The organism is Vibrio sp. VGrn 2, assembly GCF_009361695.1.
Classification (GTDB): domain Bacteria; phylum Pseudomonadota; class Gammaproteobacteria; order Enterobacterales; family Vibrionaceae; genus Vibrio; species Vibrio diabolicus.
In genome coordinates, this window is the sequence record NZ_RBWD01000013.1 from 1 (window position 1) to 115,343 (window position 115,343).

Annotated in this window: 119 protein-coding genes and 4 pseudogenes (1 of these 123 running past the window's edge); 88 read left to right on the forward strand and 35 right to left on the reverse strand. The window is 43.5% G+C overall.

Annotated elements, in window-relative coordinates; genetic code table 11:
* Positions 1–163: 163 nt before the first annotated feature.
* The 3 genes from D8S93_RS18805 (at position 164) to D8S93_RS18825 (ending at position 1,983) form a co-directional block, all read left to right on the forward strand.
* A complete protein-coding gene (locus D8S93_RS18805) occupies positions 164–553 on the forward strand; it encodes a hypothetical protein (protein WP_109170439.1) in 390 nt (129 codons plus the stop codon).
* 134 nt (positions 554–687) lie between these two features.
* The gene (locus tag D8S93_RS18815) at positions 688–1,209 is read left to right on the forward strand and encodes a GNAT family N-acetyltransferase (RefSeq protein ID WP_152814775.1); all 522 of its coding nucleotides are present in this window, start codon (positions 688–690) and stop codon (positions 1,207–1,209) included.
* Between the two features lie 150 nt (positions 1,210–1,359).
* The gene (locus D8S93_RS18825; protein ID WP_152814778.1) at positions 1,360–1,983 is read left to right on the forward strand and encodes a hypothetical protein; all 624 of its coding nucleotides are present in this window, start codon (positions 1,360–1,362) and stop codon (positions 1,981–1,983) included.
* 254 nt (positions 1,984–2,237) lie between these two features.
* Here D8S93_RS18825 and D8S93_RS25300 read toward each other — a convergent pair whose 3' ends face one another.
* Complete coding sequence (locus D8S93_RS25300; RefSeq protein WP_264674660.1) at positions 2,238–2,372, reverse strand: hypothetical protein; 135 nt, start codon at positions 2,370–2,372, stop codon at positions 2,238–2,240.
* 353 nt (positions 2,373–2,725) lie between these two features.
* Between D8S93_RS25300 and D8S93_RS18830 the strand changes: the two genes are divergently transcribed.
* From D8S93_RS18830 to D8S93_RS19080, 31 genes and pseudogenes are all read left to right on the forward strand, one after another.
* Positions 2,726–3,034 (forward strand): hypothetical protein, encoded by a 309-nt coding sequence (locus tag D8S93_RS18830; RefSeq protein ID WP_152814781.1) that lies wholly within the window; start codon positions 2,726–2,728, stop codon positions 3,032–3,034.
* A gap of 143 nt (positions 3,035–3,177) precedes the next feature.
* Positions 3,178–3,675, forward strand: a complete 498-nt coding sequence (locus D8S93_RS18840; RefSeq protein ID WP_152814784.1) for a DNA topology modulation protein — start codon at positions 3,178–3,180, stop codon at positions 3,673–3,675.
* A 132-nt stretch (positions 3,676–3,807) separates the two neighbouring features.
* Positions 3,808–4,215 carry a hypothetical protein gene (locus D8S93_RS18850; protein WP_122067390.1) on the forward strand — a complete coding sequence of 136 codons (408 nt, stop codon included), beginning with the start codon at positions 3,808–3,810 and terminating at the stop codon, positions 4,213–4,215.
* 172 nt (positions 4,216–4,387) lie between these two features.
* The gene (locus D8S93_RS18860) at positions 4,388–5,614 is read left to right on the forward strand and encodes a hypothetical protein (RefSeq protein ID WP_152814786.1); all 1,227 of its coding nucleotides are present in this window, start codon (positions 4,388–4,390) and stop codon (positions 5,612–5,614) included.
* Positions 5,615–5,752: 138 nt separating this feature from the next.
* Entirely contained in the window at positions 5,753–6,442 is a 690-nt protein-coding gene (locus tag D8S93_RS18870) for a S1 family peptidase (RefSeq protein WP_152814789.1), read from the forward strand.
* 709 nt (positions 6,443–7,151) lie between these two features.
* Positions 7,152–7,838 carry a hypothetical protein gene (locus D8S93_RS18890; protein WP_152814794.1) on the forward strand — a complete coding sequence of 229 codons (687 nt, stop codon included), beginning with the start codon at positions 7,152–7,154 and terminating at the stop codon, positions 7,836–7,838.
* Between the two features lie 193 nt (positions 7,839–8,031).
* Positions 8,032–8,434: pseudogene (locus D8S93_RS18895) on the forward strand (HIT family protein).
* Between the two features lie 155 nt (positions 8,435–8,589).
* Entirely contained in the window at positions 8,590–9,033 is a 444-nt protein-coding gene (locus D8S93_RS18905; protein ID WP_152814800.1) for a hypothetical protein, read from the forward strand.
* Complete coding sequence (locus tag D8S93_RS24865) at positions 9,023–9,832, forward strand: hypothetical protein (protein WP_017634126.1); 810 nt, start codon at positions 9,023–9,025, stop codon at positions 9,830–9,832. Before D8S93_RS18905 ends, D8S93_RS24865 begins: the two co-directional genes overlap by 11 nt.
* Positions 9,833–11,063: 1,231 nt before the next feature.
* Positions 11,064–11,363 (forward strand): hypothetical protein, encoded by a 300-nt coding sequence (locus D8S93_RS18925; protein WP_038892926.1) that lies wholly within the window; start codon positions 11,064–11,066, stop codon positions 11,361–11,363.
* 166 nt (positions 11,364–11,529) lie between these two features.
* Entirely contained in the window at positions 11,530–12,516 is a 987-nt protein-coding gene (locus tag D8S93_RS18935; RefSeq protein WP_193621646.1) for a hypothetical protein, read from the forward strand.
* A 134-nt stretch (positions 12,517–12,650) separates the two neighbouring features.
* The gene (locus D8S93_RS18945) at positions 12,651–13,043 is read left to right on the forward strand and encodes an SMI1/KNR4 family protein (protein ID WP_109170396.1); all 393 of its coding nucleotides are present in this window, start codon (positions 12,651–12,653) and stop codon (positions 13,041–13,043) included.
* Positions 13,044–13,686: 643 nt separating this feature from the next.
* Positions 13,687–14,910, forward strand: coding sequence for a DUF3883 domain-containing protein (locus D8S93_RS18955; protein ID WP_152814806.1), 1,224 nt, complete (start codon positions 13,687–13,689; stop codon positions 14,908–14,910).
* 164 nt (positions 14,911–15,074) lie between these two features.
* Positions 15,075–15,668 carry a hypothetical protein gene (locus D8S93_RS18965; protein WP_152814809.1) on the forward strand — a complete coding sequence of 198 codons (594 nt, stop codon included), beginning with the start codon at positions 15,075–15,077 and terminating at the stop codon, positions 15,666–15,668.
* Between the two features lie 145 nt (positions 15,669–15,813).
* Positions 15,814–16,269 carry a GNAT family N-acetyltransferase gene (locus D8S93_RS18975; RefSeq protein ID WP_193621648.1) on the forward strand — a complete coding sequence of 152 codons (456 nt, stop codon included), beginning with the start codon at positions 15,814–15,816 and terminating at the stop codon, positions 16,267–16,269.
* 143 nt (positions 16,270–16,412) lie between these two features.
* Positions 16,413–16,856 carry a hypothetical protein gene (locus D8S93_RS24870; RefSeq protein WP_193621652.1) on the forward strand — a complete coding sequence of 148 codons (444 nt, stop codon included), beginning with the start codon at positions 16,413–16,415 and terminating at the stop codon, positions 16,854–16,856.
* A 1,121-nt stretch (positions 16,857–17,977) separates the two neighbouring features.
* Positions 17,978–18,445, forward strand: a complete 468-nt coding sequence (locus D8S93_RS19000) for an Sbal_3080 family lipoprotein (RefSeq protein ID WP_152814821.1) — start codon at positions 17,978–17,980, stop codon at positions 18,443–18,445.
* Positions 18,446–18,604: 159 nt separating this feature from the next.
* The gene (locus D8S93_RS19005; RefSeq protein WP_134646478.1) at positions 18,605–19,201 is read left to right on the forward strand and encodes a glutathione S-transferase family protein; all 597 of its coding nucleotides are present in this window, start codon (positions 18,605–18,607) and stop codon (positions 19,199–19,201) included.
* A gap of 146 nt (positions 19,202–19,347) precedes the next feature.
* Positions 19,348–19,869: pseudogene (locus tag D8S93_RS19015) on the forward strand (GNAT family N-acetyltransferase).
* A gap of 104 nt (positions 19,870–19,973) precedes the next feature.
* Positions 19,974–20,375: a DUF2007 domain-containing protein gene (locus D8S93_RS19020; RefSeq protein ID WP_319803042.1), complete on the forward strand. Its 402-nt coding sequence runs from the start codon at positions 19,974–19,976 to the stop codon at positions 20,373–20,375.
* A 146-nt stretch (positions 20,376–20,521) separates the two neighbouring features.
* Positions 20,522–21,130: a pyridoxamine 5'-phosphate oxidase family protein gene (locus D8S93_RS19025; RefSeq protein ID WP_152814824.1), complete on the forward strand. Its 609-nt coding sequence runs from the start codon at positions 20,522–20,524 to the stop codon at positions 21,128–21,130.
* Between the two features lie 151 nt (positions 21,131–21,281).
* Complete coding sequence (locus D8S93_RS19030; protein ID WP_227484010.1) at positions 21,282–21,695, forward strand: RDD family protein; 414 nt, start codon at positions 21,282–21,284, stop codon at positions 21,693–21,695.
* Between the two features lie 135 nt (positions 21,696–21,830).
* On the forward strand, positions 21,831–22,400 hold the full coding sequence (locus tag D8S93_RS19035; protein ID WP_227484011.1) for a hypothetical protein: 570 nt from the start codon (positions 21,831–21,833) through the stop codon (positions 22,398–22,400).
* 149 nt (positions 22,401–22,549) lie between these two features.
* Positions 22,550–23,095 (forward strand): GNAT family N-acetyltransferase, encoded by a 546-nt coding sequence (locus tag D8S93_RS19040; RefSeq protein ID WP_152814829.1) that lies wholly within the window; start codon positions 22,550–22,552, stop codon positions 23,093–23,095.
* A 142-nt stretch (positions 23,096–23,237) separates the two neighbouring features.
* On the forward strand, positions 23,238–23,909 hold the full coding sequence (locus tag D8S93_RS19045) for an alanine--tRNA ligase-related protein (protein WP_152814832.1): 672 nt from the start codon (positions 23,238–23,240) through the stop codon (positions 23,907–23,909).
* Positions 23,910–24,022: 113 nt separating this feature from the next.
* Entirely contained in the window at positions 24,023–24,310 is a 288-nt protein-coding gene (locus D8S93_RS19050; protein WP_104971813.1) for a putative quinol monooxygenase, read from the forward strand.
* A gap of 136 nt (positions 24,311–24,446) precedes the next feature.
* Positions 24,447–24,743, forward strand: coding sequence for an antibiotic biosynthesis monooxygenase family protein (locus D8S93_RS19055; RefSeq protein WP_104971812.1), 297 nt, complete (start codon positions 24,447–24,449; stop codon positions 24,741–24,743).
* Positions 24,744–24,835: 92 nt separating this feature from the next.
* The gene (locus D8S93_RS19060; RefSeq protein WP_104971811.1) at positions 24,836–25,441 is read left to right on the forward strand and encodes an SDR family oxidoreductase; all 606 of its coding nucleotides are present in this window, start codon (positions 24,836–24,838) and stop codon (positions 25,439–25,441) included.
* Between the two features lie 97 nt (positions 25,442–25,538).
* Positions 25,539–25,892: a DUF1428 domain-containing protein gene (locus D8S93_RS19065; RefSeq protein WP_152814836.1), complete on the forward strand. Its 354-nt coding sequence runs from the start codon at positions 25,539–25,541 to the stop codon at positions 25,890–25,892.
* Positions 25,893–26,199: 307 nt separating this feature from the next.
* Positions 26,200–26,827 (forward strand): annotated as a pseudogene (locus tag D8S93_RS19075) (LysE family translocator).
* Between the two features lie 142 nt (positions 26,828–26,969).
* Complete coding sequence (locus tag D8S93_RS19080; RefSeq protein WP_074191397.1) at positions 26,970–27,311, forward strand: hypothetical protein; 342 nt, start codon at positions 26,970–26,972, stop codon at positions 27,309–27,311.
* A 55-nt stretch (positions 27,312–27,366) separates the two neighbouring features.
* Here the strand turns inward: D8S93_RS19080 and D8S93_RS19085 are convergent, their stop codons facing one another.
* Genes D8S93_RS19085 through D8S93_RS19095 form a run of 3 tightly spaced genes read right to left on the reverse strand, consistent with a single transcriptional unit; the run spans position 27,367 to position 29,814 of the window.
* On the reverse strand, positions 27,367–28,713 hold the full coding sequence (locus D8S93_RS19085; RefSeq protein WP_152814839.1) for an FUSC family protein: 1,347 nt from the start codon (positions 28,711–28,713) through the stop codon (positions 27,367–27,369).
* A 14-nt stretch (positions 28,714–28,727) separates the two neighbouring features.
* Positions 28,728–29,591 carry an HlyD family secretion protein gene (locus D8S93_RS19090; protein WP_319803043.1) on the reverse strand — a complete coding sequence of 288 codons (864 nt, stop codon included), beginning with the start codon at positions 29,589–29,591 and terminating at the stop codon, positions 28,728–28,730.
* 10 nt (positions 29,592–29,601) lie between these two features.
* Complete coding sequence (locus D8S93_RS19095) at positions 29,602–29,814, reverse strand: DUF1656 domain-containing protein (protein WP_012841753.1); 213 nt, start codon at positions 29,812–29,814, stop codon at positions 29,602–29,604.
* A gap of 302 nt (positions 29,815–30,116) precedes the next feature.
* Between D8S93_RS19095 and D8S93_RS19100 the strand changes: the two genes are divergently transcribed.
* Positions 30,117–31,034: a LysR family transcriptional regulator gene (locus D8S93_RS19100; RefSeq protein ID WP_152814842.1), complete on the forward strand. Its 918-nt coding sequence runs from the start codon at positions 30,117–30,119 to the stop codon at positions 31,032–31,034.
* A 218-nt stretch (positions 31,035–31,252) separates the two neighbouring features.
* Here the strand turns inward: D8S93_RS19100 and D8S93_RS19105 are convergent, their stop codons facing one another.
* The 7 genes and pseudogenes from D8S93_RS19105 to D8S93_RS19135 form a co-directional block, all read right to left on the reverse strand.
* Complete coding sequence (locus D8S93_RS19105) at positions 31,253–32,245, reverse strand: DUF2955 domain-containing protein (protein ID WP_152814845.1); 993 nt, start codon at positions 32,243–32,245, stop codon at positions 31,253–31,255.
* Positions 32,235–33,298, reverse strand: a pseudogene (locus D8S93_RS19110) (HlyD family secretion protein). The gene D8S93_RS19105 and the pseudogene D8S93_RS19110 overlap by 11 nt, the downstream one beginning before the upstream one ends.
* Before the next feature lie 259 nt (positions 33,299–33,557).
* The gene (locus tag D8S93_RS19115) at positions 33,558–34,709 is read right to left on the reverse strand and encodes an ABC transporter permease (RefSeq protein ID WP_048626477.1); all 1,152 of its coding nucleotides are present in this window, start codon (positions 34,707–34,709) and stop codon (positions 33,558–33,560) included.
* Positions 34,706–35,872: an ABC transporter permease gene (locus D8S93_RS19120; RefSeq protein WP_152814848.1), complete on the reverse strand. Its 1,167-nt coding sequence runs from the start codon at positions 35,870–35,872 to the stop codon at positions 34,706–34,708. The genes D8S93_RS19115 and D8S93_RS19120 overlap by 4 nt, the downstream gene beginning before the upstream one ends.
* A gap of 22 nt (positions 35,873–35,894) precedes the next feature.
* Positions 35,895–36,875 carry an HlyD family secretion protein gene (locus tag D8S93_RS19125; RefSeq protein ID WP_152814851.1) on the reverse strand — a complete coding sequence of 327 codons (981 nt, stop codon included), beginning with the start codon at positions 36,873–36,875 and terminating at the stop codon, positions 35,895–35,897.
* A gap of 3 nt (positions 36,876–36,878) precedes the next feature.
* Positions 36,879–38,294, reverse strand: a complete 1,416-nt coding sequence (locus tag D8S93_RS19130) for a TolC family protein (protein ID WP_048626476.1) — start codon at positions 38,292–38,294, stop codon at positions 36,879–36,881.
* Between the two features lie 130 nt (positions 38,295–38,424).
* Positions 38,425–38,652 carry a hypothetical protein gene (locus tag D8S93_RS19135; RefSeq protein ID WP_005377125.1) on the reverse strand — a complete coding sequence of 76 codons (228 nt, stop codon included), beginning with the start codon at positions 38,650–38,652 and terminating at the stop codon, positions 38,425–38,427.
* Positions 38,653–39,129: 477 nt separating this feature from the next.
* Here D8S93_RS19135 and D8S93_RS19140 point away from each other — a divergent pair, with 477 nt between their 5' ends.
* On the forward strand, positions 39,130–40,749 hold the full coding sequence (locus D8S93_RS19140; protein ID WP_152814853.1) for a sensor histidine kinase: 1,620 nt from the start codon (positions 39,130–39,132) through the stop codon (positions 40,747–40,749).
* On the forward strand, positions 40,746–41,432 hold the full coding sequence (locus tag D8S93_RS19145) for a response regulator (RefSeq protein WP_053807992.1): 687 nt from the start codon (positions 40,746–40,748) through the stop codon (positions 41,430–41,432). The genes D8S93_RS19140 and D8S93_RS19145 overlap by 4 nt, the downstream gene beginning before the upstream one ends.
* 91 nt (positions 41,433–41,523) lie before the next feature.
* Here the strand turns inward: D8S93_RS19145 and D8S93_RS19150 are convergent, their stop codons facing one another.
* Both D8S93_RS19150 and D8S93_RS19155 read right to left on the reverse strand, forming a co-directional pair.
* On the reverse strand, positions 41,524–43,659 hold the full coding sequence (locus D8S93_RS19150; RefSeq protein WP_152814856.1) for a TonB-dependent siderophore receptor: 2,136 nt from the start codon (positions 43,657–43,659) through the stop codon (positions 41,524–41,526).
* A gap of 117 nt (positions 43,660–43,776) precedes the next feature.
* Positions 43,777–44,709, reverse strand: a complete 933-nt coding sequence (locus D8S93_RS19155; protein ID WP_152814859.1) for an AraC family transcriptional regulator — start codon at positions 44,707–44,709, stop codon at positions 43,777–43,779.
* Between the two features lie 539 nt (positions 44,710–45,248).
* Here D8S93_RS19155 and zwf point away from each other — a divergent pair.
* From zwf to gnd, 3 genes are read left to right on the forward strand one after another with little or no spacing between them, the layout of a single operon-like run.
* A complete protein-coding gene (zwf, locus tag D8S93_RS19160; protein WP_005397367.1) occupies positions 45,249–46,751 on the forward strand; it encodes a glucose-6-phosphate dehydrogenase in 1,503 nt (500 codons plus the stop codon).
* On the forward strand, positions 46,748–47,464 hold the full coding sequence (gene pgl / locus D8S93_RS19165) for a 6-phosphogluconolactonase (RefSeq protein ID WP_152814862.1): 717 nt from the start codon (positions 46,748–46,750) through the stop codon (positions 47,462–47,464). Before zwf ends, pgl begins: the two co-directional genes overlap by 4 nt.
* A 37-nt stretch (positions 47,465–47,501) precedes the next feature.
* The gene (gene gnd / locus D8S93_RS19170; RefSeq protein WP_152814865.1) at positions 47,502–48,950 is read left to right on the forward strand and encodes a decarboxylating NADP(+)-dependent phosphogluconate dehydrogenase; all 1,449 of its coding nucleotides are present in this window, start codon (positions 47,502–47,504) and stop codon (positions 48,948–48,950) included.
* 82 nt (positions 48,951–49,032) lie between these two features.
* Here the strand turns inward: gnd and D8S93_RS19175 are convergent, their stop codons facing one another.
* Positions 49,033–49,236, reverse strand: coding sequence for a hypothetical protein (locus D8S93_RS19175; RefSeq protein ID WP_005397371.1), 204 nt, complete (start codon positions 49,234–49,236; stop codon positions 49,033–49,035).
* A 575-nt stretch (positions 49,237–49,811) separates the two neighbouring features.
* Here D8S93_RS19175 and D8S93_RS24880 point away from each other — a divergent pair.
* Positions 49,812–49,949 (forward strand): hypothetical protein, encoded by a 138-nt coding sequence (locus D8S93_RS24880; protein WP_012841759.1) that lies wholly within the window; start codon positions 49,812–49,814, stop codon positions 49,947–49,949.
* A gap of 60 nt (positions 49,950–50,009) precedes the next feature.
* Here D8S93_RS24880 and D8S93_RS19185 read toward each other — a convergent pair whose 3' ends face one another.
* The gene (locus D8S93_RS19185; RefSeq protein ID WP_152814868.1) at positions 50,010–51,770 is read right to left on the reverse strand and encodes a sigma-54-dependent Fis family transcriptional regulator; all 1,761 of its coding nucleotides are present in this window, start codon (positions 51,768–51,770) and stop codon (positions 50,010–50,012) included.
* Positions 51,771–52,009: 239 nt separating this feature from the next.
* On the opposite strand from D8S93_RS19185, the gene D8S93_RS19190 reads away from it, so the two are divergent.
* On the forward strand, positions 52,010–53,530 hold the full coding sequence (locus D8S93_RS19190; protein WP_152814870.1) for an aldehyde dehydrogenase family protein: 1,521 nt from the start codon (positions 52,010–52,012) through the stop codon (positions 53,528–53,530).
* A 134-nt stretch (positions 53,531–53,664) separates the two neighbouring features.
* Here D8S93_RS19190 and exsE2 read toward each other — a convergent pair whose 3' ends face one another.
* Positions 53,665–53,970 (reverse strand): T3SS regulon translocated regulator ExsE2, encoded by a 306-nt coding sequence (gene exsE2, locus D8S93_RS19195; protein ID WP_005397379.1) that lies wholly within the window; start codon positions 53,968–53,970, stop codon positions 53,665–53,667.
* Between the two features lie 8 nt (positions 53,971–53,978).
* Entirely contained in the window at positions 53,979–54,425 is a 447-nt protein-coding gene (gene exsC, locus D8S93_RS19200; protein ID WP_005397386.1) for a type III secretion system regulatory chaperone ExsC, read from the reverse strand.
* A 382-nt stretch (positions 54,426–54,807) separates the two neighbouring features.
* On the opposite strand from exsC, the gene D8S93_RS19205 reads away from it, so the two are divergent.
* The 20 genes from D8S93_RS19205 (at position 54,808) to D8S93_RS19300 (ending at position 70,921) form a co-directional block, all read left to right on the forward strand.
* Complete coding sequence (locus tag D8S93_RS19205) at positions 54,808–55,215, forward strand: YscW family type III secretion system pilotin (RefSeq protein WP_134646525.1); 408 nt, start codon at positions 54,808–54,810, stop codon at positions 55,213–55,215.
* 615 nt (positions 55,216–55,830) lie between these two features.
* Positions 55,831–56,691 carry a helix-turn-helix transcriptional regulator gene (locus tag D8S93_RS19210; protein WP_152814873.1) on the forward strand — a complete coding sequence of 287 codons (861 nt, stop codon included), beginning with the start codon at positions 55,831–55,833 and terminating at the stop codon, positions 56,689–56,691.
* Between the two features lie 148 nt (positions 56,692–56,839).
* The gene (locus D8S93_RS19215) at positions 56,840–57,820 is read left to right on the forward strand and encodes a T3SS regulon anti-activator ExsD domain-containing protein (protein WP_152814876.1); all 981 of its coding nucleotides are present in this window, start codon (positions 56,840–56,842) and stop codon (positions 57,818–57,820) included.
* A 12-nt stretch (positions 57,821–57,832) separates the two neighbouring features.
* On the forward strand, positions 57,833–58,261 hold the full coding sequence (locus D8S93_RS19220) for a YscB family type III secretion system chaperone (protein WP_012841763.1): 429 nt from the start codon (positions 57,833–57,835) through the stop codon (positions 58,259–58,261).
* Positions 58,258–60,132 (forward strand): type III secretion system outer membrane ring subunit SctC, encoded by a 1,875-nt coding sequence (gene sctC / locus D8S93_RS19225; protein ID WP_152814879.1) that lies wholly within the window; start codon positions 58,258–58,260, stop codon positions 60,130–60,132. The genes D8S93_RS19220 and sctC overlap by 4 nt, the downstream gene beginning before the upstream one ends.
* A gap of 5 nt (positions 60,133–60,137) precedes the next feature.
* On the forward strand, positions 60,138–61,439 hold the full coding sequence (gene sctD / locus D8S93_RS19230; protein ID WP_012841765.1) for a type III secretion system inner membrane ring subunit SctD: 1,302 nt from the start codon (positions 60,138–60,140) through the stop codon (positions 61,437–61,439).
* Complete coding sequence (locus D8S93_RS19235; protein WP_012841766.1) at positions 61,426–61,629, forward strand: EscE/YscE/SsaE family type III secretion system needle protein co-chaperone; 204 nt, start codon at positions 61,426–61,428, stop codon at positions 61,627–61,629. Before sctD ends, D8S93_RS19235 begins: the two co-directional genes overlap by 14 nt.
* Positions 61,630–61,646: 17 nt before the next feature.
* Positions 61,647–61,895, forward strand: coding sequence for a type III secretion system needle filament subunit SctF (sctF, locus tag D8S93_RS19240; protein WP_005395161.1), 249 nt, complete (start codon positions 61,647–61,649; stop codon positions 61,893–61,895).
* A 3-nt stretch (positions 61,896–61,898) separates the two neighbouring features.
* A complete protein-coding gene (locus D8S93_RS19245; RefSeq protein ID WP_047009830.1) occupies positions 61,899–62,258 on the forward strand; it encodes a YscG family type III secretion system chaperone in 360 nt (119 codons plus the stop codon).
* The gene (locus tag D8S93_RS19250) at positions 62,255–62,890 is read left to right on the forward strand and encodes a YopR family T3SS polymerization control protein (protein ID WP_152814882.1); all 636 of its coding nucleotides are present in this window, start codon (positions 62,255–62,257) and stop codon (positions 62,888–62,890) included. The genes D8S93_RS19245 and D8S93_RS19250 overlap by 4 nt, the downstream gene beginning before the upstream one ends.
* 8 nt (positions 62,891–62,898) lie before the next feature.
* Positions 62,899–63,243: a SctI family type III secretion system inner rod subunit VscI gene (vscI, locus tag D8S93_RS19255; protein ID WP_005377202.1), complete on the forward strand. Its 345-nt coding sequence runs from the start codon at positions 62,899–62,901 to the stop codon at positions 63,241–63,243.
* The gene (gene sctJ, locus D8S93_RS19260; RefSeq protein ID WP_086015689.1) at positions 63,243–63,989 is read left to right on the forward strand and encodes a type III secretion system inner membrane ring lipoprotein SctJ; all 747 of its coding nucleotides are present in this window, start codon (positions 63,243–63,245) and stop codon (positions 63,987–63,989) included. Before vscI ends, sctJ begins: the two co-directional genes overlap by 1 nt.
* Positions 63,982–64,647, forward strand: a complete 666-nt coding sequence (vscK, locus tag D8S93_RS19265; protein ID WP_114322286.1) for a SctK family type III secretion system sorting platform protein VscK — start codon at positions 63,982–63,984, stop codon at positions 64,645–64,647. The genes sctJ and vscK overlap by 8 nt, the downstream gene beginning before the upstream one ends.
* Complete coding sequence (locus tag D8S93_RS19270) at positions 64,626–65,264, forward strand: HrpE/YscL family type III secretion apparatus protein (protein WP_104974061.1); 639 nt, start codon at positions 64,626–64,628, stop codon at positions 65,262–65,264. The genes vscK and D8S93_RS19270 overlap by 22 nt, the downstream gene beginning before the upstream one ends.
* Before the next feature lie 131 nt (positions 65,265–65,395).
* Complete coding sequence (locus D8S93_RS19275) at positions 65,396–65,881, forward strand: CesT family type III secretion system chaperone (protein ID WP_254048144.1); 486 nt, start codon at positions 65,396–65,398, stop codon at positions 65,879–65,881.
* A gap of 3 nt (positions 65,882–65,884) precedes the next feature.
* Positions 65,885–67,048, forward strand: a complete 1,164-nt coding sequence (vopS, locus tag D8S93_RS19280; protein ID WP_152814901.1) for a T3SS effector adenosine monophosphate-protein transferase VopS — start codon at positions 65,885–65,887, stop codon at positions 67,046–67,048.
* Positions 67,049–67,312: 264 nt separating this feature from the next.
* The gene (locus tag D8S93_RS19285; protein ID WP_031780449.1) at positions 67,313–67,759 is read left to right on the forward strand and encodes a type III secretion system chaperone; all 447 of its coding nucleotides are present in this window, start codon (positions 67,313–67,315) and stop codon (positions 67,757–67,759) included.
* A gap of 10 nt (positions 67,760–67,769) precedes the next feature.
* Positions 67,770–68,744 carry a type III secretion system effector VopR gene (vopR, locus tag D8S93_RS19290; protein ID WP_005395139.1) on the forward strand — a complete coding sequence of 325 codons (975 nt, stop codon included), beginning with the start codon at positions 67,770–67,772 and terminating at the stop codon, positions 68,742–68,744.
* Between the two features lie 230 nt (positions 68,745–68,974).
* Entirely contained in the window at positions 68,975–69,433 is a 459-nt protein-coding gene (locus D8S93_RS19295; protein WP_005395137.1) for a CesT family type III secretion system chaperone, read from the forward strand.
* Between the two features lie 9 nt (positions 69,434–69,442).
* Positions 69,443–70,921 carry a cation transporter gene (locus tag D8S93_RS19300; RefSeq protein WP_104971775.1) on the forward strand — a complete coding sequence of 493 codons (1,479 nt, stop codon included), beginning with the start codon at positions 69,443–69,445 and terminating at the stop codon, positions 70,919–70,921.
* 75 nt (positions 70,922–70,996) lie between these two features.
* Here D8S93_RS19300 and D8S93_RS19305 read toward each other — a convergent pair whose 3' ends face one another.
* The 3 genes from D8S93_RS19305 to D8S93_RS19315 all read right to left on the reverse strand — a co-directional run bounded on the left by D8S93_RS19305 (position 70,997) and on the right by D8S93_RS19315 (position 73,056).
* Positions 70,997–71,200, reverse strand: coding sequence for a hypothetical protein (locus D8S93_RS19305; protein WP_005395134.1), 204 nt, complete (start codon positions 71,198–71,200; stop codon positions 70,997–70,999).
* Positions 71,201–71,796: 596 nt separating this feature from the next.
* Positions 71,797–72,540: an SDR family NAD(P)-dependent oxidoreductase gene (locus D8S93_RS19310; protein WP_109170228.1), complete on the reverse strand. Its 744-nt coding sequence runs from the start codon at positions 72,538–72,540 to the stop codon at positions 71,797–71,799.
* Between the two features lie 63 nt (positions 72,541–72,603).
* A complete protein-coding gene (locus D8S93_RS19315) occupies positions 72,604–73,056 on the reverse strand; it encodes a MarR family winged helix-turn-helix transcriptional regulator (RefSeq protein WP_005395130.1) in 453 nt (150 codons plus the stop codon).
* A 447-nt stretch (positions 73,057–73,503) separates the two neighbouring features.
* Here D8S93_RS19315 and D8S93_RS19320 point away from each other — a divergent pair, with 447 nt between their 5' ends.
* Both D8S93_RS19320 and D8S93_RS19325 read left to right on the forward strand, forming a co-directional pair.
* Entirely contained in the window at positions 73,504–74,517 is a 1,014-nt protein-coding gene (locus tag D8S93_RS19320; RefSeq protein WP_104974067.1) for an HlyD family secretion protein, read from the forward strand.
* 5 nt (positions 74,518–74,522) lie between these two features.
* Positions 74,523–76,055 carry an MFS transporter gene (locus D8S93_RS19325; RefSeq protein ID WP_152814904.1) on the forward strand — a complete coding sequence of 511 codons (1,533 nt, stop codon included), beginning with the start codon at positions 74,523–74,525 and terminating at the stop codon, positions 76,053–76,055.
* A gap of 51 nt (positions 76,056–76,106) precedes the next feature.
* Here the strand turns inward: D8S93_RS19325 and D8S93_RS19330 are convergent, their stop codons facing one another.
* From D8S93_RS19330 to vscN, 9 genes are all read right to left on the reverse strand, one after another.
* Positions 76,107–76,709 carry a TetR/AcrR family transcriptional regulator gene (locus D8S93_RS19330; protein ID WP_047009923.1) on the reverse strand — a complete coding sequence of 201 codons (603 nt, stop codon included), beginning with the start codon at positions 76,707–76,709 and terminating at the stop codon, positions 76,107–76,109.
* Between the two features lie 284 nt (positions 76,710–76,993).
* On the reverse strand, positions 76,994–78,049 hold the full coding sequence (gene vscU / locus D8S93_RS19335; RefSeq protein WP_152814908.1) for a SctU family type III secretion system export apparatus subunit VscU: 1,056 nt from the start codon (positions 78,047–78,049) through the stop codon (positions 76,994–76,996).
* 15 nt (positions 78,050–78,064) lie between these two features.
* On the reverse strand, positions 78,065–78,850 hold the full coding sequence (gene sctT / locus D8S93_RS19340; protein ID WP_031780447.1) for a type III secretion system export apparatus subunit SctT: 786 nt from the start codon (positions 78,848–78,850) through the stop codon (positions 78,065–78,067).
* On the reverse strand, positions 78,847–79,113 hold the full coding sequence (vscS, locus tag D8S93_RS19345) for a SctS family type III secretion system export apparatus subunit VscS (RefSeq protein WP_152814910.1): 267 nt from the start codon (positions 79,111–79,113) through the stop codon (positions 78,847–78,849). The genes sctT and vscS overlap by 4 nt, the downstream gene beginning before the upstream one ends.
* 13 nt (positions 79,114–79,126) lie before the next feature.
* Positions 79,127–79,777 carry a SctR family type III secretion system export apparatus subunit VscR gene (gene vscR, locus D8S93_RS19350; RefSeq protein ID WP_005377232.1) on the reverse strand — a complete coding sequence of 217 codons (651 nt, stop codon included), beginning with the start codon at positions 79,775–79,777 and terminating at the stop codon, positions 79,127–79,129.
* On the reverse strand, positions 79,774–80,742 hold the full coding sequence (gene sctQ, locus D8S93_RS19355) for a type III secretion system cytoplasmic ring protein SctQ (protein ID WP_152814913.1): 969 nt from the start codon (positions 80,740–80,742) through the stop codon (positions 79,774–79,776). The genes vscR and sctQ overlap by 4 nt, the downstream gene beginning before the upstream one ends.
* Positions 80,739–81,887: a type III secretion system needle length determinant gene (locus tag D8S93_RS19360; RefSeq protein WP_152814915.1), complete on the reverse strand. Its 1,149-nt coding sequence runs from the start codon at positions 81,885–81,887 to the stop codon at positions 80,739–80,741. The genes sctQ and D8S93_RS19360 overlap by 4 nt, the downstream gene beginning before the upstream one ends.
* Positions 81,888–81,896: 9 nt before the next feature.
* A complete protein-coding gene (locus D8S93_RS19365) occupies positions 81,897–82,358 on the reverse strand; it encodes a type III secretion protein (protein ID WP_152814918.1) in 462 nt (153 codons plus the stop codon).
* On the reverse strand, positions 82,355–83,677 hold the full coding sequence (vscN, locus tag D8S93_RS19370; RefSeq protein ID WP_005395117.1) for a SctN family type III secretion system ATPase VscN: 1,323 nt from the start codon (positions 83,675–83,677) through the stop codon (positions 82,355–82,357). Before vscN ends, D8S93_RS19365 begins: the two co-directional genes overlap by 4 nt.
* 185 nt (positions 83,678–83,862) lie before the next feature.
* On the opposite strand from vscN, the gene sctW reads away from it, so the two are divergent.
* From sctW to D8S93_RS19435, 13 genes are all read left to right on the forward strand, one after another.
* On the forward strand, positions 83,863–84,756 hold the full coding sequence (gene sctW / locus D8S93_RS19375) for a type III secretion system gatekeeper subunit SctW (RefSeq protein ID WP_048626445.1): 894 nt from the start codon (positions 83,863–83,865) through the stop codon (positions 84,754–84,756).
* Complete coding sequence (locus tag D8S93_RS19380) at positions 84,737–85,021, forward strand: TyeA family type III secretion system gatekeeper subunit (RefSeq protein ID WP_012841775.1); 285 nt, start codon at positions 84,737–84,739, stop codon at positions 85,019–85,021. The genes sctW and D8S93_RS19380 overlap by 20 nt, the downstream gene beginning before the upstream one ends.
* Positions 85,008–85,382 carry a type III secretion chaperone SycN gene (gene sycN / locus D8S93_RS19385; protein WP_046874927.1) on the forward strand — a complete coding sequence of 125 codons (375 nt, stop codon included), beginning with the start codon at positions 85,008–85,010 and terminating at the stop codon, positions 85,380–85,382. Before D8S93_RS19380 ends, sycN begins: the two co-directional genes overlap by 14 nt.
* A complete protein-coding gene (gene vscX, locus D8S93_RS19390) occupies positions 85,379–85,756 on the forward strand; it encodes a type III secretion system protein VscX (protein ID WP_152814921.1) in 378 nt (125 codons plus the stop codon). Before sycN ends, vscX begins: the two co-directional genes overlap by 4 nt.
* Before the next feature lie 5 nt (positions 85,757–85,761).
* Positions 85,762–86,103 (forward strand): type III secretion system chaperone VscY, encoded by a 342-nt coding sequence (gene vscY, locus D8S93_RS19395; protein ID WP_005395110.1) that lies wholly within the window; start codon positions 85,762–85,764, stop codon positions 86,101–86,103.
* Positions 86,087–88,213, forward strand: a complete 2,127-nt coding sequence (gene vcrD, locus D8S93_RS19400; protein WP_101911963.1) for a SctV family type III secretion system export apparatus subunit VcrD — start codon at positions 86,087–86,089, stop codon at positions 88,211–88,213. Before vscY ends, vcrD begins: the two co-directional genes overlap by 17 nt.
* Positions 88,213–88,626: an LcrR family type III secretion system chaperone gene (locus tag D8S93_RS19405; RefSeq protein ID WP_152814924.1), complete on the forward strand. Its 414-nt coding sequence runs from the start codon at positions 88,213–88,215 to the stop codon at positions 88,624–88,626. Before vcrD ends, D8S93_RS19405 begins: the two co-directional genes overlap by 1 nt.
* A gap of 60 nt (positions 88,627–88,686) precedes the next feature.
* On the forward strand, positions 88,687–88,971 hold the full coding sequence (locus D8S93_RS19410; RefSeq protein WP_005395092.1) for an LcrG family type III secretion system chaperone: 285 nt from the start codon (positions 88,687–88,689) through the stop codon (positions 88,969–88,971).
* 19 nt (positions 88,972–88,990) lie between these two features.
* A complete protein-coding gene (locus tag D8S93_RS19415) occupies positions 88,991–91,108 on the forward strand; it encodes a virulence-associated V antigen (protein ID WP_319803048.1) in 2,118 nt (705 codons plus the stop codon).
* A gap of 11 nt (positions 91,109–91,119) precedes the next feature.
* Positions 91,120–91,605 carry a SycD/LcrH family type III secretion system chaperone VcrH gene (vcrH, locus tag D8S93_RS19420; protein WP_005395089.1) on the forward strand — a complete coding sequence of 162 codons (486 nt, stop codon included), beginning with the start codon at positions 91,120–91,122 and terminating at the stop codon, positions 91,603–91,605.
* Positions 91,606–91,612: 7 nt separating this feature from the next.
* A complete protein-coding gene (gene vopB / locus D8S93_RS19425; protein ID WP_152814930.1) occupies positions 91,613–92,812 on the forward strand; it encodes a type III secretion system translocon subunit VopB in 1,200 nt (399 codons plus the stop codon).
* Positions 92,813–92,822: 10 nt separating this feature from the next.
* Positions 92,823–93,827, forward strand: a complete 1,005-nt coding sequence (gene vopD / locus D8S93_RS19430; protein ID WP_139060556.1) for a type III secretion system translocon subunit VopD — start codon at positions 92,823–92,825, stop codon at positions 93,825–93,827.
* Positions 93,828–94,032: 205 nt separating this feature from the next.
* Positions 94,033–95,004, forward strand: coding sequence for a TAXI family TRAP transporter solute-binding subunit (locus D8S93_RS19435; RefSeq protein WP_006741544.1), 972 nt, complete (start codon positions 94,033–94,035; stop codon positions 95,002–95,004).
* Between the two features lie 305 nt (positions 95,005–95,309).
* Here the strand turns inward: D8S93_RS19435 and D8S93_RS19440 are convergent, their stop codons facing one another.
* From D8S93_RS19440 to D8S93_RS19460, 5 genes are all read right to left on the reverse strand, one after another.
* Positions 95,310–96,080 (reverse strand): sulfite exporter TauE/SafE family protein, encoded by a 771-nt coding sequence (locus tag D8S93_RS19440; protein ID WP_193621649.1) that lies wholly within the window; start codon positions 96,078–96,080, stop codon positions 95,310–95,312.
* Positions 96,081–96,161: 81 nt separating this feature from the next.
* Positions 96,162–96,677, reverse strand: coding sequence for an adenylate kinase (locus D8S93_RS19445; RefSeq protein WP_152814936.1), 516 nt, complete (start codon positions 96,675–96,677; stop codon positions 96,162–96,164).
* A 276-nt stretch (positions 96,678–96,953) separates the two neighbouring features.
* Positions 96,954–98,480, reverse strand: a complete 1,527-nt coding sequence (locus tag D8S93_RS19450) for a tripartite tricarboxylate transporter permease (RefSeq protein WP_048626439.1) — start codon at positions 98,478–98,480, stop codon at positions 96,954–96,956.
* Positions 98,481–98,499: 19 nt separating this feature from the next.
* Positions 98,500–98,994: a tripartite tricarboxylate transporter TctB family protein gene (locus D8S93_RS19455; protein WP_012841781.1), complete on the reverse strand. Its 495-nt coding sequence runs from the start codon at positions 98,992–98,994 to the stop codon at positions 98,500–98,502.
* A 239-nt stretch (positions 98,995–99,233) separates the two neighbouring features.
* Positions 99,234–100,205 carry a tripartite tricarboxylate transporter substrate binding protein gene (locus tag D8S93_RS19460; protein WP_152814940.1) on the reverse strand — a complete coding sequence of 324 codons (972 nt, stop codon included), beginning with the start codon at positions 100,203–100,205 and terminating at the stop codon, positions 99,234–99,236.
* Between the two features lie 259 nt (positions 100,206–100,464).
* Here D8S93_RS19460 and D8S93_RS19465 point away from each other — a divergent pair, with 259 nt between their 5' ends.
* From D8S93_RS19465 to D8S93_RS19510, 10 genes are all read left to right on the forward strand, one after another.
* Positions 100,465–100,863 (forward strand): GFA family protein, encoded by a 399-nt coding sequence (locus D8S93_RS19465; protein WP_152814943.1) that lies wholly within the window; start codon positions 100,465–100,467, stop codon positions 100,861–100,863.
* Positions 100,864–101,128: 265 nt separating this feature from the next.
* Positions 101,129–101,842: a GntR family transcriptional regulator gene (locus D8S93_RS19470; RefSeq protein ID WP_005395069.1), complete on the forward strand. Its 714-nt coding sequence runs from the start codon at positions 101,129–101,131 to the stop codon at positions 101,840–101,842.
* A 12-nt stretch (positions 101,843–101,854) separates the two neighbouring features.
* Positions 101,855–102,751, forward strand: coding sequence for a methylisocitrate lyase (gene prpB / locus D8S93_RS19475; RefSeq protein ID WP_005395068.1), 897 nt, complete (start codon positions 101,855–101,857; stop codon positions 102,749–102,751).
* Between the two features lie 130 nt (positions 102,752–102,881).
* Positions 102,882–104,024, forward strand: a complete 1,143-nt coding sequence (gene prpC, locus D8S93_RS19480) for a 2-methylcitrate synthase (protein WP_012841784.1) — start codon at positions 102,882–102,884, stop codon at positions 104,022–104,024.
* 155 nt (positions 104,025–104,179) lie between these two features.
* Complete coding sequence (acnD, locus tag D8S93_RS19485; RefSeq protein WP_152814946.1) at positions 104,180–106,771, forward strand: Fe/S-dependent 2-methylisocitrate dehydratase AcnD; 2,592 nt, start codon at positions 104,180–104,182, stop codon at positions 106,769–106,771.
* A 9-nt stretch (positions 106,772–106,780) separates the two neighbouring features.
* Positions 106,781–107,977: a 2-methylaconitate cis-trans isomerase PrpF gene (prpF, locus tag D8S93_RS19490; protein ID WP_152814949.1), complete on the forward strand. Its 1,197-nt coding sequence runs from the start codon at positions 106,781–106,783 to the stop codon at positions 107,975–107,977.
* Positions 107,978–108,034: 57 nt separating this feature from the next.
* Positions 108,035–109,912 (forward strand): propionyl-CoA synthetase, encoded by a 1,878-nt coding sequence (locus D8S93_RS19495; RefSeq protein WP_065646440.1) that lies wholly within the window; start codon positions 108,035–108,037, stop codon positions 109,910–109,912.
* Positions 109,913–110,102: 190 nt separating this feature from the next.
* Positions 110,103–110,579, forward strand: a complete 477-nt coding sequence (locus tag D8S93_RS19500; RefSeq protein WP_053807459.1) for a GNAT family N-acetyltransferase — start codon at positions 110,103–110,105, stop codon at positions 110,577–110,579.
* A gap of 194 nt (positions 110,580–110,773) precedes the next feature.
* Entirely contained in the window at positions 110,774–112,105 is a 1,332-nt protein-coding gene (locus D8S93_RS19505; protein WP_152814951.1) for a trypsin-like serine protease, read from the forward strand.
* Between the two features lie 388 nt (positions 112,106–112,493).
* Entirely contained in the window at positions 112,494–113,939 is a 1,446-nt protein-coding gene (locus tag D8S93_RS19510) for a bifunctional NUDIX hydrolase/phosphatase PAP2 family protein (RefSeq protein ID WP_319803044.1), read from the forward strand.
* A gap of 162 nt (positions 113,940–114,101) precedes the next feature.
* Here D8S93_RS19510 and D8S93_RS19515 read toward each other — a convergent pair whose 3' ends face one another.
* A complete protein-coding gene (locus D8S93_RS19515) occupies positions 114,102–114,911 on the reverse strand; it encodes a Cof-type HAD-IIB family hydrolase (RefSeq protein WP_152814992.1) in 810 nt (269 codons plus the stop codon).
* A gap of 216 nt (positions 114,912–115,127) precedes the next feature.
* Here D8S93_RS19515 and queE point away from each other — a divergent pair, with 216 nt between their 5' ends.
* Positions 115,128–115,343: the beginning of a 7-carboxy-7-deazaguanine synthase QueE gene (gene queE, locus D8S93_RS19520; protein ID WP_041852955.1), read on the forward strand. Its footprint extends 435 nt past the window's final position; only the first 216 of its 651 coding nucleotides appear in the window; its start codon is at positions 115,128–115,130; its stop codon lies beyond the right edge, outside the window.

A 115,343-nucleotide genomic window follows, 5' to 3' on the forward strand; every position in this document is an offset into this window, starting at 1 on the left:
GCAACTAACAAGCTGTTTAAGAGTGATTCGCAACGCGTGGCATTTTTACCATGCGTTGGATTAAGTGATTAAGGTGGTATGCGGAGGCATCGGTATTGCGTCGCTCACACCTTAACAGGGCGTTATATGCTCGAGAATGGAACGTAATTTAATAGGGATATTTATGAATATAATTGTACTAAGACACTCCGCAGAAAAAGTGAAAAGCGAGGGTAAAAGGGACGTTGTTACAGCTAGCCAGTTAGAGCATGCTACTGGTTATGCTCTCAATAGAGCTCAGCTTTCTTCAATTAAGCCAAATCATAGAGCTTATATCATTGACCGAGATAATGGACTGGCGTTCACTGGGGTAATTGTCTCTATTTCTGAACGTTTAGTTCCCCGACGAAACGGAAGCCTTGAAAGGAGGCAAGATTTTGTTTTGAACAATGTTCAGAGTTCTCACTTTGTAGATGTGCCCTTTATTAAAGGATGGGAAACGCAAAGAGGTGTAAAAGTGATGAGCAAGGTCGACTTTGAAAATGTGCTTAACAGCTCGCCAGTACGCATATAACAATCTGTTCAAGAGTGATTCGGCACGCGTGGCATTTTGACTATGCGTTGGTTTTAGCGGTTAAGGTGGCATGCAGAAGCTTCGGTATTGCGTGCCTCACACCTTAACAAGGCGTTAGCCCTCAAAGGTCAAATATGGATATTTACCCAGAAATAGAGTTATCTAAAGAGCAGCATAACTCAATTGAAGTCCTCAAAAATAAATCGTTTCCTGAACATCAAGTAACTCGTTCTTACTATAAACAACTCCCGCATATGAGAGCTTTAAAGTACAGAGATGATCAACTGGTTGGTTACATGGGACTGGACTACAGAGTTGTCAGCGTCGGCGATGAAATTTATAAAGTATTGGGCGTTAGTGACTTCTGTGTTGAACAATCATCTCAAAGAAATGGTATTGGCACTGCTATGTTGTCTCAACTCAGCGAATATGCCTCAAGCAAAGACGTCGACTTTATTATTTTAATCTCCGATTTAGATGCTTTTTATACGTCTAATGGTTATCTTCGTCTTAGTTCTTTAAGCTCTTGGCTGCGAATACATGAACATAAGAATTACGGGGTTGCAGTTGATCAAGTCGATGATTTGTATGTTAAACCGATTAGCGGTAAAACTTGGGCAGTTGGTCATATAGACTGGTTAGGGTATATGTACTAGTCGGGTATCGGGCTAACAAATTGTTCAAGAGGGATTCAGCACGCGTGGCATTTTTACTATGCGTTGGTTTTAGTGGTTAAGGCGGTATGCGGTAGCATCGGTGTTGCGTGCTTCACCCCTTAACAAGGCGTTATGTATCAGGAGAGATTAGTGAGTTCAGAGAAAATACTCTTCGAAAGTGAAGAAGAAAAAGAGTTGGCTTCAGGCATTGTGAAGTCATTCATCCGCTCAGCTATCGGTTACGGAGCTGTTGATGTTAAAGGGTTGTCTGATGAAGAAGCAACGAAGAAAATACACGAATACTTAGAAGAATTTTTGGCGTCAGGGGAAGAGATCAATATGGTCACAGACCATAAAGGAACTCTACTTGAGGAAGCCAGAAACCTTGTTGCATCAAAGAAAATAGATTTGGCATTGGTCATCTATGCAACTTGGTGGGAACATTGGATAAACGGCATTTTGGAAGCGAAACTTCACCGAAAAGACATTATTGGAAAAGAGTTCAGACAAGTGATCACATCACTAAATAATCGAGCGAAGACCTCTTGGTTCTTGAAGTTAATTGAATTGCCTCCTTTAGAAAAAGAGCATTTAGACGTAATGACGAAGCTTTCGGAGAAAAGGAATAGCTTTGTTCATTATAAATACCCAGTGCAAAACGATGAACCTGAAGATCTAAATGGATTTTTTGAACAGGTCGAGCAATCTATTTTATATTTTACAGACTACGAAGAAATCAATATTTTTCAATCTGCTAGCCCATACAAAATCTAATACATAACAAAGCGTTTAAGAGGGATTTGGCACGCGTGGCATTTTTAGTATGCGTTGGGTTCAGTGTTTACGGTGCTTTGCAGAGGCTTATGTATTGCGTGCCGGCACCCCTTAACGCGGCGTTATGTTTTCTTTGATTTTCAATGAGTAAAATGATTTCTGGGCTGTGATTCTTTGGCCTCTTTAGCCGTTTGATCGAGTAGCCTCAGCAACTCTGCTTTGTCTGTTCAAGTTCTTGAATTCCTCTACCGACTTTACGCTTCAACATTCGTGGGTTGCTTCAATTCGAAGTCGCGCCTACGTGTTGATAGTTTTTCTGGCGTAAAGTCGCTGTCAGTGTATTTGCCAAACAGCATATCGGCTTGGAAGTTGTCTCGGCAACTTGCCATTGTTTTACGCTTTAAATGGGAAAAGTAGGGTACTTGTTGAACATTGAACGGGTTGCCTCATTGGGCAGGGAAGCGGAATTACGCGCTTTGTATTTGGTGCATTTGGTGGCCAAGCGAGTTTGAGTGTGTGACTAACATCTTAGAACATGGTCAATAAAGCAGTTCATTGCCAAATAAATCAGTCGGTTGTGGTAAAACATAACAAACGCTTCAAGACGGATTCGCAACGCTCGGCGGTTTTGGTTTGAATCGGCTTTTGTGTTTACGGTGTAATAATTGAGTGTTGTGGTAGCGTTGCTCACCACTTAAGCGAGCGTTAGCAGACAAAAGTAAATCAAGGAAGAGGGTACGTTATGTCTGATAAAGTAATTAAGTCTTCAACAGCTACAATTCAAGTCGGTGCGACTAAAGCCGATGGGAAATTAGAACTAACGGAGTCGGATTTAATTTTTATTCCGTACAACGAAAAGTTGGGTTTTGGTCCATATCAATTAAAGCGCCAAGACATTGCTGCCGTAGCTAAGTACTTTGGCAAAGGTGGTGGTGTAATTCCAATCACTACGGATGCATTTCGCATAAAACTAGCCAACAATACGTGTTACGAGTTTATTGTAGCGAACCCAGAGCAATGGATAGATGCACTCGGTAAAATTGTCAGCTAACAAACTGTTCAAGAGTGATTCGCAACGCTTGGCATTTTCACTATGCGTTGGTTTAAGTGATTAAGGTAGTATGAGGCGGCATTGGTATTGCGTTGCTCACCCCTTAACAGGGCGTTAACTGGATTGATGATGAGGTGAGTTCGATGAGAAAAATTGCAATCATTGGTTCTGGCGGTTCAGGGAAATCCACATTTTCGACGTTATTAGGCAAAGAGTTGAATTTGCCTGTTTATCATCTCGATCAGCTATATTGGAAACCAAATTGGGTTAAAACTCCAAAAGATGACTGGCTCAAAATTCAAAAAAGCCTTTGTGAAAGCGAGTGTTGGATTATCGATGGTAATTACCAGAGCACCCTTGATATAAGGTTTGAAGCTTGTGACACAGTAATATTCTTAGATGTCAACCGATATACCTGTATCTATCGAGCGCTAAAGAGAACATTATTAAGTAGTAAGCGTCCAGATTTAGCGGAAGGTTGCGATGAAAGGTTTGATATCGAGTTCATCAAATTTTTATGGAACTATCCCAAAAATTCGAAACCCATAATAATGGACAAACTCAATACACTTACAAGCAATAAGCGTGTAATTATCGCAAAATCGGGAGAGCAAGCGCTCCACCTTTGCAAATCCAGTTAACAAACAGTTCAAGAGGGATTCAGCACGCGTGGCATTTTTGGTATGCGTTGGCTTCGGTGTTGAAGTGTTATGCAGTGGCTTGGTCATTGCGTGCTTCACCCCTTAACTGGGCGTTAGCTGTTTGAGAAACAAATGAAAATAATCGATAAGCCGTTATTTTGGCTATATGTTAAAACGCGAGACTCAGTCTTTTCATCATTTAAAGGTTTTTCCTCTCTACTCTTAGTCATCATTATTGCGGCTATAGTTTCAGGTAACAAATCTCCCGAAAACACCCTCATGTCTTACATGTTGTATCTGTTGGCGCTTAGTGTACCTACCTCAATGGGTCTTATGCTTTTGAAGCTTAAGTTTCGAAAAGTTGCAGGCTCCATTCCTAGGGCAGAGTTAGCGTACTTTTTACAGAACAATAAAGGTATCGAGCTGGAGAATGCTGTAAAAGGGATATTTTCGCTCTACCTATCATTGATGATTTATCTCTGGTTTTTGATGATGGTTGTTGCAGTTTTGGGACCTTTGATATTAATGCTAGTGTTGTAATACAAAGCTAACAATCTGTTCAAGAGGGATTCGCAACGCGTGGCATTTTCACTATGCGTTGGTTTTAGTGTTTAAGGTGGTATGCGGCGGCTTTTGTATTGCGTTGCTCACCCCTTAACAGGGCGTTAGCCTACATACGTAGATTTACGAAATAAGTCAGGAATGGTTTAGAGTGGATAGAGATAAAATTTTAAGGGCAAAAGCTTCACTTTTGGAATCGACGGAAAGGAACTCGCTGTTAGATGTTATTCAAAGTGACGCCGAAGCATTTAAAGGAAGTCGAGTTATATACTCAACAGATAATGCAGGTGCACCTGTAAACAATTTCAAAGATGAAAATTTGTTTGCAGATGTATTCTCAAGATCTAAGCTACTGGTTTACTCAGAAGATATAATGGCTCAGATGAACTCTGGCCAAGCAAATCTTGCTTTTAAGCAAAGGGCGTTATTTGACACGAATTTGGTCTCTGATCTTCCAAAATACTTTCGTGGTGAGGATTTGACGACTAAGGATAGAGTGGAAAAAATTCTTGGCATCGTAACGACACAATTAGGCGGGGGATACGACTTTGGTTTTCCTATGTTAGAAAACCTTCGCTTTTTCGTTTCTGAAAATTGCCAATGGCCTATCTATAAAGTAGCAGCAGCACATTATCTCGATGAGAAAATTCTGAACACACCTGTCGGTAAAAAAGAGTTTTCGTTTGAGACTACCCCTGAAATGTTCGAAAAAGCTCAGGCCACTTGGGAGGCTTACAGATCGAGTAGCTTTGTTTGGAAACAACTTGATCGAAGAGATCTAGTCTATCTTCTAATGCTGAAAACAATGAATATATGCTGGGATACACCAAACGTTGTTTTAGAGAATGCACTGCACGACCTAGTTGAATTTTGTTTAAAAGAATTGAATGTCTTGCCTTTAAAGGAACTATATTTCGCTTGGAAAGCGTTGATTGGGTTTATCTATCAAGATTTCACACCAGTCTTTAATGAGCCTCATTTAAAGTCTCCGAAAGAAAAATCCTTGGAGAGGATTCGAGCTCTTTCATGGGATCTCTTTTTGTTCCGTTATACCGAAACGTTACTTTCAGAGGAAAAAGGTAATACAGTTAGTTTGCCTTGTGTAACTACATTAGATAAAGAATTAATCAAAACAATGAAACTATGCAAAGTGAAAGCTGTTTTGATGTACGAACAAATAGGTTTTGTTGAAACAATTTTTGAGGACGAGGGCGATTTTCAAGTTTGTCTAAACGCTTCGATGAATCAGCACCAAAAGTCGGTGCTGCGTAAACAGAATCGACAGGTAAATGATCGCTATGTATCTCGGTATACTTTGCAAAAAGCTATAGCAAGACAAGAGCGAATGATAAATAAAATGATTCGGTCTGCAAAGTAGGCTAACAAACTGTTTAAGAGTGATTCGCAACGCGTGGCATTTTTACTATGCGTTAGGTTTAGTGGTTAAGGTGGCATGCAGAGGCTTCAGTATTGCGTTGCTCACACCTTAACAGGGCGTTAGTACTCAGGAGTAATTATGAATTACGGTGATTATCAAATCCCCTTGCTTATAGCAAAACAAACGATTCAAGGTGGAAATATTCATTTGCAGATCGATAGATATGCAGGTGTGGCTTTTTTCGTAGGAAATGAGGGGCTAATTGCAACCTGTAGGCATATCGTACAAATGGTTCAAGAGGGTGAAGTATTGGTCGGTAAAAGCTTAAATACTGGTGTTATTGAACCTATTTATAATATTAGAGTGCATGCTGACTACGATTTTGCGTTAGGTGCTTTCATGGGGCAGCCAGATTACCGAATTTTTCCGATGGATGGTGAAGATTGTTTGCCGGGTCATGATGTAAGAGCTTTTGGCTTCAACAACATTGGTAAAATTGGTGCTGACGTACGAGTTAATGCAAGAATGCTTAAAGGTTACATTGTGTCAAAGCACGAGACCTCGGATCACCCTGAAGCAAAAACAACTACAGAAGTATCTTTTCCGTCTTTAAAAGGTTTTAGTGGAAGCCCTTTGGTTAGCACTGAAACGGGAAAATTAGCGGGAATGATGTTTAGCAATCATGAGTCTTCTATTGAAGTTCATTCATTTATGGATGTTGAAGATAATGGAGATACATTTAAGGAAAGTATTTATCGAGTTATAGAGCTTGGTCTTGCACATTCAATTAGCGACATAAATCAATTCATATCGGCTCTCAAAGGGTAAGAGTACTAACAAACAATTTAAGAGTGATTCAGCACGCGTGGCATTTTTGGTTTGAGTTAAGTTCAGTGTTTACGGTGGTCAAATTGAGTATTGTGGTCGCGTGCTTCACACCTTAATTGGGCGTTAGTCGCCAGAAAAAGCTAGCAATCAAAATCATGTTTCTGAGCTTAAAATTTTGCAGCTGTTTTCTTGGTGCACCGATTAATCGTCGATCATCAGAGCTTAGTTCTAGCTGTTTTAAGTCCAAAATTTTGTGCCTGTCCTAGCGGTTGTTTTGTTCTTTGATGCATACAGAGTAGGGTAATCGAGAGTCTGTTTTTGGTTGCAACTCCGCTCGGCGAGTTTATCGGTACAAAAGCCGATTGACTCGCTGAAATGACGTTTTCTGCGGAGTTGTTTGTTCCAAGTGGTTTCATTGAATAGTCGCTTTGAGACTACGCCTGACTTAAGTGCATCAAAGCACATAAAGTTTGTTGTTCGCAAAGTTTAGTTTGGCTTAGAATTGTCGCTCGGTGCCTCGCGACTAACAAACTGCTCAAGAGGGATTCGCAACGTGTGGCATTTTTACTATGCGTTGATTTTTGTGATTAAGGTGGTGTGCGGCGGCTTCGGTATTGCGTTGCTCACCCCTTAGCAGGGCGTTATGTGAATCTATCCCATTGAAAATTCGAATTTTGTCCCCATATACAGTCGAAAATAGGAGGCCGTTATGGGACTAATAGATAAAATTAAATCAGCATTCACTTCTTCAAATGCAATTGAAAATGAAGAGCTCATCAGTAATTCGTATAAAGATTTGATCGTTGAAGCTGAAGGGTTTACCAGGGAGCAAGGCTTTGCTTTTGATACAACTAAACGTGGCTCTTCACTTGATGACTTAGATGCATTGGTGACTGAGCTAGCTAATATTTTGGCAGGTGAGGTAATTCCTGTTTATAAAATGAACGGCTTTCGCGATGTGGCGACTAGATTTGGTGGCGACTGCGGCAATGTACACGTAGCGATACTGTCATTTATTCAAAAATACTATCCTTCTATCAATGCAAACCTCACTGTTGGTGAGTTCGTGACTGATGGAGAGTCTCAGTTTCCATTTAACCAAGAGAAATGTTTGAAGTGGTTAAAAAATGGAGCTCCAGAAATTTTGGACTGTCATACCTGGATAACGATAGATGACAACATCATTTTAGATTGTACTGTAGGGACATATGTAAACACTCGATTATCCGATAGCAAGACTTTCGGTGGAATTGTATGGGGTAAAATGGGTGAACTTAATGTCACTCGTATTTCGAATTTTGAGCATAAAGATCCACGTGATATTAATAGAATATCATACCACCCTGTCATCCTTGGAATGTCGGCATTCAGTAAGTTTGCACCTAGGCAAAAGTAATTGGCAAAAGCGAGTGACATGTTGTGGCTCGCTATGCAAAGTATGCACATAACAAAGCATTTAAGAGTGATTCCCAACGCTTGGCATTTTTCATTCCAACGTTGGGTTTTGTGTTTACGGCGGTATGGTTAGGTTTTGTGGTAGCGTTGCTCACACCTTAATGCGGCGTTAGCATACTTTGAAGGGAGTTCAGATGGCTACGATAGTCGAACAAATTGTTAATCGTGAAATTGACTCGGTCATCGTGTACGAATCTGACCAAGTTATAGCTTTTGCAGACCATGATCCAATCAACTTTGGGCATATTTTAATTTGTCCTAAGACTCAATACCGTACTTTCATTGACCTGCCTGAGTCTGTGTTTTTTTGAGATCACCGACGTTGCAAGAGATTTATATAAACGTATAGAAGCTAAATTCAATCCCGATGGTATCGGCTTTATGCAAAACAATGGAGAGGCACCTCATTTCAACGAGCTGGATCACTACCATTTGCATATTTTCCCTAGGTTTCATGGCGACCAGTACGGTTGGGTTAGTAGTGAACTTGGAATTCAAACTATGGATAAACTAAGAGAATCACTTAAAGATCTATGAGCATTGAAAAAGTATGCTAACAAATTGTTCAAGAGTGATTCGGCACGCGTGGTATTTTTACTATGCGTTAGGTTCAGTAGTTAAGGTGGTATGCGGTGGCTTAGGTATTGCGTGCCTCACACCTTAACAAGGCGTTAAATGGCAGGAGATATTTATTGAAGTTTTTAGATGATTTGACTCAGTACTTAGAGTGGGATGTCAAAAAACAGATCTTTAATAGAACTGACGCTTTCAAGCGCCAGTTGACATATATGAAAGATCAGAACAACGAAATGTTGTTCGTTTTATACAGAAATGGTTGGAGTGATCAAAAATTACATGTGGTTTTTGCTTTCAATTCATTCTATCAGCTTGTTTTAGGTCCATTAGCGAGTTCTGCATTAAATATATCTGAAACAGGTATTGGAGCTAGCATTCCTATAAAGTATGGCAGCTCAATTAAGTTTGATAAATCGAGAAATAGGAAGATATCAAATGCAAACGCTGATTTCTTTTTTCTGCTATCTCAATTAGGTATTTCACCGTGGTTGGTTAATTACAGTTCGGCAAATGATATTGTTTATGGTATCCATAAAGGGTTGTTAGAAAGTGAGCAGTGATGATTCATGGTTAGCGTCGGTTGAAGCTTTAGTTTCAGGTTTTGCGGAGGAACATTCATATACATTTAGTAAAAAAAGTCGTGAGTTGTCTGCGTCTTTTGAAATAGGTTGTTTTCACGCATTGCTTAATTATTATGAGAAGGTTGGCTTTGAACTTAGTGTTGAAAACTTAACTACGGAAAATGAGTTTCGTTACTTAACAACCCCAAATGGTAACCCTGATAACTTTTCTTTTGTTGTTGCTAAAATAGGTGAGTCTGAGTACGAAATTCGCCAACAATTGAAGATTTACTCAAACCTTGATGAAATGATCTCTTTTGCGCCAGATCTTGCTGTGGTAAAACGAAATTTAACTATTGAAAGAGTTAAAGATAGAGACTTTGCCAATGGTAAACGTTCGTTCTACCGAGTATCCAGCGTGGATGTGATTGCTGCGCATGAATGCAAGTCTATGCCTCCATTTCCTGAGTTAATGGTCTCATTTGTAGGTATGTATATGACAGCGCATACTTGGCATAGTGATGAAGAGCCAACTGTTATTCATGATAACAGAAAAGGGTTACATTTAGCTCCGACTATGTTTGTTGGTGGTCACGCAAAAGCTATGCACTTGCGAATGATTCAAGCGATGGAAAGAGTTTATCCGATTAATATTGTGGTAGGGATGCATGAAGGTGTGTGGAACCTTTACAAAGACAATAGAAAGCTAAACAGGTTACACGTTATCGATGAAGATCACTCAACTATTGGCGGTAGTGATTTGGAGAGCTTTCTCAATCCTCCTGAACTAGCCATTTAACAATCTGTTCAAGAGTGATTCGCAACGCGTGGCATTTTTATTATGCGTTGCGTTTGATGTTTAAGGTGGTATGCAGAGGCATCGGTATTGCGTTGCTCACACCTTAACAGGGCGTTAGTACGGGGTTGGCATCAAAGGTCATAAGTTTCGGTGTTTATCTGTTTCGGTGTTCGTATTTACACCTTACAGTTTGTACCTTTCACGTTCTTTCCGGTGGCACTATATGCGGTGTGTTCGCTTTGATTTCACCGTTTACGGTTTCCAACTCTTAGCCTATTTCTTTGGTGCTTCTTCTCTTTCGTGGTTTTTAATAAGTCAGAATTGTCTTTCTTTGGTGTTGCCGTCGAAGTGCGAGGAACGAATCCTTTTCTAATTTGAAGCCAGTAAAAGTAGGGCAGTTCAGTGCGTTTTTCTTCTAGCCAACTTTCGCCTCTTAACCGAGTTTAAGTTTTGTAGCTGCCCGTCTCACTTCAATGTTCAAAGCCTTTCATATCATCTCAATTTTCAATATCTTGGAGCGCATAAATAGAAGTAGCGCATGTACTAACAAATTGCTTAAGAGTGATTCGTAACGCGTGGCATTTTTACTTTGCGGTGGCTTATGGTGATTAAGGCGCTGTGCGGTAGCTTTTGTATTGCGTTACTCACACCTTAGCAAGGCGTTAGCACTGGGTTGGCATCAGAGGTAAAAAGTCTTAGTGTTTATTGGTTTATTTTCCTTGCTTTACACCGGTTCAAATGTGCCTTTCATGTTCGCTCCGGTGGCACTATATGAGTTGTTTTCGCTTTGATTTCACCGTTTACGGTTTCTAACTATTGGGCTATTTCGCTGGTGCGGTTTCATTGTTGCGTTTGGTTTATAAGCTTAAAGCACTTTTTATTGCGCTGTCGTTAAAGTCCGAAGCCCGTATCCTTTGTTAATTTGAAACTGATGAAAAAGGGTAGTTAAGCATGTTTTTCTTCTAGCCAACTTAAGTCTTGAAGTTAGTTTTAAGTTTGGCATCTTTCGGTTTGGCTTCAGTGTTTTTAGCCAACAGTTTCGTGCTATATTTCAATACCTTGGCGTATATCAAAGGCTTTAAGGGCAGCGTGCTAACAAACAGTTCAAGAGGGATTCAGCACGCGTGGCATTTTTGGTATGCGTTGGGGTTAGTGATTAAGGCGTGATGCGGTAACGTCGGTATTGCGTGCTTCACCCCTTAACTGGGCGTTAGAGCGCAGGAGAAAAATAATGAATATGACGGACATAATTGAATACATTTCATATCTTATCGCTGGCATTATTATCGCTCCCTTCGGCTTTATGTTGTTTAAAGAATTCATAGGTAAAGATCGCAAGACGGTCACAGATGAAGTCAAATCTACGGTAGGAGACGAATCGAGAAAGTTTCTGGGCGGTAGATATGGTGATGCAGTTGTAGGTCAGTTTGTCGAGTTTAAACTGATAATAGCGATAGGTTTGCCAGTGGTTCTATTTCTAGGGATCTCTTCCTTGGTAAATTCTCTTTTGAAAGTTCTGTTCAACCTGTGAGTTGCGCTCTAACAATCTGTTCAAGAGGGATTCGCAACGCGTGGCATTTTCACTATGCGTTGATTTTAGTGATTAAGGTGGTGTGCGGTGGCTTCGGTATTGCGTTGCTCACCCCTTAACAGGGCGTTATATTTTTAATTGGCTAGGTTAGGCTCTAAGGATAAAGATGTATATTGAGTCACAAGAAAAAATTTACTATAGCAACAAAGAACCAATTCCGTTGGATGATGTTATCGCATCATTACAAGGGTATTCAGAATTAATAAAAATGCTTCCAACGGTGCTTGAACATCTTGATGACAGCCTCGTTATTGAAGACATCAAGATTTACGTTGATGAGGTCAGTAAAGGTAGCCTTTGGGAGGTCTTATTAATTGGTTTAGCTTTTGGTAGTCAGCAATCACTAGACTGCCATTTGACTAGTGTAAACGACTGGGCTCATGAAAAACTTATGAATGCAGGAATAACTAACAAGAATATTCGAAACGGCTTGATTGTACTAGTAGCAATACTTGCTGTAACAGGAGCCTCTATGGCTCTTGATCATATGAAAAAGTTGCTTGGTGGGCGCGACGAGAGCACGGCTACAATCCAAGCAAACAATAACATATTCATTAATATAGGAGCTGAAGCATACGGTACAACGCCAGATGCAATTCAGTCTGCAATTGCTCATGCAATTGAGGTGCATGGTCAAACAAAGGTTGCTAAAGAAGCAAGAAAAATTATTGCACCAGCTAAGTTAGAGCAGGGAGCTGAAGTTAAGTTTTTCTCTGGTGCCAATGCATCTGATGCACCAATAGTAACTTTTGATAGTGAGTTGGTGGAGGCTCTTCCAAGTTATGATTTCAATGAGGGCGATGTATCTATCCCTCAAAATAACGTCGATGTTTACATTACTAGCATGGATCTGGAGCGTCATAAAACTGGCTGGGCTGCGCATATTCCTTCGTTCTCCGAAAACAAAAGGATTCCAATTAGCTTTAACTCAGACGAGAATCTTGAGCAAATTGCTTTTGAGCGAAACTATAAAGCCAATATTACAGTCGTATATGGGCGTGACAAAAAGTCTGGAGACTTAAAACCAAAGCGTGCACTGATCACTTCATTAGGACAGAAGCTCGAAAAAGGTTTTAAAGACAAAAAAATATAACAAACTGTTTAAGAGTGATTCGCAACGCGTGGCATTTTTACTATGCGTTGCTTTTAGTGCTTAAGGTGGTATGCGGTAGCTTCGGTATTGCGTTGCTCACCCCTTAACAGGGCGTTATAGCTTTGGAGTAAAAAGTGGCATTCAACTTAACAGAAGAACAATTAGTTAATACTGAGATGGAGCTTGGTGCAAGGCTCCCTCATGATTACCGTGAATCAATGAAAATTTCCAATGGTGGTGAAGCAACGACCGAAGAAGCTGATTGGGAACTTTACCCAATCAAGGACAACTCTGATCGAAAAAGGTTAGCTCGTACTTGTAATCATATTATTACAGAGACCAAGTTGTGTTTCGGTTTTGGCAACTTTCCTCATCATGCATTGGCAATTGCTAGTAATGGTCTTGGTGATCAAATGGTTTTATTAAAAGAGTCAAACCAATTCAAGCCCGAAGTTTATATTTGGCTTCATGAAACCGGAGAGATTAAGTTGCTTGCAAGTTCATTTGCCAAGTTAGAAAAGCTATAACAAATTGTTCAAGAGTGATTCGGCACGCGTGGCATTTTTACTATGCGTTGCGTTTAGTGTTTAAAGTGGTTTGCGGAGGCTTCGGTATTGCGTGCCTCACACCTTAACAAGGCGTTAACTGGCGCAGAAAATACGAAAGCACAATGATACAGTTTCTAGGTTCAGAGATTTAGCGTGTTCGGTCGGTTTCCTTAGCTGAGCTAATGCGACTAATTTCAGTTTGATACTTAAGTTTACTGATGTGAAAGGCGGCACAAAACCTTCTAATAATATAAGGCATTCGCGATTAGTTCGGCGAACTTACATCGCCGAAGTATGGTGTTGTGAGACGTATTTCAAACTAAAGATAAACGGTAATTTTTTGGTTAAATACATATTTGAGTTAGCTTTGCTAATCATTAATTAGCAAAACGAGCTTTGGCGAAAGTGGCTGAAAGATCGGCGAAAACTGAAAGGCGCTCAGTTAACAAACTGTTCAAGAGGGATTCGCAACGCGTGGCATTTTCACTATGCGTTGGTTTAAGTGATTAAGGTGGTATGCGGCGGCTTTGGTATTGCGTTGCTCACCCCTTAACAGGGCGTTATAACCTTGAAGTTAGCATTAAAAGCAGTATCCATCTTTCCAAGTTGAAGAGTTAACTAGATGAATTTAAGAGAACTAAGAGAGTATCAAGTAGAGTTTGAAAAAGTTAGAGGCGAGGTTGCTTCTGACTTTAAATCCATAAATAAGTTACGTAAAAAATTTACTTCAGATTACTCTATTAACAAATTACTTGCTCTTAAAAAAGAGGAGTATGCGGTTGGTCAGGGTGAGTCTACATTTTGCAATCGAATAGAAAATGAACTTAATGAATGGGGTAACATTCATGGCAGTCCAGCGACGAAGTTTGGTATTTACTATGGGAAGTTTGGAGAGGATAAGAGTAGAAAGTATAGGATAGGTAGAAAAGAATATGGTGATAATGTAGACATTGCTTTTAAAAAAATAATCAATTCAATCATTATGCTCATTGAAAAAAAAGACGATGTCGAAGTTATAAAGAAAGTTCCCATATCACCTATGTTTAAGGGTAAAATATTATCTGTATATTACCCTGATGACTTTATGAATATCTTTTCAGCTAAGCATCTAAATTATTTCATAGATAACCTTTGCATCGAAAACTCTTCTAGAAGTGAATTGGATAAGCAAGCATTATTACTCCATTATAAAAACTCTGATCAAGTCATGAAAAAATGGAGTGTATATGAGTTTAGTCGATTTTTATATAAATCATTCGGAAGTCCAAATGACGAAGTAAAAGAAGAGAAACTACCGGATGAACTGAAAGAGTTCAAAGGCAAAGACTTTCCACCGATAGAGGTTGTAAATTTCTCTTATGTGGAACTAACGACTGATGAATTGGCAGAGCTTAGCGATAGAAAAGAACGTAAACGTAACAAAATTGACTACATAAATCGTTCGAAAAAATTAAAAAAAATCGGCAATAGAGGCGAGCTGATAGTTTTAAAGGCAGAAAGAAATTATCTGATTAAAAATGGAAAACCTAATTTGGGGGAATTAGTAGAGTACATGGCAGAAAAAGATGATAGTGTTGGCTATGACATTAAGTCATATAATCTTGATGGCACTGAAAGGCTAATAGAAGTTAAATCCACAACTCATAGAGTGGGAACTAATAATATATATATGTCAGCTAATGAGTTAGATGTTGCAACGAAAAATAGTAATTACTATTTTTATGTGGTTTACGAGGCTGATAGTAAAATGCCAAAAATTTGGAGAGTTAAAGGCACAGATTTGCTCAATGATGAAAAAATCATAAAAGAGCCAATTGCTTATAGGCTAAGAATCAACGCAAGTTAGCCCTTTTTGATAAAATAAGAACGGTTATAACAAACTGTTTAAGAGTGATTCGCAACGCTTGGCATTTTTACTATGCGTTGGTTTTAGTGTTTAAGGTGGTATGCGGAAGCATCGGCATTGCGTTGCTCACACCTTAACAGGGCGTTATGTTCTAGGAAGAAATGATGGATAATCAGCAGTTAATCGAGTCCTTGAAGGCGTTCAAGGTGAGTTATGGGGAGTACTTTAAGCTCTTCCTAGATACTTACCCGTTGTTCACTTGGAAGGATGAAAATTATGGCAGCAATGAGCTATTTCTAAAAGCTATAGAGTGCCAAGCTTTGGCTTCAACGTTCGGCGAAACCGCTAAAAGTAGATTCGATACGATCGGTTTCAATAAACTGTTCCCATTTGACAATCCTGTCGATTGGTACAATTGGGAAGCATTTGTGAAAGATAATGAGGTCTCTCATACAATTTACGCGACGCTGGCAATGAGGCTTGATTCTGAAATTCAACGTATGCTTTTTTTTGCGGAAAGAGATTTATTGGAGTCTTATGAATCGCTTGATTCGGAACAGTTCTTAGTTTCGTACTTGAAATACGATTGCTTCCATAATTCTGATTTACAAAATAACTTAGAAGTAAAACATGACGAAATAGAAAACCACAAGGAAATCGATGAAAGTCGAGCTTTTGACAATCTAGATAGAATGCAAAAACAAACTTCTATTTGGTCGAATGTCATCAACGTGCTTAGTAAAGTCGTTGGTTTTTAGTCCGAACATAACAAAGCATTTAAGAGTGATTCGCAACGCGTGGCATTTTTGCTATGCGTTGCGTTTAGTGTTTAAGGTGGTATGCGGGGGCTTCGGTATTGCGTTGCTCACACCTTAACAGGGCGTTATGCCTAAGGTGAAATTGATGATCAAGCAGCTTGATGCAAATGAAAAATCTGTGGTTGAACTGTCAGAGCGTTGCTTCGACGAGCTTCGTCAAGTTTACAGGCCAACTGAGCTCGCAGTTAGCAATAAAAACAGTGCTAAAAGTGAGTGGAGTTGTTTTGGTTTCCATGTTGATGAGGTTTTAGTTGGAGTAGTTGAAGCTAAACAGGTTGGCTCAGAATTACAGCTTAGCTCGTTAACAGTTGCACCAAGTTTTCGCCAAAAAGGTGTAGCTAGAAAGCTCGTCGATTTCGCTGTTACACAGTTTAAGCGTATTAACTCAGTCTCAGTTTGGTGTGTTGAGCAAACAGGTAATGTCACTGTTTTTAAGGCACTAGGCTTTAATGTAGTTCAACGTTTTGATTCAGACTTTTTCATACTTTCCGACGGTTCAAAAGCGGTAGAAGTTCGGTTAAAACAAAAAGTAACGGCATAACAAAGCGTTTAAGAGGGACTTGGCACGCGTGGCATTTTCAATTTGCGTTGGGTTTAGTGGTTAAGGTGTTATGCGGTCACTTTTGTATTGCGTGCCTGCGCCCCTTAACGCGGCGTTAGGCTATACAAGAAAGTTAGGTATTTATGGTATTAAAAACAAAAGAGCTATTTGAACTTCCTGTATACAGGATTGATGAAGATACCTATAACAGTGAGCTTAAAGAGTATATTTCGTCAAATGAGTTAATGTCTCCAGAATATTCTCGAAAACAATTTGGTGGTGATTGGCAGTACAATGAGGTTGTAGGCTTTTTAAGATTTTATGTATCGGGGAAAAGGCAAATTCGTTGTGAATACTGGCAAACTGATACTCAGAGGAAAATAAAGACGCGAAAGAAGCAGTTTGTAATGACTTCAGACAGTTTTTGTACACAGAATTTTTACCCTAGTGCGGATAACGACGCGCTTAAGTCGATGTTGCTAGACTGCATTGAACACTGTCGGGTAAACCTTCCGCGTCGCCACATTGATATGCGAATGTTTATGGAAACCTTCGATTTTATTGATTGGTGTCGTGTATTAGCCTAACAAACAGTTCAAGAGGGATTCAGCACGCGTGGCATTTTTGGTATGCGTTGGTTTCGGTGTTGAAGTGCCATGCAGTAACGTCGGTATTGCGTGCTTCACCCCTTAACTGGGCGTTAACTGGCGCAGAAAATACGAAAGCACATTGATACGGTTTCTAGGTCCAGAGGTCTAGCGTGTTCGGTTGGTTTCCTTAATTTAGCTAATGCGACTAATTTAAATTTGGTACGTAAGTTAACTGATGTGAAAGGTGGCACAAAGCCTTCTAATAATACAAGGCATTCGCGATTAGTTCGGCGCACTTACATCACCGAAGTATGGTGTTGTGAGACGCATTTCAAAACTAAAGATAAACTGTAATCTTTTGGTTAAACACATATTTGAGTTAGCTTTACTAATCATTAATTAGTAAAGCCAGCTTTGGCTAAAGTGGCTGTAAGCTCGGCGAAAACTGAAGGGCGCTCAGTTAACAAACTGTTCAAGAGGGATTCGCAACGCGTGGCATTTTTACTATGCGTTAGTTTTAGTGGTTAAGGTGGTATGCGGCAGCTTCGGTATTGCGTTGCTCACCCCTTAACAGGGCGTTAGTTGGCTAACGAAGAAAAACGTACCTAAAGAAGAATATTTAAGGCTAAAGTCCGTGTGTATTTGCTAGGTTTTCTTATTTCCATTTCTAGTTATTTGGGGTTGTGAAAATCGTGCTTTGGTTTCTTGTTTGGTTTGGATCTTCTGTTTCAGAAGTTGCTTTGTTTGTTGAAAGTCAGTTCTGTAACACCGTCTGTCTAAAAGAGCTTTTTTGTGTGGTTATTCCGTTTTCTACGGCGTTTTGAGTTCCAAGTGGTTTCAGTGACAAGTGCTTTGAAAATGCACCTGATTTGAGTCTTTCAAAGCGCATAAAGCCAGTGTTGGCAAAGCGGCAATCAACATCACATCAAAGCTTTAGGTTTGGCAACTAACAAAGTATTCAAGAGGGATTAACAACGCTTGGCAGTTTTGGTTTGAATCAGCTTTAGTGTTTACGGCACAGTAGCTTAGTTTGGGGGGCGTTGTTCACCCCTTAACGCGGCGTTATGCAGCCACATGAAATTCATTTACAATTATAGATTTATTAAAAGAGATGTAAAATGTACAAGAAACTAATCATTCTTAGCTTGCCTATTCTATTGGCGGCATGCGCAGCGCCAAAATATACAGTTGAAGCTATTTCGGAAGATAACCAGAGCAAGGAAATTACCATTGTAAAAGATGACGCCACACGAGATGTTTTCTTGGACTCGATACAAGAATGGTGTTTGGATACAGCACATAAATGTACGGTTGTAAGTGATGGAACTCTTCCTAAGAGCTCTGAACTTACGTTGACTTATGTATCGCGCTGGAGTTGGGACTTTAGAACGTTTATTGCAGATGCCCAAGTTAAGGCATATAAAAACAGTAAAAAAGTTGGCGAAGTAGAGTTCAAAGCGCCAAATAGTGCCAATTCAGATAAGTGGGGAAATGACAATAAACGAATCATCGCGATGATGGATTTACTGTTTGGGAAACAGTCGGTTAATGAAGCTCAGTTCAAAATTAAATCGGGCGAAATGTAGCGACGTAACAAACTGTTCAAGAGTGATTCCCAACGCTTGGCATTTTCAGTTCAAGGTTGGGTTTCGTGTTTAAGGCACAATCGTTTAGTTTGGGTGGTAGCGTAGTTCACGCCTTAACTGCGCGTTATGCGCTTTACGAATTGAAACATGGAGAGTGTCATGGTTGTATATGGAGATTTGCAGTCAGGTAACTGCTTAAAAGTAAAATTACTATTGTCATTCCTTGGCATTGAGCACCAATGGAAACACGTTAATATCTTAGATAACGAGACTAAAACAACAGAATTTTTAGTCCTCAATCCAAATGGTAAAATCCCGACAGTCGTTTTAGATGACGGTCGAGTACTCTGTGAGTCCAATGCAATATTGGGGTACTTTGCAGAAGATACGCCTTATCTATCTAAGGACAGTTATCAAAAAGCAAAAATGTACGAATGGCTTTTCTTTGAGCAATACTCACATGAGCCTTATATTGCAGTAGCGCGTTTTATTCAGAAGTATCAAGGTATGCCGGAGCACCGTCTAGAAGAATATAAATCACTACAATCAGGCGGCCATAAAGCATTACAAATCATGGAACTACAGCTGTCAAAAACTAAGTTCTTAGTTGGTGATAATATTTCTATTGCTGATATCGCACTGTATGCTTATACCCATGTCGCAGATGAGGGTGGTTTTAACCTAGAAACTTACCCAAATATCGAGCGTTGGATTGGGGTAATTCGCAAGTTGGACGGTTATGTAGGTATGTATTAACCACGCGCATAACATAGCGTTTAAGATAGATTCGCAATGCGTGGCATTTTAACTGTACGTTGAGCTCAGTGATTAAGGTGGTATGCGGGAGTTTCGGTATTGTGTTTATCACCCTTTAACTGGTCATTAGCCCCCAAAGGTCAAATATGGATATTTACCCAGAAATCGAGTTATCTAAAGCGCAGCATAATGCAATTGAAGCTATGAGAAACAAATCGTTTCCTGAACATCAGGTTGCTCGTTCTTACTATAAGCAACTCCCACATATGAGAGTTTTGAAGTACGAAGGTGATCACTTAGTTGGTTACATGGGATTAGACTACAGAGTTGTTCGCGTCGGTGATGAAATTTATAAAGTATTAGGTGTGAGTGATTTTTGTGTCGAGAGCAAACTTCAAAGGCAATGTATTGGCACAACAATGTTGTCTCAACTCAGCGAGTATGCGTCAACTAAAGATGTCGACTTCATCATTTTAGTCTCCGATTTGGATCGTTTTTATGTGGCTAATGGTTATGTGCGCCTTAACTCTCTAAGTTCTTGGTTGTGAGTTCATGAACATAAAAATTACGGTGTTGCTGTAGAGCAAGTCGATGATTTATATGTTAAACCTATCAGCGGAAAAATTTGGGCTGTTGGTCATATAGATTGGTTAGGGTATATGTACTAGTCTGTAGTGGGTTAATAAACTGTTTGAAAAGAAACGCTACACGTGGCGCTTTCAATTCGCGTAGCTTATACCTTACGAGAGCGTTTTTCCACAAGGAGTAATATGTGATTGTAGTAGCAAGGTTTTCTTTTCCTCATGAAGCTCATATTGCGAGAGCAAGCCTAGATAGTGTCGGAATAGAAAGTTACATCGCTGACGAGCACACGGTGAATACTCAGTGGCTTTATTCAAATGCAATAGGCGGCGTCCGTCTGATGGTGGCCGAAAGTGATGCAGAAGACGCGAAACAAATACTTAGCAGTGATTTCTCAGAATCATTAGAAAATGAACTTGCCGTTGATGAAGGAAAAGATGTTTGCCCTAACTGTGGTAGTAAAGAGCTATTTGCATTTACAAAAGGTAAGCGTCCAGCTTTCTTAGTCTTTATTTTACTGGGTTTTCCATTGTTCTTTTACAAGCATGGTTACAAGTTTAAGCAGTGTGGGGAATTCAGTGAAAGGCTTTAATTTAAGTCGTTAGATAACAAAGCGTTGAAGAGATAATTTGCACGCGTAGCATTTTTACGTTGCGTTAGGTTGAGTGGCTATGCAGAAGTCAGAGTTCTGCTTACTTCCAAGCAAAGCATTATACGATAGTGAAGGGACAACATTGAATGAGTGAAATTAAAACAATAGAGCAGTTAAAAGAAATTTACGCAGAGCCAAGTGCGAGAGCTAAAAATAAAGCGTTGCCTGCCCTGGATGTTCATGCGATTACATTAATTAATAATTGCCATTTTGCAGTTCTAAGTACCGCCGATACTCAAGGCTATATCGATCTCTCTCCGAAAGGAGGGGAGCCTGGCTTCGTAAAAGTTTTAGGTGAATCAACATTGTTGCTCCCTGATAGCTCGGGGAATAATCGTATAGATAGTCTAAAAAATATCATTAGTAACCCCAAAGTTGGGTTGTTATTGATGGTAAATGGTATTGACGAAGTACTCCGTATTAAAGGAGCTGCAAGTATTCACACCGACTCCAAATTGATATCTGCTTGCCCCGATGGAAGTAAAGCTCCTAAGGTTGTTATCAAAATAGTCATCGAGAGTATGTACTTTCATTGTGCGAAAGCTGTGATGAGAGGGAAACTTTGGTCTGATGACTATAAAGTCAATCGCTCAATTCTCCCTTCATTAGCTCAAATCTTTAAAGATCAACAAAAGTTAGAAAATAAAGCGCTTAATCAAGAAGAGATGTTGAAATATTACCAATCCAGTCTTTAGAGCGAGTGTAGTAAAGTGTTTAAAAGGGAGAAAAATGCTTGGCTCTTTAGGTTTGACCTGCTGTACGGCACTATGGATTAGTTTTGGTGGGGATGTTATTCAACCCATAAGGTTAGTCCACAAATAAACAACTGTTAGTCCAAATATTAAAATGAAAAATGTAGAAAACTTTACTCTAGAAAATTACGTTTTGGCTAGTCCGGTAATTAGGTGTTTTGGACCAATGATTGACTTTTTTGTCAGTTTTAGCATTTTTACACTCGTTTTGTGGGGCGGCTTAGAAATCGGTATTGAAAAGGAACTTGTTCGCGCTACAGCAGTAACAGCGGCTGTGTCGTATTACCTTTTTTCTGATAGTTTCCCAAATGGTCAAAGTGTGGACAAAAAACTTTTGGGCATTGCAGTTATAAGTGCAAGAACGGGTAAAAGGTGCAATATTTTTCAGTCACTTTTTAGAAATATTATTACTCCATTCTTCGGTTTTATTGACTCAATTTTCATTCTTGGTAAAAAGAGGCAACGGCTCGGTGATAAGTTAGTGAGAACAGTGGTGGTAGTTCACTAGCTTGTTTAAAAATTGACAGCGCTGGGGGTTTGGGTTCAAGTCGGGCTTTGTTTTCAGGGTGGAACAGCTTCGCTTAGGTGGTGGCGTTGCTCACACCTCAATTCGGTGTTAGGCAATCAGAATCAGTACGTAATTATGAATAAAGAGCATTCCGAAGCTTTCATCTTGGAGATTGATAAGGTTTTAGCCCCGAGTGGTTTCAAGTTTATCAAATCTAGAGGAGTATGGGAGCGCAAGGTGGGTAAGGTCGATGTCGAATGGTTTCACTTAAACTTTGGGCTTACTGTTTTGAACCCTTCCTTCGGGGTTAAATACAAAGATATAGAAAAGGTCTTACCTAGAGAAATGCGTTGTATTGGTGGTGTTTCTCGCATGTTGAGCAGTATCACTGGCAATTCATATACCGACGCAATTAGTCCTATAGCTTTCGCTTATATGGTAAAACAGTTACTACCTATTGAGTTAGAAAAACTAAGAGATAGAAAGCGGGTTATCGAGAGTTTAAAAAGCGAAGATGTAAAAGTCTGGCCTGTGTTCAGTTATTCCACTCGTATACGACTGCTTCCTTTGCTTCTAAGTAAAACTTCGCCAAATGAAGCAATAAAGTATATGGCCTATTTTGAGTCCGAACTTAGGACTCGTTATCAACTCATTCCAAACTATGATGCGTTCAAAGGTTACTTGTTGAAGCACTTGAAGGTCTAAAAATTGCTTCAATAGAGAATCGTGACACGTGGCGTTTTTACTATGCGTTGAGCTTATTAAAAAGTGTCATACGAGATCATTTGTATTACGTGTCTCACACTTTTATTGGATTTTCGTCACCAGTAACAAACCAAAAGGCTGGCTCCAAAATGTTAGTAACAAAGATTGAAATGGAACGATTAATTCTAAGAGAGCTAGTTGAAGATGATGCAAGCGAACTGTTTGGCATATTCTCAGACCATGAGGTCATGAAATATTGGAACACTGGCCCTTGGGTTTCAATTGAAGAAGCGCGGACATTTATAGCCAAGAGTGCACAGGCCATGAATAGCAATACAGAAGTGACACTAGGCATCTTCCTAAAGAGCAATGGCCAACTTCTAGGTAAGATAATGCTGTTTAATCACGTGAAAGAGTCTAGGCGCGCAGAAATTGGCTTTGGCGTGAGTCGTAATTTCTGGGGTAAAGGCATTGTATTAGAGGCGGGAACTGCATTAATCGAACACGCATTCAAAACACTGAATCTACGTCGAATCGAGGCTGAGATAGATCCAGACAATGCTTCTTCAGGTAAAGTCTTGGAACGGTTAGGTTTTATAAAGGAAGGTTTCCTAAGGCAGCGTTGGGAAGTGAATGGAGTAGTCTCAGACTCAGCAATTTACGGGTTGTTAGCTAAACCCCTGGACAGCGTTTAGTACCCGGCCTTAAAAGCATCTAATAGATCTAGCCTGCTCGTACTCAATACACAGCCTTACACTTGACGGCGAGGTTTCTTGAATTGACTTGGTGGTCACTGAATGTACTATCAAGGATAGGACTTACTGCAAGGATAGCAGCATGAGCGAGAAATTATTTTGGGTTAATCCCTACCAAACAGAACTTAACTCAAGAGTGACCAATGTAGATGGAAATAAGGTTGAATTGGACCAGACTATCTTCTTTGCGGAGTCTGGAGGCCAAGAGAGTGATAAAGGAACGATTAATGGTATTCCGGTTTTGATTGCTCAAAAGTTAGGTGTTCGACTTATTTACACATTGGAATCCTCTCCAAATTTTACTCTTGGTGACACTGTAACTACGTGTATTGATTGGAAGCGTAGATACGCCTTAATGAAGCTACACTTTGCTGCCGAAGTGGTGCTCGAGATGTTTTATCAGCGTTGGGAAGGCATTGTTAAGATAGGCGCGCATATTTCTGAAAATAAGAGCCGCATAGATTTCGAGTGGTCAGAAAATATTGGTCCGTTATTGAAAGAAATTGAAACTGATGTGCAAGATTTGATTAACTCTGATTCAGTTATTATTAGTGACTTTTCCGATCAAGAGAGTGAAAGAAGGTATTGGAGAGTGGATGGGTTTGCGCAAGTACCTTGCGGTGGCACTCGTTTAAAGCGCACATCAGAAGTCGGCCAAATTCAATTAAAACGCAAGAACATCGGTAAAGGCAAAGAAAGGGTTGAGATAACCTTATGCTCGCAAGTCGATAGGGCATTAGAAATAGATTCCTAACACGTGGCATTTCAATTCATGGTGAGATTCACATTTGCGATATGATGATTGAGATTGAGGGCGTGTTGGCTACTTCTTAACGAAACGCTACACGATAGGAGCGGGAGGATGATATGTCGAAGGTAGCATTGAAAGGCTTTATTTTAGTTCCGGAGAAGGATTTAGAGTTAGTAAAACATGAGTTAATAACTCACAAAAGGCTCACGCTAGAAGAGCCGGGCTGCCTTACTTTTCTTGTGACTCAAAGCCCGACTAATCCTTTTCGTTTTGATGTCTATGAGGAGTTCGTCGACAAAGCCTCTTTTAAACAACATCAGGAAAGAGTTCAAGCCTCACATTGGGGAAAAGTAACAGCCAATGTTAAACGTCAATACGAAATCTTTGAATGTGTGCATGACTAATCGCCTCTGAGTGATTTAGAGCGTTTACGCTTTGTTTTTCAGGTGATTCTTCTATGTTGCTTTATTCATCTATTAAGCTGGTTTAGGGAGCTTGATATTTTGCCGTATTAAATCTAGAAACTTTACTGGAAGTGTTATGTTTAGAGTTGTGTATGAATGGCGTGTGCCAAGTGAAAAAATGGATGAGTTTCAAAATATATGGCGTTCAACGACAGATTCAATTCATCAGTCAGTAGATGGGGCGTTTGGTAGTTTTATGCTTCGTTCTTATGATGTACCAGAAAAGGTTTTAACTATTGCCAAGTGGCGAACACGTGAAGACTGGGAGCGGTTTTGGGAAACTAGTAACCCAGAAAAAATGAAGAAGATGAGTGAAATTGCAGAGCGTATTTCAGTTGAACCATTCGATGAAATTGAAGATAGAACTAAGTAGGGTCAGAGACAAACAATAGAAACGTTAAAGTGATGCCTAATGCACAGTTTGGCGGACAATATGAAAGACAACCTTAACCAAGGAATAGGGTTATGCAGATTTTAATTGTTGGAGGTAGCAAGGGTCTAGGAAGGTTCTTGGCTACGAACTTACAGGGTACAGAAACTTATACTATTTCTAGATCAAAGCTAGTTGAGGATGGAGTAGCTTCTGTTCGTATTGATGTTAGTCCGGAGAAAAAACCAGATTACACGTGCTTCAAAGGTGTAAAGTTTGACATCATAGTTTATTTGGCGTCGATGTGGGGAGAGTCTTCAAAATTGACAACAAACGAACTGATTGAGTTTATGCATGTTGGCCCGATTGGGTATCTTAATTTAGTCAATGAGCTTAACGCTTTAGGTTCACTTAACGATAAATGCAATATTGTATCTATTGGCTCTACAGCAGAGCTTTCAGAAAGTAGTGAATACCCTGCATTCGCCCTCAGTAAAAGATTACTCAAAGATATTTCTAGCCAGCTGCAAAACGTTTATCGTGATTACCGCTTTACTCACTTTACAATAGGTGGGATCGGGCATGCTGAAGAGGAACGTATTGAGTATTCGAGTGTTTTGGAGATTATAAATATGCTAACCAAGCTTGATCCAAACACATACCTTTCAAATATGCATATAAAGTCCAAGCTAGGAATGTAGCTCTCAAGCTGTATTACGTACCTGCTTCTATGGTTTGGCATCATGTGCACTCTTTTTATTGAGCTATGGTTATAACTCTAATGAAAGGAGTTTACTTATGTCATACATTGATGGGTTTGTCGCTGCAGTACCGACAGCGAATAAAGAAAAGTATATCGCACACGCAAAAATTGCAGCAGAAATGTTTAGGGAGTTTGGGGCCTTAAAGGTTATTGAGACGTGGGGAAGTGAAGTACCAGACGGTGAGAGCACATCATTTCCCATGGCAGTTAAAGCTGAAAGCAACGAAACCGTTGTGTTTTCATGGGTAGTCTGGCCTTCAAAAGAAGTTCGAGACTCAGGGTGGCAGCGGATCATTGGGGATCCTCGAATGAGTCCAGACAATAACCCAATGCCCTTTGATGGAAAGCGTCTCATTTATGGTGGATTTGATGTTATTTTGGAGCAGTAAAATACCAGAGAGCCCCAGCTTGATTCGTGACACTTGGCGCGTTAATCAGGATTACGCTTCTGATGTCGATTAAATAGGGCATTCCGCGATAAGCGTTGATAAAACTCCATGTGGAGGCTTAGAGTAAAAATGGAAGGGATAAATTATTCACTGATTGTCGTATCAGCTATAGCTAGCCCCGGGCCTGCGATGGCAGGCACGTTAATGAACTACGGTCAACGCCTTGATAACCAACGGAAACCTAGACGTTGCATTACTTATAGTTCGATGAGATGTTATCCCGCAAGACGTTAATTTGGAGAAAAGAATGGATTCAAACTCACTATTATTATTTGTTGTCGCTTGTCTCGCTATCAACATGATTCCTGGACCTGATGTAATTTATATTGTTTCCAATACAATGAAAGGTAAATTATCTGCTGGGCTGAAAGCGGCTCTGGGGCTTGGTGTTGGTTACTTTTTTCATACACTAGCGGCATGTTTAGGTTTGTCAGCAATAATTCTGAGTTCATCTTTGGCTTTTAGCGTTGTTAAATGGTTAGGGGCCGCTTACCTAGTTTATTTAGGTGTTCAGTCATTACTGTCCATGTGGCGTGGAGAAAGTAAAATCGTTGAAAACAAAAACGTTGATAATAATAAAAATGTGTTTGTTCAGGGTATTATCGTCAGCGTTTTGAATCAAAAAAGTAGCGCTATTCTTTCTCTCGTTTCTGCCTCAATTTATTGATACGTCTGCAAGCTCAACATCAATGCAATTATTAGTACTTGGCTTGCTGTTCAGCGCACTTGCGACGACATGTAACGTTTTGTACGCATCTGTGGGTAATTGGGTATTTAGTCGTCCACACTCTCAGCGTTACTCTAGAACTCTTGAAGGTGTTTCAGGTATTCTGCTTATCAGTCTAGCGAGTAAAGTGGCATTCAGTGAGCGCTAGTGGGTGGAAATATTTGTATAAGAGAAAACCTCAACGCTTGAAATGAGCAATTCAACGTTGGGTTGCGTTTTTATGGCCAACAGCTTTTACTTGGTTTTGTTATTGGTAATACATAAGCGTAAATCAGCAACAAGGATGTGTAATGAAAAATAAGATGTGGATCTTCGCAATTATCTTGCTCATTGGTGGGCCTTCACTATTGCCATTTAGTCTGGAAGTTATTTCTATCATCGAGTTATTTGGGCTGTTAGGGTTGTGGACGGTTTATTCATCCTATGCTGAATATTTGATCAAGCATCCTCGGCTCAAAAGAGGCGCATCTTTAGCTACATGTTGGGATCTTCAACCTCAAATATTATTCTCACTTCGTGATATTAAAGTATTCCCACTGCTGATATTTCATATGTTTCCTGTTCAAAGTGTGTTGGTTTGGTCTTTAATTTTTACCTTTTCGGGCAGTGTTATTTGCCATTACGTAATTTGATCTAACCCATTGTTCAAAGCATTTCCTTATTAAGTTTAATTGCTTGTTTAAGCGGTTAGCGGGGATGAAACAGGTCATTAAATAACTTGGCGATCATCAAAATGAGCATGATGTTTACCAGCATGAGTAAAGGTGTTTCGATACGATACTCCGGGGTCAAGTTAAGTGCGCCTGAGGTTAATACCACCAATAAATTGACGCCTAAGACTCTATGGATCATCAGCTGTGGTGTAGAGAATACCTCCCAAATCAAAATAATATTGATGAAATAAAATAACCCTAGTTGCCAGAGCTCGGTCATCATTGGCATTAAGAAAATGAATTGCAGAAGGATTACCGTCCCCGTACCTATTACTCCAAAAAAAGCATCCTTAATAATACTCGGAGGCATGGTAGGAACGAGTGATGAGAATACACCGGCCAACATAGGGAAGATAAACCCACCTGGTACAGGGAGATAAATCCAAACCAATAACGAGGTGATAAACATCGATAGGCCTTGTAAAACCTTTCTGCGGTCTTCTTTCAAGTGCTGTATGAAAGTCCGATGTTCACGATGCCAAGATGTTTTCTGTTTCACTTGTTCTGTCAATAAGGTACGACCAATTAGATGCGTGGTTGGCTGAGCGATATCAAATAGCGTCAGGTTTTGAGCCACAGGTTTCCAGTCAATATCATCACAGTGAGGCTTTTCCACTTGTTCAAGTAATCGTTCTTGAATACGTTTCATCTCTTCGAGGCGCTGATGCCACAGTTTTCGATGTTCTTTGAGGTGGTAACTGCCCGTGAGCGGTAATCCCAGTAGTTGGCACATCTTCTCAATGTTTGTTGTGTTGGTTTCAAGCGCATCAATATCAACGTCATTTGGTTTGTCCATAGCTTTAAGCAACACCTCACGGCTGCTCTCAAAGCGTTGAATGAAATTCTCTTCAGTATTCACTGGCCAAACCAAACGATAAACAACGGAGAAGGTAATGATGCCAAGAATAGTTTCCTGCATTCGAAGTACTGCGAAATGGAACGTCACTTGACTATCAAACCCTCCCATACAAGCGATGATAGAGCACACAGCAAAGCCTATGGAGAACACATAACCGTACTTTTCGTCGCTCGACATGAAAATGCATACACCTAAAAATAGGGTAAAAAAAGTCAGGAACAAGAAGCGATCTTGAGAAAATGCTGTGATGAGGAAAAAGGCATAGCCGATGCCCAGTAGGGTTCCCACTAGGCGATTATGACCTTTGTTTATCGAGTGAGCGAAGCTTTCATTTAATGCCATTACCGCGACGGCGATCGCTGCCCAATAGGGTTTCTCCCATTGAAACCATAAGGCGAGGCAGATTGCGATAACGATAGACAGTGCAGCTTTTATTGCTTCTTTGGTTGAGGCATTAAACATACATTTCACCGCATTTATTGTTTGATGATTTTGATGGATGCCGTCATACCGACGCGTAGTTGAAAATCTTTTGGTAAGTTGTCTAATTTCACTTTAATTGGAATGCGTTGAGCTAAGCGTATCCACTGAAAGTTAGGGTTCACATTAGGCAGAAGGTCGTTACCTGTACTACCGTCTTGCTTCGCGATGCCGTAACCAATGCTCTTGATTTTGCCTTCTAGCACCATTTCGTCGTGCATCATTAAGGTTACGTATGCTTTATCTTGTGGATCAACACCAACTAAATCCGTTTCTTTGAAATAGCCTTCGATCCAAAAGCTGTCTTCATCAATTAATGCTACAACTGGTGAGTTTGCGACAACTTGGGAGCCGGTGCGCAGATTAAAATTGGTGATGTAACCATTCGTTGGAGCGTACACCTTGGTGTAATCAAGGTTCAGTTTTGCTTCTTCGACGTTTGCTTTCGCCAGCTCCACGTTTGCGATTGCTGTCTCTACGGCGTTGTTCAAATTGTTCAACGTCAGCACAGGTACCGCGCCAGGTGTACGCTTTTCTAGTTCCAGTGCACGTTGTTCTTCATTTTTGGCTTTCGCTAACAACGCAATGGCTTGCTTTTGAGCCGCCTGGGCTTTGTGGTAAGACGCTTTATAAATGCTTGGGTCAATCTCAAACAGTAAGTCGCCCGCATTAACTTGGGAGTTGTCTTCAACATATACCTTGATGACTTGCCCGGTTACACGGGGCGTTATAGACACAATGTACGCGCTGACATGACCATCTCTAGTCCAAGGATTGTTTGAGTATGATTGGTAGTAACTGAAAATCACAGTGCCAGCGGAACACAGTAATAAAAATGTGATTAGATAACGTTTTATCACGGAATTTGCCTCAAAAGATGGTTATGAATCGACCAATAACGCCAGTAAAAATCACAATTAGGCTCAGCTCAGCAAGTGCTGGAAACGCAACGTATTTGTGTACCCCTAATTTTGTTGCAACGGTTCCAACCAAAATGGTGAGAATGTAAGCCAATGCAATAACCAGCAACAAGGGTGGGAAGTAAACTTCACCCCACACAAGCTCATGTGGCATTGAGTTCATGGTGCTTTTCTCTATTTATTTGATGAATGCAAAGATAAGAGAAATCCTACAAATGTAATAATCGCTTTTGTAGGATCAAATCCATCAATGTATTTTTTTAGAGAGTTCGTAATGAGTTACGTCTAATGTCGAACGTGCTTTAAGGGGAGTGTGAGTGCGATAAGTTTTCGCATTTACGTGCGGAATAACTACGTATCTAATGATGAAGATAAAAGCCTCGGGTTAACCGTCGCTCTTTCGAGCTAGCATTCTCAATAACTTGTGATAGTTTAGCCATGTAGCCCTGAGATATAAGAAAACCTATGAATTTTAGTCTTGAACAACTATTGGCATTCGTTGCTGTTTACGAGGAGCTTTCGTTTAGCAAGGCTGCTGTAAAATTGAATAAGCATAGAACAACCATCGGGCAGGTTATTACGAATTTAGAAGATTTACTTGCTGTGAGCTTGTTTAATCGGGTTGGCCGTTCCGTAGAACCCACTGAAGATGCTCGCCTTCTTTACCACTATGCAAAGCAAACAATTGAACAGGCCCGTACGTTCGACAAAGTCGCATTGAGCCTTGCTCATGGTGGCTTAGAGAGTGTCAGCATTGCCTATTCTAGTGCCATCCCACATCGTTTGCTGGTGTTACTTCGTGTTCAATTAGCGGCAGATTTTCCGATGATGCGAGTTAACTTTTTTGTTCGTAACCGTAACGAGATCAAAGAAGGTTTAGCGACTGGTGAGTACCAGTTCGGTATTGTCAATGTGCATGATAGCCGTGCAATACACAGTCTAGACTCGACGTTTTTAGGTCACTTTGAATTTGTTCCCTTTGTCCAGAAAGGTGGTGAACTGGCTTCTATGGCACCCGACCGAGTGTTAACTGCGTTGAGGAATAGCAAGCAATTTGTGTTGCGATCTTTCATTGAAGAAGGAATGGGTGAAAAAGTTATCGTCAGTTCGAATCATGAAGAAGTCGATCAGTTGGCTCTTGTTGTAAAAATGGTTGAAGCTGGGCTAGGGTGGACGATTCTTCCTGGAACGCTGGCTCATTCGGAATTTTCTAATAATGATATAGAGCCCGTTGAAGTCTGTGAATTACTAGAAGGCTTTAAGTTTGGTTTTGGCCTTTGGTGTCAACCCTCTAAGCAAATAGGGGATGTAAAAGACTCTATCATGAGGGTTGTTACGGCGTATCGGGAGAAGCTAATCCGTGATTTTAAAGCGACGCCATAACCGTATTCATCCAGACCACATTTATAAACAAGACTCAATTCGAGTCTTGTTTTGTGCTTGAAAAATTCTTCTCTTCTGATTGGACGTTAATGTTTATTGGGAGGGACTAACCTTCTGTATGTGATTATAAAATCGATGCTTTTTTACTTATTCAAGCTTCGTTCAATGAGAAAGCTCATATCGCTCAGCCGCTTTAGTTTAAGAAAGAGAGGCTGCAGTTATTTCACCTCTTGCTCTGATCTAAATAAATTGAGAACCAGTACCCCTAGAACTATAGCGATAGAAATAGAGACGAATCGAGTCATTTGAGCAGAAAATGATTCGATGCCCGTATTGTTAATAATCTGGTAAGTTAGCACAGTGAAGTTAGTAAAAAGCAATTGATAGATGGTTAAGTGTGTCTGTCGACGTATTGCAAAACACGCTAGTTGCAGGCCACAAAAGATGGTAACGCCAAGTACAACGTAAGTAGGTGCACCTGTGGCTACTGCGAGCATGCATGGAATAGTAAACAAGATCCCTAGGCTTGTAGTGATAATTCGATACCGCCCAAAGGAATGACTGTCTTGATTAACTGGGTGCTTAATCATGCTGCCAAATGTTATTGCGATCAATAGCGTTTGAGAGCTTCCAGATGATATTAGCGCGTACAAAACAACACACAATGCGGTTGCTTTAAAGACGATAAGCCCGATATGTTCGTCTGCACCATCAAGAGTGGTTTGGTCTGGTTGTATATCTTTTTCGTCCCCAGGGAATAGCCAAAAGCTAATATATGTGGCAACCAACGCAACAATGAAACTAGTAAATAAGACCCATGGCAATCCCTCAAGCGGCAACCCCATTTGTTGGCTTGTGACCACGATAATCAATACAACAATCAAAGTGAGTGTTGAAACGATGTCTTTTGGATCGCGATGACTTCGGTAATAACCCCAACAGAGAAGTGACCAAGTAAACAGTAAGAAGCCACTAGGAGAGCTCATGAGCGCTCCTGCTAAAGTTACGATGCCAAAGCTGAGAAGTGAGAGTATTACCAGCAATTTCACCATCATGTTGAACGGGGGCTTAGATGGCATCAGAGTTAGAAAAATCACAACGAATATTGGCGCGATAAAGGGAGTAGGCGCACCTGAATACTGTAAGTAAAACAGTAAAAGAATCGGAGTGAAAACCAATCTAATGATTGGATTTGCTGAACTATGAAACATAAGTCCAGATACTCAACACTCTCATCCAGAGAGACGCCAGCCACTCTCCAAAGGTACTTTGCTCAGTTAAAAAGGCGACCGTTGCTTTCGAACCATAACGTACGTTTTCGGGAATATCTCCGCCTTCAAAAACAATATTTACAGGATAGCGCTGTGCGTTTAAGGAATTATTGTCTGCAACCAAAAAGCCAGTTGTCGGATCGACGTCGTTACTGCCACCAGTGCCCCAACCAATGCTTTCTACTCGCCCTTGAAACACTCTGCCAGGTAAAGCATCCAACACAATCTTTGTTTTTTGTCCCGCACGAACATGCTCGAGTGAGTTTTCGCGAACAAGCGCTGATACCCATACGCCTCTCGGATCAATGAAAGTGACAAGAGGTGAGCCAGTCGTCGCTTTTTGCCCAACAGTGAGTTGTAAGTTAGAAACGATCCCCTTTGATGGAGCAATCACTTTCGTTCGCTGTAAGTCGAGTTGCGCTTTTTCTAGATTTGCTATAGCTGCGAGAATCTGGGGATTATCTTGCCCTTCGGGACCAAGATTATGCTTGGCTTGAGCTAAGGACGCTTCTGCTGCCTCTAATGTGGCTTGAGCTCGTGCTTTAGCTTCGATGGCGTTGTCTAGCTCAGATTTACTCAATACCCCTTTTGCGGCGAGCTCGGTTACGCGAGCTGCTTGTTCTCTTGCGTTGTCACGAGCTGCGAGTGATTCAATGACCTTAGCTTGTGCCACTTCAACAGCCGCGGTATTGGCTCCAATGTTTTGGCCAGCAATGGCTAAGTTTGCTTCGGCTGAACGCAGATTAATTTGATAATCTCTTGGATCAATTTCGAAAAGCACATCACCAGCATTGACGACTTGATTATTGCGAACATGGATTTCAGTTAGGTTCCCCGAAACCTCTGGAGTAATGCGGACAAGATAAGAATGAATCCGAGCGGTGCCAGTGATTGGTGTTACTCGATCAGCCCACAAGCTATATAGCCAAACCACAAAACGAGGCCAATAATAATAAAGCTTAACTTTCTGGAAGATGATTCCGCTTTAGACATCCAATTCTCTCTTGTTACAATACGTTAGGTAAGCAATGTTACAACATGTGACATAAACAATGCTTCCAAAAAATCAACTATTTGTCGATAAGGTTATAGGATTGTTCCGAAGGTGCCATTTAGAGAGACTGAAGCATGCTAAACGAACTTTCCAATCACATTGGCTAATATCGCCAATAAAAAAGGGGCGAAATGTCGCCCCTCAGCTCGTCCATCAGGTTTTTGATTTGTGATTATCTCTTTGAGCTGTAGAGAGAAATCAACTTAGACTTTCTGTTACAACTGGCTTGTTATTTCGTTTAGCAATCCAGTACGCAACGCTACCCCAAAGCACGGTTAATGACCAAAGTGCTGTCCAATGTTGTGCGACTTGTTGCCAGGTTGCCCCCATTTGGTTTAGCGCTAAGAAAGCTTTGATCGCCCAAGTACTTGGGCTTAAATCAGCAATCCATAGTAGGGGAGCAGGAATAGCTTCAACTGGCCAAATAAAGCCAGCCAAGAAAATGAGCGGCATAGAGCTCACGAGGACGACTAAGGTGACCAGTTCACGCCTAGGTAGTAAGTAACCTAGCCAGAAGCCTAGTCCGCAACAACCTAAAAAAAACGGGAACAACATGGTCAGTAGTTCGCCCGCGTTGGCGATATGGTTTACGCTTAAACGTTCAAAGCTAAAACCAAAATAATAGGCGCCGAGTAAATAATAAATTGCCACAAATACTAACGTTCTCACAAGCAGCAGCGATCCCGTTGATACTTGTGACCAATAACCACGACCATGACGCTGTGTTCCCGTTTGTAATCCAACCGCCATGATCAACGTTTGTTGTAAAATCAGAACAAATACTGCTGGCACTACGTATTCGATGTAACCCATGGTTGGGTTGAACGTCGGTTTCATATTAAGCTTAATAGCAGAGTAATTATGGCTAGCCATACTCATGGGCACACCATCTATCACCATTTTACTGACTTTCACTTGGGCCCCTAATGTGCCTCCTGCTTGGGCCAATCCTTCTACCACGGTTCCGTACACGAGAAAATACGAGGCGTCCGCAGCGTAGGCCAGAGTCGGGCTTTTACCTAGCATTAGGTCTTTGTAAAAGTGTTCCGGTATGACTAAAAAACCGGTGATCTCTCGTTGTAAAAATGCTTGCTTTGCATCGGCAATCGTGTGAAGTCGAGTAACTACGTTGACTTGTGGAGTGGCATCAACCATACGTTCCAGCTTTAAACTCGTCTGACTACCATCTAAATTAACAATCGCGATTGGTTGTTCACGAGGCGTTTGTTGTGCATAAGGCAAAGGGTATAAAAACGAGTAAAATACGACACCACCAAACACGGTCAACGTAACGACTGGATTGGTTAGTACGGCCTTCAGTTCCGCTTTAATCAGTTGCCACAATGTCATACCGCCTCCTTCGCTTGGCGTGTTGATGAAGCTGTTCGATGTTTACCCATCAAGGCTGCGGTAATGAGTAGGGGCACAACGTAGCCAATCATAGGCCATAGCGAGCTTAAAGATTGTGCGGCCGATGCTGCATAGCTTGCTTGACTCATTTGTACTTCAATGTAATGGGTAATCGGCAATAATGAACGCCATGCATAAGCGAGCGTGTTCATGTCAGAAACTGGGAATGTAATTCCCATGAACGCGAAACTTGGAGCCGTAAATGCGCCAGCAAAACTCATCGCACGTGCAGGATCCATCGACAAGAAGAAGAACAACGCTCCCATAATGATACAGGCGATAACCGTCACCAATTGTGCTAATAGCATAACCACAAAACTGCCTTCCATTGGCCAATCAAGCACGGAATAAAACCAGTGCAAGAACAACGCACCTTGCGCCATAAAGACCGGAATGTACTGACTTAATAGGGTAGTGAGCCTGGCGTATGGCTTTTCGCCCAAAAATGGAAAGCCATTCTTTCCACCATAAATGCGAAAGTGCGCGGTAAGAATCAAGATAGTGCTTACTACAATACATATTTGCCAAATGGCTGGCACGATAGCCGTTACCAAAAATTGTGCGTAGTTATTGTTACGGTTAAATAATGCGGTTATTTGTGTCGATACGGGTACAGCCTGACCAGCCGCTGCTAACGTTGTGGTGTTACCCTTAGCTAAGTTGCTCATTACTTCAACCTGAGCGTCGAAATAGCCTTGTGCTTGCGCAACGGCAGAGTTGATCAGTTTCGCAACCAAAATGTACTGACTGTTGTAAAAGACAGAAAGTTGAGGTTGGCGGTGTTGGAGAATATCTTGGTCGAACTTAGATGGGATGACCGCGTAAGCGTAGATATCGCCTTCAATCATCGCATTTTTTGCTTCGCTTGCACTGGTGTAGTGATAATTAACAGCCAGACTCGACGACGCATCCAAAGATTGAATGAGCTTTCGAGAAAGTTGGGAATGTTGTAGATCAACCACACCGATTGGCAGATCCCGGGCAATGCCCGCAGAGAACACTCCCCAAATCATCATCGCGAGCAAAATCGGTATCCAAGTAAGGCACGAAAGCAACCACTTGTCTCGTCGTAAGATATGCCGCTGTGAAATCTTAATCGTCATAGCATTAACCTAGTGGTTGTGATTAAAGTTCAACGACAACACTCATTCCCATACGCAGTTCAGGTTCGGGTTGAGCTGGACGAGCTTCTACTTCAAAGGTACGAAGATCAAAACCTTGAGAAGCATCGGTTGCTCTCCACGTTGCAAAGTCACCCATAACGGCAACATGCGTTACTTTGAACTCAACATTTTTATTTAAGGCAGGCAAATAGGCATCAAAGGTTGCTCCTTTTTTAAAGTGTTGAAGGTAATCTTCACGCACATTCAGTGTCGCCCAGGCATCTTCTGTATCTATCACAGTAACAACCGGGAAGCCCTGAGGTGCTAATTCACCACTTTGAAGTAGAACTTGAGAGACTTCGCCGTCGAACCAGCTGTAGATCTGAGTATCTTTCGCGTACGCTTCTACTTCGGCTACCGCACCTGATGCCATGCGCGCTTTTTCCGCCGCAGCCACTTTGGTTTCACTTCTGGCGCCTTCTTTTGCCATTTCGTACATTTGAAACGCGGCACTTTCAGTGTATTTCGCTGCTTGCCATTGCGTTAAAGCTTCATCGCGCTTTTGTTCTGCAACCACGCCATCGTTATAGAGGTTATTCACGCGATTGTAGGTTTTTTCCATTAAATTCGCGGCGGCTTTGGCTTTCATCCACTGATCTTTTGCTGCTTGGATTTGTTGCTCACGTGCGCCTTTCTCTGCTTCTTGAGCTAAGGCGTCCGCCGCTTTTTCACCTGCTTTTGCTTGTTCTAACTTCGCTTCAATTTCAGGACTATGAAGGGTAAAAATAAGCTGGCCTTTCTCTACATCGTCGCCTTTACGGACCATGACCTCGTCAATACGGCCTGGAACTTTTGAGGAAATGCTGTACTGCTGGGCTTCAATCAATCCTTGTAAGCGGATCGGTTCTGGTTGATAGGCTTGGTAAAATTGGTAGCCAACCCAAGAGACAACACCCAAAGCACAAAGTGAGAGTAAAACGGGTTTTAGTGATTTAGCTTCCATGATTTATTTCACCTCTTTGGATGTTGAAGCAGGGATATAAGCGGTATTTTGATATTGTTCGAAGCTGTTCATTTCACTGCTCAATGCGAGTAGCTTGGTTAAAGATATTAAATAGCGGAAACGCGCCGCTGAACGTTGTGTTTCTATACTTGCGACATAAAGTTGGGCATCTACAACATCCAGAGAAGACGACAGACCCTGAGTAAATGCTTTTTCACGCAAGCGCAGGTTTTCGTTAGCAAGTTCAATGCTAGATTCGAGCCCTTGTACTTCATCAATGGCTTGCTGAGCCTCCAAGTATGTCTTTTGGACTAGCAGCGATAAATCTTGTTTGGCTTGGGATTTTAATGAGTCGACCTGTGAGACGACACTTTGAGCTGCTTTGACTTTTTCGCTTCGCCCTGTTGATTCAATCAGTGGAATGCTGACACCGACACCAACTAACCAGTCAGGCTTCATTTGGCTTGCGAGAGAGTCGTCTTCATACAAGCTGTAGTCTCCGTAAAGGTAAACTTCAGGATAGTATTTCCCTTTTTCTGCTTTGATTAAGCTAGAGGCTTGTTTGTGTTTAGCGCTCAGAAGGTCTAACCCCGGATAGGTAAGCAACGTTTGATCGACAAAAGCGGTAAGAGGGGGAAGACTGTCGTTGATAAACAAAGATTCCGCGGGCTCTACGGCATCATCTTGTGCGAGTAATTTACCTAATGCGGCCTGAGCGATACTCAAATCGCTAGCGGCTTTACGTGTTTCTACTGATGCTTTATCTAGAGAAGCCTCGGCTTGCAGGCGCTCAACGTGTGCGATTTGTCCTTGCTCTTCAAGCTTAATGGCAAAATCTCTATGCTTTTTTAGTCCAGCTTCAACCGCTTGCCGCGTTGCGAGTACTTCCTTTGCCAGCACGACAGAAAAGTAGTACTTCGACAAATCTTCAAAGCGCGCTTGTTGTTCCATTAGAAGCTGGCTTTTAGCCTCATCTGTTTTGCCTTCTGCTGCTGATTGAGCCGCAGAAATACGACCACCAGTAAAAATTGGCCAAATGGCACGAATAGACGAAGAGAAAATATCGCGCTCGGTTATGGTCGAAGTAGTATTAGCTAAGGCACCAAAAATAGGTTGAAAAGCAGGAGGTACGTTAATGTGTGCTCCTGTGCTGTCTAGGATCTGTTTTCCTGACAGCGTGATATCGGTATCTAAACGCGTGTAATTCGCGCCAATGGTAACCTGAGGTAAGTTGAGATTGCTGGTGGCACTCTCTTGGTATTGGTAATTCTCGACGTTTGAGCGTTGAGCTTTAAGAGAATAGTTGTTTTCTAGCAATAGCTGCCATGCGGTATCAAAAGTGATCGGTGCCGCATGACAGGCAAGGGAAATCGAGCTGCTAAGTAAGCCCAGTATCCAAAACTTTCCTGTTTTTTTCATAATGGCTGCTTTGTCGTAGAGTATAAGCTCTAATATAAAGGATTCGTAACTAGGTGTTAAGTAGGAGGGGAAATTGGATAGTAGTATGCGCCCAGTTATGTTTGTGCTGGGCGCGGGAGATGTTACAAGTTTACTTCGTATATGGACAGTGAAACTCTGCTCTCCACTCAAGCTGACGAGAACCTCGCATCGTATTCAATAGGTCTTTTCCACTCATTTGAGGGAACGATAACAGGACCTTGAGATCAGAAGTACCGCCTCCGTTTTTTTCATAAGCCCTGACGTGTGTAAACGTTGAATACATATTCTCTGACAGCATGGCCTTATTCAGGCATATTCCAAAGGTATCGCGTTCCATGTTTGGTGTTCCTTCTAACTATAAATGCACCTCTGTTTATAGTTTTCCAGTTTTCAGATGGTGTCTAAGTGTTTGTCATATAGTCAGTATTTGTGTTTTGTTTTATTTTTTTCCAAATCACTGACATCAATGTTGAGCTTTTAATAGACTTCCAGCTTCACTGCTTTCTAACCGAAACTCTCAATGGTTTCGTTGATTAAAAATTATACGTTGGAAAGTCTAAAAACGCCTCAAAAACCGCTAAAATCGATGTGATCACGATCATGTTTTAAAGGGCAATTTATGTATGGAATTGAGTATCAGAGAGGAATGCTAAATTTGGTGAATGGTTGTAATTTTATGTTTCAGCTCGTCGATTAATTAACCGTAAACTCTGCGGTTTGCTTGTCTTCCTCACAGATTTATCACCGCAACAAAGCCATGCTGTTAACTGAGTGTTAACGTAATCGCTTGGGAGTGAGTCATAAGGATGTATCAATGAGTTGGAAAACGATCAGCTTTCGTAAGCGAATGCTCATTATTATGACGCTATCGGGGTTGATAGAGCTTCTATTGCTTGTCGCTGCAGGATTCACTTATCTCAAAATCAATCAAGAGCAAGAAATGGGAGAAAAAGCACTGGGTGTTGCCCGTTTTTTAGCAGACTCCGCCGTTGTTCGCGAAATGGTCGCAACCCAAAATCCCCAGCCATACCAACTTCGTTTCCGAGAATTAACCGAAGCCATCGGTGCTGCATTCATCGTTATTGGCGACCATGAGGGAGTGCGCTTAATTCACCCCGTTGATGAGCGGTTGGGTAAGCCAATGAGAGGTGGCGACAATCGTCGAGCGCTAGAGCAGGGATTGTCTTATGTTTCGACGGCACAGGGGTCGTTAGGTTATTCAGTTCGTGGTAAAGCTGCGATTTTTGACGAGCAAGGGAACATAATTGGTGTGGTTTCGGTTGGCTATTTGCTCGACCGGCTGCAAGACCGCATCGAACCATTTTTGGCCTTTTTGATTTTTATGGTCATCGTAGTTGTCGTCGCTAATGCCATTGTATCCAATTATGCGTCGAGAAAGTTTCAGCGCGCCATTTTGGGGTTCGAGCCTGAAGAGATAGGGCGGTTGTACGGCGAATTAGAAGTGACGATGAGTACCATTAAAGAAGGCGTGTTAAGTATTGATGCCCAAGGGATACTTCGCTCGATCAATCGTAGCGCCTGTCAGATTCTCGGTATTGATAGAGAGGCAGCTCTTAATAAACCGTTGACTGAGACGTTACGCGATAGTGACTTATATACGGTGTTGGAAACCGGACAGGAAGATCATGATATTGAGATATTCCTTAATCATAAACGTCTGATCGCAAACCGTTCGCCAATTTATGTGGATGGAAAAATAGTGGGGGCAGTATCGAGTTTCCGTTTAAGGGATGAAATCAACGACCTAACCGAGCAGTTATCACAAACCAAAGAATATGCAGATTTATTACGTTCGCAAACCCATGAGCATCGAAATAAGCTCAACACCATTAGCGGGTTAGTTCAGATGGGTGAGCTGGATGCAGTACAAAAGTTAATTGGGCAAGAAACCGCACACTATCAAGCGATGATCGAATTTTTAAGAGACACCGTTAAAGACCCGTTAATTGCTGGTATGTTGCTCGGAAAAACAGAACGTGCTCGCGAGTTAGGCTTACAGCTGGTGGTTGAAGAAGGCAGTCGTTTGGAGCCTCTGCCTGAGTGGCTAAATTCGGAAGACCTTGTCACCATTCTGGGCAACTTAATTGATAACGCTTTCGACGCAACGTTAACCTCGATTCGTGATGAATCGAATGTCGCATCGGAGCGCAGAAATATTGATGTGTCAGTGAGCGATTACGGAAATGAAGTGATACTTGAGGTGATAGATCAAGGCTGTGGTTTACCAAGCGATATAGAGCCGCAGGCGCTATTTAAAAAAGGGGTGTCGACGAAATCTCGTCAAAATCGGGGGGTAGGATTGCATCTTGTCAACCAGTTGGCTACTCGATATCACGGCCATGTTGAGATGATGCCCAACACAAATTATGGAACAAGAATAACGGTGTATTTACCCAAGGAAGAACAATTATGAGTATGGCGACTCGCGTAATGATCATTGAAGATGATCTGGCTATTGCTGAGCTGCACCACAAATACTTGAGCCAATTGGCAGGTTTGGAAGTGGTCGGCATTGCGACCACGAGAATAGAAGCGGAAATGCAACTCGATATTCTTAAGCCAGACCTCTTGTTGATGGATGTATACCTTCCTGATGGAACAGGGCTTGAGATACTCAATACATTACGTGCGAACAACCAAACGTGTGATGTCATTTTGATTACCGCGGCAAGGGATGTCGATACGCTACAACAGGCAATGAGAGGTGGCGTTGTCGATTACCTGCTAAAACCAGTGATGTTTCCACGCTTAGATGCCGCACTGAAAAAGTATGTGTCCCAACGCCAACAACTAGACATCGTAGAGAGTTTGGATCAGAACCTGGTTGATAAAATGCTGCAGTCTCACGCCAATCAAGACAACTTGCCGAACCGATTACCAAAAGGGATTGATGGTGTAACCTTAGACAAGATCAGAGAGTTGTTCCCAAATGGTAGTGTGCTGACCGCTGATGAGGCAGGCGAAAAGATCGGTGCGAGCCGAACAACGGCAAGGCGCTATTTGGAGTATCTGATCAGCACTGGTGAACTAGAGGCTGATTTAAACTATGGGTCGGTAGGTAGGCCGGAAAGGTGCTATAAAAAAGTGACACGGTAGCGTTTATATTGATGCTCTATGCAAAATAAAAAGCGATGGCTTGTTGTAGAAACCATCGCTTTACAAATTACGGCTGTTCCGTTCTAAGAGGTTAGAAGTTGTATTCTAACTTCGCTTCAATAGAGCGCTCAGCGCCAAACCAACAGTTATTTTTGTCGTAACAAGAATAGTATTCTTTATCGAATAGATTGCTTGCAGAAAGGGTGACGCTAGCCCCTTTCATTGATTCAGATACTGTTGAGAAATCGTAACTTGCTGCCAAATCAAACAAGGTGTAGTCAGGCACTTTTTCGCTGTTTTGAGCATCAATTTGTGCTTCTCCGACATAGCGAACGCCAGCACTGGTACGAAGGCCTGAAAGATTTCCTTCAAAGAAGTAATTTGCCCATAGAGAGGCCGTTTGCTCAGGTACCCAAACCGGCGTTTTACCTTCTTGGTTGTAATAACTGTCCTCGGTAATCTCCATATCGGTATATGTATAGCCTAGAGTGAAATCAGCTTGCGCTGTGGCTTGCCATTTTGCCTCAAGTTCAATACCTTGTGATACCACTTCGCCCGCTTGATAGTTCGGTGCATAAGGATTATTCGGATCGGTCAAGATCGCGTTTTTCTTCGTAATATGGAAGAACGCTAAATTACCCGAAATATCGCCAGACAATGGCGCGTATTTAAAACCGAGTTCCCACTGATGCCCGGTTGATGGTTCAAACGCTTTGCCTGTGGCATCTGCACCCGCAATCGGCTCAAAACTCTCGGAGTAAGTAAGGTATGGCGAGAGACCAAAGTCTAGCTCATACAAACCGCCGACTCGGAAAGATACGTTGGTGTCGTCTAACTCTTCCTTGCTGTTAGATATTGTTCCTAAGTAATCGCTCACGGCGTCCGTATTTGAATCGTATTTATCCCAACGAAGACCTGCAATCATTACAAGTTGGTCGTAACGAACTTGATCTTGCAAATAAACGCCAATTTGCTTCGTTTTGATATCTAAGTTTTGTTTGTATTGGAAATTCAGTGCATTACGATCAATGCTGTTGTGGTCAGGATTGAAGATGTCCTGAGTTAGCGAATACCCAAGCGTATCTTTGTATTTTACATCCGAATCTAGATACTGATAATCAAGTCCGAACAATAAGTTATGTTCAAAGTCTCCCGTTTTAACGTAGCCAGATAGTTGGTTGTCAATCACAAAGGATTTGGACTTTTCATCGGTTAAATAGGCATTTCGACCAACGGTACGGTTATCCGCTTCAAGTGCACCGTTATATGTGTTTTCCTGATAGGCATCGGCGGTCATGTAGCGGGCATTCTGTAGAAATTGCCAATCGTTGTTAAAGTCGTGTTGGACTTTGTAACCCATTATCAGAACTTCGCGTTCGTAAGTGTTCCAGTCCTCATCCCCCAAATAAGTGCTTGGCGACATCGAACCAAGTGGGTTGTCAATCACTGAGCCAGACGCTGGCACGGTAGTGTAGATACCTGCTGATGGATCATTTTGATAGTAAACATTCACGTTGACTAAGGTGCTTTCAGTCGCTTGCCAATTGAAAGATGGAGCGAGGACATAACGTTCGTCTTCAGACGTATCGGCTTGACCATCTCGCTGTTTTGCGAGGCCGATAATACGGTAATCAACATTAGAATCACCAATTTGTCCTGTGGTGTCGAACGTCAGTTCTTTTAGGCTGTTAGTCCCAGTACTAATCGAGACAGAGTGCGAAGGTGTTGACTGAGGCGCCTTGGCGATAATATTGACCATGCCTCCTGGTGGAATATTGCCGTAAAGAACAGACGTTGGCCCTTTAAAAACCTCGATTTGTTCAAGGGCAACGGAATCGACCTGAGGTTGAAGGTTCCAGCCGTTGTACAGCAAAGGAAGACCATCATAAAAGTTGGTGTAGTTAATAAAACCACGAATATTGAATAGGTCAAGTCGGGAAACGGCACCGCCACGCAGCTCTGTATTTACGCCAGGTGCGTAACGCAATGCTTCGCTCACCGAGTTTACGCCGCGTAGGTCCATGTCATCTTTAGTGATTACCGTGATCGCTTGCGGCGTTTCTTCCGGTTCTAAAACGGTTTTAGTTGCGGTGTTTCGGTATGTTTCGCCAAGTACTGTGATAGTTTCGTGCTGAGAAGTGCTCTCAGTGGCACTGGCGTGACCAGCAATAAGCGCGGATACCACGACTGCAACCGCAGAACGATGAAATCGATTCGGACTTTCCATATTTATTAATTCCACTACTTTTATTTGTTGATAATGATTGTTGTTTGCATTCTATAGCGAAAGAAATAGGAAAAGTTAACAATTTGGTGCAAAGCCAGAACCTAAGTGCTTAGGCTTCTATCTAATGGGCATGGCTTCGTTCGGTTTGACAGGTATCCAGTAATGCATTTGGGCGTTCTCGCTCTCAACATCATAGTCTTCTGGATAAACTTCTAACTCGTAGCCATCAATACCGTGATAATTGGAATAGGGGAGCCAGTGCAAAATGAACCACTCAAGCGTCGCCGCTAGATTTGATGCTTTACCTATGTGCGTAATCACTGCGTAGGTTTGCTCAGGAACAACCAGAAGATCTGGTTCTTGCGTAGAGCCTTTGGATATTGAAGTTCTTGACGCTGAGTTGTACTCATAACCTGCCCAATACTCGAGTTGCTGGTTGCTTGAATACGCTTTTGTTACGTCAATCACACCAAGATAGTTTCTTTCCAGATGAGTATGGTTTTCTGATGAATAGAGCTGTGACCACAGCGAGGGCACCTTGGATTGGAAGTTGGGCGTTGCGGAAAACAATCCATAAATAGGTTCATGATAACCAGCAAGCACAAAAGCAGGTTTTGTTTCTATTCGAACTTCGATAAAGCACTTATGTCTATTTTCGTCTTCTGGTGTATCGCGCAATGTTAAAGGTTGCCTCAAGCCCGTTAGTTGCTGAGCTTTACGATAATCCCGAGGACTCTTTGAAAACATATTTTTGAACGCTCGACTGAATGCATGTTCAGAAGCAAACCCCATTTCTATCGCAATATCTAACGAGCGATCTGATGTATGGATTAAGCGTTCAGCTGCAAGGCTTAGTTTAAGCTCTCTAATATAGTGAGCGACGGATACGCCAGTGTGTTGCTGGAAAACGCGTTGCAGTTGCCAACGTGACCAGCAGCTTGCTTTCGAGATTTCATCCACACTAAGTGCGATATCTAGATTGTTGTGAATGTAATCAAGCACAGAGTGTATTCGGTTTATCGGGTGCAGATTCTTTGTGCCTGGTTTCATGACATTCTACTTTCGCATTAATAGTATCCTCATTATCTTTAATTGAGTATCATTATCAATAGAGTGAGAGGATAAAATTCAGGCTACATAGATCACAATAAAATTGTAATGGATTGCAAGGGTGGGTAAGGATTGTCCATATTAGAGTTTTTGCTTAATTTTTGTCTTACGTTAGTGCAACTTTTTTTATCCATGAAATACAAATATTTATGATGTTTTGTGCAACTTATTTAAACGTTTGCACTGGCAAGTGTTGATGTAAATCAAATAGTCGTAGACAATACTGCACCGTGTCGGACTCTCCTCCAGCGAGTACAGTGTGTACTTTTGAGACATAAGTGACCTAAATGACCTTAATACGTCGTGTTTCCAAAAGATTTGGGAGTGCTACTTCTTGAGGTTCTTTGGGCCTATAGACTTTACCTATCAACGTAATAGGTAAGACCAATTTTCTATTTTGAGGTGCCATTGATAGGGTTGGCTCATCCTTTAGCCGTATCCGGGCACACAATAAGTACCTCGTTTTTAAGGGAAAGATGATGGTAATACCAGAAAACAGCAGCATCGTTATTTTTGGTGCTTCAGGTGACCTTACATACCGTAAGCTCATTCCTGCTTTATACCACCTCTATGCGAACAAGCAGCTTCCAGAAAATTTTGCCATTCTGGGTGTAAGTCGCACTGAATACAGTGATGAGTCTTACCGCGCGAAGCTGAAAAAATCGCTTCAGGAAATGGAAAAGACTGAGCCAGAAACGCTTGATGCATTTATTAACCATCTGCACTACCAAGCTATCAATACTTCTGACACACAAGATTACAGTAAGCTATCTTCTCGTTTAGACCAACTTGCTGACGAATATCGTTTCGATCAGCGCAATACGCTTTTCTACTTAGCAACCCCACCAAGTTTATACAGTGTGATTCCTGCAAGTCTTGCAGCACACGGCCTAAACAAAGAAGAAGATGGTTGGAAACGCCTGATTATTGAGAAACCATTCGGTTATGACCTTGAATCAGCGCGTATTCTGGATAAAGAAATTCACGAGCACTTCCAAGAGCATCAAATCTACCGAATTGACCATTACTTAGGTAAAGAGACGGTACAAAACCTTCTTGTACTTCGTTTCTCAAACGCGATGTTTGAGCCGCTTTGGAACCGTAACTTCATTGATTATGTTGAAATCACGGGCGCAGAATTCCTCGGCGTAGAGGAGCGTGGTGGTTACTACGACAACTCGGGTGCCGTGCGCGATATGTTCCAAAACCACCTGCTACAAGTATTGGCGATGGTGGGTATGGAGCCACCTGCACAGATCAATGCAGATTCGATGCGTGATGAAGTCGTTAAAGTACTCCAGTGTCTAAAACCTTTGGACGAAAACGCTCTGCGTAACGATCTAGTATTAGGTCAATACACCGCTTCTGAAGTTCGTGGACAAAGTTTACGTGGCTACCGTGAAGAGCCGGGGGTTGCAGACGACTCACGTACCGAAACTTACATCGGTTTGAAAGCATACATTAACAACTGGCGTTGGAATGGCGTGCCATTCTACGTGCGTACTGGTAAGCGTCTTCCAACACGCGTGACTGAAGTGGTTATCCACTTTAAACAAACACCGCACCCAGTGTTTGGTCAAAACGCACCAGAAAACAAGCTGATCATTCGCATTCAGCCAGACGAAGGCATTCAAATGAGCTTTGGCTTGAAAGAGCCAGGTGCAGGTTTTGAAGCGAAAGAAGTGAAAATGAACTTCCATTACGCTGACCTACAAGAAACGCAAATGCTAACTGCGTATGAGCGTCTTCTACTTGATGCTTTGAATGGTGATGCTACGCTATTTGCACGTAGTGATGCGGTGGAAGCGTGTTGGCAGTACGTACAGCCAATTTTAGATTTTAAACAAGATCCACAATCCCTCTTCGGGTACGCATGCGGCACATGGGGTCCTAAAGAGTCAGACGACCTGCTACAGCGTGATGGTCGCGCTTGGCGCTTCCCATGTAAAAACTTAACAGATACGGATTACTGTGAACTATGATCAACCATAAGATCTACCAAACAGCAGAGCAGGTAGTTGAAAGCCTAGCTAACGACATGAAAGCGTTCAGCGAAATGGGCCGACCTGTTCACATCTCTCTTTCTGGCGGCAGCACTCCTAAAATGCTGTTCAAACTGTTGGCTTCAGAGGCTTACGCAACCTCTATTCAGTGGCAAAATCTCCACTTTTGGTGGGGTGACGAACGTTGTGTCGCACCTGACGATGCGGAAAGCAACTACGGAGAAGCGAACGCGCTACTGTTTAGCCAAGTAAACATTCCAACAGAAAACATCCACCGTATACGCGGTGAAGATGACCCTAAAGTGGAAGCGGAACGCTTTGCGAAAGAGATGTCAGAGGTGATTCCGACTGAAAACGGAACCCCTGTGTTTGACTGGATCTTATTAGGTGTTGGTGCAGATGGTCACACAGCTTCTCTGTTCCCTGGCCAAACGAATTATGATGATGCGAATCTATCTCTTGTGGCGCCTCATCCTGAGTCAGGCCAGCTTCGTGTGTCAAAAACGGCACGCGTTTTAGAAGCAGCAAAACGCATCAGTTACTTAGTGCTGGGTGCAGGAAAAGCGGACATCGTTGAAGAGATCAACAGTTCACCTGCACACGCACTGCCATACCCAGCGGCTAAGATTCAAGCGAAATCTGGCCTGACGGAATGGTATTTAGATTTGGACGCAGCAGCAAAAATTGCTTAAACGCTGCTCGTCAATGAAACAAAATTGGAGAGAAACAATGAAAGGTGATATCGGTGTAATTGGCCTAGCGGTAATGGGTCAAAACCTTATCCTAAACATGAACGACCACGGTTTTAAAGTGGTAGCTCACAACCGTACTGCTGCCAAAGTAGACGAGTTTCTGGAAGGACCAGCGAAAGGCACGAACATCATCGGTGCATACTCTCTAGAAGAACTAGTAGAGAAGCTAGAAACGCCACGTAAAGTGATGCTAATGGTTCGCGCAGGTGATGTGGTCGACAAATTCATCGACGCGCTAGTCCCTCTACTAGATAAGGGCGACATCATCATCGACGGTGGTAACACAAACTACCCAGATACAAACCGTCGTGTTGCTGCACTACGCGAAAAAGGCATCCACTTCATCGGTACTGGCGTATCTGGTGGTGAAGAAGGTGCACGTTTTGGCCCATCTATCATGCCTGGCGGCGCTCCAGAAGCTTGGGAAGCGGTTAAGCCAATTTTCCAAGGTATCTCTGCAAAAACTGATGCAGGTGAGCCTTGTTGTGACTGGGTTGGTAACGACGGTGCGGGCCACTTCGTTAAGATGGTACACAATGGCATCGAATACGGCGACATGCAGCTGATCACAGAAGCTTACCAGTTCATGAAAGACGGTCTTGGTATGTCTGCAGACGAGATGCAAGCGGTATTCGCTGAGTGGAACAACACTGAGCTAAATAGCTACCTTGTTGAAATTACGGCTGACATCCTTGGCTACAAAGACGAAGATGGTGAACCTCTAGTTGAGAAAATCCTAGACACTGCAGGCCAAAAAGGTACAGGTAAATGGACGGGTATCAACGCACTAGACCTAGGTATTCCACTAACGCTTATCTCTGAGTCAGTATTCTCTCGTTGCCTATCTGCACTAAAAGATCAACGTGTTGAAGCTGAGAAACTGTTCGGTAAGACAATCACACCAGTTGAAGGTGATAAGCAAGAGTGGGTTGACGCACTACGTCAAGCGCTTCTAGCGTCTAAGATCATCTCTTACGCTCAAGGCTTTATGCTAATGCGCGAAGCATCAAACGAGAATGGCTGGGACCTAAACTACGGTAACGTTGCTCTTATGTGGCGTGGTGGTTGTATCATCCGTTCTGCGTTCCTAGGCAACATCCGTGATGCATACGAAGCGAATCCAGGACTAGCATTCCTAGGCTCTGATGATTACTTCAAAGGTATTCTACAAAACAGCCTAGTAGCATGGCGTAAAGTAGCAGCTAAGTCTCTAGAAGCAGGTATCCCAATGCCATGTACGACTTCTGCACTAACGTTCCTAGACGGTTACACAACAGCTCGTCTACCTGCGAACCTACTGCAAGCTCAACGTGACTACTTCGGTGCTCACACTTACGAGCGTATCGACCGTGAGCGTGGTGAATTCTTCCATACGAACTGGACTGGTACAGGCGGCGACACAGCGTCTACAACTTACGACGTGTAATCGTTTTAAGTAAATCGACTAAGTATAAAAGGGTGCCTAAGCATCCTTTTTTGTGTCTGGCTTTATGAAACTCAAAGAGCGCTTAGGCGCTCTTTTCAGTGGTCGTTTTCTTGTTTTGATAAAACCTGTCTTTGAGGTAGAGAATTGCGCTGACCACAAGAGCTACTACAGAAACAGTAAATAGGGCATACATGCTGAGAATCCATGCGAATGTAGCCGTCAAAAACGCAATGAAGGAAAACATTCTGCTGAAAGACATCACATGGCCAAGTTTGCTACTTTTCATAAACGCCTCCCAAAGCTGAGTGGGGATAGACAAGTGTGGTCATATACCACGCTTTGATTGTCTGTTCTTTTTTGGCGTTTCACACAAAAAAGCGGCTAAAGATTTCTCAAAAAAGGTGAAATATTGAACTGGTAGACAAATCCATAAACGGCTTTACAAATATATGAATGCATTTGTCTATCACTTCAAAGTTTTTGCTGTGCGGATTAAGGCCTTTTAACGCTATTATTGCAGCCTTCGAGTTTACTAGGCGTAATTTCAAGTCAATAATTCCGGGAAGCTCATCCTCATTATCAGTCACGATGAAAATCACTTTTCTTTGTTTAACAATACTTTATTAAATATGCGTGATTGCATCAGTTTTGAGAATGAAACTAAGGTTGCAAGAAAGGCGAAAAAGAGTGCTAGGTAAGCCTTTGAACTACGCCTATAATTATCGCCCACATGGAGGATGTTTAATAAATGAACATCCTCTATTTTTTGAAACCAGCAACAAGGATCCAGTAAAACGTGTTTTTCTGGTGTTGTTTACGTTGACCAAGAAGGTGATTAACACAACAAATTGAGGTTCTAAGATGATTCTTAACAAGTACTTTGTTTTCATTCCGGCAGAATTGGATCAGGAAATACACAAGGACAACCAAGTGATCTCTGAGAAGGAAACTCAACGTCAGGCATTAGTAAAACAGGCGCAACAACAAGGCGGCCTGTAAGCTAGGTTTCAAATAGAAAGAGCACCGCAAAGGTGCTCTTTTTGTATCTGAGGTTATGGATTAACCCAATATGCCGAGGCTTTTCAGCTTTCTATAAATTGTATTTCGACTGACGCCAAGCATACGAGATGTTTTGCTGATGTTCCCCTGATTGGCTTGATATGTTTTGAGCAGTTTGTCTTCGACGGTTGCACGCAGTTCTAACGTGGGTTCGGCAGTGGTTGTTATGTCTTGAGCCTGGCTGAGCTTCTTGCTCAGGTGAGTCGGTACGTGAGCGAGCTCTAACGTTTCTTCACCTTGCGCCATTAACGCGGATACTTTGATTAAACTATCGAGTTCACGCAAGTTTCCTGGCCAAGAGTAAGAAAGCAGCAGAGAAAGTAGGTGAGGACAGAGTTGTTGTTCAGATTCAGCGTGACGTCGATGAATATTCTCGATCAGTTGTTGCTTATCATCTCGCTCTTCGAAGCGAGGCAATTCGATGATCAAACCATTGAGGCGATAGTATAAGTCTTGACGGAACAATCCTTCGCTAACCAAGTTCTCGAGATCTTTATGTGTGGCCGCAATGATTTGCGTATCGACTTGAACACTTTGGTTTGAACCCACAGGAAGCACGGTTTTATCTTGCAATACATGCAGTAAACGGCTTTGAGCTTCCAAGGGTAAATCTGCGATTTCATCCAGAAACAAAATCCCTTTGTGTGCTTGGCGAATTTTTCCCTGATAGCCTTTGCTGTTTGCGCCAGTAAATGCACCAGCCACGTAGCCAAACAATTCGGACTCAACCAAATCTTTCGGTAGTGCGCCACAGTTGACGGAAACCAACGGCCCCGTTTTTCTCTGGCTGTTTTTATGTAGCGCTTTCACAAACTCATTTTTACCAACCCCAGTTTCTCCGAGAATCAGTAAGCTGATGTCTTTATCGATAACACGATTGGCTTGTTGCCAGCAATGCTCGACAGTGGAATCACCATAATGCAGATCATTGGAAGCGGTAACGGAACGAGACTTCACTTTTTTGTCGGTCAGCGGCTTTGTTTTGAACACGAAAGGGTGCTCGTCACTTTGGATAGAAAGAATGTCGTCGAGCGATTGCCCGATGACGTTTTGTTGCGCAAGGAGCTGAGAAGCAACTTGGTTGTGCGCGAGAATCTGTCCATCTTCATTAGCGATGATAATGCCTTGCCATCCACTGTTTAGTAAGCCTTTTTCACACGCCAAATCCACACGAATATGCCCTTGTGGAATCAAGTTAAGCAATTGATTTTCAACTTGCTGAACCATGTTCTGTACCAGCACTTGCGTTGAGAAATCATGTTTCTTTTGTTCGCTGGTGATATCTAGCACGCCAATCAAATGACCAAGATGATCGAAAATAGGATTGGCCGAGCAGCTAATAAAACGATGATGTTGGATGAAGTGTTGATCGCCGATGACTGAGACCGGTTTTGCTTCAACTATCGCAGTCCCAATCGCGTTGGTGCCTTTGACCTTTTCTTGCCAGCACGCACCAGAGCTTAGCGCAATTTCGGTCAACTTCTCGCGGAACTTAGGTTGTCCCCAACTGCCGATGATGACGCCGTCGGCATCCGTCAGAATTAAGCGGCTGTCACTATGAGCAAAAAGCTGATTAAACAGCGGGAGAGCAAACTGGGTGACGGTTTCCAATAAGAAGTTGAGTTGGTGACGCCTATCTTGAAGTGTCGCTGGTGTCACTCGAATATCTTCAGGGCGTCGACGCTGTTTTAAACCCGCCTGTTCACTTCGGATCCATGAAGTTGAAAGCCAATTGTTATCGCTAATGTGTTGAAGTTCCATGACTGTACCATTTTGTCACAGTGAGGGTGTGCCATTTTGGAACACTTGAACATTGGTATTCACACCATACATCCGCTCAAACATCGCTCACTTGGTTTGTTATCGCTTGGTAATCATAGTTTTACATTTAATTAACAACAAGTGTGGTGTAGTTGGCGTGTGACTTGCGTAATGCTCTTTGTGAACAGTGCGATACGACACTGCAATAACACATTGAACGAGAAACAAAAGGAAGAGTTATGATCTATGCACAGCCAGGTAGTGAAAATGCCATTGTTAACTTTAAATCGCATTACGATAACTTTATCGGTGGGGAATGGGTAAAACCAACGGGCGGTGAGTACTTTGATAATATCTCACCAATCAACGGACAAGCATATTGTAAAGTTGCTCGTTCTGGCGAGGCGGATATCAACTTAGCATTGGATGCGGCACACAACATCAGAACTAAATGGGCAAAAACCAGTGTGACTGAACGCTCGAACATCTTGCTGAAAATTGCTGATCGTATTGAGCAGCATTTAGAAGAGTTGGCAGTTGCCGAAACTTGGGAAAACGGCAAACCAGTTCGCGAAACCTTAGCTGCAGACTTACCGCTGGTCGTGGATCATTTCCGTTACTTTGCTGGCTGTATTCGCGCACAAGAAGGCAGTGCGGCGGAGCTGGATGAGCACACCGCAAGCTACCACTTCCCGGAGCCGATTGGCGTGGTTGGTCAAATTATTCCGTGGAACTTCCCAATGCTGATGGCGGCTTGGAAACTAGCACCGGCACTAGCGGCGGGTTGTTGTGTTGTATTGAAGCCAGCAGAACAAACGCCAACGTCGATTCTGGTTCTTATGGAAAAGATCGGTGATCTACTGCCACCGGGCGTCATTAACGTTGTTAATGGTTTTGGTTCAGAAGCGGGCCAAGCGCTTGCAACCAGCAACCGCATTGCGAAGTTAGCGTTTACCGGTTCAACACAAGTTGGCAATCACATTCTAAAATGTGCAGCAGACAACTTAATCCCATCGACAGTTGAGCTAGGTGGTAAATCTCCAAACATCTACTTCTCAGATATTTTCGACTATGAAGATGAGTATCTCGACAAGTGTATTGAAGGTACGTTACTTGGTTTCTTCAACCAAGGCGAAGTTTGTACCTGTCCATCTCGCGTATTAGTTCATGAAGCGATTTACGATAAGTTTGTAGAGAAATTGACGGAACGTGCGCAGTTAATCAAGCAAGGTAACCCGCTCGATACCGATACTCAAGTAGGCGCCCAAGCTTCTCAAGAACAGTTTGATAAGATTTTAAGTTACCTGGAAATCGGCCGTAAAGAAGGTGCAAAAGTGGTCTTTGGTGGTGGTGTCTCTGAGCAGCCAGAGTCAATCAATCAGGGTTACTACATTCAGCCAACGATGTTGGAAGGCCACAATAAGATGCGTATTTTCCAAGAAGAAATCTTTGGCCCCGTCATTGCCATCACTAAGTTTAAAGATGAAGCGGAAGCTCTGGAAATCGCGAACGACACCGAATATGGCTTAGGCGCAGGCGTTTGGACTCGTGATGCGAACGTCGCATATCGTATGGGCCGTAATATCGAAGCTGGTCGAATTTGGATTAACTGCTACCACGCTTACCCTGCACACGCTGCGTTCGGTGGCTATAAAAAGTCAGGTATTGGACGTGAAACACATAAGATGATGCTGGATCACTACCAAAATACGAAAAACCTATTGATTAGCTACAGTGTTGATCCACTAGGCTTCTTCTAAATTGAAGTAGTTAACAAAGAAAAAGCAGTACTAACCAAAACCCCGAGCCTTCGGGGTTTTTTATTGCATGGGCTTGCGGGTGGGAGGGTGTATATACGTGAAATTTATATTTTGAACCCATTTATATTGCGTGATCAGGAACGTTGAATTACGGTCACTTTTCGTTCAAGTAGTTTTTCGACCGCGGTGTTTTGCTTTTCAAGACTAAACTGCTGATCAAAATCCAAGACGCGATTACAAGACTCAAGACTCGCAAACTGGTTTAAACATTCGCTAAGTTCTCTTTTAGAGCTCATTCGAGCCAAACTGCTTTCTGATGAAGAGAGTAGGGTCACTTTGCGGCCATGAAACGTTCCTTGTGGCAGAGCATCACTTTGCTGTGCTTGCTTTACTTCATGAACCGGTAAGTTAGTGTATTTAGATTGGATGTCGTTGGACATAGAGACACCTAAACTCTTAAGTCTAAAGTTTGTGGCATCGGAGCTACCTCAGCAGTGGCGACATGAGCAGACAATAACGACTCCCAGGACTCACTTTGCGTCAACAATTCCGCCAAAGCTGTTTCAAAATACTCATAATCCAGTCGCTTAATGTTAATGAGTCGGTTTAAACAGAGTACATGTCGATGATTATCTAAACTAAAGAATAATTGATGCTCAGGCCAGTGATAATTAAAGGCTAGGAAAGAACGATAGAGATCGGAATTAACGATTTGAAGACCAACAATCTCAGCTTCGAGCTGGAGGGTTGTCGATTCAGGATGAAAGATGATATGCACTCTTAGATTATCATCAAACGCTAAGCTTACTTCATTTTCCGTTAGATGCAGTGCAGGCAAGCCTATTTGATGAGCAAACTTTAGCAAAATCTCATCGATAGTTTGGCGTGCTGACATAGGAATAGTCCCTTTTGAAATTTTATCAAGGAAAATATTAGATGTATCTCTTCGTGTTTATCAATATTGGTCGGTTGTTATTATATTTTGGTTTTTAATTTCGGTGAGCTAAATAGAACAGCGATAACAAATGTGCTCTGATGCATATTGTGGTTGTTCTTAGATATTTAAATATCTTTGTTCTCTAATATACCCACCTAATTGAAAGTGTATTAGGGCGCAGTCACTATGAGTTAAATCTAATGTTAAATCTGTGTTGTTGAAGAATGCGATTTATTGTCCGCTTGTAGTATAAATATAAGTTGATCTTTTATATTTTTACATAAAGAATTGTGTGAAATTAAAATGAACTAAGTCTATAAAATAAGTTTATGGTGTCATAATGAACAATTCTATGTGGGCTGGTTTTGTCGGACTATTCCTACTAAGTGGGTGTAGTCAATCTGTGCCGATTGTAAGGGAAGGTAGCTTTGACACAAAGAGTCAGGCGACACTCTATGGTTGGGTTTCTGTCGATGGATACTTTCCACCTTCGATTACGTCTCTTGATGTGGAAATATGTAAAGTGATTGAAAATCAGTGTCTTAGATCTGCATTGCAGCACTACCAAGGCGTTCAATTACCCGTACAGTATTCATTTTTAATTGCACCGATTCAAGCTGGTGACGGAAACATGAAGATAATTGGAAAGCTATACTCGAATGGGGAACTTGTAGCGGAAAAAGAAAAGAACTATTTATTTTCAGTGGAGGGAAAACAGGAAAACTTGATACTCGTGCCAAAAAAATAACCAGATGAAAAGTAATCGGTTACATTTAATTAGACCTTACTAAATTATTAAAAATAAAGATTTGCTCTTTCCTGTTGTGAAAGTTTTGTTGTTTTTTACAAACATTAATCACATGGTTTAAGTCATCGGGTCAGTTGTTTTTTAGACTTATACTTGTTGCAAAAATAGCATTCTTTATGATTATATCTCGCTCCTTGAACACGTTGGCTTGGCGTTTTAGGCTATAAAACATACAATTTTAAGATTTTGGAAATTTCAGTTTGTTCGATAAACGATACCATAATCTATTTAATTTTATTCTAATGTATAACAAAAATCCTAAACTTTAATAACGAAATGATATTTAAGTTTTGGCTAATAATAAACGCTATCTGATAAAAATAATAAAGACGGACAGCAGAGTTTACTAAGATAAACTTTTACCTTTAGGTAAGGGTAATGCTTAGGATATTCGCTAATTATTCGGGGGGTATGGTAAGTGATATGAACTTCTATGCTCTTTTCTTTGCTTCTTTAATTGATATAGCAGTACTTAGAAATAACAACAACCAAAGTATTGCTTTGAAAGTTTCTCAACACTCGTACTGAGAAACTCAAAATAATGAAGGGTAGAAAATGGATGTGTCAGGCCAACTAAACACAGAAAAGGTCGGCTCGAGCTCGCGAAAAATTCGTAGTTTTTCCCGCTATGAAAAATCTGACGAAGTATTTCACTCAGACCAATCTCACATTGTTATCGTTCACAATGGTCAGCTTCGAGTTCAAACAGGTGATTGCACAATCGATGTTGCGGCAGAAAACGGGGTGTTTCTATCCCAAGGGGATTACTTATTCGAGTATTCGCCCTTAGACGGGGCATACAAAGCGTCGATTATAACCTACGACAATGAACTCGTTAGCCAGCTATTACAGAAGCACAGTGATCTTTTGATGATGCTGCCCAAGGTAGATAAAGTTTGTTCTGGCTTGTTTACTTTTGGTTTGAACATACTCGTAGAGCAAGTGCTTTCCAGCATGCAGACGCTTGAGCAACAGGCGTATCCAGATGCGATCATGTGCCTAAAATATGAAGAGTTACTCATTCTTTTGCTGCACGGCAAAGGGGGAGAATCACTCTATGCGTTGCTGTCACAACAAACGAACCGAACATCGGAACGGTTACGTCGATTTATGGAACAACACTACCTCAAAGAGTGGAAGTTGACTGACTATGCGCAAGAGTTTGGTGCTAGCTTAACGACTTTTAAAGAGCTATTTAATGAGCACTATGGCATTTCTCCAAGAGCTTGGATCAGTGAGCGCCGATTGTTGCACGCTCATAAACTCCTGTTGACGAGCAAGATGAGCATCGTGGATGTGGCGATGGAGGCTGGGTTTTCTAGTCAGTCTTACTTTACGCAGAGTTACCGCCGTCGTTTTGGAACGACGCCAAGCCGTGTACGTTCGGGAGACGATCAAGTAGCTATCGCGAAATGAAATGACTTGGGACTAAAATTTTCTGACTAATTTTGAAAGTCACTCATCAGCGTAAATTCTATTATGCGTCATGTAACAACGAACGATTAAAAATTATTACACCTCTTTCTTTCTGGATCGTTCGAGAGGGGTGCGGAGACGAACATAAATGAAAAAGCAGCATTGGCGACGCCGTTCGCTTTTTCCAGACAGCATTGTGACACAACGGAAAGTGACAGTTTTGCAGAGAGGAGCTCGATATGAAAGTGCTTCTAGATCAACGCAGGATTTCAATGTTGTGCACGTCAATCACCGACAATTGTTGAGTGAAGGCGTCATTAATTATGAACAGTTATCTTTACTTCAGCGCTTGTTGGATAGAAGCGTCGTCGATAGCCTGTGCGCAAGCCAGTTGGTGAAAACGTATCAAAAGCTCGGTGCGTCGCTTGACCGATTCGCCATGCGTTTATTTTTGGAAATTGGGTCGCAGCTCAGTGATAGCCGCACACTCGTGACCTTTGAACAAAGACTGGAATACATCAACGCGCGTCTTGGTTTTCGCTTCAATTTAGCGGTGCCAAAAACGTTGATGCTTTGTTTTCATTTATCGCTAAACGAGTGGATTAACCGTCAAGTTGATCAAAGCGCTTTGCATGCCTCCATTAAAGTGGAACAGCTTATCAATCAGCTCGATATTCAAAAGGAATATTGGTCGAAACTATTGGGAGAGGACACCAGTGCGGTGTTTGTACAACAGCAACTCGATTTAATTGAGCGCCAACAACACCAGTTGAAAGATCAACTCGGGACGTTGAGTGAACAACAGATGCAAGTGATTGAATGTCATCGTTCGTTAATTGAGAAGTGGCAACCGTCCTTAGACGAGCTCAAAGGGTTCGCAGAGTACACTTCTACGACGGCTCAGTTTATCTCTGAGTGGAAAAAGTGGTGTTCGGAAGTTCGACTTGAGGCTCCTGAGCTGAACGAAGTCTGGGATGCATGCGATGTTGTTTACAACGACCAAAATGCGGTTGCGAAAGTATGGCAGTGGTTCAAGAGCATGCAAATTGTTGGCGACATCGATCACTACTATTTTGACACTCAAAGCGGCCAGTGCGGCCAGGCTTGCAATCACCTCAGCCAGATTTAAATAGGGCGTTAAATGTTAGATAAGATGATGAAATCTTTAGCGGAAACGCTAAAGGTAGGGGATTTTATTGCCTCAGAAAATGGCTCTTACAACATCGAGGTTGATCAGTTGTCACTGACCATCAAACAACACGCATCATGGTTTTTATGGGAAGCGGCTTTACCTTTCCAGTTTAAAGAGCATCTAGATTATCAACAAGAACAAGCGTTACAACGTTGCATGCAGCTCTCATTAAAAACAATCCGTGAAGATGGCTGCGTACTAACAGCAAATGATGATCAGCAGCTAATTTTACAAAGCAAAGTGAGGATCGAGGACTGTTCGATTGAGCTGTTCTCTTCTTTGCTTTCCAAGCACGTTAATCTATGTGAGCGTTATATGGCATTATTGGAGCACGAGCGCGTGAACCACACGATTAATCATAATGTGTGGTTGCCATGATGCGAAAAGTCTTTCCGAACATCAGACGTACTGCCACAAAAATACTGTTGTGTGCTGTGAGCTTTGCTCCGTTGGGATTCGCACAAGCAACAGACTTACACTGGCCCGAACAACCATTCCGATACTATGCAGATAACGACTCATTAAAAGAGTTGTTGAATAACTTTGGCGCAAACTATCGCGTTTCGGTTTCGGTGAGTGACAAAGTTAATGATCGAGTGAGTGGACGTTTTACTCCTGATGATCCGGCTGAGTTCCTCGACTACTTATCGCAAGTCTATAACTTGATGTGGTATTTCGATGGTGCCGTCTTACATGTCTATAAGGCGACAGAAACGCGCTCACGTTTACTCCAATTAGAATTATTGACCGCCAGAGAGCTACGAAGCACGTTAATTTCCACTGGAGTGTGGGATTCGCGCTATGGGTGGAGAGCCGCTGAAAGTAAAGGGTTGGTTTATCTTGCAGGTCCTCCACGTTATGTCGACTTAGTTGTACAAACGGCCGAAGCATTAGAAACGCGCCTGCTGCAGAAATCGAATTCAACCGACGAGTTATTCGTTGAAATAATTCCTTTGAAGTACGCTTCTGCAACGGATAGAGAAATTGCATATCGAGATCAGACCATTACAGTTCCGGGTATCGCCTCGGTTTTAAAGCGAGTCGTGTCTGGTGTTCAAACTCAAGTCACGAGCGCGTCGAGTAAAGAAGTTACCAGTTCAGATAAGCCTGTAAAAAGCAATAAAACCGCCTCAGTTCATGGCGGAGCAACGGTTGAAGCAGAGCCGGGCCTTAATGCGATTATTGTTCGTGATACTCAAGCGCGATTACCGCTCTATCGCAAACTGGTCGCTCAATTGGACCAACCGCAATCAAGAATTGAAGTTGCGTTATCGATTGTCGACATCAGTGCCAACGATTTAAGTCAGTTAGGCGTGGATTGGCGAGCGGGAGTGTCTGTCGGAAATAATCGAATTGTTGATATCAAAACAACAGGGGATGTGAGTTCGGGTGATGTGACTCTCGGCAGCGGACAAAATTTTAAGTCTTTGCTTGATTCAACCAATCTGAATTACCTGTTGGCTCAAATCCGATTATTGGAATCTCAAGGCAGTGCTCAAGTGGTTTCAAGACCAACACTGTTAACCCAAGAAAATGTCGAAGCGGTACTGAACAACAGCAGCACGTTTTACGTCAAGCTGGTTGGTAAAGAGACCGCAGCACTGGAAGAGGTCACGTATGGCACGTTACTGAGAATTGTCCCGCGTATCGTTGGTGACAGGTTTGCTGCCCGACCAGAAATCAATCTGAGCCTTCATCTCGAAGACGGGGCAAAGATTACCGATGGTGGTGTCGACGACCTTCCTTCCGTGCGTAAAACTGAAATCAGTACCTTGGCGACGGTGAAGCAAGGACAGAGTTTGCTTATCGGTGGTGTGTACCGAGATGAAGTGAGTCATCAGTTACGTAAAGTACCACTGTTGGGAGATATCCCATATTTAGGTGCGTTGTTTAGAAGTAATACCAACACTAAACGCCGCACGGTGCGCATGTTTATTCTAGAACCGCGAATCGTTGTGGATGGTATTGGCGATAGTGTGTTGATTGGTAATGAGTACGATCTGCGACCAAGCATTGGCAAGCTCAACAACATTTCCAACAACAGTGCTGAATTTAAATCGGTCGTCGAAGTGTATAGCTGCACATCAAAGACTCAAGCAGAGCGCTATCAGCAAGACTTATTGTCACAGCAACAGTCGTCTCAATTGACGCAGTGCCAATTGCCGACAGGGCAAAAGGGTTGGCGTGTAAAAGTATTGGAATGCGATGACTCACAAAGTGAGTGTGTGCGTCCATCAGAGGAGCCTTAACTGCGATGCAGCAATGGAAAATTCGTATTTTATCAGGCGTGCATTCCGGAGTTGAAGTCACCTTACCTGAGGGCGCTCTTGTGCTTGGCAGTGACGACTTTATCGCAGATCTCGTGCTGTCTGATGCTGGGGTCGAAGCTAACCATTTCACGTTGGTTTGCCAGCAAGACTCGGTCATTTTACGAGGCTGCAAAGAGGCAAATATTAACGGTGAAAACATCTCTGTTGAAGATGATGGGATCGAGTTGTCACGCCATGCCGTTGTATCTGTAGGCGTTGTGAAGTTCGCACTGGGGTACGCAGAAGATGCGTTAATCGTGAGTAACGTCAGCGACGAATCTAGCGAACAGGATACACCTGTTGTTGCTGTACAACGCTCTAGCTGGAAAAAAACAACGCTCATCGCCTTGCTTTGTAGTTTTGTCCCGAGTGTCATTTTTGCTGGTATGTGGTACAGCCAAGCTAACGGAAACAACAACGAGACTGTCACAGAAGCAGAACCCATTGTTTTGGTGCGCAATATCTTAGGCGAGCTCAAACTTAGCGACGTTCGTGTGGAATGGAATGCCGCCGCACGCCAAGCGGTTTTGGAAGGCTATGTTGAAGATCGAACTCAGAAACTCGATCTGCTTGGTCGAATTGATGTACTAGGTATCAATTACAAAAGTGACTTAAGAACGATGGAAGAAATCCGTCGCGGGGTTCGATTTATTTTGCGAAACCTCGGCTATCACCAGGTGAAAGTCGAAAATGGGGATGAGACGGGCACACTGTTACTGACGGGTTATATCGATGATGCCAGCCGCTGGAACCAAGTTGAGCAAATTTTAGAGCGAGACGTACCGGGCCTCGTAGCGTGGAAGGTCGAACTGCAAAGAGCGGGTGCCTACATGGATACGCTAAAAGCCTTATTGACGGATGCGGAGCTACTGAAAAAAGTCCAGTTGGTTACCAGCGGTGATCGCATCGAAGTACGCGGGGAACTTGATGATATCGAAACGACTCGATTTTACGGTGTGACTCGAGACTTCCGAGAACAATATGGTGAAAAACCGTATTTAGTTTTGAAATCCATACCTAAGGTGAGTAAAGGCACCAACATCGATTTCCCGTTTCGTAGCGTTAACTTTGGTCAGGTTCCATATGTGATTCTGACCGATAACGTTCGTTACATGGTTGGTGCAAGAACGCCTCAAGGCTACCGCATATCCAGTGTTACGCCTGCTGGCATTGAGCTGGTCAAAGGCGGGCGGGTGATAACAATAGAACTCGGATACGAGGGCGAGACGAACAATGACAAATCTTGAACAAATTTTAAATAACGACAAAAACGGTGCGGAAGTGCACAAGATTAAGAGCAAGCTCTTAGAAGCACAAGCGGTGGTGAAACGTCAGTTGGATTTAGGGTGCTCACCACAGCAGTACCAATTGCTACTCAAACAGTATGAAGCTTACACCGCCGCACATGCGGTCGTTGAATCATACGAAGCGAACTAAAAATACGAGGAAGTCTTATGTCATTTTACGATGCTAGTAACAGTGTAAACCTTGATGATGTTAAAGCTAAGTTAGAAAAACAAGCGAAAGATGCCAACACAGAAGTGACGACTGCCATCAAGAACCTAGAAACAAACGCCGATGATCCATCTAAGCTGGCTGAACTTCAGCACGCGATCAACAAGTGGTCTGTTGTTTACAACATCAATGCGACCACCACTCGTGCGATTAAAGATGTGATGCAGTCGATTCTCCAGAAGGTATAAAGCATGGAACGAGAAATGCGCCAATTGTTGGCTGAAATCGCGCTGATGGCAACTGGTATGCATCGTCATCAAGAAGCTAACACGATTGCGGACGGCCTTGAAGCAAGCTCCGGTTCTGAAGAGACCGTGGTGATGATTCGTGCAATGAGCCTCATGAATAAAGGCTTGTACGAAGAGGCTCATCAATTGCTCGAACCACTTTGCAACGCCTATCCAGATCTGATCAGTTTAGCGGCCCTTGCTTCCGCCAAAGCTGGTTTATTGAGCAAAGCGGAGAGTTGGGTAGAACTCGCATCACAGGGAAGCGAAGAAAGCCAAGCATTTGCTGCAAGCTTTTCTCAGGACATTAGGAACCTTGGATGATCGTTGATTCAAGTAATCTAACTCTTCAGCCTCAACCTCTGCGCCAATCGGAGTCGCGCCATTATGAGCGGAGCGATGAAGATAAGATGAATGTGCTCATGGAGCGTAATGCCAAGCAAGCGGAAGCCTCACACGCCTCTCCAAAAGAGACGTTAGAGAAAACAGAAGCGAAACTGGCGGACATCAAAGCGTGGTATGAATCACTAAAAGAAGCAGATGTTGTCAGTAAACAAAGCGTCTTATCGTCGTTGAATGAAGCGTTCTCCGATCCTCAAGTTAAACGAGAGGCAATGTGGTACGCCTTTTATGAGGCGAAGAGTGCAAAGGGCACCGAACACCCGCAAGCCGATTTATTAAAGGTGTTGAAGCAGGAGTTGCTAGGGGATTTTTCGGGCCAGCTTATTGCCGAGCCACGTGTCGATAAAGCAGCACTTAAAGAAATGTTGGCGCAGCATTTTCCACTGGGTGCCCAGAAAGAACAAGCCTTGTGGCACTGCTGGGCTGAGTTGAAGTCGTTACCTGGTATGGCATCAACACTGGACATGGTTCGTGATGAGCTTAGCTTCATGATTCAAAAAAATGCGATGGTGAAAAACATCGTGACTCATAGTCACAAGTTAGATTTGTCTTAGGAGTACATATGATAAACACGCAGTACACCGAGGTGATGCAAACCAACATTGATAAGTTGCAGGATGCACAAGTCGAGGACGGTTTAAGTGAACGTTTCGAACAAGCTATGTCGGTTCCCGAGGCGAATAATGGCTTGGAGGGCGGTTTGCTCGAAAACATCAGCGAGTTAAAAAATACTATCGATAACGCGAAAAGTAACCTGCAAGACAACATGAAGATGGTGGGTGATGATCCGGCGCAATTACTGCAAATGCAGTGGGCACTGACGCGCATTACTTTTCAAGAAGAGCTGATCGCGAAAACCGTGGGTAAAACCACACAAAATGTAGAAACCTTATTGAAGGCACAATAGTGATGATGAATAAAATGAGAGCGGTTTTCATCATGCTCACGTTGTTTCTGGTGGGGTGTCAGACCGAGCTGTACACCAACGTAACTCAGAAAGAGGGGAATGAGATGTTGTCGATCTTATTATCCGAAGGTGTCGTTGCAACAAAAGAACCTGACAAAGACAACACCGTCAAGTTAATGGTAGACAGTTCTCAAATCGCCTTCGCTGTAGACGCGCTGAAGCGAAAAGGTTACCCAAGAGAGCAGTTTTCTACATTGAAAGAGGTGTTTCCCAAAGACGATTTGATCTCGTCGCCATTAGCAGAACGAGCACGTTTGGTGTACGCTAAATCTCAAGAACTTTCTTCAACCTTATCTCAAATTGATGGCGTGCTGGTGGCACGTGTTCATGTTGTTTTGGAAGATCAAGATCTACGTCCAGGAGAGCGTCCAACGCCTGCATCTGCCTCTGTGTTTATTAAACATGCGGCGGATATTGCGCTTGACTCGTATGTTCCGCAGATCAAATTATTGGTGAACAACAGTATTGAGGGGTTGAATTACGATCGAATCAGCGTAGTGATGGTACCCTCATCAGAGGTACGAGTTGCTACTCAAAACAATCAATTTAAAAGCATTTTGTCGGTTCAGGTCACCAAAGAGACGGCGAATAATTTTGTCGCCATCCTGGTGTTCTTGGTAGCTGCGCTTATCGGTTCAAATATCGCTACTTTTACTTGGTGCCGCAGGAACACAAAGCGTGGTTAAACCAGAAACACCACTCGCGCAGGTACAACATCAATTTAACTACGCGCCTTGCCAATACATCCATAAAAGTTGGATAGAACAGAAACAGCCTTGGTTATTAAATATTGAAGGTTGGAGAGATAACCCCATGTTTAACCAATGGTGCATAAATGAGTGGGCGTTATCTCCCGTTCCAGAGACGGCTTTTAACAAACCTTGCCATAGCTTGGCGTTGCTCCCAGCGGATGCGTTGAATCAACTCGTATTGATGGTGGGCGGAGCTTTACATTGTGTGGCAATGCGAGGCGTTGTTTTAAAACATCCGAAACAGGTTCTGAACAACGTCTTTGGATTGGAAGGCGCTCGGTTCTTGATTCAAAACGGGCCGATGTTGTTATCCAGTTGGCCGCAAGGTTGGCAACATCCGTTGCCAGAATCATTGGATGAGCGGTCTGTTGAAGCAAAAATGCAAGCGCTTGGGTACTCCTGGATAAGGTTTGTTTTAGTTAACTCGCCAGAAGACATTGTCCTGCGTTGGCAATTCAAACTAGAACAGCAGCTCAGCGAGAGTACGGAAATGGCTAGCTGGTTGGCAAAAGATCAGCGAGATCTGGCGTATCGACTTACAAAAAAAATCGCAAAACAGGTTATTCCCCAATGGTTTCATTTGTTGAAATAAAAACAGACAACTTGCAGCTAGCACCTGGCTTAAAGGTGCTGAAAGCGAAAGATTATGCCAGTTATCTTGATTCGCAACACTTAGTTGAAGCCGCGAACTCCAAAGCTGAAAGCATAATTGCTAATGCCCAACAAGCCTTCGAAACTGAAAAACAACGTGGTTATCAAGATGGTCTCGCACAAGCCAAGATTGAAAATGCGCAAACGATGGTTGAAACCCTAGCACGTTGTAATGACTACTATCAGCAAGTCGAAGAAAAAATGACAGGCGTGGTGTTAGAAGCGGTACGTAAGATCATCGATACCTTTGATGATGTCGATACCACGGTGAGCGTCGTGCGAGAAGCGTTGCAATTGGTGAGCAACCAAAAGCAAGTGATTTTACATGTCCATCCAGAGCAGGTTGTTGATGTGAGGGAAAAGGTGGCTGGTGTATTGAGTGATTACCCTGAAGTCGGTTACGTTGACGTGGTAGCAGATGCGCGCTTGAAAAATGGAGGCTGCATTTTGGAAACAGAAGTTGGGATCATTGACGCCAGTATTGATGGACAGCTGCATGCATTAAAGCAAGCGATGGTGAAGCAACTCAGCGAGCGTAAAATTACGATTCATGAATAAATCTTAAAAACTCAGTACTTGCTGAGTTTTTTCATTTTAATGCCTTTAAACAAAAAAAATCCGACCATTTCTAAAATATTCACTGCCATAAATCCTTAAGAATACACCTAAGAAAGCTGCTTAGGTGATAAGTGTTGCAACCAAGCAGCGCCTCTAAAACAACAAAAATAGGATTATTTAGTCGAATGGCTAATGGATTTATAACTTCTTTACTGACAGATTTTGCCAGCCGCTGCCAACTGGAGTCGCTGGTTTTTGATGAGGATGATTGTTGTCATCTACTCATTGACCAAAACACAGCAATCACAATTCGCGCACAAGAAGATCGCCTGACACTTATTGGGCTGATTTCAGGCGATAAGCCGAGTGATGATGTTTTGCATCAACATATGAAAGATGCCTTAACGCAAGGCTCTCCAGCGGTATTCTGGGAGGCAGAAACGGGATACATCGGTTTCATACACCTGCACCAGCAACTGTTAACTGCTTCTTTTCTTGATGAATCATTAGCGAATTTCATCGAATGGCTAAAAAGTGCGAACACGCAAAAAGTAACCAATAAAACAACCGAAGTACCGGTAACGAGTACTACTCATTTTTCCACATTAAGGGTTTAAAACATGATCAGTTTTGGAAGTGTTAGCGCATTGCAGGCTGCCATGCCGCAAGCTCGCAACGAGATACTAAACGAAGGCAAGCTGAGTATTGGTGGCAAAGAATACCAAATCAACGCAGCGACCCAAGAATTTACTCGTGCCAATCCTACTAATGGTGCGGTAGCACGATTTTTTGAAGCGACAGGAAAACTGTTTCGCGAAGGCAGCCCACAATCGGTTGCGAAAGCCCTTACAAAAGCCGTATTTGATAATGAGCAAGGCCAAGCTCAGCGTTTACGAGCTGCTTCTTCTGTTGAGCATGGACAAATGTTCTTCAAAGATGGAAACATAAAAACCGCATCAGATGTATTAAATGCATTCGCAAAATTGGATAGCAAAACGGTCCAATCGCACTCTGCTGAGCTAAACCAGTTAGCGGAGCGAGCAATGACAGAATCAATGCTAGAAACCGATTCTGGTAAAAACCTCACATCACTGATTGGCGAAAGTGCAGCGAAGTCGCTTGCTGGACGTGTAGTAAAAGACTACGGCGGTGGTGTATCTGCAGCGCAAAAAAATCCAGCAGGTAGCATCAATCAAATGCAAGCGGTGTTTGATATGGAGGTGATGCATCTTAAATCGGCGCAACGCCATATCGAAGGTCTAGCAAGCACCGATCTAAGCCAAGGTGTATATGCTGAAGGACTGGCAGAGGACGCGTTTAACAAAAGTGGCGTCACCGATAATGTCGAACGAGCTGCGGCGTGGATCATTAATGCTTCTAACTCTAAAGGAAACGATGCCGAAAACATTACGTCTTTACTTAAAGAGTACGCGTCTAATGGTAAAGACTTATTGAATATGGACAACTTAAAAGAGCTACACGCTCGATTGGTACCTGATGTTGAACGTGACTACCGAGGGCCAAATATTTCGGGTGGTACTTTGCCTTCAAGTATTGGCGGTGAGGGGATGCTAAAGCAGCACATTGAAGGATTTTTGAAAGAAAATCCAGTGGCGGATAAAGATCTGGGTAAACACTTGTTTGCAGGAGTCATTGGGTATCACGGGTTCACCGATGGAAACGGTCGCATGGGACGCATGCTATACGCGATAGCAGAACTTCGTAACGACTCATTCAATCCTTTGGCTATGAACGCAGAGAACAGCCTTCACGGCATCAAGTAATTTTTCTCTTCTATTCCAATTTTAGAGCGGCGATTGCCGCTCTTTTCTTATTTCTTTATCCAACTTACTCTTCATTTTTCTACCTCGCTAAAACGGCTAATAGCAATAAAATTGAGACGTTTAAATAAAGCTCTTGTGTCTATCACGCCATAAAATCGCTCTTATCCTTATGAGCTTATTTAAATAAGCCGTTATACCCAAGTCGTCTCGCTGCATCATATATTTCGAGGCTACTTAGGTATATTAAATTAGACAGGACACAACATGGATACAGGAAAGATTAATATGCTTCTCTCTGAATTGGGAGAAGTGCTGAACCTTGAGCGCGTGACAGCGTATGACGATCAAATGTGGTCACTGCATTTTGCTGAAAATAACAGTGTCGATGTTCTGCTCGTGGAAGAAAAAGGCGAGTTGTTGATTTCTAAAAACCTGCATATAGAACAAGAGGATATTACGTTAGACAAACTTCAAGTTTTACTTGAATACAACTTCTTATATCGAGAAACCGGCGGTGTGCAGTTTTGCGTTAATCCAACTACTAAAGATGTGGTTCTTCAGGTTGCCATCGCGGCCGAGAGTGAACTCACCAACATTGCTAACTTGATGATTCAACTGAATGAGCTAGTGGATACTTGGGCTCAGCTATTTCAGAACAATACGGTTGTAGATTTTAGTCAAACAGACGTACACGCATTTATTCAGGTTTAAGGCATCAAACATGGTCAATATTAATACATCACACATGCATTCGTTGAGTCAGTTAACATCCCATTTGGCGACACAAAATCAAGCTGACGATAAAGAGGTTCGAGCGCACAATGGCAAAGATATTTTTGTTAAAGAAGGGGCCCCAAAAAATAAAAGCGTCAGCGCGCGTATTAGCCACCAGAATAAAGCGAAAGACATTGTGGTGAATCTGCTCACGAAGCAGGGCATTCCTAAAGATGTTGCGAAGCTGATGCTACAAAATGTGTTGAACGGTGAAAACAAGTTAACGCTCGGTAGTCTGAAAAATCTTGAGAGATTGTCGTCTGGTCCTAGCTCACATTGGCCAGCCGCACAAACGGCCTCTTCTTCTAAAGCGAATAAAACCTCATCGAGTGTAGCGCTGATCAACGAACATAAAACTAACCTTCAAAAGCTTGGTGATTTTGCCTGTACAGACTTAAATACATTTGGTGTAAAAGGTTCGCAGTTTTATGAAACCAAAGGAAAGCCTAGATTAGAAGCGCTTCACGCGAATCAAGCGCGAATCATGCAAGATCAACGAGCGACTATGTCCGCAAACGGAGTTCAAGCTGCAGCACAAAGAGGAACCGCACCGCAATTAAGCACTCTACAGAACATTGCTAAGGCAGTACAAAACGCGAAAGCCGGCTGCTGTACTACATTTGCCTTTGCTGCCGCTGCTGAGATGATTCAAGGCATGTCAGGCACACCTGAAGGTGAGCCTAAAGTCGAAGTGGTTGCGTTTAAAAAGGGTCATTCAGGTACACACCTTTATGTACTGGTTGGTCGACAAGAGGGGAGTGATATTAAAGATCCCTCAACATGGAGTAAGGATGTGAAAATTGTTGATCCTTGGGCCACATCCGCATTCGGTGCACCAATGTTTGGAGATGCGCAACGACCACCTGTTTCGAATATGTTCCCGCCAACAGAAGTCATTTTTGATAGTCATAAACTGGGTTAGTCGCTCTGCAAAAGAAGTAAGCAAACACATAATGCTAATCAGCTAACCTTGATTAAAAGAGCAGCCCTGAGCTGCTCTTTTTGATTACTCTGGCAACTCGTTTTTAGAGCGAGATTTCTGCGGAAAACCTCACAATGAAGGCGAAAAAGTGACAAAAATAAAGCCATTACCGACATCGTTCAATCTGCAATCGTTGTTCAATAGAGTTATTGAAACAAAAGGAAAAAGTTATGAACACGATTCAACAACTGCTCTTGGAGTTTTGCCAACTCAATGAGTTACCTGAACTGAATTTTGAAGACAATGAACGTTGTCAGCTACTGGTCGACGACCGCTACATGCTGTATTTCATCGCGACAGATACGGATGACTTAATGTTGTCCGTGACGTTCGGAGGATTAGAAAAGTCCGGCGAACAAAGACTAAAAGGTTTAGAGCTTCTTGCTCATGCTAATTATCAGGGCATCGGTAGTGGCAGCCTTGCACTTGCTTTAGCCCCAAATGGTCGACAGCTTGTCTTAGCGGGACGTAAACCAGTTGAGCACCTAAACACGACGAATCTTACTGCTTGGTTTCATGAGGTTATTGAACAGACTGAACTGTGGCAAGCGCGTTTTGCAATGTTGGATCAAGCGATTCCAACCACCCCTAATCATGAACAAGCTCATGTTCAATCACTTCGTGTGTAGGAGAGAAAAATGGTCAATACAACGCAAAAAATCAGCCAAAGCCCAGTACCTGATCTAGAACAGTTTCGTGCAGTCGCTGCGCAAAAAGATGACCGAGTGATCAGTAAAAGAGGTGAGGTAAAAGAACCTTCAACGTTCCACAAAGGTCACAAGTTTGCTTCTATCCACGAAGGCGTGTTGAGAAGCAAATACACTAAGTTTTTCCAAGAAAACATCAAAACTCACCTTGATTTGAAACAGGCGCTACTTAAACAAGAAAAGCCTGAGGTTGCCTTGCTAGCTTACTCATTAGTTAGCCCTTCTGGTTATCGCGGTGAGCCGCTTACTGAGCGCAAAATCTTAGAAGTTGTCAGCTTGTTGGATGAGGTCAAGGTGAGCAGCGATACGTACCAGCAGCTTAAAAATACGTTTGATGCGATCAGCAAAGATCCGCGTATGCAGGTGAGTTTAGAGGCTCAGTACCCGGGGAAAATGGATGGTTTTGGTGCCGAACTGTTACAGATGGGCAAAGAAAAACTGAAAGGTTCTGGCGTTAATGCTGTCATCAACCTAGCTTTGCCTGGCGTAGGGCTATTAATTTCAACAGGGCGTGAGCTGCACAAAGCGGCAGTCAATGGCGATGCTGAAGCTTACCACCATCAGCTGGAGCAAATTTCGCAGCTTCCAGGGCGAGACCAACGTCTCTCTATGCCGATGCAACAAACATTGGCTCAAGGTCATGCAATGTTATCAGCTGAAGGTGCAGTTGGGGCAACATTGGGCATGGCGACAGGGAGCTTGGGTACTTTTGGTGTGAGCTCCGTAGCGACAGCGGGTGTTACGCCGATAGCAAAAGAAGCCATTGGTTCGGCTGCCACGACTGGCATTATCAGTGGTGGTGGCTTTGTTGCGAACCAAGCTGGAGCATACGGGTTAAATACGGAAGTCAAAGAGCAACTCATGCAAGGTGAGATGTCTGGTGTCTTACCAAGGCTTGAAGTTTCTAATGCCAAAGGAGATTTTACCTTCAGCATGCAAGATCCAGCTTCTGTACGCGCATTAATGGCGTACCTTGGCCCTAAAGAGAACACGGCGATGACATCACCTCAAGCGCCTAAAGAAGCACAAGAGATGGAAGCTGCTCGCTTAACGTTGAAAAAGATGTTGGGCTCAGAGCCAAGTGAACACTTAGTCCCTGACGTTGATTCTATCTTGAAGCTAAGTCCAGAAGATGCGCCAAGCAAAACTGAGGCAACTGCTCATAGTGCGTTTAAAAAGCTGCTGGGCGAAGATTGGGATTGGCTCATGCCTGCGGTTCGAGCGATCGATAAAGGTGAGGCGAGTCAAATCAATGAAAAGTTGACTTACAAACTGCCACTTGATGCCGAAAATGGACGAGTATACCTTGATAAATGCCCAAACCTGAGTGACGCTCAGTTGGATGCATTAGATAAACTGGGCTCACCAAGTCAATTGCGACTGATGTACTTAGCGGAAGGTTGGGTTTAATTGAAAGTAAGGGAGCATCTGCTCCCTTACCGTATATTGTGTTTTGCCGGGTGTTTATCTAGGCGTTAAACTGGCCTACTGATTTCGCTTGAAAAAGCGCTCGGCATTAGCAAATAGAGATTCACAGTGCTTTTTCTGCTTGTCGTAGTCAGCCGAACCTTCTGGCATTGCGTCTAATACTTCTTTTGCGCTGTGGTATTCTTTTACCATCAACTCAAATTTATCTTCATAATTGCTTTTTTTATTCTTTTTTTGAAAGCTGTCTCGTTTTTTTCTCATTTTTATTCCTCTAGAGCGTGTTTATTAAAGGTCAATCTAATTAACCTCTACTTTTATAGGAATAACGAAGTCAAAATGGTTTAAATTAAGTCTAAATATTCCATTGTCATCGCGCTGATTAATATATTTCACCGCTAATGACTATTCCTAAATAGTGATGATATATACACGAAGTGGCTATGCGCGTTATGTCTTATTTTGACGCTTACTGATTGTTTTTATAAGGTTAAATTCCTTATAAACCTATCGATGTAAAGACAGCGCGTTGTGATAACCATGCTAAGAGAGCTAACTCTCGCTCGTATTTAAATCAAAACTGAGGCTATTTAATGGAAGATAAAGAATAAGTTGCTACAGGAGTTGAGTAACGAAATGACTCGAAAGAAAACTAAGAAGAGACTCGAACTAAATATTTCATCAATAGCTCACGGTTAGGAGCTGAGCTCACTATACACCGATTATAAGAAATAGATAGGACTTTCTATTTTTCTTCAGACAAAACTGCCCATGAAGGAAGCTTGCGCGTTGCAAAGCAATACCTAAAGCTACAAAGGCATGCGTACATGCCTTTGTATGTGTGCGAGGCACAAATGGCGCTATGGTAGGTAGGCGCCGCCACATACTGGATTGTATGTGCCCGTGATATGTCCGCTTTTTTCACTTGCCAAGTAGCTCACGGTGTTTGCTACGTCTTCAGGTGTGGCAATTTTCTGCGTTGGTGTGAACATTCGAATGGTTTCTTTAAACTCTTCAGGAGCACCTTTTGTTGCGTCTGTTTCTACAAGGCCCGGAGCAACGACATTAGACGTAATCCCGAAAGGACCAAGTTCTTGAGCGAGGTATTTACTAAAGCTATCAAGTGCACCTTTTGCACTACCATGAGCAATAAAGCTTGGTGCAGGGGCTTCTGATAAGGTGCTAGAGATAAAAATTAAGCGACCAAACTGGTTGGCTTTCATGTTTTCTACCGCCAATTTTGCCGTTTGATATGCAGCGTGCATTTCGTCATTGAGCTTTTGTGCAAACTCTTCCCACGACTGCTCAGTGAAAGGTTTAGCGGTAAAGCTCATGTTTGCGTTTGAGACAAGAACATCAACGCCACCATGTTCATTTGCGATGCTGTCGAACATTCCTTGTATTTGTGCGTCATCTCGAACGTCAGCTTTTAAAGTGTACGCCTCACCACCGGCGTTTTGAATTTCTTGAGCTAACGCTTCCGCGACCGCAGTACTATTTACGTAGTTGATAAAAACTCGGTAACCATCTGCAGCGAGTGCTTTTGCTGTTGCTGCACCAATTCCACGAGCGCCACCTGTAATTAAAGCATTGCGTTTTGTCATCGTATTTCTCCAAGGTTGAGCCTGACTGTTAAACCAGCTTCTGTCGCAACGTACGCTGATAAGTTAAATTTGTCCGTTAAGCTTGCGTAAGTTCGCTACCACGCTAGAAAGTTGCTGTTTGCTGTTGTCTAGGTCGGCATCAGCAAGATTCTGTTGGGCTTCTTGCAGTACTAGCGAAGCGATATTTGCACATGTATCAACGGTGTCTAAAGATTTTTCTGTTAGCACGACTAACTTGCTTCGACTATCCGTTGGCGAAGGTTTCCTCTCTGTCCAACCGCGCTTTTCAAGCCCATCAATTGAGCGACTGACGCTCGATTTTTCTAAGTACAACAGTTCACAAATCTGACTTTGAGAAAGAGCACCGTTGTTTCGCAACAGCAACACGACACCCCATTGTTCTGCTGTCATATCAATACCAGCATCTTTGAAACGGGTAGTGAGTAATCGGTTAAACAGACGACTAGCAAGCCCCGTAAGGTGACCGAGAGACTGATGATGGTTGTATTGGGACATGGAAAATTTCACCAAATAACATGAACGAACAATATGGTTGTATACACAACTATATTGGGCGATGTCAAATTCGTTTGAAGAAAATGCTACTAGCTTGTGCTTATCGTTGGGTTGATGTGTCAGATTGAGGTGCTAATGAAAATTGGTGAGGTAGCTTCGAAAACTTCGGCCAGTCAAATGTTTGCGACTGATGCGCCGAGTTGGGGAGCAAGCTTCAATAAAGGTAGGGGAGTTGCAGTCCTCTCTTTATTTATTCAGTTTAAATGTGTTTTTTTATTTACATTACAAATGGTTAGATTTTAATTCTTTTCATTCGAAACACACTTCTCAAGAAGTTCATGATAAATCAATGAGATTGATCTTTTTGATTGGCAATGATCAAATGTGTCTTTACTAAAACTGTACGGTACAGTACAGTTTGTGAAAATCATAAAATGGGTTTCAAACATGAAGAAGAAAGTTATCGCCTTGTCGCTTGTTGTTGGTTCGTTATTTGCTGCTGGCTGTGCCTTATACCAGCCGAATACTGTAATGACGGATAACGCATATGTTCATTCAGACGTTACGGCCATTTCACCTGAGGTTGGGGGGCAAGTAAGCGAAATCTTTGTCAAAGATAACCAGTGGGTAAGAGAAGGAACTCCTTTGTTTGTCATTGATGATGAAGACTTTATTGCCAACCAAGAAATTGCTCGAGCAGCACTAGATGTTGCGAAATCTGAGCTTACTGCAAATCAAATCAAAACGGATATGCAGTTAATGAAAATTGAGCAGGCGAAGCAAGGTATTCGCCGCGCGAGTGCAAATGCCGAACACCAAGCGGCGGAGTTTCAACGTCTTTCTCGTTTGGTACAAAAGCAATCTGTGAGCAAAAATCAGTTTGAAGCACAAAAAACGCGATCTATTGAAGCAAGCAGTAATCTTGAAACCGCTAAATTGGGCTTAGCTGCTGAGCAAAAACAGCTCGACACATTGATGACTGAGAAGTTGCAACTGACAGCACAGCGTAAAAAAGCAGAAGCAAACTTACGACTGGCTAATATTTCACTGGAAAGAACCACGGTGCGTGCACCATTCGATGGCTATGTGGCAGATAGACAAGTGCAAGTCGGCAAGTTTGTACAACCAGGAATGGGGCTCATCGTGATGGTGCCAGATTATGTTTGGATAGAGGCAAACTTTAAAGAAACACAACTTGAGAACGTTGTGCCTGGGCAAGAGGTTGAAGTAGTATTGGATATGTTTCCAAACCATCCATTGCATGGCCGTGTTTCTTCGATAACCCCGGCGACTGGTGCACAGTTTAGTTTATTGCCACCTCAAAATGCGACAGGCAATTTCGTAAAAGTAGTACAACGTGTACCAGTACGTATTGAGCTAGAGATCCCTCAAGAGTTGAGTCAACGAGTCTATCCGGGGTTGTCTGCAGAAGTAACGATCGAGACCGCGGCACAAGGTTAACTGCAATGGAAAAACGTTCACCGCTGCTGATTTTGACGCTTTTTGCGATTGCTGCTTTTGGTATTAACTCCGTGATGTTTACCGAGTTATCGTATGAGATGGCGGCAACGTCAGGCTTATCTGTCGATGAAGTCGCTCTGGTTAAAGTCGGCTTTATGATTACCCAGGTATTAGGTTTTATATTCACACCAATATTGGTGCGTAGATTGGGTACGTTAATTCTCTTACATGCCATTTTATTGGTAGGTCTAGCGAGCAATCTTGTACTTTACTGGGGCGGACAGCAAGAACTGGTGTTCACTCTGACTTGGCTCTCGAGTGGCTTTTTTATGAGCATGTTAATGGTGGTATTAAACCTTTACTTGCTCCACTTCTTTGAACAGCGTTGGCTACCTGCCATTATTGCTTTAACGCTAGTATTTTCAACCTTGCTACCGATCGGCGCTTACCCTTGGGTAGTGGCCAATATTGTCGAAATCTTTGATTGGTCACTGTTGTGTGTCGTGTCGGCTTGGCTGTACTTCTCTGCCTTGGTAATTGCATGCATCTACAATCCTAAGTCGATTCAAATCGAGGCCGAAGCCAAGTCGGGCTGTTGGTTTTATTTAGTTTTTGCCCTGACAATAAGTATCGTTGTATTTCTATTGATGAGAGGCAGTTATTACAACTGGTTTGACTCGGAAAGGTTTGGTAAAGCCTCTTCGATTGCCGCGGCTCTGACTTTATTAGTGGTGTATTACTTTGTGAAAACCAGTCCTTTGAATACAGCATCAATACAGCTGCATAGTAAGTTGAAAACTAATGTTTTTATGTACAACGCTTTTTTGGCAGGTTTTGCTGTTATGGCGAGCAATGTGTTGTTTACTAGCTTTTTGAAAATGGCGTTGCAGTACAACAACCTTAATGCTGGATATGCCCAATTGCCGGCATTTTATGCCATGCTAGGTGGTATGCTAGTCAGTGTGCTGGTGTATTACTTCCGCCGGCCATTAGCGGATGCAGTCGTCCCGTTTGGTGTGGTGATGATTATACTTTCGGTACATAAGTTTAGTCAGTTACCTAGCTTTGCTGGTACGGAATCTTTGTCCGTTCCGATGATGTTGCGTGGGTTTGGTGTCGGCTTATTGAATGTGTCTGTGACCATTGCAGTCTTGATGTACTTCCAGGTCGGGCAGCGTTTAGAAGGCATCGCCAATTTCTACCTCTTTCGTACCATTGGTGGTGTGATCGCTGGTGCCGTGTTCTCACGGGTAATGCAAAGCCATAGTGCACAAGCTGCTGGAGAGATTGGCCGAACGATAGATGATGTGAATCATGCTTTTGGTGCTTATAAAAATGCGTTGAGCAGTACGATTCTGACTCATGGACACTTGCCAAATTCGGCATTAGGAATGAGCCAAATTAGTTCTGTTGTCAAAGAACAGGCGACCACTCTCGCACTGAGTAATTCATTATTGATGTTTATTATCTCGGTCTTTGCTCTCGCGCCAATCTTAATAATCGGTAAAAAACTGGCGGCGAAGCGAGAGATTCACTAAGCCATAGAAACAACAAGGGAGCGATGATGATCCCTTTTATATTCAGTGAGTTTACCTTTGGTATAGATTTAGGAAGGCGGTGACCGCTTTTTTCGTATGTGCATCTAACTCTTCATCTGTCGGAAAATCGAAGCCAATTAGTGCCATGTTCTGGTAATCAAGTTTAATTAATGCAAGTAGTTGCTCACAAGCGAGGTCGGCATTTTCAACATCGAGTTGTGAGCTGACAGTTTCACTCTTTAAAAAGTCGATGAGGTATTGATGAATGCGATGCGGCCCTGTCTGCCAGAATTGATTTGGTACGGAATCATGTTTGTTGAAGTCAGCCGAAACGATCCGATAAAGTGATAGCATAGGATTGGAGCATACACCTTTTAGGTACTTCTTGGCGAAGTCATTCAATGTTTCTTGTAAAGGCTCCGATTGCTTGTCGGCAAGCTGGAAGACGGACTCTAAGCTGGTTTTGGTATTGTATGCTAAAACTTCAACAAATAACCCTTCTTTGTTCGAAAAATAGCGATATAACGTCTGCTTTGAGCCTCCACAAATCGCGACGATTTGATCGAGTGATGTGTCTTTGTAACCTTGTTTTATAAAAAGGTCAGTGGCAACTTTGATGATTCGAGTTCGTTTCTTTTCGGTAGATATGCGCATAAATAAATCAACCCAAGCAAAAATCCACCTTTGTTGTGGCTGGCGTGGTTTATTACCGAGCTTTAGGTGGTTTAGAGGTGAAAGTAAAACTGTCCAGTACAGTACCACTATTGACGTTAGTAAACACGACTTTTCATGAACCAAGTGCTTCATTGAGACAAGCAAAAGTAGGCAAATTCGATATGCTGAAACCTATAGCGAAGGATGACATATTTAAAAATATCATTACGTATAGAAAAGTGATAACCGTTCTTCGTACGATAGCCTTTACTCTCGAAATCATGTTAGTTCAGCGCCTTATCCGACTCCAATGATGCCAACCAACGAAGCACTTCAGCGGTTGCTTCAATAAGATCACTTGGGATGTACTGGTCGACGTTGCCGTCCGCGTATAGTGCGCGAGCAAGAGGGACTTTTTGCATCACAGGAACGCCTTCCTCTTTAGCGATTGCGATCATACGTTTGGCTACCGAATCGGTTTCCATCAAGGTAATGACGGGCAGGGGCGTTTCGCCTTTCTTGTAATAAAGGCCAACCGCGATATGTGTTGGGTTTGTAACTAATACATTAGAACGTTTAACGTTTTCGCGTTGATTGGAGGCTTGTAGCTCTTGGTGCAACTGACGACGTTTGCTTTTTATTTCTGGACTGCCTTCCATCTCTTTGTATTCGCGTTTCACTTCGTCCTTGCTCATTTTGAGCTTTTTCGTGTGATCAAATTTCTGGTACGCAAAATCTGCGGCAGCGATAACGATGAAGCCTACCGAAGAGATAATCATTAATTGTTTAATCATGACGCCAGTAATGGTCGGGACACATTCTAGCCCACAAGTTGGAATTTGCATTAAAGCGTTGATGTTACCGCGTAATGTCACCCAGATAATGCAGGAAAGAAGAGAGACTTTAAGGATCGACTTGATAAACTCAATCACACTCTTGAGGGAAAAAATGCGTTTGGCACCTTCGACGGGATTGATCTTTTTGATGTCGGGTTTAACGGATTCACCACTAAATAGGAATCCGAACTGCCCCATATTGGAAAAGATGGCGACGAGTGCAGCAACCAGAATAATCGGGGCGAGTAGATAGGCAATTTCTTTTGCGATGGCAATAGCGACATCGACTAGCGCATCTTGGAAGCCCTGATAAGCAAGCTTACTTGGTAGGAGAATAAGCGCTGAGATGTGCGACATGTAATAATCGGCGAACGCAAACAGTACAATTATGAGCGCCAAAATTAATGCAGACGATACGATTTCTTGGCTTTTGGCTACCTGACCTTTCTGCCTGGCATCGCGTAACTTTTTTGCGGTGGGTTGCTCTGTTTTTTCTGCGCTCATAAAGAATCCTAAGCGTTATTGCCAAATGGTATTGAGTTGTTCTGCGAATCGGGTAATGCCATAAAATTGCACTTCAAAGTGATCCATCATTAGCCCGAGATACACGATCAGTAAAACACTCGCGATGGCACTTTTTATTGGCATGGCAAGGAAAAAAACATTCAATTGCGGTGCAAAACGACTGATAAGCGCCAGACCAAACTCAGCAAGAAACATTGCCAACACTAATGGAGCGGACATCAACACACCAAGCCACATAAGCTGTTCAAATTGAGCGTAGAAGAAGCTTACCCATGCATCGCTAACGGTTGGGAAAAAGTCCACGATCGGCCAAGATGTGTAGCTTTTGAATAACGCGTAGATAAAAGTGACAAAGCCCCCGCCAGAGAAGAACAGGGTAATCAACGTTTGGGTCAGCAACACTGCGGTTGGCGTCGATTGCGAGCCTAGCGTTGGATTAAACATACTTGCCATGGCAGCACCACGTTGGTTATCGACCAGAAATCCGGCCGCTTCTATTGCCCAAAAGGGAATAGCTGCAACAAACCCGATCAATAGCCCAATTAATACCTCTTTACCCAAAATCACTATCAGCCAAATACCGTCGGTTTCTGCGGGCAAGCTTTGCTGATTAATCATCGGAAATATAAACAGTGCGAGTGAGCAAAGCACACCATTTCTCACCATGGTGCCGCCTAGCATTTGCTTGCTCAAAATAGGCAAAAAGATGAAGCATGCCATTAACCGAGGTAACGTCAGGCTATACAAAAATAAAGCCTGGTGTAAGTCGTGATAACTCATCGTATTTGAGGAATTTTATCCATGGCAAGCGAGGCGAAGGCGTGGAGCTCTGCCCCTAACCACTGTGTTGTGATGAACAGCGTAATAATGACCGCGATAAGCTTGACCACAAACCCCAACGTTTGTTCTTGGACCTGAGTTAACGCCTGAATAAGCGACACCAATGTACCAACCAACGCTGCGACTAAAATCGGCGGTAACGACAAGTACAAAACTAGGGTTAATGCTTGAGTCGTGAAATGAATGATTTCTGCAGAATGCATACTTTCTCCGTGATTAACCGTAACTCAGCACTAAGCCGTGAGTGAGTTTCGTCCAGCCGTCAAGCAAGACAAAGAGTAACAATTTGAAGGGGAGGGAAATCGTCATTGGCGATACCATCATCATGCCCATGGCGAGCAAGATATTCGATACAATTAGGTCGATAGCGATGAACGGTAAGTACAATAGAAAGCCAATTTCAAAAGCACGGGTAAGCTCACTGACCGTAAACGCTGGCAGCAACAGCAACAAGCTATCTGACTCTAAACGGTCCACGTACTTTTGAGGCCATAATGTGCGCGCAGCATCGGTAAAGAATATGGCTTCGGTTTCCCGAATATGTTTTTTCAAAAACTCTCGATAAGGCTGTAAACCGCTTTCAATGAGGCCTTCTACACTTGCAGAATCTTCGAGGGAGATATCATGCTGCTTTACGTAGTCGTAGGTTTCAAAACCGACGGGAGCCATGATGAAAATAGACAAAATGATCGCCAATCCGTACAGCGCCATGTTCGGTGGAATTTGCTGTACACCGAGAGCGTTACGCAGCAGTGAGAATACAACGGCGAGTTTTACAAACGACGTCGCCATCATCGCGATAAATGGGATCAGTGCCAGCAGTGCTAAGCTGACAATGAGATTGAGCTCGTCAGGTAACTGGATCATGCTGGCTCCTGCGTGCCACCAAACAGTTCCAGTACGCGCACACCTAAATGCTCATTAACATTGACCAGTTCACACTCACCGACGATTTTGCCGTTGGCACGCAATGTTACCGGCTTAGATACAGGTTGGTTTAGCTCGAATACGTACCCAGGCTGAAGCTGGTTAAGCTGTTCTAGAGTGATGGTTTGATGGCCGATATCAAACGTGAGTTCCACGGGCAGTTGCTGGTGGTCGGTTAACATTTCTGAAGTGTTTACGTCATTCATATTGGTTTCTTTTTCAATAATGTGAAGAATTTGGTCATCCAGTTGGCAGCGCCAGAGATTCTGGTTAGATACTTGAAAAATGGCTTGTTGTTGGGCGATATAACAATCGTCAAAAAAGATCACATCTCCCAGTTCGAGCGAATTAAATTCGCTTAACATTAAATGGGTCTTTCCAAGATTTAACCACACAGGTAAAACGAGATGTCGCGCCTGAAGAGAAGCGCTGTTTGGTAGCGCATCCAACAGCACGTTTGCTCCTTCGCTAACCCACAAACAAAGAGAGCCGTTAGGTTTATTGAGGGTTAACATCAAGGTATGCTCTTGAACTTGGCTCGACTCTAACGGTTGTAACTGGCTAAGAATGGGCAACTGACCAAATAGTGCTTTAAATGCCTCACTATGCGGTTCAATCTGAGAACTCAAAAGTGCTAACTGGAGGGAGTTAGGCAGCGACTCAAACGCAGTAGCATTCAGAGTAGACTCAAGCCATTTCTGGAGTTGCGCACGACAAAAATCCACTTGGATCGTTTGCCCTCCAATCAACGTGGTTAAACGGAATCCTTCAAATGAAGGGATTTGAGAAACAGTAATCGATACGCTCTGACCATCAGCCCCTTGGAAATGGCATTGCTTTGCACAAAGTTGATTACTGAGCGCAATACTGTCTGAATCGACTTTGGGTATCGTTAACGGCGTCATAGGTCATTCTCCGCTTGCCATTCTTCATACACGCTACGTTTCTGGCGTGAGTGTTGTTGTTCATTCTGTTGTTGATCGAACTGCTGAGTTTGTTCGCTGATCGCTAGACGAAGTGGCTGATCACCGCCAAATCGGTTTAGGCGTTCGGCAAGATCTTGTCTAGCTTGCTGGCTAATAATGGAAAGGGCATGCTCTTGTCGAATCGTCACGCTATAACCTTGCGCGTCCAACTTGATGTGGATTTCGCCACCTTTTAATTGTCCTTCACTCAAAAACAGCCGAACCTCTTTGTTGTCCGATGCGGTTGGCAGCGAAACATAGATTTTGTCCACCAGTTGTTGGAGTAACGTGTTTACTTCTCGAGCAGGGGCCGGCTGAGCCTGTGAAGCGACACTCTTTAAAATGACATCGCCTTGTGTTGCCGCGCTCGCAAGGTGTTGAGGTTCTGCTTTTTCGTCATCCGCTTTAACGGCCACTAGTGCGCTTTTCGTCTCGACTTTCTCAAGCGATTTAGTTTCAGAACGACTATCGGTTTTATCTGTTAGTTTGCCTTTGTCTTGTAGTCGCTGCGTTGCACGCTTATTGTGTGTCGTGTCGGTTAGTTTCGTCGTGAAGTTAGCATTGTTAATTGCATCTTGAACGAGCGATTTCTCCATGGTCTTTATAGGGAGAGAACCGTCGAGAGAAGCTTGTGCTTGAGAATGGGGGCCAACGCGCTCAATCGAGGATGAGCTTGGAGCCTGATCGCTCTCAAGTGTCTTATCTTTCTCATGCAATTTACTGTTTTCAATCAGGCTTTCTTCGCGATTTAGTGAAGAGCTTTCGTGCTTCTCTACATTATTTTTGGTCACAGTGTCACTTTTGTCTTTTAATGTGGCGGTATTTCTATAAGTGCTGGCTTCTTGGTTAGAAAGTTTCGATTGTTTGTCTAGGCTTTGAGATGCTTCATGTCTTAACGGAAGGCTCTCGTCTCTGCTCTGAGTGTCTTTTTTGCTCGCAACGGTAGATTCTTCTTCCTTGCTAGATTTCTCCGTCATTGCACGCTCGAACTGTGATTGAAGCTCAACCTCTCGTTCCAGGGGCTTTTTTTCTGGCGTTGATTTGTACAGCGTATTCGGTGTTTCTTCTGTTGGAGTAATGCGCATAATGAACCTTTAGATAATATCGACAGTGCGAAACTCTTCTTGTTCGAGTTCTTCTTGGTATTGTCTTTCTCGCGACTGTTCCGCGAGTTCTTGTTGTTGCAACTGAACGAATTTTTCTTTGGTTTTATGGGCTTGCCGTGCCTCTTTTTGTTTTTCTTTAAGTACCGAGCGTTCGTGCTCAAGCGCTTTTTTTGCTTCGGCAACGCGCTGTTTAAGCTCGGCTTCTCGCTCTCTCAACAACGCGATTTCTTGTCTCAATGTTTCCAACTCTTTGAGAACGAGTGTTTGTTGCTTTGCTTTGGCAAAACGTCGTTCTTCTTCTTCCTGACGCCAAACGTGATAGTCCTCGACGGAACGTTCGGCCTTTTGAACCTGTGCTGCTGAATTTGATACTCGGTATTCTTGGCGCTTAACGGCTTTATCCGCACGTTCAGCTCGAATTTGTTTGATTTCTAATAACCGTTCGATCATTGGTTCGCCATCCCTTTTAGTTGAGCGATAGCACCATCAAGATCACTTGGCTCATGCGTTCCTTGACGTAAAAAGGCGCGTATATCATCACTTTGTGCAATCGCCATATCTGCTCGGCTATCTGCCCCATGCTGGTACTCGCCAATTTTTATCAGTAGCTCAACTTCTTCGTACTTGGCTAACATTTCGCGAAGGTGAGCAGCAGACGCCTGATGATCAGGTTCAACGATTTGATTCATCACGCGGCTTGCTGATCGGAGTACATCAATGGCGGGATAATGGTTCATTGCCGCAAGTTTGCGCGAGAGAATGATGTGCCCATCTAAAATGGAGCGAGTTTCATCGGCGACAGGTTCTGTCATGTCGTCGCCTTCAACCAACACGGTGTACAGCGCTGTAATTGACCCTTTGTCAGATTGACCGGCTCGTTCCATCAGCTTTGGCAAAGCGGCAAAAACGGAAGGCGGATAGCCGCGTCGTGTTGGTGGCTCGCCTGCGGCTAGTCCAATTTCTCTCTGCGCGCGGGCGAAACGCGTTACAGAATCCATCAGCAGTAACACGCGTTTACCTTGGTCACGAAAATATTCAGCAATAGAAGTGGCAACAAAAGCGGCTTTGGCACGTTCCATGGCCGGGCGATCGGATGTCGCGACCACTAAAACCGATTTGGCCATTCCTTCTTCGCCCAGGTCATGCTCAATAAACTCGCGCACTTCGCGTCCGCGTTCACCAATCAAGGCGAGAACTGTCACGTCAACGTCTGCGGATCGAATCAGTTTTGCGAGGAGGGTACTTTTACCACCGCCAGCCGCTGCAAAAATGCCCATGCGCTGACCTTCACCACAGGTCAGTAGTCCATCAATGGATCGAACCCCAAGAGAGATTGGCTTTTCAATCAGTTTACGTTGCATTGGTGGTGGCGCATCGCGATAAACCGGATACCAAGCACTTGGTTCCTGGCTTTGCGTACCATCGAAAGGACGCCCAAGCCCATCAAGCGTTGTACCTAACAGGTGATCGCCAACACCGACTTCATGCATTTTTCCCATTGGGCTAACTTCTGTATTTGAGGAAATCCCAAACATGTTTCCTAACGGTGTGAGCAGAGCGTGATGCTGTTGAAAGCCAACGACTTCCGCTAATAAAGACAGAGTTTGATCAGGATTACGCAACTCACACAGCTCACCAACACGAACGCCGGGGACAACGGCCTTGATGATGGTGCCGGTTACTTGCGTAACGCGCCCGCGAATTTGGATCAGACGAGTTTGCCTGATCGCAGATTGTTGGATATCAGTGATGTATGAGAAATCGTTCAAGGTAAAAATATGCGCAATGATTGATGTTGGGAGGATAGAAAGGATGAGGGGGTATTTATAGTGAATATCAGTCGGGAGTTTTTAGAAAACTGAAAACGCACTAAAAAAACACGTCTGATTTTGACAGCTTCGAGAAAGCGCACTTCCTATAATTCGCCTGTATTGTACGGAAGGAGTGCAAGTGAATGAGTATTATCAACAATCATATCGCAACAAACCCAAAGTTTGATGCGTCTATCCAAAACGGGTTGGAATCGTCTCGTACCGACGCTTCACGAAAAGGCAATTACCGCGGTGAAACGGTCCGTGTTCACAATGCCACACAATCACTTTTTGATGCGATGGAAGAGCTCACTTCACTCGGTTCCGAAAAAGCAGAAAAAGATTTGACCAAGCGTAAAGTGAAAGATAGTGGCGTTCGAGTGAATGAAGCGCACGAACTCGTTTCTGACTATCTGCGAAAAGTCCCTGATCTTGAAAAGAACCAAAAGATCAAAGATCTGGCTGCAAAAATGGCGGGAGGAAATATCTCGACCATCGCTCAATTGCAAGCTTATTTGAATGGATTTTCAGAGGAGAAAAGCCATCAATACCTTGCGTTAAAAGCCGTTAAAAAGTTTTTGAGTGCGAGCCCAGAAAGTAAACATCTACTAGCGCTGATTGACCAAGCGATTCTGAGAATCGAGCAAAACCCAGATTCTTGGGCTCAAATTGATACGGAAATTCGCGTCTCAAATTTTGCTGATGAGTACAGCCAAGAGCAAGAGTTTAGCTCATTACACCAGCTGCGCGGTTTCTATCGCGATACCGTTCATAGCTATCAAGGGCTCGGCGCCGCTTATCAAGACGTAGTGGCGCGCTTTGGTGAGCAGGAGGTATCGACCGCTGTTGACTTTATGCTGCAAGGCATGAGTGCAGATCTTAGTGTTCAAGGCAGCAGTATCGACTCGGTTAAGTTGCAGTGGTTGATGTCCGATATGCAAAAACTCAAAACTCTGAATACGTTGCAAGATCGCGTGAGTCAGTTGTTCCAAATGTTTAAACCGGAAAGGACGAGTTATGGCTTATCAAGTTTCTAATTTGATGGCTGATGTGATTGCGTTGGTAGAGCAGCGATGGGTAAGCAGTGATGAGATTTGGAAAGTCGCTAACGCAATGGAATTGACGGCGGTACAACAAAAAATCGATTTTTTTCGAGAGTTCCACAAGTTAGTCCGCGCAATCCCAATTGACGTATTCGCCGATGAAGAACAACGACAGAATTTAATACAAGCGGTACAAAAGGCGCTAGACGAAGCCATTGATATAGAAGAAGAGGAAGCGTGGGAAGATGAGTTGGATTGATGCATCCGTCAATGAATTTTGCCGAGGAATGGGGCTCGATGCCGTCGATTTCTCATCAGCTGGACGGGTGCAGCTGGATTTTGAGCAAAGCGGTACACTACATATTGAGCGACACGGAGAACAGCTATTCTTGATGTTGTCTCAAGCGTTATCTTGGCATCAAACCAGTGACATCATTCAAAGCGCCCTCAGTTTGTGTCATGCCGATCAAGGCTGGCCTTTCGAAATTAAAACTGGTTTGTTAGATGAGCAAACTTTGGTTTTTTCCGCGAGGTTAAACGGAGAAGAGGTCACACTTCCGACTTTAGAACAAGCGTTTACGCTTTTGGTTCGTCTACATAACGATGTGGCAAGCTCATGACTCGAGTAAGCACTTTAAACGTAGGCATAGAAGCCTTCACGCATGTTACGCATAGTGAGGTTAAGGCCGATTTCCCTGAGCGGTTTCAATTACTTCCTGATGGGCAGGCGGTCGCTACGCATTTAGAGAAGCTCTATGAACTCAGGCCTTCAGACCAATACCTAATCGCGTTAACCAAGCCAAAATTGTTGCACTCAGAGTTGCTGCGTCCAGAAAAATACCGTCAACAATTTGATGAAACTTTAGCTCAGCTGCAAGTTCTCGCACAGGATTCAGGCTCCGCTTCTTTTATCAAAGCATCCGAAACGTTACAAAGCACGCAACTGGATCAGCGCTACCTCACCATGGCGCTCAATCTTCTTATCCAGGTCTAACCAACATGTTGAGATCCAAAGACATTGAACTGTTGCTTGTTCACGCGGCACTACAAGTTCAATACCAAAAGCCAGAGCATGCTATCTCTATTCTCGACGCGGTTTTAGAGATAGACCCGCAACACAAAGAGGCGATGCAAACGCTCGCAGTGGCGTGTTTACAAAGTGGTCGATATGCCCGTGCTGTTGAGGTATGTGAGCACTTATTAAAATCCGACCTTAAACCTGATTCAGCAGGACTCTGGTTTTGCTTAAGCCAAGCTCGTTGGAAACAAAATGACGTCGATGGGGCACGCCAAGCGCACCGACGCTATCTGCAATCTTTAAATAGTGAATCACATGAATAAGTTGATCGATATTTTAAACAAGGTAGGGCAACGTAAAGACATTATGCTTGCTGTGATGTTGCTCGCGATCGTCTTTATGATGATATTGCCACTGCCTACCGCGCTGGTGGATGTGCTGATTGGCACCAACATGAGTATTGCGGTGGTGCTGCTTATGTTAGCGATTTATATCACTACGCCGCTTGAGTTCTCTGCGTTTCCCGCGGTGCTACTGATCACGACATTGTTTCGTTTGTCTTTATCCATCACGACAACCCGTTTGATCTTGCTGCAAGGCGATGCTGGTCAAATCGTTTATACCTTCGGTAACTTCGTTGTGGGCGGTAACTTAGTGGTCGGTATCGTTGTGTTCCTGATCATTACCATTGTTCAGTTTATGGTGATCACCAAAGGCTCGGAGAGGGTTGCAGAAGTTAGTGCGCGATTCTCACTTGATGCGATGCCTGGTAAGCAGATGAGTATTGACGGTGACATGCGCGCTGGGGTGATTGACGTACACGAAGCACGGCACCGACGATCACTGATTGAAAAAGAAAGCCAAATGTATGGCTCGATGGATGGCGCGATGAAGTTCGTTAAAGGCGACTCCATTGCTGGTTTGGTCATCATTGTGGTCAACATCTTAGGTGGCGTCACGATCGGGGTAACGCAAAAAGGCATGAGTGCTTCTGAAGCGCTTGAGCTGTTTGCGATTTTGACCGTTGGCGATGGTTTGGTGTCGCAAATTCCGGCTCTGTTTATCGCGATTACGGCCGGTATTATCGTGACGCGTGTTTCTCATGAAGACTCTTCTGATCTTGGTTCGGACATTGGTGGGCAGGTCATTGCTCAGCCACGTGCGCTTCTTATTGGCGGTGTGCTTTTGGTGCTGTTCGCACTGATTCCTGGTTTTCCAAAAATTACTTTTCTGGTCTTGGCCACAGTGGTTGGTGGTGGTGGTTTCTTCCTTTTCTATCAACAGAAAAAACAGGCTGAATCAGATAGTACCGACTTATCAAGCTTTGTTTCGCAAGGGGCGGGTTCACCAGCAGCGAAGCCAAGCAAACCAACCCCATCTAGAAACAGTAAAGGAAAATTAGGTGAGCAAGAAGAGTTCGCTATGACGGTCCCACTCTTGATCGATCTTGACGCGAGCCTTCAGGAAAGCTTGGAAGCGGTCGCATTGAATGAAGAGCTAGCAAGGGTGAGGCGCGCACTATATCTCGATCTCGGCGTGCCTTTCCCGGGTATCCACCTGCGTTTTAACGAGGGGATGCAAAATGGCGAATATTTAATTCAGTTACAAGAAGTTCCGGTTGCACGAGGACGAATTGTAAAAGACCAACTCTTGGTGACAGAAGGGAATGAGCAGATCGACTTATTAGGCGTGCCTTATGAGCAAGATGAAGATTTTCTACCCGGTATTTCTAGCATTTGGGTGGCACAAAGTTACGAGCAAAAACTCACGACTAGCCATGTCGGCTTTCTCACACCCGACAGAATTTTAACGTACCACTTGTCTCATGTTCTCAAGGAGTACGCACAAGACTTTATTGGTATTCAGGAGACGCGTTATCTATTGGAACAGATGGAAGGCAGTTATTCGGAGCTTGTTAAAGAGGCTCAACGCATTGTCCCGTTACAAAAAATGACGGAAATCTTGCAACGTTTGGTTTCTGAAGACATTTCCATCCGAAACCTTCGCGTGATCTTGGAAGCCATGGTTGAGTGGGGCCAAAAAGAGAAAGATGTTGTACAGCTGACGGAGTACATTCGTTCCAGCTTGAAACGTTACATTTGCTACAAATACGCGAGCGGACAAAACATGTTGCCCGCTTACTTATTGGATCAAAGTCTCGAAGACACAATACGCAGCGGTATTCGTCAAACCTCAGCAGGGAGTTACTTGGCGTTAGACCCGTCAGTAACGCAACAATTTGTCAGTGATGTGAAACAGACCATTGGTGACTTAAGCCGCATGCCGAATAAGCCTGTGTTAGTTGTGTCTATGGATGTACGCCGATATGTGCGAAAGCTTATTGAATCGGAATACTACGATCTGCCCGTTTTGTCATTTCAAGAATTAACTCAGCAAATCAATATTCAGCCACTTGGAAGGGTGGGGATGTAATGAAAACAAAACTAATGCTCTCGCTTGCGCAAGCGGGGATCGAAGTGACGCCATACTTTTGGCAAAAAAGTGAAATTCAACTTGGTTATCGAATTGAAGTAGAGGGTTTAGAGCTCGTTTTTCGTGTGGAGTACGGAGAAATCATCATCGTTCTTTTGAAACGTGTGCATCCAAACCTAGGGTTGAGTAACCCTTTTGCAGGCTTATTTCTCTTAGCTGAGCATGCTGTTCAACTTTATCCCTCCGATTGGGTCATTCGCGGCAACGTCGATGTGTTACGTGGTAGCAACATGAGCAGCCAGCGATTAGCCCAGTTTTATTTAAGAGCATGCGGTGCTAGCCATGATGAGCTAGACGACTGGTACAGTTTACGCCTGGCAGATTATAGACCTTTGAAAAAGTTGAAAAAGTAAAAACTCACGACTGTTACTGACAGCACCGATGAGATGACCCGCTTTAAGATAGGAATCAAGATGAAGCAACCGTTTACCGATGCGATTGAGAACGCTGAGCTCGCCATTAGAAAAGCTGAAGACAGAACCGATATTTTTAACGAGCTATTGGAAGGCTTAGGTGTTGGTCCTGTTGCGGGTGATGTTTTACTTGGCGGCATAAAAGCGCCAGTAGATACCATGAAACGTGCAGAGCAAGAGCTAATAGACGAAGTCCAGCGCCGCCGGCAACAACAAAATCAGCTACAAGGTACGTCAGGTAAACGGAGAAAGCGTCCCACAGTGATGCGCGGCATGATGATTTAGAGGTTTGGAAATGACGAATATGAAAACGACTGGCTCTACGACAGGAGCAACAGACACAGCTGCGAGTAGTGCACCATTACCCACTTTCCAACAAAACTTGATAGAGGCATTTACCCCTGTACTGGGTGAAGCAGAGACTCAGCAACTTGCCTCTCTAATCTCTTCATTGCCAACTATCTCGGGACAAACGGAATCACAAAGCATCGCGCTTTATGTTGATACACTTGAAAACCTAAAAGCGAAAAATAACGCGTTTGCTGGTATATCATTGACCGACACCGCATCTGTTTGGATAAAGTCGCTACAAAGTGCTAACTCAGATGGCGAATTGACCGCAGCCGAGTTAAATGTTCAAACAAACCAAGCGTTATCAAGTCAGTTTCAGGCTTGGCTTAGCAAGTCACTGACAGAAAACGTAGATAGCTCGTTATCTACTGAGTTTGTTAGTCAATTTAATCTGGGGACTCAGAGTAACCAAGCGGAGCAGATCGCCAACCTCTCCGAGACAGGTCTGGCTAATGCCACCAAAGAAATTTCTCTTTTTGTTGCAGAACTTGCTAATCAAATGAGCTCCCGTGAAGTGAGAGATGCTTCTATTTCTTTTCTTCGCAATGCCTTTAGTAGCTTAGGTTCCGTTAATCTCGCGCAACTGAAGAGCTCGGATTTCCTGTTGACTAAAGAGAGTTTCGCTCTTCAAGTCTCAGCTCAATTAAAAAGTAGTTTTCAAGGCATCGGTATTACTTTAAGCGCCGATGACGCAAGTGCGCTAGTTAACAGAATTACCTGGACTCCTGGTATTTCTAAACAGCAGCTTAAAGAAGCGTTAGATGAAATGGCCGCTCAAGTGAAAGGCCAATATAGCGCAGCTTATGGGGATGCGGCTGGAACAAACAACCTAAAAGCAGCACTTAACACCGTCATTGGCGGAACCGAGCCTTTGACCCTTTCTAGTCTGTTCGCCAACTTCGCGGTGAGTTTAACAAATATAGAAATCGACGACTTTTATCAGGACAGCGCGATAGCCGATGTCCAAAAGACACAAATAACGCCAGCTCAAGTTACTTTGATCAAAGAAAACACCGAACGAGACATCCGATTACAGTTTGAAAAAATAGTAAAAGGTGAATCTACCGGGGCTTCATTTACTGAGCGATACGAGGCATTGCGCAAGAACTTAGGGGCATTGAAAGAGCGTCTACTCAATATCACCGACAAAGAGAAAGCGGATCGCGAGGTGAGAGCAGAGCACTCTCTAACGGCTCGTGATTTGTTGGCTGTCGTTGAATCTAGTATTGGTGATCGCTTTGATGAGCGCGTGCTGCTTGCACTAAATGAGCGTCGTGTAAATCGCTTGGAAAAACGTAACGAGCAAAAGGAAGAATTAGAAGAGCTTACAACTCGTCTAAAAATATTTGGTGAAGTTCAATCAACGATTCATAGTGCGCAAAGTAGTAATGCAAGCTATAACCCCGCTAAGAGCTTTTTCACTGCGGAATCTTTTGGTTACTCGGATGGAGAAGAGTTTATATCTTCTCCTGAAAATAAGTACTTACAAAAAATTCTAACGGAAAGAAATTTGTCAGAAAGCACTGAGATTTGGGTCCCTACTAATTATATTAATAGTCGCTTTGAAGCCGACGAAAAATATAAAGATTTTATTGGTAGCGATCCAGACAGTCTTGTAGTTCGCCTCCTTCTGAATGACGACCAATACATCGTAAAGACTGGCCGTTTTGGTTTCATAACTGAGATATTAGTGAAAATGCCTAAGATCGAAGACACAAGTGGTGAATATTCAAGAGTTAGATTAGATAGCACTAACATTGAGACGTATATAAAGCCTGAATTTATCTCTAAAGTGAAAAAAGGGTTCTTACCTATTTCACATTTGGACTTTTTACAGTCCGAAAGTGTTACTGCAAAAAATAATAACTATGAAGATGAAGATGATGTTAAGTATTTATCTAATTTTTCCAGTTCGGTCAGCGACAAATCCAAGTTGCTTAACGATGAAGTGCAAATCAAAACCACTGAGCTGAACGACACCAGTTCCCAATACAACTCGACCGTTGAAGCAATGAACAAATTTGTTCAGAAGTACCACAGTATTTTACAAGAAATCCTACGAGCCATTTAAGGATAACAACCATGACTAAACAAAACGCGACCGATCCATCCCAAATGCAAGCAGAAGAGCTGCTGTCTTTTCTGGAAGAGGGAGGCACGCTAAAAATGTTGCACGATGTGTCTCAGGACACCATCGAACATATTTATGCCGTAGGTTACAACTTTTTCCAATCGGGAAAGATTGAGCAAGCAGCGAAAGTATTTCAATTACTCAGCATGCTTGATCATTATCAGGCGCGATTTTTCATTGGCCTTGGCGCGGCTCGTCAGGAGTTGGGTGAGTATCTGCAGGCAATAGATGCCTACAGCTACGCAGCGCTAGTGGACGTAAATGATCCACGTCCACCTTTTCACTCTGCTGAATGTCACCTGAAACTGGAACAACTGACAGAAGCAGAGAGTGGGTTTTACAGCGCGAAGGAGATGTCTGCCGGAAAATCACAATATGCAGATTTGCATGAGCGTGCAGGCATCATGTTAGAAGCGGTGAGAAATAAAAAGGAGTAATTAGACTATGAGTTCTATTGCACTTGACCGCATCCAGACACAGGTTTATAGCCCTGAATCTGGCCAAGCCACGTTAGATAACGTGCAGAAAACGGCGTCTACAGCGACGCCGTCTGTGACGGTAGAAAACGTGAAGAGTAAAGATGCAGATGTACTGAACACCGGAAAAGTAAAAGTTCAGTTAGATGCACCTAACGCAGCTGTTAGCGACAAAGTGAATGATTTGACGCTAAAAGCCATGGCACAGCTGCAAAAGATCGTCGATACCATCGCAAAATCTCTCCATGCAGTTGCAGATCAAACAGGTTCGATTGCAGTCAAAATCATCGCAGGTTCTGCTGATGATTTTGAAGTAGAGCTTGCTGCTATCACGGATAAACTGAAAAGTGCTCAAAACGAGCTGAAAATTCAGGAAGTGAAGGTCGCAAAAGCTAAGCACGAAAAAGAGATGGTGGAAAACCAAGACAAAATCAAAGAATCGGAAGCCGCTGCAAAAGAAGCCCAAAAATCAGGCTTAGCAGCGAAGATCTTTGGTTGGATCAGTGCGGTGGTTTCTATTGTTGTTGGTGCCGTAATGGTGGCAACGGGTGTTGGTGCAGCAGCTGGTGCTCTTATGATCGCTGGTGGCGTCATGGGAGCAGTGAGCATGGCGCTGCAAGAGCCAGCCGTTCAAGATGCGCTAAAAGAAGCGGGCGTAAATGTCGATGTGCTAAACAAAGTCGTAATGGCATTAGAAATCGCAGTCGCGGTTATCGGAGCTGTTGTGACGTTTGGTGGTGCAGCAGCTGGCGGTATCGCGAAACTTGCAGCAAAAGGTGCTGGCAAGATAGCTCAAAAGGTTACAGAAATCGCTACGAAAGCCGCTGCAAACATGGCGAAAGTGGCGGACATGGGCACAAAAGCTGCGACAACGACCGCAAAAGCGATTCGTTACGGAGCAGAAACTGTCGATATTGCCGTCAACGTAGGTAAAGGCGCTACGGACAGTGTTCATGCCGCTAACAATGCTCACGTAACTGAGATTCAGGCAGATATCACGGACCTTCGCGCCAAAATGACCTTAAGCCAGGCCGTCATCGACAAGCTTAAAGAAGAAATTGGCAAGTTGATGGAAGATTTCCAAGAGCTGATGAGCGTCATCATGCAAATGATCCAAGCGAAAAGTGAAACCATGCAAACGGTGTTAAGCCGTCCTGCAACGGTATAAGGAGTTTATTATGCTAGATAAAGTAGGCGGAACGGGACGCGGCGAACTGTATGGTTTAGGCGATACCATTAAAACCAACAAAGCAGAAAAAGCGCCGGAAACAAAGCTTGAAGCAGGCGCCGTTAAAAGCCAAAGTGAGTCAGGTGTTTCTGGTGCAGCACGCTACCAGTTAGAGACGCCTAAAGCTCCTACAGTGAGTAACCAAGCTCAAGTTGTTGCAAACCTAATGAGCGCTCTTGCACCGACGGTGAGTTCGCTAATGAGCACAACAATGAAAGCGCTTAACGGTGAAGAGGTGATCAAGTCACCATCAGATGCGGTATCACAATCGTTGACGCTACTAACATTGTTGTATCAAGTGTCAAAATTGAGCCGTGAGCAGCAAGTGCTACAGCGTGAAATTGCTGTAGAAGCAAACGTTGCGAGTTTAGAAAGCCAAGCGGCAGAACTAAACAACTCAGCAAGCGCGATGATTGCTATGGCAGTCGTTTCGGGTGTATTAGCGGGTGCAACAGCCATTATTGGTGCGCTTGGTTCTTTCAAAGCGGGGAAAGAAATCAAGAATGAAATGGCAAGCAATAATGTACTGAAGACGCAAAAAGCAGGCTTTGAACAAGCAGAAGAGTTGATGAATAACAATGGATTATCTAAAACTCAGCAAGATCAGGTTAAGCGTGCGCACTCACTAGCGAAAGACAATATCGCAGACACGACAGCGCAGCTGACAAGTGGTGGCCGTAAGTTCGATAAGTTGATGAGCTCAAACCAAGCGAAGAACGCTATTCTTCAAGCTTTGGGCCAGATGGCAAACTCAGCTTCGAATGTAGAGCAAACCAAAGCGCAAGCGCGCAGCAAAGATGATGAAGTGCAAGCGACTCGCGCACAAGCAGCCAAACAGAAAGCCGATGAAAACATTGGTTTCCAAGAAGGCTTATTGAAAGAGCTACGTGACTTGTTCCGCTCTATCTCAGATAGTCAGAACCAAGCGTGGCGAGCGTCAGTCCCAACGGTGTAACCGTCCATCTCACTAACTACAAAGCGTTGTTTATACAACGCTTTTTTTGTGCAATTCAAGTATAGATATTATTTATCAGTAGGTTACGTTGATGAAAAAGTACATATCTATAATTCAACCTTCAAAGATGAGAACTCAAACGTTATCAAATTGTTAACGGTTGCTATACTTAAACGGTCATCAACACAGGTAAAAAGGATGTTCAATGTTTAAGTTTAAGCAAATCGCACTTGCTGCTTCTTTAGCGGCACTCACAACAGGCTTTTCTGCGTCTGCGGAAGAAACGTTTGTCACGATTGGTACTGGTGGCGTAACAGGGGTTTATTATCCGACTGGTGGAGCAATTTGTCGCTTGGTTAACAAATCGCGAGAAGATCACGGTATCCGTTGTTCGGTAGAAAGTACCGGGGGATCGATTTATAACATCAACACTATTCGTGCTGGTGAATTGGATCTCGGTATCGCTCAATCAGACTGGCAGTATCATGCCTACAAAGGAACCAGTAAGTTTAAGGAAAGCGGGCCTTTTAAAGAACTACGCGCCGTATTCTCCGTTCATCCAGAACCGTTCACTGTCGTTGCACGTAAAGACGCGAACATCAAAACTTTTGATGATTTGAAAGGTAAGCGCGTCAACATTGGTAACCCTGGCTCTGGTCAACGAGGTACCATGGAAGTGTTAATGAGCCAGTATGGCTGGAGTAACGATGACTTTAAGCTTGTGTCTGAGTTAAAAGCAGCAGAGCAATCAAAAGCACTTTGTGATAACAAAATTGATGCGATGATTTATACCGTTGGTCACCCAAGTGGAGCGATTAAAGAAGCCACTACGTCGTGTGATAGTAATATCGTAACGGTAGCTGGACCTAATGTAGAAAAATTGGTTGCAGACAATAGCTTCTATCGTGTCGCAAATGTACCGGGTGGTATGTATCGTGGCACAGATAGTGATGTTCAAACCTTTGGTGTGGGTGCGACGTTTGTTTCCTCTACTGCGGTACCAGAAGATGTGGTTTATAACGTGGTCAAAGCGGTATTTGAAAACTTCGATGATTTCCGCCGTCTCCACCCAGCGTTTGCGAACTTGAAGAAAGAGGAAATGGTAAAAGACGGTTTATCTGCGCCTCTTCACCCAGGTGCGCTTAAATACTACAAAGAAGTAGGGCTGATTAAGTAACCGTTACTTTCGCTTATTATTGATGTAAAACGCCATCTTTCGCGACTAATGCCACTCGTTTAACAGCGAGTGGCATATTTATGTCTCTCGTCATCCTGTACAGCGACGGAGGAGCGTGATACAGGATCTTCTATCCGAGCCCTTTATGGTCAAAATAGTTTCATTAGCCGCTCAGCGTACTGCTATTAGATTCCTAGTCTCGCCAAGGCTCGCTGGAATGACACAAAAACATCGTTAAGCGATCAGCATTAATCTTTCGCGATGGCGTTTTTTGTTGGGGTGTTATCTACTTGTGCAAGCTTTGTTTAAGCATAAACATCAATGAAAAAGTAGATAGTGATCAGAATAGAAGAAAGAGCAACAAACCCTTTAATATGATTGGGATTAAGTTGACGAGATACACGAGCTGCAAGATAACCACCCACCAACGTACCGACCAAAACAACGCTACCTGTGCGCCAGTCAATGGAACCATTCGCAACAAAAATCACGATAGCAATGAGTGAAACACACGTAGATACCAGCAATTTCAAACCGTTCATTAAATTAATATCTTGGTGACCCGCTACTACCAGATAACTCAGAACAATAACCCCTAAACCTGCGTTGAAAAAACCACCGTAAGCAGAGACACCAACAAGTAATAGACCCAAAGCGATTGCTCCGAGTATTCCTGCGTGTTTGTGCTCTTTCGCGACAGTTTTGATAAGCATTGTTAAACGAGAACCAGTCAAGAAAAGCACGGTGGCAAACAATAGTAGCCAAGGAATGGCTTCCAAAAATAGCGATTCTGGTGTGTTGAGCAGCAGATATGCTCCGACAGCGCCACCTACTAAACTGAATGAGACTGTGAACAACAGTTCTTGCTTGTTCTTCATGATCTCTTCTCTGAAGCCAACGGCTCCGCTAATGTACCCTGCACATGAAGCATAAGTATTTGTTGCGTTGGCCATAATTGGAGGCACACCAACCGCCAATAGGGCCGGAAAAGTAATAAAGCTTCCGCCTCCCGCAATGGAGTTAATGATCCCACCAACTACGCCGGCAACGAATAAAAGCGCTAGTTCTAAAAGCATAAACAATCCTTGTTATGTTCTTTTTCATTGTTAGAGCTTTAGATGGCCCATCCCACATGCTCTAGTGTTCTGATATGAAGTTTACTTTACCCGCTCTAAAACAAAATTGTTCAGTTCTGTGACGTTTTTGATGACATGAACGGTTTTACTTTGAGAGTACCCTTCGAGACGAGACATGAAGTCATCATTCCAGAATGCAGGGCATTGCTGAAGAACTTTGTAGCTTTGTAATGTCCCTTTCAATACCGAACTGCCATCAGGCCAACCTTCGGGTCTAATAAATAGTCCTTTAAGGAGACGTTTCGTCACAAACCAATAGCTTACTGAATATGGTAGATCGATATAAACGAGAGTATCGGCTGCATCTAAACGAGCATTAAAGGATCTGATAGGCCCCAGACCATCTATAATCCAACGATCTGAGTGAAGTATATTGTTATGTGCTTCATCAAAAACGTTACGCTCAATGGGCTCACCGTTTGGTTTATAGACTATGGAATCTAATTGATGAAGAGGGAGAGCGGTAGCAGACGCGATTGCTTTACTTACCGTCGATTTTCCGCTGCCGGGCTTACCAAAAACCGCTACTTTTTGCATGTGAACGCCTCCAAGAGAATATTTCCCATACGGCAGAGACAGAAAACCCACCGTTATGGGTGGGTTCGATAAATATTGAGCGCATCAATATCCCACCATTCCTATGGAATGATGATAATTCGTTGGTTAAGTTGCGCTAAGTGTGTATTCATGCAACTACTCTTATATATAGGCGATGACTTGTCAATATTGTTTTGCTTAATAAGTGAACGATTTGATAGGAGAAAGAACAGCCATCACGATGGATGGCTTTATCTAGGTTGAAAGAGACAGCTATTACTGCTCAACGCTCACTGGTTGTGCTTTAAACTTTTGAATCAGCTTTACGATTAGTGGACTTGCCAGTACCAATACGGCTAAAACAGTAAAGGTAAGGGTAATAGGGCGCTCCCATAGGAAACTCAATTCGCCGTCTGAAATCATTAATGCGCGGCGTAAGTTCTCTTCCATTAATCCCCCAAGGATAAAACCCAGCAATAAAGGCGCAAGTGGGAAGTTAGCGAGTCGAAGTGCAATGGCAGCCATAGCGACAATCAGCATCACGAACACATCCATAGTATTAAAGGAGACCAAATAAACTCCGGTGATTGAGAAGAATAAAATCATCGGCAGAAGTACCGTTCTAGGAACCGCCAAAAGCTTTGAGATGTACGGAATCAACGGTAAGTTCAGGATCACGAGCACGATGTTGCCGAAGTACATGGAAATGATCACTGACCAGAACACATCTGGATGCTCAACAAACAGGCGAGGGCCCGGCTGAATACCGTAAGCGATCAGCGCGCCGAGCATTATTGCTGTTGTACCAGAACCTGGAATGCCAAGCGTTAGCAGTGGAACAAATGAACCACTAGACGCTGCGTTGTTCGCTGATTCTGGCGCGACCAAACCACGGATACTGCCTTTACCGAACTCTTCCTTTTTCTCTTTAGGTGCGAGGTTGCGCTCCATACCATAGCTTAAAAAAGCAGCAATGGTTGCTCCTGCGCCAGGAAGAACGCCAGTGAAGAAACCTAATATTGAAGAGCGAATTGAAACAGGCGCGACGTCTTTGATTTCTTCCTTCGTCACTTTCATTGAGCCAATGTTACTCAGCTTTTCCTGTTCTTCATCGCTGGTGTCTTTTGATGGTTTAAGAATGCCCATCAGCGTCTCACCCAGTGCGAATGTCGCCATTGCAAGCAACAAGAAGCTAAAGCCATCCATTAAATCCGTTAAACCGAAGGTAAAGCGTTCAACGCCTACGCCTTTATCGATACCAACTGTAGATAGCATCAAACCAAGAATGGTCATCATCCACGCTTTGATGACCTGACCTTTCCCCGCAAAAGCCGCGACTGCTGATAACCCAAGTAGCATCAACGCAAAATAGTCTGACGATTGGAAGCTAAGTGAAACGCTAGCCAATGCTGGTGCTGCGACAAGCAACATAATGGCAGATAGCGTACCGCCAGTGAAAGAAGAATAAGCTGCCAAAGCTAATGCTTTACCTGCTTGGCCTTTTTGAGCCATCGGGTAGCCGTCGAATGCTGTCACCACGGTTGAAGAACAACCCGGCGCGTTAATTAAAATCGACGATGTAGAACCACCAAATACCGCACCGTAATAAACACCCGCCATCAAAATAAGGCCAGAAGAGGGCTCTAGGCCATAAGTAATTGGGATCATCAAAGCAATGGCTGAGATCGGCCCAAGCCCAGGTAACATGCCGATAAATGTACCGACGAAACAACCAACGATCACCATCATGATGTTCATTGGCATTACTGCAGTGGATAAACCTTGTAGAATTCCATCTAACATAATTCAGTCCTTTCTTTGACTACCAGATGGTGAAAATCAAACCCGGTTCGAGATAGATGTCCAAACCTTGAGTGAGTAATAAATAGAACGCGATCACGAATGGAAACGACGCGCCGAACAGAACGGGTTTACGTCTTTCCCCCAGCAGATAAAAGCCAGCCAATAAAAAGAAGCCAGTAGCTATAACAAAGCCTAGGTAAGTCAGGCCTACGCCGTAAAGCGCCATCAAAACCAAGAAAGCGATCAGTAACTTCCAATTAAAGTTCAGCACCGCGCCACTTTGTTTATCTGGTTGTCCTGTTACCAGCAATAACAAAGAAAGGCCTGCACCAACGTAAGTCAGGATGGTTGGCAAAGTACGTGCGGTGAACGGTTCGTATTCATCACCAGGGAACAATGGAATTTGCGAGGTTTGATAACCGTAGCAAAGACAGAAGAGTAGAAAGATCATTGCGCCGACACGGTCACGACAGAGCAAATATTCTTTGGTGAAAAAGTTGGTTGAACGAGACATATTCAACTCCTAACAAAAATAAAAAAGACCGCATATGGACGTTAATGAATAAACTAAACCATTAACAATTAAGCATTTCGCTGCTAGTCGAGCTGCTTTGGGTATATAAACAAAGGAGTGTGCATGCCGATTGTCGACAATATCCATATACGGTGAAACTTAGAGTGCAAATACCGTTGGGGAAATACCAACCCCACGTTATTGGGTGAGGTTGGTATCTGAGGGACCCAGTTCGACTGTTACTTTAGGAAGCCTAACTCGCGCATTAGGTCACCCATTTGCTGCTCTTGCTCTTCAAGGAACGCGAAGAACGCTTTGTCCGCCTTGTAGTTGTCTATCCAACCATTGCGGTCACGGACGACTTGCCATTCGTCAGTGTTGTACATTTTGGTAAATGCTGCATTCCATTCATCCAGCTTTTCTTGGCTAGTACCTGGTGCAGCAAAGAATCCACGCCAGTTAGCGAAGACAGTTTCGTTACCATATTCTGTTAGCGTAGGGATGTTTGGTGCGGCTTCTAGGCGTTTTGGTGCAGTTACCGCTAGCACTTTGACTTGACCAGATTTTGACATCTCCAGTACTTCACCTAGGCCCGTAGAGAGCAGTTGAGTTTCGCCTGAAAGAAGGGCTGCCATGGCTTTACCGCCCGCATCGTAAGCGATGTAACGAACTTTACGCGCATCAAATCCTTCGCCTTTAAATGCGGCGGCAACGACGAGGTGGTCCATCGAGCCACGAGCAGAGCCACCCGCAATTTTCACTTTGCGAGGGTTAGATTCAAATGCTTTTATTACGTCTTCCCAAGAATTGTATGGCGAATCAACAGAGGCTACGATGGCACCGTAATCCGCGATGGTGGCTGCAACGGGAGTGAGATCTCTAAAGGATTGAGGGAAAATACCTGTTAGAGAGCGAACGACGATCGGTGTTGAATTCACCATCAGCGTATCTTCTTGGCGATCTGCCGTTTCAATCAAGTGCGCAATGGCTTTACCGCCGCCGCCACCAGAAAGGTTTTGGAAAGATACCGTCTCAACGATGTCTGATTTAAGTAGCACATCACCTGTACCTCGTGCGGTCATGTCCCAGCCGCCACCGGCACCTCCAGGGATCAAGAAATGCATTTTTTCTACATCAGCAGCAAAAGCGTTAAATGAAAATGAAGCTGCGATGATCGATGCGGCGAGCGTTGGTTTGATTACCTTTAACATGTTCACGTTCCTTATGTTGGTGACTCTATTTTTAGATGAGTCTTATTTTTGTTTCAGCTTTTAACTCGAACTGGATGCTGATGTGTCAAAGGTTAATCAAGTGTTAAATTGATGTCTTTAAAACGTCGATAAAGAGAATATTGAGCATAATGGGTATTTTGTTCATAAAGTTCACGCTGAAAAATTGGTTGCACATCACGCGTGCGTGCTAACAATTGCGTCATAATGGAATGACATCAAACGAATAAGGAAACAGAGAATGAAAGGGACATGTTTGTGCGGCGCTATTGAAGTGACCGCAGATGCTAAGAATGAAGTGAGTCTATGCCACTGCTCGATGTGTCGAAAATGGTCGAGTGGAGCACTCCATGCTGTGCATTGTGGTCCTAACGTAACGTTTAAGGGGGCCGAGCCAAAGCGTTATCAATCGTCTGACTGGGCGGTGAGAGGTTTTTGTGGCGAATGCGGCACAAACCTTTTCTATCATTTGTTACCGACAGGCGAGTACATTCTCTCCGCTGGTTTGTTCGACAATCCAGATTTCAAACTCTCATTAGAGATCTTTACCGATGAAAAGCCCGCGTATTATGACCTCAATCCCACCTCACAAAAGATGACATCGCAGCAAGTTTTTGAGCAATTTTCATCTAAAGAATAACCTTTTGTATCCTTAATTGTTCGACAGCTTAATTGTTTTTCTTTTATATCATAATATTAAGAGGTGTTTAGTTGTCGACAATTTTCTTTTTCCTTCGCAATTACCCCTCAATTTAGCTCGTAATAGATGATTTTCATCGATTTAAATTACGACCTTAGTCTAAATTGTCGACAATTTACTTGATTGTCGACACTTTGATCGACTACTTTATATTCAGGTTAAGAAATTGTAGACATTTTGATGTCGGTAACGTGAGTATCTGAGTATGAACTCTGAGTTGAAAACTCGTTATAAAGTACTGGGTTCTGAGAAAGAACACACCAAGTCAGAAACACTGACAGAAACACTGATTGAAGTCATTGTGAATGGCGATGTTAAGCCTGGTCATAAAATCTCGGAGCCTGAACTGGCGAAGAAATATCAAGTCAGCCGTGGCCCTTTGCGTGAAGCATTAATGCGTTTAGAGGGGCTAGGGCTCATTGAACGTATTCCTCATGTCGGGGCTAGAGTGACCACTTTTTCTCCAGAAAAGCTGATAGAACTCTATGCGGTTCGCGAAGCGTTAGAAGGTATGGCGGCAAGGTTAGCAGCGCGACATATTACGCAAGAAGAGCTCTTGAGCTTGGAAATGCTATTGTCGACACATTCTAAGCACATTGATCAAGTGGAAGGAGCCTCTTACTTCCATCAGCATGGAGATTTTGATTTTCACTATCGCATCATCCAAGCAAGCCGAAACAGCAAGCTGATTTCTCTGCTGTGCGACGAGCTTTACCACTTGTTACGCATGTACCGCTATCAGTCACCGCGCGCGCAATCTCGTCCAAACGAAGCGCTGACTGAACACAAATTCATTCTGGAAGCCATTCGCAATCGCGATGAAGAGCTTGCAGAAATGCTGATGAGAAGACACATCTCAGGAAGTCGAAAGCTCATCCAATCGCAAATTATACATACAGAAAGTTTAGACAAAGACTAGAAGGAATTCGTCATGAGCTTAACACCGGGAGCGAAGTTCAGACTCGCCATTGAACAAAACAATCCGCTGCAAATTGTCGGCACCATTAACCCTTACTGCGCCATGATGGCGAAAAACTTGGGGCATCAAGCGATTTATTTGTCTGGCGGCGGTATTGCAAACGCGTCATACGGATTGCCGGATCTCGGTATTACAACATTGAACGACGTACTGGTCGATGTTGATCGCATCACTAACGCGTGTGATTTACCGCTATTGGTCGACATCGACACCGGTTTTGGAGGCGCATTTAATATTGCTCGCACGATCAAAGCAATGGAAAAGGCGGGTGCTGCTGCGGTTCATATGGAAGATCAAGTCGCACAGAAACGTTGTGGGCACCGTCCGAACAAAGCAATTGTGAGCCAGCAAGAGATGGTTGATCGCGTAAAAGCCGCGGTTGACGCACGCAATGATGAAAGCTTCGTGATTATGGCTCGTACAGACGCGCTAGCTGTTGAAGGCATGGACAGTGCAATTGAGCGTGCGATTGCGTGTGTGGAAGCTGGCGCAGACATGATCTTCCCAGAAGCGATGACCAAGCTGGATCAGTACCTTCAGTTCTCAAACGCACTTGAGCAAGCAACTGGAAAGCACGTTCCTATTCTGGCCAACATTACCGAGTTCGGCGCAACGCCACTGTACGGCTGCGACGAGCTTGCAAAAGCGAAAGTCGATATGGTGCTTTACCCGTTAAGTGCGTTCCGAGCCATGAACAAAGCCGCTGAAACGGTTTATAAGCATTTGCTAGAAGTGGGCAATCAGGAAGCTTTGGTTGATTCAATGCAAACACGCAAAGAGTTGTATCAGCACCTGAACTACCACGATTACGAAGACAAACTTGACCAGCTATTCTCTGAAGGAAAATAGCGGGAAAAGAAAAGATAGACGGAAGCCCAAGAAAAGATAATCGGAATTTATCTAATTCAATAACGTGAAATTCGTCTGGCTAAAAAACGCTCCAAAGAGGGCAAAGCCAGACAGAAAAGGAGTTCAAACAATGTCTCAAACTGCAGAAAAGAAAGCAGAGTTAGGTGGTGCAGGCCTACGCGGTCAAAGCGCCGGAAGCACAGCTTTATGTACTGTCGGAAAAACGGGGACCGGTCTGACTTATCGCGGTTACGATATTACTGACCTTGCCAATAATGCTCAATTTGAAGAAGTTGCACATCTTCTGTTACGCGGTCACTTACCAACTCAGAAAGAACTGGATGCGTACAAGACACATCTCTTAAACCTTCGCGGCTTACCAACTGAGCTTAAGCAAGCGTTAGAGCTTATTCCTGCCACTGCTCATCCAATGGATGTGATGCGCACTGGTTGTTCTGTGTTAGGAAACCTAGAGCAAGAAATGAGCTTCGATGAGCAATTGCATTCGACGGAACGTATGCTAGCGCTTTTCCCAGCTATCATCTGCTACTGGTATCGTTTTAGTCACGATGGCGTTCGTATCGATACAGAAGATCAAACCGAAGACTGCATCGGCGGTTACTTCTTGCGATTGCTTACAGATAAAGAGCCATCAGCGCTACACAAGCAAGTGATGCACTGTTCCTTAATCCTTTACGCTGAGCATGAATTCAACGCATCAACTTTTGCAGCGCGTGTTTGTGCATCAACGTTGTCAGACATTCATTCTTGTATCACGGCAGCAATCGGTACGCTTCGCGGGCCACTTCATGGCGGCGCAAACGAAGCAGCGATGGAAATGATTGAAGATTGGCAAACGCCAGACGAGGCGGAAGCGAACATCATGAAAATGCTGGCCAACAAAGACAAGATCATGGGCTTTGGCCATGCCATCTATCGCGAAAGTGATCCTCGCAACGCGTTGATTAAGCGCTGGTCGAAAGAGCTGTCACAGCAAGTCGGTGATACGCATCTATATGCTGTTTCTGAGCGTGTGGAATCAGTGATGAAGCGAGAGAAAGGTCTGTTCTGTAATGCGGACTTCTTCCATGCATCGGCTTACCACTTCATGGACATTCCAACCAAGCTGTTCACACCAATTTTTGTGATGAGTCGTTTAACGGGCTGGGCGGCACACGTTTATGAGCAACGTGCCAATAACCGCATCATTCGCCCAAGTGCTGATTACACGGGCCCAGACCATCAAGAATGGGTACCTATCGAGAATCGCTAGCGCGAAGGTCAATTAGGGCACATACGCTTTGATTGACCACCTCCTTCCTTTGTACCTCTCTCTGACAGAGGAAGGAGCTCCTCTCATCACGATGTTTCTGGAGCAATGGAAAACGTTGATGAAGGCAAGATGTACAGACTGAATGGAAGCAAACCATGAACACAAATATTAATACCCAATACCGTAAGCCGCTTCCGGGAACTCAACTGGATTACTTTGATGCACGCGAAGCCGTCAATGCCATTTCTCCTGGAGCCTATGAAAAACTCCCTTACACCTCCCGCGTGCTAGCTGAGCAACTGGTCCGTCGCTGTGATCCGAACACATTGACGGATAGCCTGAAACAGTTAATTGAACGTAAACGTGATCTTGATTTTCCTTGGTATCCAGCGCGCGTTGTTTGTCATGACATTCTTGGTCAGACTGCTCTAGTCGATTTAGCGGGTCTGCGCGATGCCATTTCGGATCAGGGCGGCGACCCTGCAAAAGTGAACCCTGTGGTTGAGACTCAACTGATCGTTGACCACTCTTTAGCGGTTGAGCATGCGGGCTTTGACCCTGACGCCTTCGACAAAAACCGCGCGATTGAAGAGCGCCGTAATGAAGACCGATTCCACTTTATCGAGTGGTGTAAAACAGCGTTTGAGAACGTAAGCGTGATTCCTGCGGGTAACGGCATTATGCACCAAATCAACTTGGAGAAAATGTCTCCTGTGGTGCAAGCGAAACAGGGTATTGCCTACCCAGATACCTGTGTGGGTACGGACAGTCACACGCCTCATGTTGATGCATTGGGCGTTATCGCGATCGGTGTTGGTGGTCTGGAAGCTGAAACCGTAATGCTAGGCCGACCATCAATGATGCGTTTACCTGATATTGTCGGTGTAAAACTAACGGGTAAACGTCAACCGGGTATTACCGCAACGGATATCGTTCTGGCAATTACCGAGTTCTTGCGTAATGAGCGGGTTGTTTCTTCATATCTTGAATTCTTTGGTGAAGGTGCTCGCGACCTAACAATTGGTGACCGTGCAACCATCTCCAATATGACACCAGAATACGGCGCGACAGCTGGCATGTTTTATATTGATGAGCAGACCATCAACTACTTAAAACTGACTGGTCGTGATGAACAGCAAGTTAACTTAGTTGAGAAATACGCAAAACAAACCGGTCTTTGGGCTGACGATCTAGATACTGCCGTTTATGAGCGTGTACTGGAATTCGATTTATCATCAGTAAGTCGTAACATGGCCGGCCCGTCAAACCCTCACCGCCGTTTACCAACATCTGAGTTGGCGCAGCGTGGCATTTCTGGTGCGTGGGAAGAGAAAGAAGGCGAGTTACCAGATGGTGCAGTTATCATCGCTGCGATAACATCTTGTACTAACACCAGTAACCCTAGAAACGTGGTTGCCGCAGGCCTTGTCGCGAAGAAAGCCAACGAGCTCGGCCTTGTACGTAAACCTTGGGTGAAGTCGTCTTTTGCTCCGGGTTCTAAGGTAGCGCGTCTTTACCTGGAAGAAGCGGGCTTATTACCAGAGTTAGAAAAGCTTGGCTTTGGTATCGTCGGTTACGCATGTACCACTTGTAACGGCATGAGTGGCGCGTTGGATCCAAAAATCCAGCAAGAGATCATTGATCGCGATTTATATGCGACAGCCGTTCTGTCTGGTAACCGCAACTTCGATGGCCGAATCCACCCTTACGCAAAACAAGCTTTCCTTGCATCACCACCATTGGTTGTTGCTTATGCGTTAGCAGGTACCATTCGTTTTGATATCGAGCGCGATGCTCTGGGTATTGACCAAAACGGTAAACCAATTTACTTAAATGATTTGTGGCCAAGTGACGAAGAGATCGATGCTGTTGTCGGTAATCATGTTAAACCTGAGCAGTTTAAGCAAGTTTACATTCAGATGTTTAAGCTGGATGACGCAGAGAAAAGCTCTAGTCCGCTTTACGACTGGCGTCCGATGAGTACCTACATTCGCCGTCCACCTTACTGGGAAGGTGCGCTGGCGGGTGAAAGAACACTGTCTGGCATGCGTCCATTAGCGATTCTGGGCGACAACATCACGACTGACCACCTGTCACCATCCAACGCGATTATGGCGAGCAGTGCAGCAGGTGAATACTTAGCGAAAATGGGTGTGCCAGAAGAAGATTTCAACTCTTATGCGACTCACCGTGGCGATCACTTAACGGCGCAACGTGCGACCTTTGCTAACCCGAAACTATTTAACGAAATGGTGAAAGAGAACGGTGAAGTGGTTCAGGGTTCTCTAGCGCGAATCGAACCAGAAGGCCAGGTTGTACGCATGTGGGAAGCGATTGAAACCTACATGAATCGTAAACAACCATTGATTGTTGTCGCCGGCGCGGATTACGGTCAGGGTTCATCTCGTGACTGGGCAGCAAAAGGTGTTCGACTGGCGGGCGTAGAAGCCATCGTTGCCGAGGGCTTTGAGCGTATTCACCGCACTAACTTGGTTGGCATGGGCGTGCTGCCATTGCAATTCAAGCTAGGTGTAAACCGCAATACGCTAGAACTGGACGGGACGGAACTTTACGACGTAGTTGGTGAGATTAAACCGGGCGCTGATTTAGCCTTGGTTATTACGCGTAGCAACGGCGATAAAGTCGATGTTCCGGTTACTTGTCGCCTAGATACCGCTGACGAAGTTCACGTGTACAACGCAGGCGGTGTTTTGCAGCGTTTCGCGCAAGATTTCTTGGCGCAATAAGGAGCGGTTATGGAAAGCAAAACTCCGAATCAAATGAGCCAAATCAAAGTGCCGGCGACGTACATGCGTGGCGGTACAAGTAAAGGGGTCTTTTTCAACCTCGACGATTTGCCACAAGAAGCGCAAGTGGCAGGCGAAGCTCGTGACAAACTCTTGTTGCGTGTTATCGGCAGCCCAGATCCGTACGCAAAGCAAATTGATGGCATGGGTGGTGCGACGTCAAGCACCAGTAAAACAGTAATTGTTTCTCGCAGTAGCCGAGCCGATCACGATGTTGACTACTTGTTTGGACAAGTGTCGATCGACAAACCATTCGTCGATTGGAGTGGTAACTGCGGCAACTTGTCTGCCGCTGTCGGTCCTTTCGCCATTCATGCTGGGCTGATTCCACAAGATCGCATTCCAGAAAATGGCATTGTGACGGTGCGTGTTTGGCAGGTGAACATCAGCAAAACCATCTTGATTCACGTTCCAATTGTTAATGGTTTCGTCCAAGAAACCGGCGAGTTTGAGCTTGATGGCGTGACGTTTCCAGCCGCTGAGATTCAAGTCGATTTCGTTGACCCATCTGATGGCGAGGGCAGCATGTTCCCAACAGGCAACTTAGTCGATGATTTAGTGGTACCGGACTTAGGTACGTTTAACGCCACATTTATAAATGCGGGCATTCCAACCATTTTTATTGATGCTGAATCGATAGGATATCAGGGCACCGAGCTGCAAGATGACATCAACAACGATGATACCGCATTGGCGATGTTCGAATCTATCCGTGCATATGGCGCGTTAAAAATGGGCCTGATTTCTGATTTAGAAGAAGCTCAAACACGCCAGCACACACCGAAAATTGCGTTTGTTTCTAAACCGAAACGTTACCTGTCTTCAAGTGGCAAAGCGGTAAATGAGTCGGAAATTGATGTGTTGGTTCGTGCGTTGTCGATGGGCAAACTTCACCATGCAATGATGGGAACAGCAGCTGTTGCTATCGCTTCAGCGGCGTGTGTACCGGGTTCGTTGGTTAACTTGGCTGCTGGTGGCGGTGAAAAAGAGTTAGTGACTTTTGGCCACCCCTCAGGAACGTTAAAAGTTGGAGCACAAGCGAAGCAAACTGGGCAGGGCTGGGTGGTGCAAAAAGCCATCATGAGCCGAAGTGCGAGAATACTAATGGAGGGATTTGTGCGTGTACCCTCTGATGTCTTTGAGTGAAAAGAACGGTCTTTGAATAGAACGAGAGCAATGTCAGGACATACTGGAGGAAGCAATATGTCTTCATACGAAAAAGAATACTTATGGGCGAAGAATGAACCGGAGAGTTTTTGGCGCGCTCAAGCGGAGAATATCGATTGGTTCGAATCTCCTAAAACTATCTTGAAATCTGATGAAAACGGCATAGAACGTTGGTTTCCAGATGGTGTAATGAATACGTGCTGGTTAGCATTGGATTACCATTGCGAGCAAGGACGCGGTGATAATACGGCACTCATTTATGACTCGCCAGTAACCGGCAATAAAACAACGTATACCTATAGTGACCTGCGTGACCAAGTGGCAAAAATTGCCGGCATGCTGTCTGCTCAAGGCGTTGAAAAAGGCGACCGAGTCGTTATTTACATGCCGATGATTCCAGAAGCCGCAATGGCGATGCTAGCCTGTGCGCGTTTGGGGGCGATTCACTCCGTTGTATTCGGTGGTTTTGCACCTAATGAACTTGCTGTACGAATTGAAGATGCAGAGCCGAAAGTCATCATGACGGCGTCATGTGGTATTGAGATCAACAAAGTTATTCCATATAAGCCAATGGTAGACAAGGCCATTATGGACAGCCGATGGAAGCCTGAAAAAGTATTTATATTCCAGCGTCCTGAGTGCGAAGCCGATCTAAACCAAGAAAGAGATCTGGATTGGCAGCAAGAGTACAACCAAGCGTTGCCACACGGTTGTGTTCCGGTGTTGGCAACCGATCCACTCTACATTCTTTATACTTCGGGTACGACAGGTAAGCCAAAAGGCGTTGTGCGTGACAACGGTGGCCATGCCGTCGCGATGAAGTACTCTATGAGCGCAATCTACAACATTCCTCAAGATGGCGTATTTTGGGCGGCATCTGATGTTGGCTGGGTAGTAGGGCACTCTTACATTGTTTACGCGCCACTGATTCACGGTTGCACAACAATCTTATTCGAAGGCAAGCCCGTCCGAACACCGGATCCTGGTGCATTCTGGCGAGTGTGTGACGAATACAAAGTAGATGCGTTGTTCTCTGCCCCGACAGCGTTCCGTGCGATCAAGAAAGAAGACCCAGAAGGTGAGTTTTTAAAACAGTATGATCTCTCTAAATTGAAAACCATCTTTATGGCAGGAGAACGCCTTGACCCTCCAACACTGGAATGGGTTCAGAGCAAAGCAGACAAACCCGTTATTGACCACTGGTGGCAAACGGAAACGGGTTGGGCTATCGCGGGCAACCCAACAGGTGTTGAAATGATGCCAGTTAAAGCGGGTTCTTCGACGAAGCCAATTCCGGGTTATCAGGTCGAGATTCTGAATGAACTTGGAGAGTCGGTCGGGCCTAACCAACAAGGCTTTGTCGCATTAAAACGTCCGCTGCCACCGAGTTGTCTGCCAACGGTTTGGCGTAACCATGACCGTTTTGAAACCGGTTACCTCAGCCAATTCCCTGGCTACTATGTGTCAGGTGATGGTGGCTATTTGGATGAAGACGGTTACCTGTTCATTATGGGACGTATTGATGACGTGATTAATGTCGCGGGGCATCGTTTATCGACAGGCGAAATGGAAGAAATTGTCGGTGGTCATCCGGCGATTGCGGAATGTGCAGTGGTGGGTATTCACGATGATCTGAAAGGGCAACTCCCACTTGGCTTTGTGGTACTTAAAGATGGTGTCAAAGTGGACGAGCTTGATCTTGAAGGTGAGCTTGTTGGCAAGGTACGTAGTGAGATCGGTGCAGTTGCCTGCTTTAAGCATGCATTGGTTGTAGATCGCTTACCGAAAACACGTTCGGGTAAAATTCTGCGCCGAACCATACGTCAAATAGCCGATGGTGAAAAATACACCGTTCCGTCAACGATTGATGACCCAAGTAGCTTGAACGAAATTGAACGAGTGTTAAGACGCTAATTAAAACTCAATTCTAACTAACCCCTGATCCTCGAACTCTGTAGGTTGGTTCTGCCTCTGTACGTTTATTAAGTGCAGGGGCTTTTTTGCTTGTAGATCGCGTAAACGTCTCGTGCAGGCAATTTTGTGACTTGCCAATACAGCATTTTCCTCACAAACTACAGCCATTCAATTTTTAGTGACCCTTTGTATGACCACGTTTGTAATTAAATCTGCGTGTTTTAGCGACCTTGAGTCGCTCAACGACCTTATGTTTGAGCTGCATGATGAGCATCATCTTCAATCTCCTGAGCTGTTCAAAACTGCAGAGGAGATAGAGCAAGAAAAAAGTATTGCTCGATACATTGATGATCCTGAATGTCTTGTTTATGTAGCAAAACAAGGAGATGAAATTATTGGTTTTATCTCTGGTCATTTCTGTGAACTTGTTTCTACCGTCAGTCAGCCGGTTATGATGGGAAGTGTGGATGAGCTCTATGTGTTACCTGAGTTTCGGAAACAAGGCACGGCTCAGGCATTGATTAACAAAATTGAGTTAACGTTCTCTGATTACGGTGCAAAACAGATGTTTGTTGAAGTATGGCACTTTAACCAAGGTGCAGTCTCTTTGTATGAAAAACAAGGGTTTGCACACCATATTCACTATCTAAGAAAGCCGTTGAGCTAATGACCATGCTTAATTTTAATATTGTGATACACATTCTAGCGAATTGAAATCATTCAGTTCGTCAATAGACTTTTCTCTATAAGTTGCTCGCAATGTTAGTAAATTAATATGCGCCCACATTGGTATTGGCGTTTTTGTCTGCTTGTTTATTAGTAGCACGAGGATCGTGCTTACAAAAACAAGAGGACAATATTTTGAAACTAACAAAATCGTTACTTGCGTTGGCTGTTTTGCCAATGTTCGCAAGTGCTGATGATTTGTCACAGACACAAAATCACACTATACAACCCCAGATCGTAGGCGGCATCACTGCTGATCCTAGTGAGTGGAGATTCTACACCCAAATTGTCAGCCGTTATGGTAACCGATCATATTGTGGTGCCAGTTATATTGGGAATGGCTACGTCCTGACTGCGGCCCACTGTGTCGAGGGTGATTCACCGAATCAGATTGCGGTTAAAATCGGTGGCGTCGTTTACAATGGCACTGACGGTGTTCGAGCTAACGTCAGTGAAATCCACATGCACCCGGCATATCGCCGAGCAACGCTTTCTCATGATCTCGCAGTCTTAAAGTTAGACTCTGTACCTCAAGGTGTTACTGCGGTTGAAATTGCCGATGGCAGTCTAACGCAATACGCCAGCATCGGAGATTGGCTTACAGTCTCAGGTTTAGGGAGAACCTCTGAAGGAGGAAGCTCTCCATCTCGATTGCAAGAGGTTGACGTTCCGCTCGTGTCGGACTCGACTTGTCGTCAAGCTGGTGGTAATTACACAACCGTTGGAGAGGTGTCTTTCTGCGCGGGAATTCCTCAAGGTGGGATAGATTCCTGTCAGGGAGATAGCGGTGGCCCAATCGTTATTAATCGTGGTGGCGTAATTACTCAACTTGGTGTGGTAAGTTGGGGGATAGGTTGTGCTCGTCCGGTTATGTATGGTGTTTATAGCGATATCGCCGCCATGCGTAATTTTGTTAATGGTGTCATTGGCAAGACTACACCTCCGAAAGAGAATGTTTCTGTTGGGTATACCACCGAACAGACATTGGTATCATTTAATGTTGGCGAGTTGCAGCAACATAGTTTTGTTATCAAAAATTCAGGTAACACGACGTTCACTGTAGAAAACGTTCGCGCGCTTGCTTCTGGCGTTGCTGATGCTGCCGTTATTGCTAATGATCAGTGTTCTCAGGCGACGTTAGCAATGAATGCAAGCTGTCGTGTCGATGTCGAATTTGGAGCAGCTCAGGCGGGAGAAGCAAGAGTTGCTTTGAACTTCAACGTTGATAAGACCAGTACACAATATCAGGCGCTAGTGTCGGCTCAAGCGAAAACAGTGACAACGCCTCCAACAGATAACTGCGCAGCAGAATGGCAAGCGAGTACGGTGTATCTCAAAGGGGATAACGTTACTTGGAATGGCAAAGTGTGGCAGGCGCAGTGGTGGACTCAAGGCGATAACCCAGCAGACTCTGGACCTTGGGGTGTTTGGCAAGAAGTTCGCGACGCACATTGCAAGTCTAACTAACCATCAAGCATTCAAAAGCTGATTCGTTGGTGACTTGAGGTAGAATTCATTCTTGGTTTCAACGAGCAGCGCATAGTTATCATAAGCAGGGTTTATTGTTTTCGAATAATAAGCCCTTTTTTATTGTTCCAACTTTGAGAACCCATAAAATGTGTATGACTTTATCCTGACGCTACCTTCATATAACTGGCAGAATTGCGATCAACATTTCATGTTTTGTCTGATTTTTGTCAGGTTTGCATTAAATTACTCTCCAATGAGCTTCAAGATCATGCTTTATTCGATCAACGTTGTTTGGCATAACTCGTTACTTAATTTTTATCGAAAAAGATAAGATTAACTGCCATTATTCATTGGTTATCATAATGTTTACTTAAGGTCATATTTTGTGTTGAGACAGCTGTTATTACTCATCCTTTGTTTTATTTTGTTACCTGTTTCACCAATCTCTACGGCTAAAGCTGCCGCGAGCGAAGTAAAAGGGGCGCTCTGCGTTGTTCGTGCTGACGACAAGTTAGTGCTAGTTCATGAAATATTGACGGATAAGATTTCTCTACCTGGTGGGACAATTATTGATGGAGAATCCCCCCAAGTTGCTGCGCAAAGAGAAACGTGGGAAGAAACGGGTTTAGTGGTCACGGTTGGGGAGGAACTTGGCAGAACTGACACCGCAGTTTATTACGATTGCATATCAGATTCTGAGATTATTGCTTTTTCGATGAACAATTCCTTAGGTGGGAATGAGTTACCTATTTGGTTTGCTCCTCACTACGGGGTAGAAATCGCATCTGCAATGTTACTTGGACCATCCGAGCTGCCATCATTTTTGTACCGCTATCCCGCTCAATGGCCACAAGCCATTCAGTTTTTTGAACAAGCTACTCAGCAGTCCGCATCTTATGTGACTCAGCTGATCGAATCCGCGCCTTCATTTCGTCAGATTGAATTGAGGTGGATGAAAGACTTACAAAGCTGGGTAGGGGCTTTATCAGAAACGAGTTTCGAGGTAGCGAATCAGATCTCAAATCTTGTTATAGAACTGACAGAACCTACGATACTGCTTTTTCTATTTCCGTTAGTAATGATGCGTTTTGGCAGTCGATTTGTATTCCGACTCTTTTTCGCTATTAGCGCGACGTCCCTGATGGTACTTGTAGCTCAACAGGGCTTTGCGCTTCCTCGCCCGCATGTCTATATACCAATGATGGAGTTAACACACAGCTTTGGATTTAGTTTTCCAAGTTTGCCTATTGCCGTTTGGTTTTGTGTTTTAACCTTTTTATTTCAGAGAACGCATTATTTCGGTTTGAATGGTACAACCGTTGTCATGATGCTCATCACGCTTACTATTATGTTATGTAAGTTTTTCCTTGGTAGCGCCTTTTTCTTAGATATGTTATTTGGTGCGCTGTTAGGAAGCTTGGTGGCCTGGCATGTTCTGCGATTGGAAACAAATCAAGACGTGAATGTTGATCAAGTGCTGAGCTCAAAAGGCGTCTGGTTCATTATGACTGCGGTAACGGCGGTTATCTCTGTTATCTGGCCATTACCTGTGTTTGGCCGCTGGTTAGCTATTTTAATTACGGCATCAGCGTTGGTTATGACGTTTAGAGAGTCAAAAGTGCATTTGGATTCTCGTCAGATGATTTTTGTAACGCTTGCGTTGGTATTCGTTGAGCAACTTTATTTATACTCAAGCTCTGTTGTCTCGTTTAGTGGTTTGTGGTCATTGGTATTGTCGACGTTGCATTATCCATTGTTGATGTTGCTGTTTATCTTGCTTGCAAGAAAGCTGATTCATGAAAAGCAACAGAGAGAAACAGTGTTAGATTGATGGTTGTATGTTTTCTTTCTCAGGCATGCGAGTAAAAAGAAAGCCTTGCTTTACAGCAAGGCTTTTTTGTACGTTGAGTAGCTCAACAATGTGGCTTTGCGTATATCTGACGCCATGGCTGAGTTAAAGGTAATAACGTTGACGCCATAGCGGCGGAGAGAATTAAGTGTTAAGGACGAATTTTTCAATCGCTTTAGCTACACCGTGTTCATCATTACTTGCCGTAATGTAATCAGCGATTTGTTTGGTCTCTTCCATCGCATTTGCCATCGCGATACCAAGGCCAGCGTACTTCAGCATGTGGTGGTCATTTTCAGCATCACCCATACAGATCACTTCTTCCGGTTGAATACCTAGATACTCAGCAATTGCAGCAACACCAATACCTTTGTTGCTCGCTGGGTTAAGAAATTCCAGGAAGAACGGGGCGCTTTGAACCACCGTAAACTCGTCACGCATTTCAGACGGAAGCGCAGCGATGACCTCAGTTAACTTACTTGGCTCGGCAACCATCATTGCTTTGATGATTGGATGATCATCTTCTAGCGATTCAAAATTAATCTCTGTTACATTTAAGCCATTAATGTTGGCTTCTATGTCAGTGTATGGGTTTTTCTCATTGGTGATCAAGCCATGTACTTGGCTGAATGCGTGCACATAAGCGCCTAATTCTTTCGCTTTACGAGCGACTAATTTAGCTGCCTTACCATCAATGATTTGCTGGTGGATGATCTCATTTGTTCCTACGTTCTTAACCATAGAGCCATTGTAGAAAAGGACAAAATCTTTATCGGAATGGATATTCAATTCGTCGAGCTTGCCTTGCATTCCTTCTAATGGGCGACCAGAAGCGAGAACGACAGTAACGCCTGCTTCGCGAGCTTTTGCGATCGCTTGTTTGTTTTCTTCAGATATTGCTTTATCACTATTGAGCAGTGTGCCATCCATATCTAATGCGATCAGTTTATACATCATTTCTTACCTTAAAGTTTTTGGGAACTGTAAGTGAATAAGGTTTGGTATAACGCTAACCAGAAACCTACGCTCACCGCGACTATGAAACTACAAAATGGTCTATTTTAACAATTAATTTTTGGTTTAAATTGACCTAGACACGTGTGTCCATTAAGGTCTTCGCCTCGAAGTATTATGAGTTGAGTGAGTTCTACGTTGTATAAGCTAAATGAGATGTTTGAAACCATCCAAGGGGAAGGGGTTTTCACTGGAGTTCCTGCTGTTTTTGTTCGCCTTCAAGAGTGTCCGGTTGGTTGCTCATGGTGCGATACCAAACAAACGTGGTATGCAGATGAAAATGACCAACGTCAAATTGGTGATATTTTGGTGAAGACGGAAGATTCTCCGACATGGTGCGTCGCATCTGCCGAGAACATCGTAGAGCAATAT

Bases quoted from the DNA above. Each gene is read 5' to 3' on its own strand.
- D8S93_RS19065 (WP_152814836.1), top strand. From the start codon at position 25,539: ATGTCATACATTGATGGGTTTGTCGCTGCAGTACCGACAGCGAATAAA.
- D8S93_RS19130 (WP_048626476.1), bottom strand. From the start codon at position 38,294: ATGAAAAAAACAGGAAAGTTTTGGATACTGGGCTTACTTAGCAGCTCG.
- vscS (WP_152814910.1), bottom strand. From the start codon at position 79,113: ATGCATTCTGCAGAAATCATTCATTTCACGACTCAAGCATTAACCCTA.
- sycN (WP_046874927.1), top strand. From the start codon at position 85,008: ATGAGTTGGATTGATGCATCCGTCAATGAATTTTGCCGAGGAATGGGG.
- sctT (WP_031780447.1), bottom strand. From the start codon at position 78,850: ATGAGTTATCACGACTTACACCAGGCTTTATTTTTGTATAGCCTGACG.
- D8S93_RS19205 (WP_134646525.1), top strand. From the start codon at position 54,808: ATGAACAATTCTATGTGGGCTGGTTTTGTCGGACTATTCCTACTAAGT.
- D8S93_RS19300 (WP_104971775.1), top strand. From the start codon at position 69,443: ATGGTCAATACAACGCAAAAAATCAGCCAAAGCCCAGTACCTGATCTA.
- zwf (WP_005397367.1), top strand. From the start codon at position 45,249: ATGGTAATACCAGAAAACAGCAGCATCGTTATTTTTGGTGCTTCAGGT.
- D8S93_RS19215 (WP_152814876.1), top strand. From the start codon at position 56,840: ATGAAAAAGCAGCATTGGCGACGCCGTTCGCTTTTTCCAGACAGCATT.
- exsC (WP_005397386.1), bottom strand. From the start codon at position 54,425: ATGTCAGCACGCCAAACTATCGATGAGATTTTGCTAAAGTTTGCTCAT.
- D8S93_RS24870 (WP_193621652.1), top strand. From the start codon at position 16,413: ATGGTATTAAAAACAAAAGAGCTATTTGAACTTCCTGTATACAGGATT.
- D8S93_RS19320 (WP_104974067.1), top strand. From the start codon at position 73,504: ATGAAGAAGAAAGTTATCGCCTTGTCGCTTGTTGTTGGTTCGTTATTT.
- D8S93_RS19040 (WP_152814829.1), top strand. From the start codon at position 22,550: ATGTTAGTAACAAAGATTGAAATGGAACGATTAATTCTAAGAGAGCTA.
- sctD (WP_012841765.1), top strand. From the start codon at position 60,138: ATGCAGCAATGGAAAATTCGTATTTTATCAGGCGTGCATTCCGGAGTT.
- vscI (WP_005377202.1), top strand. From the start codon at position 62,899: ATGATAAACACGCAGTACACCGAGGTGATGCAAACCAACATTGATAAG.
- D8S93_RS19325 (WP_152814904.1), top strand. From the start codon at position 74,523: ATGGAAAAACGTTCACCGCTGCTGATTTTGACGCTTTTTGCGATTGCT.
- D8S93_RS19120 (WP_152814848.1), bottom strand. From the start codon at position 35,872: ATGACGATTAAGATTTCACAGCGGCATATCTTACGACGAGACAAGTGG.
- D8S93_RS19285 (WP_031780449.1), top strand. From the start codon at position 67,313: ATGGATACAGGAAAGATTAATATGCTTCTCTCTGAATTGGGAGAAGTG.
- D8S93_RS19495 (WP_065646440.1), top strand. From the start codon at position 108,035: ATGTCTTCATACGAAAAAGAATACTTATGGGCGAAGAATGAACCGGAG.
- D8S93_RS19080 (WP_074191397.1), top strand. From the start codon at position 26,970: ATGAAAAATAAGATGTGGATCTTCGCAATTATCTTGCTCATTGGTGGG.
- D8S93_RS19305 (WP_005395134.1), bottom strand. From the start codon at position 71,200: ATGAGAAAAAAACGAGACAGCTTTCAAAAAAAGAATAAAAAAAGCAAT.
- vcrH (WP_005395089.1), top strand. From the start codon at position 91,120: ATGACTAAACAAAACGCGACCGATCCATCCCAAATGCAAGCAGAAGAG.
- D8S93_RS18925 (WP_038892926.1), top strand. From the start codon at position 11,064: ATGAATATGACGGACATAATTGAATACATTTCATATCTTATCGCTGGC.
- D8S93_RS18890 (WP_152814794.1), top strand. From the start codon at position 7,152: ATGGGACTAATAGATAAAATTAAATCAGCATTCACTTCTTCAAATGCA.
- sctQ (WP_152814913.1), bottom strand. From the start codon at position 80,742: ATGACGCCGTTAACGATACCCAAAGTCGATTCAGACAGTATTGCGCTC.
- D8S93_RS19310 (WP_109170228.1), bottom strand. From the start codon at position 72,540: ATGACAAAACGCAATGCTTTAATTACAGGTGGCGCTCGTGGAATTGGT.
- D8S93_RS19465 (WP_152814943.1), top strand. From the start codon at position 100,465: ATGAAAGGGACATGTTTGTGCGGCGCTATTGAAGTGACCGCAGATGCT.
- D8S93_RS18975 (WP_193621648.1), top strand. From the start codon at position 15,814: ATGATCAAGCAGCTTGATGCAAATGAAAAATCTGTGGTTGAACTGTCA.
- D8S93_RS19245 (WP_047009830.1), top strand. From the start codon at position 61,899: ATGGAACGAGAAATGCGCCAATTGTTGGCTGAAATCGCGCTGATGGCA.
- D8S93_RS19100 (WP_152814842.1), top strand. From the start codon at position 30,117: ATGAATTTTAGTCTTGAACAACTATTGGCATTCGTTGCTGTTTACGAG.
- D8S93_RS19455 (WP_012841781.1), bottom strand. From the start codon at position 98,994: ATGTCTCGTTCAACCAACTTTTTCACCAAAGAATATTTGCTCTGTCGT.
- D8S93_RS19105 (WP_152814845.1), bottom strand. From the start codon at position 32,245: ATGTTTCATAGTTCAGCAAATCCAATCATTAGATTGGTTTTCACTCCG.
- D8S93_RS19045 (WP_152814832.1), top strand. From the start codon at position 23,238: ATGAGCGAGAAATTATTTTGGGTTAATCCCTACCAAACAGAACTTAAC.
- D8S93_RS24880 (WP_012841759.1), top strand. From the start codon at position 49,812: ATGATTCTTAACAAGTACTTTGTTTTCATTCCGGCAGAATTGGATCAG.
- D8S93_RS19175 (WP_005397371.1), bottom strand. From the start codon at position 49,236: ATGAAAAGTAGCAAACTTGGCCATGTGATGTCTTTCAGCAGAATGTTT.
- D8S93_RS19025 (WP_152814824.1), top strand. From the start codon at position 20,522: ATGAGTGAAATTAAAACAATAGAGCAGTTAAAAGAAATTTACGCAGAG.
- vopS (WP_152814901.1), top strand. From the start codon at position 65,885: ATGATCAGTTTTGGAAGTGTTAGCGCATTGCAGGCTGCCATGCCGCAA.
- D8S93_RS19410 (WP_005395092.1), top strand. From the start codon at position 88,687: ATGAAGCAACCGTTTACCGATGCGATTGAGAACGCTGAGCTCGCCATT.
- D8S93_RS19190 (WP_152814870.1), top strand. From the start codon at position 52,010: ATGATCTATGCACAGCCAGGTAGTGAAAATGCCATTGTTAACTTTAAA.
- D8S93_RS19115 (WP_048626477.1), bottom strand. From the start codon at position 34,709: ATGACATTGTGGCAACTGATTAAAGCGGAACTGAAGGCCGTACTAACC.
- D8S93_RS19150 (WP_152814856.1), bottom strand. From the start codon at position 43,659: ATGGAAAGTCCGAATCGATTTCATCGTTCTGCGGTTGCAGTCGTGGTA.
- D8S93_RS19035 (WP_227484011.1), top strand. From the start codon at position 21,831: ATGAATAAAGAGCATTCCGAAGCTTTCATCTTGGAGATTGATAAGGTT.
- D8S93_RS18955 (WP_152814806.1), top strand. From the start codon at position 13,687: ATGAATTTAAGAGAACTAAGAGAGTATCAAGTAGAGTTTGAAAAAGTT.
- gnd (WP_152814865.1), top strand. From the start codon at position 47,502: ATGAAAGGTGATATCGGTGTAATTGGCCTAGCGGTAATGGGTCAAAAC.
- prpB (WP_005395068.1), top strand. From the start codon at position 101,855: ATGAGCTTAACACCGGGAGCGAAGTTCAGACTCGCCATTGAACAAAAC.
- D8S93_RS19460 (WP_152814940.1), bottom strand. From the start codon at position 100,205: ATGTTAAAGGTAATCAAACCAACGCTCGCCGCATCGATCATCGCAGCT.
- D8S93_RS18805 (WP_109170439.1), top strand. From the start codon at position 164: ATGAATATAATTGTACTAAGACACTCCGCAGAAAAAGTGAAAAGCGAG.
- D8S93_RS19005 (WP_134646478.1), top strand. From the start codon at position 18,605: ATGGTTGTATATGGAGATTTGCAGTCAGGTAACTGCTTAAAAGTAAAA.
- D8S93_RS19145 (WP_053807992.1), top strand. From the start codon at position 40,746: ATGAGTATGGCGACTCGCGTAATGATCATTGAAGATGATCTGGCTATT.
- D8S93_RS19450 (WP_048626439.1), bottom strand. From the start codon at position 98,480: ATGTTAGATGGAATTCTACAAGGTTTATCCACTGCAGTAATGCCAATG.
- D8S93_RS19155 (WP_152814859.1), bottom strand. From the start codon at position 44,709: ATGAAACCAGGCACAAAGAATCTGCACCCGATAAACCGAATACACTCT.
- D8S93_RS19500 (WP_053807459.1), top strand. From the start codon at position 110,103: ATGACCACGTTTGTAATTAAATCTGCGTGTTTTAGCGACCTTGAGTCG.
- D8S93_RS19405 (WP_152814924.1), top strand. From the start codon at position 88,213: ATGAAAACAAAACTAATGCTCTCGCTTGCGCAAGCGGGGATCGAAGTG.
- vscR (WP_005377232.1), bottom strand. From the start codon at position 79,777: ATGATCCAGTTACCTGACGAGCTCAATCTCATTGTCAGCTTAGCACTG.
- D8S93_RS19515 (WP_152814992.1), bottom strand. From the start codon at position 114,911: ATGTATAAACTGATCGCATTAGATATGGATGGCACACTGCTCAATAGT.
- D8S93_RS19220 (WP_012841763.1), top strand. From the start codon at position 57,833: ATGTTAGATAAGATGATGAAATCTTTAGCGGAAACGCTAAAGGTAGGG.
- D8S93_RS18840 (WP_152814784.1), top strand. From the start codon at position 3,178: ATGAGAAAAATTGCAATCATTGGTTCTGGCGGTTCAGGGAAATCCACA.
- vscX (WP_152814921.1), top strand. From the start codon at position 85,379: ATGACTCGAGTAAGCACTTTAAACGTAGGCATAGAAGCCTTCACGCAT.
- pgl (WP_152814862.1), top strand. From the start codon at position 46,748: ATGATCAACCATAAGATCTACCAAACAGCAGAGCAGGTAGTTGAAAGC.
- D8S93_RS19360 (WP_152814915.1), bottom strand. From the start codon at position 81,887: ATGCGCATTACTCCAACAGAAGAAACACCGAATACGCTGTACAAATCA.
- D8S93_RS19185 (WP_152814868.1), bottom strand. From the start codon at position 51,770: ATGGAACTTCAACACATTAGCGATAACAATTGGCTTTCAACTTCATGG.
- vscY (WP_005395110.1), top strand. From the start codon at position 85,762: ATGTTGAGATCCAAAGACATTGAACTGTTGCTTGTTCACGCGGCACTA.
- D8S93_RS19140 (WP_152814853.1), top strand. From the start codon at position 39,130: ATGAGTTGGAAAACGATCAGCTTTCGTAAGCGAATGCTCATTATTATG.
- exsE2 (WP_005397379.1), bottom strand. From the start codon at position 53,970: ATGTCCAACGACATCCAATCTAAATACACTAACTTACCGGTTCATGAA.
- D8S93_RS18935 (WP_193621646.1), top strand. From the start codon at position 11,530: ATGTATATTGAGTCACAAGAAAAAATTTACTATAGCAACAAAGAACCA.
- D8S93_RS19440 (WP_193621649.1), bottom strand. From the start codon at position 96,080: ATGCTTTTAGAACTAGCGCTTTTATTCGTTGCCGGCGTAGTTGGTGGG.
- sctC (WP_152814879.1), top strand. From the start codon at position 58,258: ATGATGCGAAAAGTCTTTCCGAACATCAGACGTACTGCCACAAAAATA.
- prpF (WP_152814949.1), top strand. From the start codon at position 106,781: ATGGAAAGCAAAACTCCGAATCAAATGAGCCAAATCAAAGTGCCGGCG.
- D8S93_RS19085 (WP_152814839.1), bottom strand. From the start codon at position 28,713: ATGTTTAATGCCTCAACCAAAGAAGCAATAAAAGCTGCACTGTCTATC.
- D8S93_RS19000 (WP_152814821.1), top strand. From the start codon at position 17,978: ATGTACAAGAAACTAATCATTCTTAGCTTGCCTATTCTATTGGCGGCA.
- D8S93_RS19125 (WP_152814851.1), bottom strand. From the start codon at position 36,875: ATGGAAGCTAAATCACTAAAACCCGTTTTACTCTCACTTTGTGCTTTG.
- D8S93_RS19435 (WP_006741544.1), top strand. From the start codon at position 94,033: ATGTTTAAGTTTAAGCAAATCGCACTTGCTGCTTCTTTAGCGGCACTC.
- D8S93_RS19030 (WP_227484010.1), top strand. From the start codon at position 21,282: ATGAAAAATGTAGAAAACTTTACTCTAGAAAATTACGTTTTGGCTAGT.
- vscU (WP_152814908.1), bottom strand. From the start codon at position 78,049: ATGAGCGCAGAAAAAACAGAGCAACCCACCGCAAAAAAGTTACGCGAT.
- D8S93_RS19270 (WP_104974061.1), top strand. From the start codon at position 64,626: ATGGTTTCATTTGTTGAAATAAAAACAGACAACTTGCAGCTAGCACCT.
- D8S93_RS19060 (WP_104971811.1), top strand. From the start codon at position 24,836: ATGCAGATTTTAATTGTTGGAGGTAGCAAGGGTCTAGGAAGGTTCTTG.
- D8S93_RS19445 (WP_152814936.1), bottom strand. From the start codon at position 96,677: ATGCAAAAAGTAGCGGTTTTTGGTAAGCCCGGCAGCGGAAAATCGACG.
- D8S93_RS19095 (WP_012841753.1), bottom strand. From the start codon at position 29,814: ATGAACTCAATGCCACATGAGCTTGTGTGGGGTGAAGTTTACTTCCCA.
- D8S93_RS19315 (WP_005395130.1), bottom strand. From the start codon at position 73,056: ATGTCCCAATACAACCATCATCAGTCTCTCGGTCACCTTACGGGGCTT.
- D8S93_RS18965 (WP_152814809.1), top strand. From the start codon at position 15,075: ATGGATAATCAGCAGTTAATCGAGTCCTTGAAGGCGTTCAAGGTGAGT.
- D8S93_RS19135 (WP_005377125.1), bottom strand. From the start codon at position 38,652: ATGGAACGCGATACCTTTGGAATATGCCTGAATAAGGCCATGCTGTCA.
- prpC (WP_012841784.1), top strand. From the start codon at position 102,882: ATGTCTCAAACTGCAGAAAAGAAAGCAGAGTTAGGTGGTGCAGGCCTA.
- D8S93_RS18815 (WP_152814775.1), top strand. From the start codon at position 688: ATGGATATTTACCCAGAAATAGAGTTATCTAAAGAGCAGCATAACTCA.
- D8S93_RS25300 (WP_264674660.1), bottom strand. From the start codon at position 2,372: ATGGCAAGTTGCCGAGACAACTTCCAAGCCGATATGCTGTTTGGCAAA.
- D8S93_RS18850 (WP_122067390.1), top strand. From the start codon at position 3,808: ATGAAAATAATCGATAAGCCGTTATTTTGGCTATATGTTAAAACGCGA.
- vopR (WP_005395139.1), top strand. From the start codon at position 67,770: ATGGTCAATATTAATACATCACACATGCATTCGTTGAGTCAGTTAACA.
- D8S93_RS18870 (WP_152814789.1), top strand. From the start codon at position 5,753: ATGAATTACGGTGATTATCAAATCCCCTTGCTTATAGCAAAACAAACG.
- D8S93_RS18830 (WP_152814781.1), top strand. From the start codon at position 2,726: ATGTCTGATAAAGTAATTAAGTCTTCAACAGCTACAATTCAAGTCGGT.
- vopB (WP_152814930.1), top strand. From the start codon at position 91,613: ATGAGTTCTATTGCACTTGACCGCATCCAGACACAGGTTTATAGCCCT.
- D8S93_RS19295 (WP_005395137.1), top strand. From the start codon at position 68,975: ATGAACACGATTCAACAACTGCTCTTGGAGTTTTGCCAACTCAATGAG.
- D8S93_RS19210 (WP_152814873.1), top strand. From the start codon at position 55,831: ATGGATGTGTCAGGCCAACTAAACACAGAAAAGGTCGGCTCGAGCTCG.
- D8S93_RS19050 (WP_104971813.1), top strand. From the start codon at position 24,023: ATGTCGAAGGTAGCATTGAAAGGCTTTATTTTAGTTCCGGAGAAGGAT.
- D8S93_RS19055 (WP_104971812.1), top strand. From the start codon at position 24,447: ATGTTTAGAGTTGTGTATGAATGGCGTGTGCCAAGTGAAAAAATGGAT.
- D8S93_RS19365 (WP_152814918.1), bottom strand. From the start codon at position 82,358: ATGATCGAACGGTTATTAGAAATCAAACAAATTCGAGCTGAACGTGCG.
- acnD (WP_152814946.1), top strand. From the start codon at position 104,180: ATGAACACAAATATTAATACCCAATACCGTAAGCCGCTTCCGGGAACT.
- D8S93_RS19470 (WP_005395069.1), top strand. From the start codon at position 101,129: ATGAACTCTGAGTTGAAAACTCGTTATAAAGTACTGGGTTCTGAGAAA.
- vopD (WP_139060556.1), top strand. From the start codon at position 92,823: ATGCTAGATAAAGTAGGCGGAACGGGACGCGGCGAACTGTATGGTTTA.
- D8S93_RS19330 (WP_047009923.1), bottom strand. From the start codon at position 76,709: ATGCGCATATCTACCGAAAAGAAACGAACTCGAATCATCAAAGTTGCC.
- D8S93_RS19235 (WP_012841766.1), top strand. From the start codon at position 61,426: ATGACAAATCTTGAACAAATTTTAAATAACGACAAAAACGGTGCGGAA.
- sctF (WP_005395161.1), top strand. From the start codon at position 61,647: ATGTCATTTTACGATGCTAGTAACAGTGTAAACCTTGATGATGTTAAA.
- sctW (WP_048626445.1), top strand. From the start codon at position 83,863: ATGAGTATTATCAACAATCATATCGCAACAAACCCAAAGTTTGATGCG.
- D8S93_RS19380 (WP_012841775.1), top strand. From the start codon at position 84,737: ATGGCTTATCAAGTTTCTAATTTGATGGCTGATGTGATTGCGTTGGTA.
- D8S93_RS19250 (WP_152814882.1), top strand. From the start codon at position 62,255: ATGATCGTTGATTCAAGTAATCTAACTCTTCAGCCTCAACCTCTGCGC.
- D8S93_RS19415 (WP_319803048.1), top strand. From the start codon at position 88,991: ATGAAAACGACTGGCTCTACGACAGGAGCAACAGACACAGCTGCGAGT.